General features: G+C 53.3%; 90 protein-coding genes, 1 tRNA gene and 1 pseudogene (1 of these 92 running past the window's edge). 37 read left to right on the top strand and 55 right to left on the bottom strand.

Features of this window, described 5'->3' with window-relative positions; translation table 11 throughout:
• Positions 1 to 798 carry the 5' end (the start) of a hypothetical protein gene (locus E1J53_RS09800; RefSeq protein WP_216650031.1) on the bottom strand. It extends 1,038 nt beyond the left edge of the window, so the window shows 798 of its 1,836 coding nt (coding positions 1–798); the start codon lies at positions 796 to 798; the stop codon falls past the left edge of the window.
• Positions 799 to 1,140: 342 nt separating this feature from the next.
• Here E1J53_RS09800 and E1J53_RS09795 point away from each other — a divergent pair, with 342 nt between their 5' ends.
• The gene (locus E1J53_RS09795; protein ID WP_134272746.1) at positions 1,141 to 1,746 is read left to right on the top strand and encodes a DUF4291 domain-containing protein; all 606 of its coding nucleotides are present in this window, start codon (positions 1,141 to 1,143) and stop codon (positions 1,744 to 1,746) included.
• Positions 1,747 to 2,290: 544 nt separating this feature from the next.
• Here the strand turns inward: E1J53_RS09795 and E1J53_RS09790 are convergent.
• The 6 genes from E1J53_RS09790 to E1J53_RS09765 form a co-directional block, all read right to left on the bottom strand.
• Positions 2,291 to 2,866 (bottom strand): hypothetical protein, encoded by a 576-nt coding sequence (locus E1J53_RS09790; protein ID WP_134272745.1) that lies wholly within the window; start codon positions 2,864 to 2,866, stop codon positions 2,291 to 2,293.
• Between the two features lie 13 nt (positions 2,867 to 2,879).
• A complete protein-coding gene (locus E1J53_RS09785; protein ID WP_134272744.1) occupies positions 2,880 to 6,281 on the bottom strand; it encodes a VCBS repeat-containing protein in 3,402 nt (1,133 codons plus the stop codon).
• A 9-nt stretch (positions 6,282 to 6,290) separates the two neighbouring features.
• Entirely contained in the window at positions 6,291 to 6,887 is a 597-nt protein-coding gene (locus E1J53_RS09780) for a hypothetical protein (RefSeq protein WP_134272743.1), read from the bottom strand.
• A complete protein-coding gene (locus E1J53_RS09775) occupies positions 6,884 to 10,207 on the bottom strand; it encodes a VCBS repeat-containing protein (protein ID WP_173021424.1) in 3,324 nt (1,107 codons plus the stop codon). Before E1J53_RS09775 ends, E1J53_RS09780 begins: the two co-directional genes overlap by 4 nt.
• Before the next feature lie 1,293 nt (positions 10,208 to 11,500).
• Positions 11,501 to 12,043 (bottom strand): 3'-5' exonuclease, encoded by a 543-nt coding sequence (locus E1J53_RS09770; protein WP_134272741.1) that lies wholly within the window; start codon positions 12,041 to 12,043, stop codon positions 11,501 to 11,503.
• 333 nt (positions 12,044 to 12,376) lie between these two features.
• Positions 12,377 to 12,715 (bottom strand): LytTR family DNA-binding domain-containing protein, encoded by a 339-nt coding sequence (locus E1J53_RS09765; RefSeq protein ID WP_134272740.1) that lies wholly within the window; start codon positions 12,713 to 12,715, stop codon positions 12,377 to 12,379.
• Between the two features lie 188 nt (positions 12,716 to 12,903).
• Here E1J53_RS09765 and E1J53_RS09760 point away from each other — a divergent pair, with 188 nt between their 5' ends.
• Positions 12,904 to 13,716 carry a PhzF family phenazine biosynthesis protein gene (locus tag E1J53_RS09760; protein WP_154640172.1) on the top strand — a complete coding sequence of 271 codons (813 nt, stop codon included), beginning with the start codon at positions 12,904 to 12,906 and terminating at the stop codon, positions 13,714 to 13,716.
• A 156-nt stretch (positions 13,717 to 13,872) separates the two neighbouring features.
• On the opposite strand, the gene E1J53_RS09755 is transcribed toward E1J53_RS09760, so the two are convergent.
• The 4 genes from E1J53_RS09755 to E1J53_RS09740 all read right to left on the bottom strand — a co-directional run bounded on the left by E1J53_RS09755 (position 13,873) and on the right by E1J53_RS09740 (position 19,205).
• The gene (locus tag E1J53_RS09755) at positions 13,873 to 14,691 is read right to left on the bottom strand and encodes a hypothetical protein (protein WP_134272739.1); all 819 of its coding nucleotides are present in this window, start codon (positions 14,689 to 14,691) and stop codon (positions 13,873 to 13,875) included.
• A 488-nt stretch (positions 14,692 to 15,179) separates the two neighbouring features.
• Positions 15,180 to 16,028: a cyanophycinase gene (locus E1J53_RS09750; protein WP_134272738.1), complete on the bottom strand. Its 849-nt coding sequence runs from the start codon at positions 16,026 to 16,028 to the stop codon at positions 15,180 to 15,182.
• A gap of 398 nt (positions 16,029 to 16,426) precedes the next feature.
• Entirely contained in the window at positions 16,427 to 16,783 is a 357-nt protein-coding gene (locus E1J53_RS23955) for a hypothetical protein (RefSeq protein WP_173021423.1), read from the bottom strand.
• Between the two features lie 1,090 nt (positions 16,784 to 17,873).
• A complete protein-coding gene (locus E1J53_RS09740) occupies positions 17,874 to 19,205 on the bottom strand; it encodes a mechanosensitive ion channel family protein (protein ID WP_134272737.1) in 1,332 nt (443 codons plus the stop codon).
• A 37-nt stretch (positions 19,206 to 19,242) separates the two neighbouring features.
• Between E1J53_RS09740 and E1J53_RS09735 the strand changes: the two genes are divergently transcribed.
• On the top strand, positions 19,243 to 20,094 hold the full coding sequence (locus E1J53_RS09735; protein WP_134272736.1) for a patatin-like phospholipase family protein: 852 nt from the start codon (positions 19,243 to 19,245) through the stop codon (positions 20,092 to 20,094).
• A 16-nt stretch (positions 20,095 to 20,110) separates the two neighbouring features.
• Here E1J53_RS09735 and E1J53_RS09730 read toward each other — a convergent pair whose 3' ends face one another.
• Positions 20,111 to 20,995, bottom strand: coding sequence for a mechanosensitive ion channel family protein (locus E1J53_RS09730; RefSeq protein WP_134272735.1), 885 nt, complete (start codon positions 20,993 to 20,995; stop codon positions 20,111 to 20,113).
• A 195-nt stretch (positions 20,996 to 21,190) separates the two neighbouring features.
• Between E1J53_RS09730 and E1J53_RS09725 the strand changes: the two genes are divergently transcribed.
• The 5 genes from E1J53_RS09725 to E1J53_RS09705 all read left to right on the top strand — a co-directional run bounded on the left by E1J53_RS09725 (position 21,191) and on the right by E1J53_RS09705 (position 24,836).
• Positions 21,191 to 21,406, top strand: coding sequence for a lipopolysaccharide assembly protein LapA domain-containing protein (locus tag E1J53_RS09725; protein WP_134272734.1), 216 nt, complete (start codon positions 21,191 to 21,193; stop codon positions 21,404 to 21,406).
• A 40-nt stretch (positions 21,407 to 21,446) separates the two neighbouring features.
• Positions 21,447 to 22,136, top strand: a complete 690-nt coding sequence (locus E1J53_RS09720; RefSeq protein ID WP_134272733.1) for a hypothetical protein — start codon at positions 21,447 to 21,449, stop codon at positions 22,134 to 22,136.
• Between the two features lie 72 nt (positions 22,137 to 22,208).
• Entirely contained in the window at positions 22,209 to 23,081 is an 873-nt protein-coding gene (locus E1J53_RS09715) for a universal stress protein (RefSeq protein ID WP_134272732.1), read from the top strand.
• A gap of 10 nt (positions 23,082 to 23,091) precedes the next feature.
• Complete coding sequence (locus E1J53_RS09710; protein ID WP_173021422.1) at positions 23,092 to 24,033, top strand: DUF4421 family protein; 942 nt, start codon at positions 23,092 to 23,094, stop codon at positions 24,031 to 24,033.
• Positions 24,030 to 24,836, top strand: a complete 807-nt coding sequence (locus E1J53_RS09705; protein WP_134272730.1) for a hypothetical protein — start codon at positions 24,030 to 24,032, stop codon at positions 24,834 to 24,836. Before E1J53_RS09710 ends, E1J53_RS09705 begins: the two co-directional genes overlap by 4 nt.
• Before the next feature lie 5 nt (positions 24,837 to 24,841).
• Here E1J53_RS09705 and E1J53_RS09700 read toward each other — a convergent pair whose 3' ends face one another.
• From E1J53_RS09700 to E1J53_RS09645, 12 genes are all read right to left on the bottom strand, one after another.
• A complete protein-coding gene (locus tag E1J53_RS09700; RefSeq protein WP_134272729.1) occupies positions 24,842 to 25,681 on the bottom strand; it encodes an ion transporter in 840 nt (279 codons plus the stop codon).
• Positions 25,682 to 25,705: 24 nt separating this feature from the next.
• Positions 25,706 to 26,737, bottom strand: coding sequence for an AI-2E family transporter (locus tag E1J53_RS09695; protein WP_134272728.1), 1,032 nt, complete (start codon positions 26,735 to 26,737; stop codon positions 25,706 to 25,708).
• A gap of 21 nt (positions 26,738 to 26,758) precedes the next feature.
• Positions 26,759 to 27,439 (bottom strand): potassium channel family protein, encoded by a 681-nt coding sequence (locus tag E1J53_RS09690; RefSeq protein WP_134272727.1) that lies wholly within the window; start codon positions 27,437 to 27,439, stop codon positions 26,759 to 26,761.
• 37 nt (positions 27,440 to 27,476) lie between these two features.
• Positions 27,477 to 28,763 (bottom strand): cation:proton antiporter, encoded by a 1,287-nt coding sequence (locus tag E1J53_RS09685; protein WP_134272726.1) that lies wholly within the window; start codon positions 28,761 to 28,763, stop codon positions 27,477 to 27,479.
• An 18-nt stretch (positions 28,764 to 28,781) separates the two neighbouring features.
• Positions 28,782 to 29,495, bottom strand: a complete 714-nt coding sequence (locus tag E1J53_RS09680; RefSeq protein ID WP_134272725.1) for a hypothetical protein — start codon at positions 29,493 to 29,495, stop codon at positions 28,782 to 28,784.
• A gap of 3 nt (positions 29,496 to 29,498) precedes the next feature.
• Positions 29,499 to 31,886, bottom strand: coding sequence for a hypothetical protein (locus E1J53_RS09675; RefSeq protein ID WP_134272724.1), 2,388 nt, complete (start codon positions 31,884 to 31,886; stop codon positions 29,499 to 29,501).
• A 72-nt stretch (positions 31,887 to 31,958) separates the two neighbouring features.
• The gene (locus tag E1J53_RS09670) at positions 31,959 to 32,831 is read right to left on the bottom strand and encodes an OmpA family protein (protein ID WP_134272723.1); all 873 of its coding nucleotides are present in this window, start codon (positions 32,829 to 32,831) and stop codon (positions 31,959 to 31,961) included.
• Between the two features lie 147 nt (positions 32,832 to 32,978).
• On the bottom strand, positions 32,979 to 34,139 hold the full coding sequence (locus tag E1J53_RS09665; RefSeq protein ID WP_134272722.1) for a hypothetical protein: 1,161 nt from the start codon (positions 34,137 to 34,139) through the stop codon (positions 32,979 to 32,981).
• A gap of 59 nt (positions 34,140 to 34,198) precedes the next feature.
• On the bottom strand, positions 34,199 to 35,032 hold the full coding sequence (locus E1J53_RS09660; protein ID WP_134272721.1) for a mechanosensitive ion channel domain-containing protein: 834 nt from the start codon (positions 35,030 to 35,032) through the stop codon (positions 34,199 to 34,201).
• Positions 35,033 to 35,191: 159 nt separating this feature from the next.
• Positions 35,192 to 35,899, bottom strand: a complete 708-nt coding sequence (locus E1J53_RS09655; protein ID WP_134272720.1) for a hypothetical protein — start codon at positions 35,897 to 35,899, stop codon at positions 35,192 to 35,194.
• A gap of 92 nt (positions 35,900 to 35,991) precedes the next feature.
• A complete protein-coding gene (locus tag E1J53_RS09650) occupies positions 35,992 to 36,234 on the bottom strand; it encodes a hypothetical protein (RefSeq protein ID WP_134272719.1) in 243 nt (80 codons plus the stop codon).
• Positions 36,227 to 36,856 carry an RNA polymerase sigma factor gene (locus tag E1J53_RS09645; RefSeq protein WP_134272718.1) on the bottom strand — a complete coding sequence of 210 codons (630 nt, stop codon included), beginning with the start codon at positions 36,854 to 36,856 and terminating at the stop codon, positions 36,227 to 36,229. The genes E1J53_RS09650 and E1J53_RS09645 overlap by 8 nt, the downstream gene beginning before the upstream one ends.
• 155 nt (positions 36,857 to 37,011) lie before the next feature.
• Between E1J53_RS09645 and E1J53_RS09640 the strand changes: the two genes are divergently transcribed.
• The 3 genes from E1J53_RS09640 (at position 37,012) to E1J53_RS09630 (ending at position 39,395) form a co-directional block, all read left to right on the top strand.
• Positions 37,012 to 37,554, top strand: a complete 543-nt coding sequence (locus E1J53_RS09640; RefSeq protein ID WP_134272717.1) for a hypothetical protein — start codon at positions 37,012 to 37,014, stop codon at positions 37,552 to 37,554.
• A gap of 138 nt (positions 37,555 to 37,692) precedes the next feature.
• A complete protein-coding gene (locus tag E1J53_RS09635) occupies positions 37,693 to 38,880 on the top strand; it encodes an ImmA/IrrE family metallo-endopeptidase (protein WP_134272716.1) in 1,188 nt (395 codons plus the stop codon).
• 11 nt (positions 38,881 to 38,891) lie between these two features.
• On the top strand, positions 38,892 to 39,395 hold the full coding sequence (locus tag E1J53_RS09630) for a hypothetical protein (RefSeq protein WP_134272715.1): 504 nt from the start codon (positions 38,892 to 38,894) through the stop codon (positions 39,393 to 39,395).
• Between the two features lie 52 nt (positions 39,396 to 39,447).
• On the opposite strand, the gene E1J53_RS09625 is transcribed toward E1J53_RS09630, so the two are convergent.
• The 3 genes from E1J53_RS09625 to E1J53_RS09615 form a co-directional block, all read right to left on the bottom strand.
• Positions 39,448 to 40,317 (bottom strand): hypothetical protein, encoded by an 870-nt coding sequence (locus E1J53_RS09625; RefSeq protein WP_134272714.1) that lies wholly within the window; start codon positions 40,315 to 40,317, stop codon positions 39,448 to 39,450.
• A 33-nt stretch (positions 40,318 to 40,350) separates the two neighbouring features.
• Positions 40,351 to 42,522 carry an amino acid permease gene (locus tag E1J53_RS09620; protein ID WP_134272713.1) on the bottom strand — a complete coding sequence of 724 codons (2,172 nt, stop codon included), beginning with the start codon at positions 42,520 to 42,522 and terminating at the stop codon, positions 40,351 to 40,353.
• 675 nt (positions 42,523 to 43,197) lie between these two features.
• Positions 43,198 to 43,563, bottom strand: coding sequence for a helix-turn-helix domain-containing protein (locus E1J53_RS09615; protein ID WP_368671744.1), 366 nt, complete (start codon positions 43,561 to 43,563; stop codon positions 43,198 to 43,200).
• A gap of 253 nt (positions 43,564 to 43,816) precedes the next feature.
• Between E1J53_RS09615 and E1J53_RS09610 the strand changes: the two genes are divergently transcribed.
• From E1J53_RS09610 to E1J53_RS09590, 5 genes are all read left to right on the top strand, one after another.
• Positions 43,817 to 44,146: a hypothetical protein gene (locus tag E1J53_RS09610; RefSeq protein ID WP_134272711.1), complete on the top strand. Its 330-nt coding sequence runs from the start codon at positions 43,817 to 43,819 to the stop codon at positions 44,144 to 44,146.
• 2 nt (positions 44,147 to 44,148) lie between these two features.
• Entirely contained in the window at positions 44,149 to 44,481 is a 333-nt protein-coding gene (locus E1J53_RS09605; RefSeq protein ID WP_134272710.1) for a hypothetical protein, read from the top strand.
• 129 nt (positions 44,482 to 44,610) lie between these two features.
• On the top strand, positions 44,611 to 45,864 hold the full coding sequence (locus E1J53_RS09600) for a hypothetical protein (RefSeq protein ID WP_134272709.1): 1,254 nt from the start codon (positions 44,611 to 44,613) through the stop codon (positions 45,862 to 45,864).
• A 10-nt stretch (positions 45,865 to 45,874) separates the two neighbouring features.
• Positions 45,875 to 46,198: a hypothetical protein gene (locus E1J53_RS09595; protein ID WP_134272708.1), complete on the top strand. Its 324-nt coding sequence runs from the start codon at positions 45,875 to 45,877 to the stop codon at positions 46,196 to 46,198.
• Positions 46,199 to 46,302: 104 nt separating this feature from the next.
• Positions 46,303 to 47,124 (top strand): hypothetical protein, encoded by an 822-nt coding sequence (locus E1J53_RS09590; protein ID WP_134272707.1) that lies wholly within the window; start codon positions 46,303 to 46,305, stop codon positions 47,122 to 47,124.
• A gap of 425 nt (positions 47,125 to 47,549) precedes the next feature.
• Here the strand turns inward: E1J53_RS09590 and E1J53_RS09585 are convergent, their stop codons facing one another.
• The 3 genes from E1J53_RS09585 to E1J53_RS09575 form a co-directional block, all read right to left on the bottom strand.
• Positions 47,550 to 48,692, bottom strand: a complete 1,143-nt coding sequence (locus E1J53_RS09585) for a phage integrase SAM-like domain-containing protein (RefSeq protein WP_134272706.1) — start codon at positions 48,690 to 48,692, stop codon at positions 47,550 to 47,552.
• A gap of 160 nt (positions 48,693 to 48,852) precedes the next feature.
• Positions 48,853 to 48,924 (bottom strand) — tRNA-Arg (locus E1J53_RS09580).
• Positions 48,925 to 49,021: 97 nt separating this feature from the next.
• A complete protein-coding gene (locus E1J53_RS09575) occupies positions 49,022 to 50,008 on the bottom strand; it encodes a c-type cytochrome (RefSeq protein ID WP_134272705.1) in 987 nt (328 codons plus the stop codon).
• 216 nt (positions 50,009 to 50,224) lie between these two features.
• Between E1J53_RS09575 and E1J53_RS09570 the strand changes: the two genes are divergently transcribed.
• Positions 50,225 to 51,565 carry a TlpA family protein disulfide reductase gene (locus E1J53_RS09570; RefSeq protein WP_134272704.1) on the top strand — a complete coding sequence of 447 codons (1,341 nt, stop codon included), beginning with the start codon at positions 50,225 to 50,227 and terminating at the stop codon, positions 51,563 to 51,565.
• A gap of 1 nt (position 51,566) precedes the next feature.
• Entirely contained in the window at positions 51,567 to 52,229 is a 663-nt protein-coding gene (locus E1J53_RS09565; protein WP_134272703.1) for an NAD(P)H-binding protein, read from the top strand.
• A gap of 322 nt (positions 52,230 to 52,551) precedes the next feature.
• On the opposite strand, the gene E1J53_RS09560 is transcribed toward E1J53_RS09565, so the two are convergent.
• Positions 52,552 to 54,465, bottom strand: coding sequence for a PQQ-binding-like beta-propeller repeat protein (locus E1J53_RS09560; protein ID WP_134272702.1), 1,914 nt, complete (start codon positions 54,463 to 54,465; stop codon positions 52,552 to 52,554).
• Between the two features lie 267 nt (positions 54,466 to 54,732).
• On the opposite strand from E1J53_RS09560, the gene kdsA reads away from it, so the two are divergent.
• Entirely contained in the window at positions 54,733 to 55,545 is an 813-nt protein-coding gene (gene kdsA, locus E1J53_RS09555; protein ID WP_134272701.1) for a 3-deoxy-8-phosphooctulonate synthase, read from the top strand.
• Between the two features lie 153 nt (positions 55,546 to 55,698).
• Here the strand turns inward: kdsA and E1J53_RS09550 are convergent, their stop codons facing one another.
• The 8 genes from E1J53_RS09550 to E1J53_RS09520 form a co-directional block, all read right to left on the bottom strand.
• Positions 55,699 to 56,229, bottom strand: coding sequence for a hypothetical protein (locus tag E1J53_RS09550; protein ID WP_134272700.1), 531 nt, complete (start codon positions 56,227 to 56,229; stop codon positions 55,699 to 55,701).
• Between the two features lie 107 nt (positions 56,230 to 56,336).
• Positions 56,337 to 57,125, bottom strand: coding sequence for a hypothetical protein (locus E1J53_RS09545; RefSeq protein ID WP_134272699.1), 789 nt, complete (start codon positions 57,123 to 57,125; stop codon positions 56,337 to 56,339).
• Between the two features lie 138 nt (positions 57,126 to 57,263).
• A complete protein-coding gene (gene xylA / locus E1J53_RS09540) occupies positions 57,264 to 58,577 on the bottom strand; it encodes a xylose isomerase (protein WP_154640170.1) in 1,314 nt (437 codons plus the stop codon).
• Between the two features lie 141 nt (positions 58,578 to 58,718).
• Positions 58,719 to 59,081 (bottom strand): gliding motility protein GldC, encoded by a 363-nt coding sequence (locus E1J53_RS09535; protein WP_134272698.1) that lies wholly within the window; start codon positions 59,079 to 59,081, stop codon positions 58,719 to 58,721.
• 216 nt (positions 59,082 to 59,297) lie between these two features.
• The gene (locus E1J53_RS23950) at positions 59,298 to 59,465 is read right to left on the bottom strand and encodes a hypothetical protein (protein ID WP_173021421.1); all 168 of its coding nucleotides are present in this window, start codon (positions 59,463 to 59,465) and stop codon (positions 59,298 to 59,300) included.
• A 21-nt stretch (positions 59,466 to 59,486) separates the two neighbouring features.
• Positions 59,487 to 61,043, bottom strand: a complete 1,557-nt coding sequence (locus E1J53_RS09530) for a carbon-nitrogen hydrolase family protein (RefSeq protein ID WP_134272697.1) — start codon at positions 61,041 to 61,043, stop codon at positions 59,487 to 59,489.
• A gap of 458 nt (positions 61,044 to 61,501) precedes the next feature.
• A complete protein-coding gene (locus E1J53_RS09525; RefSeq protein WP_134272696.1) occupies positions 61,502 to 62,806 on the bottom strand; it encodes a DUF4375 domain-containing protein in 1,305 nt (434 codons plus the stop codon).
• Positions 62,807 to 62,882: 76 nt separating this feature from the next.
• Entirely contained in the window at positions 62,883 to 65,087 is a 2,205-nt protein-coding gene (locus tag E1J53_RS09520; protein WP_134272695.1) for a S41 family peptidase, read from the bottom strand.
• 103 nt (positions 65,088 to 65,190) lie between these two features.
• Here E1J53_RS09520 and E1J53_RS09515 point away from each other — a divergent pair, with 103 nt between their 5' ends.
• Positions 65,191 to 66,186 carry a 2-hydroxyacid dehydrogenase gene (locus tag E1J53_RS09515; protein WP_134272860.1) on the top strand — a complete coding sequence of 332 codons (996 nt, stop codon included), beginning with the start codon at positions 65,191 to 65,193 and terminating at the stop codon, positions 66,184 to 66,186.
• 110 nt (positions 66,187 to 66,296) lie between these two features.
• On the opposite strand, the gene E1J53_RS09510 is transcribed toward E1J53_RS09515, so the two are convergent.
• Entirely contained in the window at positions 66,297 to 67,127 is an 831-nt protein-coding gene (locus E1J53_RS09510) for a GNAT family N-acetyltransferase (protein WP_134272694.1), read from the bottom strand.
• Positions 67,128 to 67,599: 472 nt separating this feature from the next.
• Here E1J53_RS09510 and E1J53_RS09505 point away from each other — a divergent pair, with 472 nt between their 5' ends.
• The 3 genes from E1J53_RS09505 to E1J53_RS09495 all read left to right on the top strand — a co-directional run bounded on the left by E1J53_RS09505 (position 67,600) and on the right by E1J53_RS09495 (position 76,674).
• Complete coding sequence (locus tag E1J53_RS09505; RefSeq protein ID WP_134272693.1) at positions 67,600 to 69,768, top strand: prolyl oligopeptidase family protein; 2,169 nt, start codon at positions 67,600 to 67,602, stop codon at positions 69,766 to 69,768.
• Positions 69,769 to 70,140: 372 nt separating this feature from the next.
• A complete protein-coding gene (locus E1J53_RS09500; protein WP_134272692.1) occupies positions 70,141 to 74,760 on the top strand; it encodes an ATP-binding protein in 4,620 nt (1,539 codons plus the stop codon).
• A gap of 399 nt (positions 74,761 to 75,159) precedes the next feature.
• Positions 75,160 to 76,674, top strand: a complete 1,515-nt coding sequence (locus E1J53_RS09495; protein WP_134272691.1) for an aminotransferase class V-fold PLP-dependent enzyme — start codon at positions 75,160 to 75,162, stop codon at positions 76,672 to 76,674.
• A gap of 8 nt (positions 76,675 to 76,682) precedes the next feature.
• On the opposite strand, the gene E1J53_RS09490 is transcribed toward E1J53_RS09495, so the two are convergent.
• The 11 genes and pseudogenes from E1J53_RS09490 to E1J53_RS09440 form a co-directional block, all read right to left on the bottom strand.
• Complete coding sequence (locus tag E1J53_RS09490; protein WP_134272690.1) at positions 76,683 to 78,449, bottom strand: PKD domain-containing protein; 1,767 nt, start codon at positions 78,447 to 78,449, stop codon at positions 76,683 to 76,685.
• A 49-nt stretch (positions 78,450 to 78,498) separates the two neighbouring features.
• Entirely contained in the window at positions 78,499 to 80,127 is a 1,629-nt protein-coding gene (locus E1J53_RS09485; RefSeq protein WP_216650030.1) for a hypothetical protein, read from the bottom strand.
• Positions 80,128 to 80,730: 603 nt separating this feature from the next.
• A complete protein-coding gene (locus E1J53_RS09480; protein WP_134272689.1) occupies positions 80,731 to 81,306 on the bottom strand; it encodes a TIGR00730 family Rossman fold protein in 576 nt (191 codons plus the stop codon).
• An 86-nt stretch (positions 81,307 to 81,392) separates the two neighbouring features.
• Complete coding sequence (locus E1J53_RS09475) at positions 81,393 to 82,097, bottom strand: hypothetical protein (RefSeq protein ID WP_134272688.1); 705 nt, start codon at positions 82,095 to 82,097, stop codon at positions 81,393 to 81,395.
• A gap of 231 nt (positions 82,098 to 82,328) precedes the next feature.
• The gene (gene arsS / locus E1J53_RS09470; RefSeq protein ID WP_134272687.1) at positions 82,329 to 83,399 is read right to left on the bottom strand and encodes an arsenosugar biosynthesis radical SAM (seleno)protein ArsS; all 1,071 of its coding nucleotides are present in this window, start codon (positions 83,397 to 83,399) and stop codon (positions 82,329 to 82,331) included.
• Between the two features lie 116 nt (positions 83,400 to 83,515).
• The gene (locus tag E1J53_RS24655; RefSeq protein WP_134272858.1) at positions 83,516 to 83,851 is read right to left on the bottom strand and encodes an arsenosugar biosynthesis-associated peroxidase-like protein; all 336 of its coding nucleotides are present in this window, start codon (positions 83,849 to 83,851) and stop codon (positions 83,516 to 83,518) included.
• Between the two features lie 321 nt (positions 83,852 to 84,172).
• Positions 84,173 to 84,796 (bottom strand): annotated as a pseudogene (locus E1J53_RS24650) (metallophosphoesterase); the annotation flags it as partial.
• A complete protein-coding gene (locus E1J53_RS09455) occupies positions 84,793 to 86,190 on the bottom strand; it encodes a sodium:solute symporter (protein ID WP_134272686.1) in 1,398 nt (465 codons plus the stop codon). The gene E1J53_RS09455 and the pseudogene E1J53_RS24650, both read right to left, overlap by 4 nt.
• 104 nt (positions 86,191 to 86,294) lie before the next feature.
• Entirely contained in the window at positions 86,295 to 87,719 is a 1,425-nt protein-coding gene (locus E1J53_RS09450; protein ID WP_134272685.1) for a SusD/RagB family nutrient-binding outer membrane lipoprotein, read from the bottom strand.
• A gap of 81 nt (positions 87,720 to 87,800) precedes the next feature.
• Entirely contained in the window at positions 87,801 to 91,040 is a 3,240-nt protein-coding gene (locus tag E1J53_RS09445) for a SusC/RagA family TonB-linked outer membrane protein (RefSeq protein ID WP_134272684.1), read from the bottom strand.
• A gap of 67 nt (positions 91,041 to 91,107) precedes the next feature.
• Positions 91,108 to 91,791, bottom strand: coding sequence for a DUF2064 domain-containing protein (locus E1J53_RS09440; RefSeq protein WP_134272683.1), 684 nt, complete (start codon positions 91,789 to 91,791; stop codon positions 91,108 to 91,110).
• 285 nt (positions 91,792 to 92,076) lie between these two features.
• Here E1J53_RS09440 and E1J53_RS09435 point away from each other — a divergent pair, with 285 nt between their 5' ends.
• The 5 genes from E1J53_RS09435 (at position 92,077) to E1J53_RS09415 (ending at position 100,694) form a co-directional block, all read left to right on the top strand.
• Positions 92,077 to 95,118 (top strand): ELWxxDGT repeat protein, encoded by a 3,042-nt coding sequence (locus E1J53_RS09435; protein ID WP_134272682.1) that lies wholly within the window; start codon positions 92,077 to 92,079, stop codon positions 95,116 to 95,118.
• 227 nt (positions 95,119 to 95,345) lie between these two features.
• Positions 95,346 to 96,359 (top strand): kelch-like protein, encoded by a 1,014-nt coding sequence (locus tag E1J53_RS09430; protein WP_134272681.1) that lies wholly within the window; start codon positions 95,346 to 95,348, stop codon positions 96,357 to 96,359.
• Between the two features lie 921 nt (positions 96,360 to 97,280).
• The gene (locus E1J53_RS09425; protein ID WP_134274807.1) at positions 97,281 to 97,679 is read left to right on the top strand and encodes a hypothetical protein; all 399 of its coding nucleotides are present in this window, start codon (positions 97,281 to 97,283) and stop codon (positions 97,677 to 97,679) included.
• A 359-nt stretch (positions 97,680 to 98,038) separates the two neighbouring features.
• Entirely contained in the window at positions 98,039 to 98,425 is a 387-nt protein-coding gene (locus tag E1J53_RS09420) for a BlaI/MecI/CopY family transcriptional regulator (RefSeq protein ID WP_134274808.1), read from the top strand.
• Positions 98,418 to 100,694, top strand: coding sequence for a M56 family metallopeptidase (locus E1J53_RS09415; RefSeq protein WP_134274809.1), 2,277 nt, complete (start codon positions 98,418 to 98,420; stop codon positions 100,692 to 100,694). The genes E1J53_RS09420 and E1J53_RS09415 overlap by 8 nt, the downstream gene beginning before the upstream one ends.
• A gap of 217 nt (positions 100,695 to 100,911) precedes the next feature.
• On the opposite strand, the gene E1J53_RS09410 is transcribed toward E1J53_RS09415, so the two are convergent.
• The 3 genes from E1J53_RS09410 to mqnE are packed head-to-tail and all read right to left on the bottom strand — an operon-like array spanning position 100,912 to position 103,547.
• Positions 100,912 to 101,673 carry a menaquinone biosynthetic enzyme MqnA/MqnD family protein gene (locus tag E1J53_RS09410; protein ID WP_134274810.1) on the bottom strand — a complete coding sequence of 254 codons (762 nt, stop codon included), beginning with the start codon at positions 101,671 to 101,673 and terminating at the stop codon, positions 100,912 to 100,914.
• Positions 101,673 to 102,311 (bottom strand): histidine phosphatase family protein, encoded by a 639-nt coding sequence (locus E1J53_RS09405; RefSeq protein WP_134274811.1) that lies wholly within the window; start codon positions 102,309 to 102,311, stop codon positions 101,673 to 101,675. Before E1J53_RS09405 ends, E1J53_RS09410 begins: the two co-directional genes overlap by 1 nt.
• A 45-nt stretch (positions 102,312 to 102,356) precedes the next feature.
• Positions 102,357 to 103,547, bottom strand: a complete 1,191-nt coding sequence (mqnE, locus tag E1J53_RS09400; RefSeq protein WP_134274812.1) for an aminofutalosine synthase MqnE — start codon at positions 103,545 to 103,547, stop codon at positions 102,357 to 102,359.
• Between the two features lie 331 nt (positions 103,548 to 103,878).
• Here mqnE and E1J53_RS09395 point away from each other — a divergent pair, with 331 nt between their 5' ends.
• Both E1J53_RS09395 and folP read left to right on the top strand, forming a co-directional pair.
• Positions 103,879 to 105,888 carry a hypothetical protein gene (locus E1J53_RS09395; protein ID WP_134274813.1) on the top strand — a complete coding sequence of 670 codons (2,010 nt, stop codon included), beginning with the start codon at positions 103,879 to 103,881 and terminating at the stop codon, positions 105,886 to 105,888.
• Between the two features lie 392 nt (positions 105,889 to 106,280).
• Positions 106,281 to 107,093, top strand: coding sequence for a dihydropteroate synthase (gene folP, locus E1J53_RS09390; RefSeq protein WP_044230153.1), 813 nt, complete (start codon positions 106,281 to 106,283; stop codon positions 107,091 to 107,093).
• Between the two features lie 242 nt (positions 107,094 to 107,335).
• Here folP and catB read toward each other — a convergent pair whose 3' ends face one another.
• Positions 107,336 to 107,965, bottom strand: coding sequence for a type B chloramphenicol O-acetyltransferase (gene catB, locus E1J53_RS09385; RefSeq protein ID WP_014043450.1), 630 nt, complete (start codon positions 107,963 to 107,965; stop codon positions 107,336 to 107,338).
• 372 nt (positions 107,966 to 108,337) lie between these two features.
• On the opposite strand from catB, the gene E1J53_RS09380 reads away from it, so the two are divergent.
• From E1J53_RS09380 to E1J53_RS09350, 7 genes are all read left to right on the top strand, one after another.
• Positions 108,338 to 108,691, top strand: a complete 354-nt coding sequence (locus tag E1J53_RS09380) for a VOC family protein (protein WP_173021419.1) — start codon at positions 108,338 to 108,340, stop codon at positions 108,689 to 108,691.
• A 13-nt stretch (positions 108,692 to 108,704) separates the two neighbouring features.
• The gene (locus E1J53_RS09375) at positions 108,705 to 109,193 is read left to right on the top strand and encodes a YdeI/OmpD-associated family protein (RefSeq protein ID WP_134274815.1); all 489 of its coding nucleotides are present in this window, start codon (positions 108,705 to 108,707) and stop codon (positions 109,191 to 109,193) included.
• Between the two features lie 152 nt (positions 109,194 to 109,345).
• The gene (locus tag E1J53_RS09370) at positions 109,346 to 110,512 is read left to right on the top strand and encodes a tetracycline-inactivating monooxygenase Tet(X2) (RefSeq protein WP_008651082.1); all 1,167 of its coding nucleotides are present in this window, start codon (positions 109,346 to 109,348) and stop codon (positions 110,510 to 110,512) included.
• A gap of 193 nt (positions 110,513 to 110,705) precedes the next feature.
• Positions 110,706 to 111,659, top strand: a complete 954-nt coding sequence (locus tag E1J53_RS24150) for a dihydrofolate reductase (protein WP_216650029.1) — start codon at positions 110,706 to 110,708, stop codon at positions 111,657 to 111,659.
• Positions 111,660 to 111,826: 167 nt separating this feature from the next.
• Positions 111,827 to 112,690, top strand: coding sequence for an aminoglycoside 6-adenylyltransferase AadS (locus E1J53_RS09360; protein ID WP_003013318.1), 864 nt, complete (start codon positions 111,827 to 111,829; stop codon positions 112,688 to 112,690).
• 150 nt (positions 112,691 to 112,840) lie between these two features.
• Entirely contained in the window at positions 112,841 to 114,007 is a 1,167-nt protein-coding gene (locus tag E1J53_RS09355; protein WP_008651082.1) for a tetracycline-inactivating monooxygenase Tet(X2), read from the top strand.
• Positions 114,008 to 114,235: 228 nt separating this feature from the next.
• Positions 114,236 to 114,640, top strand: coding sequence for a DUF4279 domain-containing protein (locus tag E1J53_RS09350; protein WP_134274816.1), 405 nt, complete (start codon positions 114,236 to 114,238; stop codon positions 114,638 to 114,640).
• The last annotated feature ends 703 nt before the right edge of the window (positions 114,641 to 115,343 follow it).

Here is a 115,343-nt window from a genome sequence, read left to right as displayed (position 1 = left end):
GTCCGTTACGGTTACGGAGTAGTTGCCGCTGCTGAGCCCGGTAGCCGTAGCTCCCGTAGCGCCGTTACTCCAGGCGTAGGTGTAGGGGGCTACCCCACCGGAAATGATGACGTCAATTTCTCCGTCCGCCGCGCCGGAGGTCGTGGTGGAGACGAGGTCAAGTTCCACCGGTACGGGACAGCGTTTTTCGTCGATGGTAAACAGGTCAAAGGCAAAATCCATGTCGAGTTCCGCGCTGGCCTGGACACCGATCCGGAAACGAAAATCGGTTTCTGCGGCGTAGGGTGACAGGTCAACGAAACCGTCAAACCAGCCCGGAGGACGGTTGGCGGGTGCCTGATAGCGCACGTACTCACCGGGGGCCGGTGGGTATTCCCAGGTCAGGCCACCGTCCCGACTGACCATGAGGAAAATCGAAGAGCGCGCGTTGTTCGCCTGGAAAAAGCGAACGTGCAGCTCCGGGTCGTTCAGTCCCGTCAGATCAAAGCAGGGACTGCGTAGTTCAGCAATTTGGTAGGGATCCGTCGGCGGACCGGAGTAGCGGAAGGGAACGTACAGGTAGTTGTTGCCGTCCGCTGCGGCGGAGGGACCGTCGAAGGCACTCGCTCCCGAACCGATGAGAAAATCGAGGTTGGTGTAATTACCGTAGTTTTCGGCCACGTTGAGGTATCCATCCATGCCATTTTCAAAGCTGGCTGCGGTGGGTGCCACCACCACCGTACCGGGGCACTGGGCGGACAGGGAAAGGGAACAGGAGAAGAAAGCAAGTATCGTCAAAAGCGCATAAAGACGTAACATGGGATGAGGAGTTTTGAAAACCCGGGTAAACTTTTCACTCACGGCCTGCCCTACCATCAATACCCCTGATCACCGTCCGAAATCCATCGGAAAGTGTTGGGAAACATCAGGTGTGGGGAGCAATCAGTTCGAAGTAGTTTACGCGGGTTTTGGGATTACAAGAAGTGAGTGGAGCAGTCCATCACCGTTGACCACACAAGACTACTGCACCCCATCCCTCCACGTTAGTCACCTTGATTAAGTGGTTAGTAAAAATGATTAGTTGGCGGATCCCTCACCAAAAATTTCCGATTGGAGAAACTTTTTAGGCCACACACTTAGTTTAATATCAAAACTAACATAATGAAACTCCTACCCTACACTACCCTCCAGACACAACTCCCCGAGCGGGGCAAGCACGTCATCGCCGACTACGACAATACGATCGTCTACGTTTACCAGGCGTTCCGACCCAGCATCGCCGACTACGCCGTTGCCCACCAGCAATTTGGTGGGCCGGATTACCGCCACGGGCGCATGACCTGGATCAAACCGGGATTCATGTGGATGATGTATCGGGCCGGATGGGCCACCAAACCCAACCAGGAGCGGATTCTCCGGCTGGCGGTCACCCGGGCCGGGTGGGAGCAAATCCTTCGGGAGGCGGTCCATTCTTCGTTTCAACCCACACTGTACCCCGATCAGGAAGGCTGGAAGGAAGCCCTCGCCAGTTCTGACGTGCGCCTGCAGTGGGACCCTGACCATGACCCCTACGGCAACAAGCTCGAGCGTAAGGCCATTCAGATTGGATTACGCGGCCAGACCCTACACCGTTTCCACCGGGAATGGCTGGTTGGCATCCACGACATCACTCCTTTCGTGGTGGAACAACGGAATCATCAAGGCAACCCCATGGTGCCCGAAGAGCGGGTGATGGCGCTTCCGGGGGAGATAATTAGGAAAATCTAACGGAGAAGATTTAAAAGTACTGACGCGATCTTGCGGTTGGGCCAATAGACTAAATGTTGCAATGCCAATGATTATCGAAAAGTTTTAACCCTCGCGGAGGCCTATAGTTAAGCCTTTTCCTCCTATCTCCTGGCTGACTAAATTGTGCGCTAGACGCTAGGGTTGTTTCATGCAATAGCCTTTTTATCATTGATCTATAGCCAAGGCAAACATTATTCTTGCTATCCAGGCTTGGTACTTTTGTCGGCCAAAAGTACCGCAAAAGCCTTCCGTCTAAATTGCCGGCTTAACGGGCTACGGCACCTTTCGACCTACGAAATTGAAACTCGCCGCACACTACTCTTTTCAAAGAACGCCTTTCGATTGTCGACTACTTGTATTCCAAGTCGTCACTAAGTATTGGCTCAAACACCAATTCCGCTTCACGGCCAAAAAGCACCCCTCCCCCTACCAGCAATTAAGGCCGGGAAAATGATTTTCCTCGTTAAATGGCAAACAACAGCATTTGCTTTTACCAAGTCTTGTGTGAGATCACACGAATTCTTTATTTAATCCTTCCAATGGTCTTGTGTCTCCACACTTCGAACATCTCACAATCAGCATGAAATTCTTCTGGATTTAATTTTCGCAGCTTGGCTTGAATGATTCTCGCATTTCCCCATTGGGAAATCAATCCGAATTGATTTAGGTCATCAGGCTGGAATGATTCATCAAACCCGCCACAATTCACTAAAGCACTGATTTGAAAATCCTTATCGATCAGATCATATCCAATGAACTCAAAATCGTGATCCAAATGGGCCCTTCGTTGGCTAGGATCTCGTATCACTGCCAATAAATTAAATGGAAGAAAATCTTTAGTGCTTTCAATAACGTACTCAAGAGAAGTAAAAAATGGCGTAACGACTTGCCCCTCTACTACCAAATATTTCCAGATCGTTTCATGGTCGGAGTCTATATTCATCAATATTTTATTGAGTAAACCATCTAGTGACACTACCTCTGACAAGTGAGTCAACTTAGACCACTTTATGTACTTCTTCCACTCCGCTTCTTGACCACTCTGGGAGCTAAAAACACCTCTCGGAGTATACCACACGTTGGATACGGGGTTGATCATTCAACAGTCTGATTTACTCCCGCATCAGCATCACCGGCAAGTCGTTGTTCCGGGCCAGGAGGTAACGCCCCCGGCCCAGTGACACCATCTCGCGGATTTCCCCCGCGACCTTTATCCCACTCCGACCGGCGTTCACGGCAGTGAACTGCCCCGTACCATCGTTCTCCAGCAGTAACCCTCTACTGGCGTCGTAACGGCCCACTTCGGGTTTTGCGTAAAAGAAATTGCCCCCGAGTAAAATATCCAGGTCACCATCCGCATCAAAGTCCAGGGATTCCAGCGCGAAAACGGGACTTTCCTGCGCCTTGGTCGGCAGCGGCTGAACGGTAAAACTTCCGTCTGCCTGCTGGAGCAGGATGACCGAGCGGAGTTCCGTCGCCTCAAAGCGTACGGAACGTTCGAGGACTTCGGCGGGGAAGATGTCCTCCATGGTCTGGTCCCCGAAGGAGCTGTACTTCAGATAGCGTTTCCGCAGGCCCGGCATTTGTTTGACCAGATCGTGCAGAAGGGGAACGGGATAGGCCTTATCCCCTTCATAGGTGGAAATGATCTGTTCGGCCGAGCCATTCTGATCGAAGTCGTTGACGTGGAGAATAACCGGTGCCGATTCCGAGGCCCGGAAACGGGAATTCAGGCCATGGTTTCCGAGGGCCAGATCCATTCTACCGTCTCCGTTGAAGTCGGCCGCCAGCACGTCGTTGTACCACCCCAACATGTCGGTGGCCGTGCCGTCTGGTCGGGCAAATTCAAGGTTCATCGGGGAAAGCTCCCCCTCCGACACGGAAAAGGCCCGGGGAGCCATCCATTCTCCGACCACGAGCAACTCGGCGGTTCCGTCACCGGTCAGGTCCGTCCAGACGGCGTCCGTGACCATTCCGATCTCCTTCAGGGCCGCGGCCTCCACGTCCGTAAAGTTTCCTTTACCGTCGTTGATCAGCAGGTAGCTATCCGTGGGTACTCCGTACAGGCCGGGGCGCATCCGGGAGCCGACGAACAGATCGAGGTCGCCGTCTCCGTCTACGTCATGGGGCGCTACGGTACTGCCCACTGCGGGCCGGCGGCTGTTCGGCAACAATTGCTTGCTCTTCGTCCACCGACGACCGTCGCCCTCATTGAGGTAAAGCCGGTCCATCAGGGCGGTGCTGGCCGCACCGAACTCACTACTACCACTAACGACGTAGATATCGTCGTCCCCGTCGCCATCGGCGTCAAAACAGGCGCAGGCGACGTCTTCACTGACCTGGTCTTCTGCGGTCACCTCCTCTCCCGTAATCAGGTAACTCCCCCGGGCGTAGGTATTGATCCGACCGGGTTGGTCCCGGGCGCCGCCGAGGTAGAAGCTGAGGTTGCCGGACCGATCAAAGCGGCCCGCGCACAGCGCGGGGCCATCCGCACTGAGCATATGGAAAATCAGGGGGTCGCGGTCGAAGTCAGAGAAGCGATTTTCTTTATGTTCGTTATTCGCGATGAAGGCCACGCGATCATCCAGGGTACGGAAGACCGTAGCTTCGGCCACTTCCTGTTCAATTTCCGGTCCTTCGGCGTAGCGAACGCTTACTTTCTCCGACTGGCTGGTCGTCACCTGACCACTACGGGCTACGGTCACCAGCTGATCCACCGCCAGATTCGTGACCACCATGAATTCTCCGTCCGGCCATTCCAGTAAAACGCTGTCGATGGTCGCTACGGGACCGAGCCCGAAGTGCATCCGGTAATCCATGCTGGACTGAAAACCCCGCATGGGCATGTGCTCCAGGAAAAAGCGGTCTTCTCCCGCAAAGACGGTGGCCTTGGTGCCGACGGCAAAGGTGTTACCGGTCTTCCCCTTCGGGATCAGTTGTAACCAGTGGTTGTCTTGTTGCTTTTCCTCGGCGTGGTTGCGGTAAAGGGTAGCCGTACGGTTAACGTTGTTGACGACCAGATCCAGGTCACCATCGTTATCCAGATCCGCGTAGGCGGAGCCATTGGAGAAGCCGAGCAGGTCAAGACCGTATTCGGCAGCTACGTCTTCAAAACGAAAGTCTTCCCCGGCCCCCAGATTGCGGAAAGCAGCATTGGGTACGGGATTGGAGGGAATGGCGTCCACCAGTTTTTCAAAATCCACTTTGCCGCTGGCGGTAATTTCACGCTTGAACTCATCGTCGGCGATGTAGTCCAGAAAGTCGCGGTTGGTGAGATCCTGATAGATGCCGTTGGCGACGAAGAGATCTTTGTAGCCATCATTTTCCATATCGAAGATCAGGGCTCCCCAGCTCCAGTCGGTGGCTTCCACACCGGCGAGTCGGCCGACCTCCGTGTAGGTTCCGTCGCCGTTGTTCCGCTGCAGCATGTTGCGGGTGAACTGGTGGAAATAGTCGTTCTTGAGGTTGTACTGGTACTTGTTCCAGTTTTCGAAGGTCGTGGCCGTCTTGATCCTTTCGTTGGTGGCCGGCAGCATTTCCGTCACGAAAATTTCTCCGTATCCGTCATTGTCGATGTCGGCCATGTCGGCGCCCATGGAAGCCGCACTGATGGAGTTCATGGATTCCGTGAGGGTTTCCCGGAAGGTGCCATCCTGATTATTCATGTAGAGGTAGTCCCGCTCGAAGAAGTCATTGGAGACGTAGATGTCCAGCCAGCCGTCCCGGTCCACGTCACCGACGGTGACCCCAAGACCGAAGCCGATGATGGAGCCGTAGATGCCGGCTTCTTCGGAAACGTCCTTGAATTCTCCGCCGTCGTTCCGGTAAAGAATGTCGCCCCCTTTTTCGTCGCGGATGGGACGTTCGTTGCGTTCGAGATTAAAGGACCCGATGGCCTGGTAGCTGTTGTTGAGCAGGTAACAATCCAGGTCTCCGTCCTTGTCGTAATCGAAGAAAACGGCGTGGGTGCTCAGGCCCTCGTTGGCCAGGCCGAATACTTCGGCCCCCTCCTGGAAGGTCCCGTCACGCTGGTTGATATACAGTTCGTTGCGGCGGTTATCGCCGGCGATATCGCCGGAATTACACAGGTAGATGTCCAGCCAGCCGTCGGCGTTCACGTCCACCATCGTCACCCCGGTGCTCCAGGCGGCCTGACCGGCAACGCCGGCCGCCTCCGTTACGTCCTCGAACTCAAAGTTCCCCCGGTTGAGGTAGAGACGGTTTTTGACGCGGTTGCCGCTGAAGTAGATGTCCGTCAGTCCGTCGTTGTTGACGTCCCCCAGGGCCACACCGCCCCCGTTGTAGTAGTTGCGGTATTTGTAGATGTTGAAATCCTCGTCGAAGGTCAGCTCGTTGGCAAAATCCACGCCGCTTTTACCCGGGGAAATCCGCTCGAAGAGGGTACTGCCATCGTAGGGAGGAATGCCCCCCTCGTCCGACGGACCGCCACAGCTCATCAGATAAAAACACGGCACCAGCGCTAGCGCCAAATACTTCTTCATTGAATACTTCATATCGGCTTGCTATAGTCCCAGGGGTTCTTCGGGCAGGGCCCGTAAATCGGTGATTCTCACCCGCACGATGCGTTCGTCCTTGATCCAGAAAGCGATGCGGCGGTTGTTCTTCACCTGCGTGAAGATCACTTTGTAACGGTCGTCGGGAACGGGAATAATATCATTCCCGTACTCCTCCTTCACGTAGGTGTACAAATCTTTGATCAGCGCGGCACTGCTGGCGTCCCGGTTCCAGGGCGACCAGTCGTCGTAGCTGATTTCCAAGTCCATGGCCAGGATCCGCCGCGGATCATCCTTACTGAAATCCGGGTAAAAGGTCATCGTCGCCGGACGATCCAGTTCCTCCGACATCGCGTAATTGACTCGGTTTCCACCGGATCCCATCACGATCTTTTTCTGCTGGTTCAGCCGGGTGCACTGGTCGTAGAATTCCTGGTCCGTCATGTCCAGTTCCAGGCCAAGGAACAGGTCATTGGTCACCGTCTTGCTGGCCAGGCCGGCCGCGAGGGCTTCCGCGTACCGTTCTTCCGGTGGACGATCATCGGTTTGACAGGAGGTGAAAAAGAGCAGCCCGAAAAAGGCCAGAAACCAGGGGTAGCGAATCATCGGGTTTGTAGTTTAAGTAATGCAGTTGATCCCCCGGAACGCCCCACCAACCACCGGCCGGTGCCGGCAGGAACCAGGGCCCGCACGTCTCCCCGCAGGACCAAATTCGTCTCGGCGGGACCGAGGGCCGTAAAGTTTCCCGTACCGTCACCCAGTAACACCGACCCGAATCCCGCGGCATTGATGCCGATTTCCGGTTTCGCGACGGTCTGGTTACCGGCCGCCAGCACGTCCAGGTGGCCGTCTCCGTTAAGGTCGGTGGTGGTTAAGGCATACAGGGGGGTCAGTTGCGCTTCGAGGGGTAAATCTTTCGGGGTCCATCCGTCGGGCAGGTTCAGCAGCACGATGGAAGCCAGCGTCTCCACCCGACCGATCTCCGATCGCTCCAGGATGTCGGCGGGAAACAGGTCCGCCAGCGTCTTGCCCACGTAGTCGGCGTAGCCGGGAATCTGCTTACGCAGTGCGGGCATTTGTTTGACCAAATCGTCGCGGAGGTTGAGGGGGTAGGATTTGCCGTCTGCGGCAAACTGGGTCAGCAACTGTTCCGCCCGCCCGTTACCGTCAAAATCGTTGACGTGCAGCTCCATTGGTTGATCGACGGTGGCCCGGAAGCGGTTGTTGAGTCCCTGGTTTCCGGCCAGGATGTCCAGCCGACCGTCGGCGTTTACGTCCGCCAGGTGCAGGCCGTGCCACAGGCCCGCGGTACCGGAAATGGACTCAACTCCGGTGATCCGGCCGGCGGCATCAAAGCTGATGATCTTTATTGCCCCCCACTCCGTGGCCACGATCAGCTCTTCGCGCTCGTTGCCGCTGACGTTAGCCCAGTGGGCGTCGGTCACCAGGCCGATGCGTTCCAGTTCCGGGACGATGGCGGGTGCAAACGCTCCCCGTCCGTCGTTGATCAGCAGGAAGCTTTCGGTCGGCACCCCGTACAGGCCGGGCCGCAGCCGGCCACCCACGAAGAGGTCCAGGTCGCCGTCGCCGTCGACGTCGTGGGGTCGCACGCAGGAAGACGCAACCGGTTTACGGGCGGAGGGCAGCACCTGTTTGCCCCGCCGGAATTTTCTACCCTCGTTGAAGTATAAGACATCGAAAAGTGCCGTGGAAGCCGGTCCGAACTGGTGGCTACCGTTGGCCACGTAGAGGTCTTCGTCGCCGTCGCCGTCGGCGTCAAAGAAGACGGCGTCGGTGTTTTCGGCATTTTGATCCTGAAGTAGCAGTGGGGTTGCCTTCAAGAAAAATCGATCATCTACCCAGAACATTGTTCCGTTCTGCCCTGCGGCTCCGCCCTGGTACAACCACTGACGGTCGGAGGACAGGGCCAGTGCCGGGCCTTCATTATTGAGGCCCAGAAACAATAGTGGGTCACGGTCAAATTCCTGGGGCCGGTCTTCTTCGTGCCGGGCTTTGGTGTCTTCGATGGTAAAGGTGAAGGCCGAACCTTTAGTAGCCGCCGGTCGGGGGCGCGCATCCGACGTTCTGCTCCTGCCCTCTCCCTGCTTCAGGCTCCAGATGGTCGCTTCCGTAACCGACACGAAGGATTCCCAATCGCCGTTGGGCCAGCGGATGAGCACGGAGTCCAGTGCTCCGGCAAAATGCAGGCGTTTGTCCACCGTACTCTGAAAGCCGCGCATGGGGTGCAGTTCCGCGTACCGCAGGCCCTTTTCCGAGTAGGCAAAAACCTGAGCACCGATGGCGTCGGGATTTGGGGCGGCGGCGGCGCGCAGGTGCAAGAGTTGTCCGGAGGTAGCCGCGTTGTTGCGGTAGATGCCCACCGGGGCATCGATGTTATTGACCACCAGGTCGAGGTCGCCATCGTTGTCCAGGTCGCCGTAGGCGGCCCCGTTGCTGAAGGTCTTCTGGTCCATGCCCCACTCCCCGGCCACTTCCCGGAACTGCAGCCCGTCTCCGCCCGCAAAGACGCCGTTGACGAGGGCTTCGCTGGGCATCTGATCGATTACGTCGGTAACGCTCTTTCCCTCCTCGAAGACCATCCGCCGGATGGCGGCGGGGTTGGCCTGGAAGTTGATGTAATCCTGATCGAGCAGGTCCTTCCCGGTGCCGTTGGCCACGAAGATGTCGCGAAAGCCGTCGTTATTCATGTCGAAGAGCAGGGCGCCCCAACTCCAGTCGGTGGCGTCCACTCCGGCCAGGCGGCTGATTTCGCTGAAGCGACCGTCGCCCCGGTTCAGTTGCAGCACGTTGCGGCTGAATTGCTGGTGATATCCCTTGTCGCGGTAGAGCTGGTAGCGGTTCCAGCCATTGAAGGCCGCCTTGGTTTTGCGCCGTTCCTCGGTGCGCGGCAGCATTTCGGTGACGAAGAGCTCCGGCAGGCCGTCGTTGTTCAGGTCGGCAAAATCGGCGCCCATGCTTCCCTGACTGATCTCCGGCAGGTAGTCCGTGAGCTGTTCCCGGAAGGTGCCGTCGCCCTGATTGAAATAGAGGTAATCCCGCTCGAAGAAGTCGTTGCTGACGAAAAGATCGGGCAGGCCGTCTTCGTTCACGTCCCCCACCGTTACGCCCAGTCCGAAGCCGATATTGGAGGAATAGATGCCGGCTTCCTGGCTCACGTCCACGAAGCGGCCACCCTCATTGCGCAGCAGTTTGTTGCCGCCCTCCGGATCGGGTATTTCCCGGAGTCCCTCCCGCAGGTCATAGCCGGTGGTGGAGCGGGTGGAGTTGTTGAGCAGGTAGGCGTCCAGGTCACCGTCCTGGTCGTAGTCGAAAAAGGCGGCGTGGACGGACAATCCCACGATATCCAGTCCATACTCGGCCGAGGCTTCCCGGAAGGTGGCGTCGCCGTTGTTCAGAAAGAGTTCGTTGTGGCGCACGCCGGTCATGCCGGGAATCTTTTCGCCGGCCGGAGGGCCGGCCTTGCAGACGTAGATGTCCTGGTCCCCGTCGGCGTCAATATCCACGATCGCCACGCCGGTGCTCCAGCTGTCCGGGCACCCCACCCCGGCTTCCCGGGTGACGTCGAGGAAGTTGAAGCCCCCCTGGTTGAGGTAGAGTCGGTTGCCGACGAGGTTTCCGGTGAGGAAGATGTCCTGAAGACCATCCCCGTTGAAGTCCGCGATCCCTACCCCACCGCCGTTGTAGAAATTGCGGTAGGTGTAGGGGTTGAGCTGTTCGGTGTAGGTCAGGGTATTCTCGAAGTCCACCCCGGTGGGGTTATTGCCGGGACTGGTCATGAGGGAGAACGCAGCGTCCGCGGGAACGCTGGATTGATCCCCGAACGTGGGTTGGGCTTCCTTTCCACACTGTTGGAGGAACAGGAGCACGCCAAGCGCCAGCAATGCCTTGATCTTGTGTCGCATCATAAAGGGAGCGCGAAGATACGGCCTTGTGATGTAAGGGTAGGCTGTTCCGTGAATTAACCCTGTGGCCATCAAGTCCTTGAATTTACTAGTAGCGGCAAGGCATGCCTTGCCGCTACTATTTGCCCCTCTGAACTGCCGCGATTCCGCAGGAATCGCTAATGAAACCTCACGGAACAGCCTAGGCCTAAGGCTTAATAAGAGCTTGTCTGGATAATTGGTCGGGAGAAGGATGACCGACCGATTCGCCTTAGCACTGGTATGGACTTCAATGATCGATCTCTATTTGACCTTTTTCGGCACTAGTGTCGTTGGGGTGTGGGACGGGGTAGAGTTATACCTCTTCTGATGGCACACAGATTGTTTTTTCAGCTGAGTCTATTCTCTTTCTAGTTCTTCCTTACCAAAAATTGAGATCGCAACTTATTTTTAATTTTGGTCAGATGAATGCAGTGGCTAAATAATGGGGGGCGTAAGAAGCCTCTAAATTTACTCCAAAGCGCCAAGAACAATTCGACCCCATAAGTTTTCCACCTTTTGCTGGCCAAAAGGTGGAGCCAAAAGCCCTCGGCTGCATCATCGGCTTAACGGGAATGGAGACCTTTGCTGACCTACAAAGCCGAAACTCGCAACCAATTTAGTGGACAAAAAACCACCGATCGGTTACACATCAATGGGTACTTTTTTAAAAGCTTTGGGGGTGCTCATACACCAGCTTTGCTTAACGGTCGCAAAGGCCTCCATTCCCTACCGATGACGAAGGCCGAAAAAAGGGGGTAGCAGGGAAAACCCGGAACAAACCACTAAGAAAGCTTGGTAGTAGCAAATACTTTAATCAAAGACAGCAACGAGAAAAATCTTATACCCGGCCTTAATTGCTGGTAGGGAGAGCGGTGCTTTTGGGCCGTGAAGCGGAATTGGTGTTTGAGCCAATACTTGGTGATTACTTGAAAAACAAGGATTCGACAATCGATAGGTGTTCTTTGAAAAAAGAAGTGTGCGGCGAGTTTCAATTTCGTAGGCGCCAAAAGTGCCGCGAGCCCGTTAAGCCGGCAATTTAGACGGAAGGCTTTTGCGGTACTTTTGGCCGACAAAAGTACCAAACTCGCATAGTAGAAAAAATGACTGTCTTTGTCAAAAATCAGTGATGAGTAGACTCCCACATCACAACTCCATTTAATACCAAAAAGCATTTTATTGAGGAAAAACATACAGGAGAAGAGGGTTATATCTCTATGCTCCCACAAGGGTTACAACTTTGCACTAATCGACGGGGAAGATCCTGCTTCATCGCGCCTAATATTGCCACATATCGATGAGCTGCTGAAAAATCTTCACCGTATTCTGAGCGTCCACCAGGGCCCGGTGTTGTTCACCTTCCCAACTGAAGCCTTCGTGTTTCACGGCGGATTTCAGTCCCCGCTTCTTGGGCAATTGGCGAATCTGCCGGTACTGCTCCTTGAGGTCGATGTGGTGGTCGAGCCAGTAATCATCCAGACGGTGGAGCTGGCAATCCGCCATCAGCTGCCGCTGATCGAACTTCCCCCAGCTGGCCAGGAGATATTCTTCGTAATCGACGCCGATCCAATCCTGAAAGTCTTCGATGACCCGCACAAAATCCCGCGCCCGGTTGATGTCGCTCTGGTCGATGCGGGTGAGGTTGCGGCAAAAGTAGGAAAGCTGGGGGTGCAGGACGGGCTTGATCAGGCGGCTGAAGGAACCGGTTACTCTCCCGTAGGGATCCAGCTCGCACGCACCGATTTCGATCGTCTCCTGGGTCATTCCGGGGGGACGTCCTTCCCAACAGGTGGCCTCAATATCGTATACGATGAATTTCACGCCTTATGGGTACGGATAATTCGGGCAAGGATGAGAAAACCACCGAAAGAGCAGACACCTCGAATCGATGGATGATTAATAGTAAACTGTGTTCATAGCATTCCAACATGCCAGACATCTGTCTTTCGGCGGAGCCCAAATGTAAACAAAAAAGAAGACACCAATCGGCTTTGGCCGATGGTGTCTTTGCAAGCCTTTGACGGCCTGATAACTGAGGGATAACTTCAGAGAGACGAAAATTGTAAACAGTTTCTGACGTACAGTGGGTCCCGGGAGGGGGCCAGGGCCCAGTGCCATCGGAAAAATTACGGTCGGATGGACATTTTCGTGAGATTACAGCCGGGGCATCCGGCTCTTGATTTCTGCGTGGTAGGCCTTGCCCATTTTGATGGTATGATCACCCAATTGGATGGTCCCGGCGGCAAAACTAATTCGATCAACCCGGTCGAAGTTCACCAGGGTGCCGCGGCTGGCGCGGACGAAGGTGGGCGCGTGCAGACCCTCCATGATGGCGGACAGGGAACGTTTGACGGCAAAACGTTTTTGTTCCGTTTGCAGGTAGGCGTAATTGCCGTCAGCTTCGATGAATTGGATATCGGCGAGGGGAATTTTGATGTAGTTGGTTCCCTCCCTTAAGAACAGATGATCGGTAGGCACGTTAAAGTAATTCATGGTTTAGTTTATGAGCGAGCTAAGTTCCCAAACTGAGAATGCGAGTAAGCAAGTAGCTGGTCGATTTGCAATTTGTGACGGCCAGTCGCCATTTTGGTCACCTCAATCCTCAGAATTAATGGATTAAAGTTTTGCGGGGTCCACCGTTGGCGCTATCATACTCGGAAAAATTTTACTAATTCAACATTATGATTAACCTCCCACTTTACCAGGTAGACGCCTTCACGGAAACGCTCTTTGGCGGCAATCCCGCCGCCGTCGTGCCCGTGCAGGATTTCCCCCCCGACGAGCTGATGCAGAAAATTGCCACGGAAAACAACCTGTCCGAAACGGCTTTTGTCGCCATCCGCGGTCGGGGAAAATTCAACATTCGTTGGTTTACTCCGGCCAGTGAAGTACGGTTGTGTGGCCACGCCACGCTGGCCTCCGCGCACATCCTCTACCAGGCGGGAGATAAAAAACTGAAAACCATGCGCTTCAAAACCCAGGAGGCGGGCACCATCGTGGTGCGGCCCGAGGGCAACGGGCGCTACAGCATGGACTTTGCCGCCGAAGTCCCGCAGCCCATCCGCAGCCCCAAGGGCCTGCGGGGAATCCTGGGGGGCCTAAAACCGGAGGCCGTTTTTGCCGGTACGGACGACATCCTCGTCGTCCTCAAAAACCAGAAGCAACTCAGCGGACTTTCCCCCAACTTTCCGATGCTCGAAGCCCTCAAGAAGTACCGGGGACTGATCGCTACGGCTCCGGGCAAGAAGCACGATTTTGTCAGCCGGTGCTTTTATCCCGCCTACGGGATTGACGAAGATCCGGTGACGGGATCGGCACACACCCTGCTGACACCCCTGTGGTCCAAGCGCCTGAAGAAGAAAAAGATGGAGGCCCGCCAGATTTCCGCCCGCGGCGGAGAGCTGATCTGCGAAATGAAGGGCAAAAAAGTGCGGCTGACCGGCTCGGCCGTTACTTACCTCACCGGACAAATGCTGCTGGACAGCGAGGGGTAGCGCTAGGCCTGGGCTATTATGTGCATCAATCATTTGGCGATCAAGCCCTTGAAATTTCTAGTAGCGGCAGGAAATTTCCTGCCGCTACCGTTTGCCCTACTGAACTGCAACGATTCCGCAGGAATCGCTGATGAAACCTCACGGAACAGCCCACAATTAGTCCACACTCAAATTGACGATACGCAGTCCCCGGCTGGCGTCCAGTGATTTTTCCTTTTCCCGGATGGCTTCCAGGCTCTGGCGGGAGACGAAATCGCTGTCGTAATCACCGTCCTGAAAAATGGCGACGTACTGCACCTTGTCCCCTTCCCGGAACTCGTCGTAATCGATCAGCTCCACCTTGCTGCCCTTGCGCTCCTTCATCTCCTGAGCGAATTCTTCCGCGGTATTGGCGAAGTAGAGAAAGTTGTACCGGTTGATCGGGGAAAAATGGTAGAGGACCACGAAGGAGGGTTCGCCGTTGGGCACGTCCAGGACGTGGACCCGCTTGATTTTGAAGCGGTCCTTGGCCATGGCGCGGGTCCGCTTGAGGATGGTTTCGCGGCTGTCCAGTAGCCACACCTTATGGATGGTGGGGTTGGCCTCCTTGACCCAGATGCCGTAGAAGTCGTAGTCGCTTTCGTTGTGCACCACGGCCGCCACGTCAATCATGGTGTATTCCGCCTTGGCCATCTTGCGCTTGAGCTTGATGAATTCCGCCCAGCTGCTGGCTCGCCCCAGGGAATCGGGCAGTGGACTTTCGGTATAAATGCCGATGTAGCGGCGCTCTTCGCCACCGTCCCGGTAAGTTTCCAGGTCGGTGAGGCGGTAACCGGCGGCATTTTGCTGCTGGTGTTCGGCGAGAAAGGCCTCCCAGCCGGCCCGCTCCACCTGCCGGACTTTCTTATCCGAGGGTTGGTAAATGGCCGAGAAGGTCTGCGCGGAAAGGGTGAGGCTGAGGGAACAGAAGAGAATTAGGCAAAGCGTGTGGCGCATAGCAAAGTGATCAGTTATTCCCCGCTAAAATGCGAAGGAATGGGGATTTATTGTTTTGTCGGAGGCAACCGACCACCGTGGCCGCGGGGTTTTCCCGGCACCTGCGGCAGCCAAAATGGCCTAATGGTGGTGAAGAAAAGTGAATGGGGGACTTGAGAAGGTTTACTTGAAACGCTTGTTGAGGTACTGGTCGGTGAGGACCAATCTTGCAAGATGAGGATGTCGGGTCTTGATCACCCCAGAATTGAGGAGAAGTCCTTTGAAGGGCAGCATCATTAGGGCGACGGTGCGCAGGTGCAGCGAAGCGGAACCCTCGTGCTCAGCCGGGGTGCCGGGGGGATTGGGCGGGGCAGCCGTGGGGCTGGGCGGGGCAACGTTTCGGTTTGGAGTCGTGGTGGGGAATTTGTCGTACTTCTACATATTTACGACGGCATCCGAATTCTCGGCTAGATTAACCTGCCTATAATTCTTGAGGAACCACTGCCGCCTCAATCCACCAAAATCTCCCGCTTCAGCATATCGTACCGATCCCCCGATCGGAGGAAGTAAAACTGGCGGTTCGCCGCCGGTAACTCCTTGAGGTTACTTCCTTCCCTCGACCAAAAGCTGCGGTCGTACACCAGCACGTAGCTGCGGCCAAGGACCTCGAAGGTATTCCCCTGCACGATGATGGCCGTCTTTTCGTCCAGGCCAATGCCGAGCAGTTCTGGCCGTTCGTCCAGGATGTTAAACAGGTCAAACTGCCGGTTACGGGCGAGGACGTGTTGATCGATGGCGACGTTTTTTACGAAGCCAAAACCTTCTTCGTGGTCGCCCATCATGATCTGATTGTTTTTCGTGTCTCCCCGCGCCAGATAAGAGCCCTGGATCGTAGCCCCCGCCGAGGAGCCGCCGATGGCGCCGCCCCGATTCAGTACCTCCCAGAATAGTTTTTCCGCCCGAGTATCGGCGTAGGCATCCACCAGCCGCCATTGCCGACCGCCGCCGAACCATACCCCACCCGCGTTTTCTAGGGGCGCGGTGAACGCCGCATCATTGGCTTTTTCGCGGTCGTACGTGTGCCACACCCGTACCTGGGTGGCACCCAGACGGCGCAGGGTCTTCGCCACGCCCGCCTCTTGATCGTAGGCGGGTCGTCCTGCGGCGGTGGGGATGACCACCATCGGGGCGTCCATCCCTCCGGAGAGCTCAATAAATTTCAGCAGAATCTCCTCACCGGCTCCACCACCACCGACGATGACCAAGGATCCTTTTTCCGGCCCGGTGGTGGCCGGGGATTGTGCGGCGAGTGCCATGCTTAGGGTTAAGAGGGTGAGGAGGAGGTGGATTTTTTTCATGGCTTTCTGGTTGATTTGCTTGGACTACTGTTTTGGGGAACAAAACAGCGCACAAGCTTGGGTACTGGCACCCTGGCGCTTAGGGGAGCAATCCGGAAGATATCCGCGATTGGCGGCAAAATACGGTAATGCTAGTTAGGTGGCTTCTGATGGTGGATTTGAACCCCATCGAATTCTGCAAATCAACTAGGCTAAGCTCCCTTTTACAAGAGCAAACAGCATTTGGATTTGTGGTCTCGGAGTTGACCGGTGTAGCCAGACGCAAAGCGCATTTAACCATCAGTCCTAAATTGAAAAACGCCCTCGTCAAGATTTCGAACAACGAGCAGAAGGCCATAGCGGACTTACTACTTGCGTTTCAGCTCAAGGCTAGTTTGGCTAAATAGTTGGCATAAAAGTCAAAAAGGTAGATTGTCGCCTTCTTCATTGGACTTCCTTTCCGGAAGCTCTCCGGTAAAATACTCCATCTCATCAAATGGAATTCCAAACCAGTGACCGGGATTTCCAGCGGCTTCTACCGCTTCCATTATCAAATCTCTCGGATCTTCACTTAAATAAGGTAAACAGTAGTCTCGTACCTTGCTAACATCGCCTTCGGAAAGAAAAAGTATGGCCCTAATACATTGGATTATTGTGCCAACATTATGGTGTTCCGTAAATGTTTCCGTCAATATAAGCCGTACTTCGTCCTTATCCTCATCGGTAAAGTCTTGACTAATTTTTGCCGCGATGTCTTCGGGTAATTGCTTATACATTGTTTAATCTTAAAGTCCCCAGGCACGTATGGGTCATAAATGTACCCTCTAGCCACTAAGTAATCAATCTCTTGAGCTACTACTGTTCTTATTCCATCGTGTCCTGGCAATCCAGGTGGAATATCATTCTCTTGATTGCCCATGGATATGCCGGATCAGATATTATCCTGCATTACGTCAACTATACTCGCATAGTCTTTCAAGTGATTTCGGGTGAACCGACGAAGCCAAACGCAAAGCGCATTTAAACACCAGCCAAAAAATGAAAAACGCCCCAGTCCCGAAGGAGTGGAGCGTTTCTCTTGTGGGCTCGGGTGGACCGCTAAGCAGCCCAACCAAACACAACCATTGGTTGTGGTCTCGGGTGGAATCGAAAACCTGACACAATTAACTGATCTACAGCGATATAAATTCAAATTAAGAATTTGATCAGGCTGACTTTAGCGATTAGGCCTTTAATTTTCCTTGCCTGAGGATAGGAAAAATTATTCTTCTTCACTGTCCGTTTTGTCCGGAGTATAGGGCCTCTTTTGATCAATCCCAGTAAATTGATCTCGACCACTATAGATTTGCAAGAGCAGCATCTGAAGAGCAAGTTTGTCCTTAGGATTAGCCAGATCGAGAGCCAGCAGTTCTCGTATGCGCCGGACGTGTGTATTGGTAGGAGTCAAGGGGATTTTTTTTGGTCCATCCTGCTGCACTACAAAACAAACATTTTGTTTTTAAATCGCCAAGAGAGGAAACATATTAATTTTTTCATCTATTCAAACCTGTACTCAATCTGCCAAATCTTTTTTAATCGTAGAGAACAGAGGCTAGAAGGGGTGTTGCGCCCTACTAGAAGACTACTAGGGTGAAAATTTATGAAACTAGAGGCATAATTATCCCAAAATTGAACATAATTCTAATCAAGGCATAATGTTGAGATTGTTCCTTAAGATTTCCTCTTCTTTGCTCTCACAAAGTGACAAAAAGCACTTTTGTCGATATAACTTAGTTAGCAGAAGCTCAAAGATACAAGGGCCCTTTACATCTCTGAACATGGTGGAAAAGGGTTCTACCAACATGTAGAATCCAATATTTAAATCGGTCATCCCGCAGGGGAGGCCGTTGGCTGTAAAGTCTCTGGGTTCTTAATCCAAAGGTCCCGTTGAGGGAAAGGAATTTGAATATCGTATTGGCGGAAAGCCTCATCGATTTCGTAACGAAGGTCGCTCTTAGTGTCTTCTACGACTTCGTAATAGTTGGTGAAGAAATACAGTCGGAAATCGAGAGAAGAAGCACCGAAATCATTGAAGCGAGTAAATGGAGCTGGGTGCTTGAGGATTCTACCGTGAGCGGCGGCGACACCCAGAAGAATTTCGCGGACTTGCTTAGTCGGTGAGCCATAAGCGACACCTACTTCCACGAAGAATCGAGCCTTATTATCATGGTGGCTCCAATTAATAGCGTTCTCTCCAACAATTTTACTATTAGGGACGATAATAGTGATGTTATCGCGCGTTTTAATTAAGCTGGTACGGGTGCTAATTTTCTGCACCCTGCCAACCAAGCCGTTTACCTCCACCATATCCCCTACCTCAACGGAGCGTTCGAACAGCAGGATGATCCCGCTGATGAGGTCATTAAAGGTTTGTTGCAATCCAATCCCGATACCAACAAGGAGGGCCGCGGCACCAGTCCAGAGGCCGACGAGATCGAACCCTGCATTCTCCAGGATGAGGAGAAACGAAAAGAGGTAGATGAAGTAGGAAAAAAGACGATTTATGGCAAAGCGAACACCCAAAGCAATCTCCTTCCGGCGGTAATACCGTGGTAGAATTTGCTTGGTGACCAGCCAAACACCAGCTCGTACTATGGATAATACGAGCAGACCAAAAAGCAGACCAGAAAATTGTAGGTTGAAAGCCGGAGCTTCGCTGGTCACCCCTTGGTTCCAAAGGCTAAAATCAACCCCTAATAATTTCGTCAGGATAAGGGCGGTTAGAAGATAGATAACTGGACGGACCACTCTTGATATCTCTTTAGGAGCGGGACCAGAGTCATCATCGGAATTCTTCATAGATAATTTCAGGTAGCTCTCGATGATCCAATCTAATAGGATTGCCGCACCGACGATACCACATATTTCGAGAAGAAGTAGGAGCGTTAGGGTTCGGGTGGTTCCTCCCCAGCTATAATTCACCAGCGTAGGATTCAGGTCGAGAGAGGCCAGGACAGCAATTGCGACTACAAGTATTATCCAGATTACTCCTACCCTACCGATTTTTCCTACATCTTCTCGAGTAGTTTCTGAGCGGCGGAGCTTACCTAAAAAACGCCGGTAAAGAAAAATGGCTACGAATAGGGCCGGGATTAACGTTAGCAGGCCTTTGAGATTTAAGGTAAAGTTGTTCAGGTTGAGCAAGTTCTCCTCTAGCATAACGATAAGGGTTGATTAGTTCTCTAAAGAGTTGAATATGGGAAACGGTCACATGCTAGTGACTCTTCAACCTTTTTGCGTCCTTTACGAATATTTAATTGATGACATGCTAGCGAAGAAAAAACTTCACCTTACTCTCTCTGGCGGTGGAGCCCGCGGCGCGGCCCACATTGGGGTTATCCGTGCTCTACAAGAAGAGGGAATCGAGATCGCTCAGGTAGCGGGTGTCAGTGCGGGCTCGATCGTAGGCATGCTGGTCGCAGCCGGATTAAGGGCAGATGAGATGATGCTCTTTATCCGGGAGTTCTCCCTGTACAATATGCTGCACTTAGGACTCCCCTCCTTAGGCGTTACGGATCTGCTAAAGCTGAAGGAACATTTGGCGACGGTGGCCCCTAATAATGACTTTTTGGGGCTAAAAATTCCCTTTTTTGTGGGGGTGACTAACTTAAATACGGGGCAAGGCGAAATCCATAGTAGTGGACCACTGCACGACCTGGTCGCGGCCAGTTGTGCGATTCCGTTTGTTTTTAAACCGGAGCCGATCGGAGAGTACCTCTACGCCGATGGGGGGATAACTAATAACATGGTGGTTGCACCACTACTTGATCCCCAGGCCGTAGTGCTAGGGGTTAATGTGATTCCCCAGATGACGATTCCTACGGACAAGATCGATTCTATGTACGCGGTACTAAAGCGAACGTTCAACCTATCTATCATGGCCAACACCAAGTACTCCATAGAACAGTGCAGGCACGTCATCTATCCCATCCAGACGGATGAATTTGGAATTTTTGATACCGATCATTTAGATACGTTGCATGATTTGGGGTACGCGGAGGCGAAGCGGCAGATGGGAGAGATCAAAGCCTCCTTGGGGCTTACTTAATCGATTATTCCCAAGTTCATTCTCCTTTAAACGTCGTTACCTCCAACGTACTCGCTGCAATGACGATTTTTCCATTAGAGGCACGAGCGGCTTTAAGCACTTGACTATAAATCTGATCCTTAGTGATTCGTCTTCTTTTGAAATCGACTACGAAACGCAGAGTGAAGGTAATCCAGTTTTCATCAAAGACTAAAGTGACCAACGGGGCGACTTGGGCGTTTTCAATCATGAACCGCTCAGTCATCACCGCCCAGTACTTCTTTGCCTCCTTGGCAAAATCTCCCTGTACTTCGTTAAGAATATCGAGAAAAGCTTGGCGGGTGAGTTCGTGATCGCACTCAAGACGAATTGGGATCGTGACTTCATCCCAGAGGAAGGGGAACTCTCCGGAATAGTTGTGGATAGGGTCTTTAAAAACGGAGCTATTAGCAACGTGGACGATACGACCGTTGTAGAGGTCGCCGTTGACCCAATCGCCCATCTGCATCATAGTGGTGCGCAGGACACCAATATCTACCACATCGCCACGGATGCCGGCGATCATAACCCGATCCCCCACCTTGAACATGCTGGAGAAGTTAATGATGACGAAGCCAGCAATACTGGCAATAACTTCCTGGAGAGCGAAAGCGATGCCGGCGCCAGCCACTCCGAGAAAAACGGTAAGGCCAGACAGTTGGCTGCTGTAAACGATTAGCGCCAGAAGTAAGATCAGAACAAAGCTGATGTAGTTGACAAACTTACGGGAACGGTAGCGGCTATTGGTGTCCGCTACGTAGCGGGGGACCATCCTCCGGATAAAGGCAGTGAGGGTCAGGATGACTAGAATACCAAAAAGGACAACCGCTAGGTTACGAAATGTGGTGGATTCAAAGAAGACGGTGATTTGATCGGTTTCCATTTGTGATGATGTGTTGCCGTAAGAATGGTAAATATAGATGATCAGGGCGCAGCCGCAGGTGCAAAGAGGAGGACGAGGAGCGAGGTACTTTGCGACTATAACCCTCCCTCGCACCTGCGCCCGCGCCAAAAATGCTGACTTTTTTTGTGACGTAATTATATTTCGCACTCTTTAGGCTAACCGACAACTTTCACCATGTCCCTCAAATCTGGCATCCGCCAAATTCGCTTACTGCTCATGCTGCTACTGCTGGGGTTGATCGTGACGATCATCTTTCAGAACACGGAGACCACCTCCGTCGACATTCTCTGGTGGCACGGGGAATTTCCACGGGCTGTACTGCTGCTCGGCGTAGCATTGGCCTCCGCCCTGCTGACCTTCCTAGTCACCCTATGGAATAGCCGCGCGTAAGCCATCACTCACCCCAATAATATCATAACACAAACCAACCATGTTTAAATCATCCCTCTTTACCACCCTTTTTCTTCTGCTCACCGCCGGCCTCTCGGCCCAGCAGTACGATGGTCTTTCCATTGCCAAGCGTTACATGAGCCAAGGCACTAATAATTCATACCTGATCGAACTGGCCGACGTCAGCCGTGACGTAGCCGTCGAACAGTGGGAGGAGTTCATCAAGCCCTACCGGGGTAAAACGAAGTACAACCGCAAGGCGGAAGAATTCGTCACTACTGGAGCCACTGTCCCCGGCATGGGTGCCACCAAGCTCTACGCCAAAATCGTAGAAGAGAAAACGGACCCCAACGTGAAGGCCACAGTCATCCTGTGGTTCGAGACCGCCGATCGGGGCTTCGCCGGTGAGGTGACCGAAAGCACCCTCATGGATACCGGGGCCGCCATTGCCCAACGCTACGCCAGCGTTACCTCTAAAGCCCACGCGAACAACGCTCTGGATACGGAGCAGCGCCACCTCGCCGACCTGGAGAAAGAACTCAAGGACCTGCGCCGCGACCGGGAGAAGTTCCAGAAGACCCAGCGGGACGCCGAGGCCACCATCGAGGAGATGCGCAAGCAATTGGGCGTGAACGCCGCTGACATCGAGACGCGGGAGGCCGAAATCGTGGAGCAGCGTAAAGCCGTCAAACGAGCCGAAGAAAACGTCCGTAAGGTGGGCGGTAAATAGTAATGTTCATGGGATTTACGGAGCGCCGGCGATTGACTTCAGTTGCCGGCGTTTCCCTTTAAATTAACCGCTATGAAAAACATCCTCTTCCTCAACGGCTACACCGAATACGCCCGGGACTACTACCGCTTTTCCCTGCGCTTCGCACGACGGTTGGGGAGTACCCTGCATCTAGCCCACATCTACGATTTCCGGAACAATCTGGACGAGCGCGGATACGATGCCTTCGTCCGACCTGGAGAATTTAACGCTTGGCTGCTGGACGTTCAGCGGGAGGAAAGCATGGAGCTCGACCAGTTCGTAGCGGAAAATACGGGGAAGCAAAACATGCCGCTGATAGGAGAGACCTACGCCTACGAGGGGGACGTAGTTAATGAAGTTCCCAAGCTGTTGGAACACGGTGATTTCGATCTAGTGGTGATCGGGTTGGTAGCGCATTCGCTGTTGCGGGACTTACTGACCAGGAACTTGACGCAATATCTTGTCGATACGGCACAATGTCCTTTGTTGCTGCTTCCGCCACGAGCCACCCAGAATCTAATCAGGAAAATTTGTTTCGCTACGGACCTGACGCCCGGCACCCTGTCGGCCATTAATTACGGTTTCGACCTTTCGCTGCGGCTCTCAGCGGAGTATCAGTTGCTGACGGTGGTCAAGGAGAAGGATGCGGTACCGGCTACCCAGGACCGAATCGACACTCTTCAACAGAAAATCCACGGTGGCTACACCTCCCGGCTCCCCTACCGGGTGGTAGTGGGCAACCCCGAAAAGGAAATCAGACACTTCACCAGGACGGAAGGGACGGACTTACTGATGCTGACGACTCGGCAGCGCAAGCGGTGGATCGATCAGTTTACCCAAACAATCACCAAGGCGATAGTTCGGGAAGCGGCGATACCTTTGCTGGTCCTCAAAGAAGATTATCTAGATGTATATAAGGTGTAGTTTTTGGGTTTTGTTATTTCTAGGTGGGGTCTTCCCTAGCCTACTGGCCGCTCAAGAGGCGGAAGACGCTGGTGACTACGTGGAAGCGGTGGCAGCACGTAATAACGTCCGGCTGGGAACGAACTGGCGGGATTATCAGATACGCTTTTTCACTAATTCTGAAAAAACGCTTGATTTTCGAAATGCTGGGGCCAACGCCACCCTGGGCGCACGCTACGGGATCGCCAACCTTACGCTTAGTCTGCCCCTGGCCAGAATCGGTAGCCTGACGGACACGGAGGCAAAGCAGCTCGCGTTGAACCTGGACTTTTACCAAAAATGGGGCTACTTTGGAATAGTTGCCCAGCGCATCAGCGGGTTTGAAGAAGCGGATGAGGTTACCGGGGAGACAACTTACCGGCCCGACGTGCGGATGACCGTAGTCGGGGCTTACGGCTTTCGGGTGCTCAACGATCGCTTTTCGCTGCGGGCGGCGTTCAAGAACTCAGAGCGACAAATCCGGAGCCAGGGTTCGACGGTGTTGGCGTTGACAGTGGAAAACCAAGCATTGCGAACGGACGGGCTCAACTTACAACTGCGGGACGGGACCGATATTAGCGTGAATAACTTCGATCAGCAAAAAGTAGGCATGGGTCTTGGTTACGGCCATACCTGGTCGAGCCCTGGCGGTTGGTATTTGACCCCCTTGGCGGTAGCCGGACTTGAATTCAGGTACAATCAGTATACCGGCGGAGATGCTGGAACGGATGAACGGCGTTTTAGGGTCAGTCCGCGCGTACGTGGGCGGCTGGCCATGGGTTATAATGGAATTCGGCTGTTCGCTTCCCTGCGCGGTTCTTTCCTACCGGGTTACGAAGTCGGGGACCGGTTGAACGCGCGGATCAGAAATACGCGGATGGCGCTGGTCGTAGGGTGGCGGATTGTGCATAATCGAAAAAAAGAAACGGAATGAAGTTTTATCGAAAAGGGTTCTTGACTCTTGCCCTACTATGTTGGGCGGGAATGGGGGGCATTCGGGCGCAACTGATCTTCCCGGAGAGTTTCATCGTGCTTATGGACTCAAGTCGGCAGTTTCGGGGAACTTTTTCGCCGGAAATCAAGATTCAGACGCAGAAAGACTTGCTGGTGGAGGTCAGCAGCTTAGCCGATGTGGCCTTGCGTATCAAAGAGAACAGTCTGGTACTGGCGCATAAGTTGGAGTTCACGTCGGTGGGTGGTAATGTGGCGCTGAGCGGCGGGTACTTTTTCTCCAAATTTAAAAGCCGAAAGGGACACCGGTGGATGCCGGAATCTTACGCACAGTTGCAGTGGGCCAACGCGCGGGGTTTGGAATTGGGATACGGAGTGGGGGCCAATTTACGGTACGCCCTACGGCTGCAACAACGCTCGGGGTTGTATGTAGGCGCTGGTGTGTTCTATGAATACGAGAAGTGGACCTACCGGGGCGTTCGTGATGAGTTACTGCCCGTAGACCGTACACCAATTTTGACCCGAGCGGTCAAATTCAATTTGTACGGGAGTTGGAAGCAGTGGTTTGGAGACCAATACTTCTTGGACCTTAGCGTCTACCACCAGGCTCGGTTCGACGAACTCCTGAGCGGTGCTCGGCTGGGCTCCAGTACGGCTTTTTCCTGGCAGATCAGTCAGTATCTGCGGCTGGGGGCTCGTTACCAGAATATTTATGATCCTGACCCAGTCGTGCCGATCCGGAATTGGTTTCATCGGTTTGTTACGGCTTTTACGGTGACGTTGTAGAACGCTTAAAGCTTCTCCCCACACCGCATACAATACCACGCCACCTGCTTATTATCCACCTCCCCACATCGGGAACACTCTTTTCCTTCTTCAGCGGCGATTTCAGCGTCTACCGCATCGGAGACCTTCGTCATTTCCGCCGTAACGATCCCGGTGGGAACGGCCAGGACGGCGTAGCCGGCGATCATGATGAGGCTAGCCATGAACTGCCCTAGCGGGGTAGCGGGAGAGAGGTCCCCGTAGCCTACGGTCGTCAGGGTAACAATGGCCCAGTAAATACCACGAGGGATACTATCAAAGCCCGAGTGTTCTCCGTTTTCAATAATGTACATGATGCTACCGAAAATGCAGACCATGAGGAGAATGAAGAACATGAAGACGGATATTTTTGTCCTGCTGGCTTTGAGGGCTTCGATAATTAGTTTTCCCTGGGAAAGGTATTTGGTCAGTTTAAAAATGCGGAAGACACGAAGTAGACGCAGGGCCCGGATAATGCTGAGCGAGTGGCTACCCACCAAAAAAAGCCCCAAGTAGGTAGGAATGATGGAGACTAAGTCGATGACACCATAAAAGCTTCGGACATAGCGCCAGGGGAAATTAGCCGTATAAATGCGAAGTATATACTCCAAAGTGAAAGCAATGGTCAGCATCCATTCTAATACGATGAGTACCTGTCGATACTCCTTCTCGATGGTAGGAATCGTCTCAATAATCACGATGAGCATGCTCAGAATGATGAACCCAAGCAAAATGAGATCGAAAAAGCGCCCGATAGGAGTGCTGGTTTCAAACAGTACTTCGTGGACCTTTTTGCGGAATTCCTTTCTGGTAATTGGTGCTTCCATAGAACGAGGCTGTTTATAATTGGACTACACCCTACCCCGCTGCGAAAGCAATACGGCAATGGGACGAGTAGTAGGAAACTGAGCAAAGAGGGTGATCATGATGACGGTGATGGGAACACAGAGCAGCATGCCGACAATCCCCCAAAGTAATCCCCAAAGAATGAGTGTAAGTACAACCACGAAGGGGCTGATATTGAGGGCATTTCCGTATAGCCTTGGCTCCAATAAGCCACCAATAACCAATTGAATGGCACCTACACCAACGAGTACGATAAAGAAGGGAGTCAGATATTCGAACTGAACCAAGGCGATCAAACTTGGAAACAAGGTCGCAGCAATCGAGCCAATGGTTGGAATAAAGTTGAAGACAAAAATGAGGAAAGCCCAGAAGAGCGCGAAATCTACCCCTGCGAGTTGGATGACCACATAACTTAACAAGCCCGTCGCCAGGGAAGCGGCAAACTTCACCCCAATGTAAGTACGGATGGCTCGGTTGATCTTATCTAAAACCTCGGCCAATTTCATCTTTCGTTCCTTATTCAGGCGGAGTGCTGCTATTTTTCGAGAAAAGGTATGCTGCTCAACGAGCAAGAATAAGGTGTACAGTAACACCAGGAGGAACTGCCGAGCAATCGCACTGAAAGATGACAACAAGGAGCCGAGATAGCTACTGATGTCCAACTCGGAAGTAATACTCTGTAGGTTAACTGGCTGGCGGTAGCCAATTCCGCCAAGAATACGGGTAAGCTGTTGTTCCAGATTTACGCGGTAATCTGGAGCGGTGGCCACCATTGCGTTGATTTGTTGCCCAATCAGACTTCCGGCGGATACGGTAATCATTAATACCGTAATAGCCGCAATAGCTAGTGTTAACCCCGAAGGAGCTTTTGTGCCTACGCTCGGGATCATTCTAATTAATTGGTTTACAGCATTGATCAAGTACCAGAGCACAAAAGCCAAAATGACCGGCACCAGGAAGCCCTTGCCGTAAATTATCAGGCAAAGTATCATACAGAAAAGCAAGCAGGCATAAGTTGCCTTTTGGAGTGGTAGCATAAATAGGTTGGTTGATAAATACTACAGCTCGGCGTGATCGAAGCGAGAAACCAGAAGGGCAACCAGGATCGTCAGGTAAAGTGGCCCGGCGGTGCTAAGAATCATGCAGATTGACCTTGCTGGTGGGGAGGCAGGGGTAATATCTCCGTATCCTAACGTACTCAGAGTAATGAATGAGAAGTAGAAGAATTTGCTGGGGTTGGTGATATTCTCAATGTGTAAATTATTAATAGACCCGGGGGAGGCGTTTTCAATCAGCATGAGTAAGTATCCCCCAATAATGCCAATGAGTAAGTAGACCAGCACGGCGGCATAGAGTACACCGATATTTACCTCTTCGGTCGCTATGATCATCTTCAGTAGTGTATAGGCCACGAAAGCATAGAACACCAAATAGATGATAAAACTGAGATAGAAATCAAGGGTCGCCTCAGATTTAAAGACACCAAATTGATTGACAATGATCACGACGAGGGCCAGTAAGATTCCGCCATGCAATTGCCGCTTCGTCTCATGCACCGCGTAGATGCAGAGAAGAATAGTCAGCGAATTAAAGAAGAAGGAGAGTAAGCCCTGATAGCGAGAACCTTCGAAGAAGCTCGGCAAAATAATCATGGCCACGAGTGCAATGAGTAACGAGCGATACCGCCGCTCCAGCAGCCGATTGATAATGGTGAATGGCTTAGAAATAATGTGCTGCATGACGGGACTTCTCTTCTGCTTTTGGCGTAAGGATTAGTTAGGGAACTAATACCTCGGGTTCAGTTTCTCTCACTCGGGGAGCCTGATAGGCAGTATAGCCAACGGGATTAGATTTGGATTCCTTGACAGCCCTTCCAGTTCGCTGCTTATCCCAGATCATTGCCAAGGTCATCAGGAGGCTGGTGCCGAGAATGACAAAAAGAAGAATACCAGCATCAAAGCCTGCTACTAACGCCGTTTCGGGAATGTCATTGAACAGGAGGACGGTGATCAGGCCCCGGGGAGCGACGAAGAGTTGCGGTAAAATGTCCTTACCCACGAAGAGTCGGAGCAAAACGAAACGAATCACGTAAATGGAGAGTAGTATCAGACCACTCACCAGGGCTACATCGAGGCTAAAGATGGAAGCTACGGCGATGGTCAGGCCAAAGACTACGAAGAAGAAGGTGCGGATTACAAAGGCCGTCTCCATGGTGATGACGTGTAACCCCTCGTAGATGTGCTTCGCTTTACGCAAGTTGAGCCAGCGCTTGAAGGGGCCGCGGAAGAAGAGTTTCACATTGGCGATCACCAAACCGAAGACCAGGATGATGATCAGCGAGGAGAGGTGAAACTTCTTGCCGACTGCGTAGAGGAGTAGCAGAACGGCGATTAGTAAAAAAAGCTTGGTATGGCTTTTGATTCCCTGGAAGACGACCATGATTAGGTAAGCGGCCAGGAGAGAGAGAACGACGGTCAGGCCCGTCAACCCGAAAAAGCTACCAATGCCCGTACCGCCGGCGTGATCACTTTGTCCACCGTGGTCAAGCTGACCGGCAAGGAAGAAAAAGAGCATGATGCCCAGGATATCAGAGAAGGTACTTTCGTAGATGTGGAACTCCTTCTTATCTGGTCGCAATTCCGTCACGCTGGGGATGATGATGGCGCTGGAAAGAATGGACAAGGGAGTTGCGTACAACCAAGCCGAGAGGGTAGTCATCCCATCAATCAGATATTTAAGGATCTCAGCGGCTACCCAGGTAGACAACAATAAGCCGACCAGGGCAATAAAAAAGGATTTGGCGATGGGCAGGTACTTTTCCGGTTTCAACTCCAGTTCGAGCGCCGCTTCGAGGACGATCATGATCAAGCCGACAGTACCCAGCGTTTTGAGCGTATCGCCAAGGTCGAACTCGGTCATGAAGGGAAAGGCATACTGAAGACCGATCCCCAAAAAAATAAGCATGAGTACAGAGGGGATGTTGGTTTTCTTAGAAACTTCCCCAAAAAAGAAAGAGCAGATAATGATAACACTACAGCCGATGATGAGCGTATACGGTTCCATGATGATGGTGGATATATTTTAGTGATTAACTTTTTTCGCGAACCCCCACTCCGCGAGCAGGGAAATAAAACCCGGGGCGTAGTCCTCGTCCAGGAGGAGTACTTTAAGACGTACCTCAGCAGAACCACCCTGTGCGTATTGGACTTCGGGCAAGTGTGCCCAGTCCAGATAAGGACAAGCCAGTAGATGACCAGCAAGAGATTGCGGAATGACTTCTTCCTCCGGCGTTAGGGTCAGTTCCAAAAAGTTGCTGGTGTGGGTTCCGCTCAAGCGGGTAAAGCCCTTTTGATACAATTGGCGATAAGGAATATGCCGCGTCCCCTTGGTAAATTGAAGGATTACACCCAAAGGCCCCTCCCGCTGAATGATAGCCTCTTGCCCTCCGAAGACAATCTGCTGACCAGCCTGAATTTCGGTTCGTAGTCCAAGAAACCGGCCACTAAAAAAGTCATGAAGTTGATTCCATAGGAGCAGCAAAAGGAGGCCGACCAGCAGCCCATGCGGCAGTAGGTTCACCCCTAGGAAAAGGACCACAACAATGGCTGATGCTACGGCTTCGTAGATTACCCGGACACGGTGAAGAACCCGAATTGCACGGGGATTACGAACCTGGCCTTTACCCGCCAAGCCCACAATTAAAGGCAGGCTACGAAGCCCCAGGTAAATAAGGAATAAAATGAGGGTGGCTTCCAGCAAGAAGGTCCAGCTAATGGTAGGGAATAATTGTTCCACGGCTTAAATAATTTCGTTGGTGGTCGTGACTTTGGGAGGAAGGAAAGACTGATGACGGAGCTCTCGCTCCAACTCTCCGGTGAGGGCGGGGTTAACGCTCAACGCACCGTTGGGAAGACGAGTGAGTAGACCAAGCTGCAGGTAGCGTTGGGTCAGGGGTTGAAAGACCTCACGAAAAAGGGGGCCAAACTGTTTCCTAAGCTGGTACTCCGAAGTAATGCGCTCCACGAGAATTGCACGTAGCAGGATGCCAGCGTTCTTGCTCAAGGGAGTGGTCAGCGACAAGCGGGCACCTTTAGTCAGACGGATACTTTCCCCATCGTAGACGCATACGGCGTAGGCCCATCGCCGAAGGGCATCACCGATATGACCTTGGCTTCCCCGGATCGTTTGGCGGATTTTTTGACGCAGATGTTCGGTTGCAAGTTCCTTACCCGTTTCGTCAACCAGTTGCGTTTGGGTCGCCCCGTGACGGATGAGAATGGCATCAACTACTTCCTCGCTGGAAAGTCGGCTTAGCGGGAAAATGGCCTGGAAATACCGATTTATCTCTAGGTGCAATTGTAATTGTTGGTGCAGGCTACTGTCGGTGGTGACTACCCAAAAAAGCTGGTTCCCGTATGCATCGAGGTGCCGCAAGAGGCTGTCCACGTCCATGGACAGCGGAGAATCCTGATCTTGCCAGCCAGCCAGATCATCAATGAGCACCATTTTCCGCTCGCGGCGGCCGTTTTCCACTACAAACTGTAAGGCAGCTTCCAGGTCTTCGGTCGGCTCGAGGGTCCGGCCGGCCAGGCTTAGGCGGGCGTTGGGGCGCAAGTGAACAAAATCATTCTCAAAGTACCGATGGCCGATCATTTCGGCGAAAAATGATTTGCCCGAATGGCGTCTCCCCGAAATGAGGACTGCTCCCCGGAAGCCTTTTCGCCAGTGATGAATGATATTCCCCACGCGTTGTAGCTCGGCCGACCGGCCGACCCAGAAAGATTCGCCCAGGAATCCTGTATTAATGAACATGCCAGTATAATGAGCGGCGGCAGTCTGAGGCTTCCGTTCGTCGAGCAAGCGGACAATACGCTCGGACTCGCTGAGGGCCTCGGTGCGGAGGCTATCCCGGCCTCTACTGACTAATTGTTTTGCTTTTGTTCGCACATACTGGCTCAGTTCCGCTATCCCAGATTGTTGGTACTTTCGGTACTGGTGCAGGGTTTGCTGAAGATTGAGTTGTAGGAAGTCCGGATTAAGAACGTTGCCAATTGATAGTGCCCGCTTAAGGACAGTACCCGTTTCTTGTTCCAGCGACTTGATTTTTTCCGCAGACCGTTCTAGGTTGTTGCGCAACTGTTCCAGACTGTGGTTAATGTCCCTGGCCAGCAGATCTTGACCTTCCTGGCGCGCAGACTCCCGCCTGTTTTCTCCCGTGCGCAGCGCAATGAGCAATCGGTTAGTGATTTGCTCCCGACGGTTGTAGAATTCTTGTACATCAGACATCAGCTCCGACTGAATCCAGGCTGCAGTATCTCGGGTAAGATTAAACGAACGACGCTGCAATAGTCCCGCTTCCGTACCAATGATCAAAGCCTCCCCCTTTGGCAAAGCATCCGTAAATTCTTGCAATTGATCAATGAACAAAGCTGAAGTCTCAGGTTGTGGAGCCCAATCCGTAAACTTGCGCAATGCTTTAAGCCTCTCAGCAGAGCTTCCTTCCTTAGCTGGTGCACCATTTGTGGAAAATCCACCACCGAGTGCTGTAGCTAATTCGACCAAGTAGGACAGGTAACTGCTAAAAGCCTTGGAAAAGTGGGCGTGAATGCGCTGAAAAACTACTTCAGTCGCCTCTAGCCGCAAAACTTGATTATTAAGCACCTCCTCCTGTTCGAGTAACAGTGTAAACTGCTCTCGCAACACGGGCCAGGGGCTATGCTCTAAGCGCCACTTCTGAATACGACGCTCCAACAGCTCAGGAGCATACGTCAGATTATCAGGCAGCGCTACTAAATCTGTAACGGCCCCGCGCACAACCTCCTCAGTGTCAGCAAAGAAAGCGGTGAGGTCACCCTGAACAATACGGTTATCTCGCTTGAGCAAGTCCGCACGGTGTTGCTCAAAACAAGTGTTCCGCAATAAAATAACTACGTCCTTTGCTCGTTCGAGCCAGACATAAATTACAAAAAAGGCCACCGGCCTTGTGGGCATTTCTTCCGCTATTACTTCCTGAGCAGCGTCACCAAGGGTGAGAAGCTGTCCGGTCAACCAAAAGGTAAACTCGGAAAGATCGTGGTAACGTAAAGCGGGGTCTGCTTGCTGCCAGAGAGTCTCGTTGCGGGAAGTCAGCTCCTGCTGTAGGTCAGCAAACTGATCAGTAAAGGAAATAGTTGGTGGTGCTTCCATGGAAGAGTGGGCAAAAGAAAAAAGGGCGGTCCGGAGCAAGCCCCGGACCGCAGCGTGAGATTACGAGCTTGTCTAGTTGAGCAGTCGGTAGAGCGCATCCAGCTTGGGCGTCAGGATAATTTCCGTACGGCGGTTGCGGGCTTTGCCCTCGCGAGTTTCATTGTTATCTACGGGGAAGTACTCCCCGCGGCCGGAGGCGATGATACGCGTAGGGTCTACCCCATTCTTGGTGAGTTCCTTGAGCACGGAAACGGCCCGATCTACGGATAGGTCCCAGTTGGTATTTTCGTTGCCATCGGAGTCGGTGTGGCCCTCAACGGTGATCGCGATGTCGGAATTAGCAACCAGGGCACCGGCGAGTTGGGCGAGGGCGTCTTTACCCTTGGCGTTGATGGTTTTACTACCGGAAGGAAAGAGCAGGTCCTGGCTCATGCTGACGTAGATCTTCCCGTCCTGTTCGCGGACGGTGAGGTCGGAGGCGGAGAAGCCGCGGAGGGTCCGGTCGATGGTGGTGCGGATGGCCTCGATACGGGCTTCTTTCTCCTGGATAGCGCGTTCCAGCTCAGCGATGCGCTGGCTGCGGGCGGTCAGGTCCTGTTCCAGGCCGCCGAGTTGGTTGGTTTGGCGGGCCAGTTCGGTTTTGGCCAGGCTGAGTTCGTTGCGGACGGTTTCGATATCCGTTTTGACGCGAGCGACTTCGTTGCGGGCGTTGGCCAGCTCGGTTTGCAGACGTTGTTCCCGCTGCTGGCTTTCGGTCAGCTGGCTGCTTTGGGAAGCGTTGAGATCCCGGACCGTGTTTTCGGCGGCGGTGAGTTGCTTACGCAGATCGGCCAGCTCGCGTTGCTGGCGGTTTTCGACGCTACGGAGGTCTTCGTACTTGCGCTTGCTGACGCAGGAGGTCAGCAGCAGGGCAAAAAATAGTACGGGGATAATGCGAAAAGACATGATTAGATTGGTTTGAATTATAAGGGGGTGATTATGCTTTGCGGGGCAGCCAAGGGGGCGCGGCCGCGGGTGCAAAGGGGAGGATCAAGGAGCGGGGTTCCTCGCTCTTCGTCCCCTGCCTTGCACCTGCGGCCGCGCCAAATAATGCTACTTCCCGAGGCCGAGCGCCAGGTTGATCCGGGCGCTCAAACCGACGAAGGGGCGGATGGCCAACTGGTTAGCTTCCACACCGTCCATCACGTTCAGGGTTCGGCCGTCCAGGGTGGTGGCGCCGGCGTTGAGGTGGACGAACTGGAAGAGCTTGTAGTCCAGGCCAACGTAGAGGGGCTTATCGATGAGGAATCCTTTGACTTCCTGGCCGTCTCCCCCCTCGAACTCGTCCAGGAATACCCCGGCGACCAGGCTGGCGTTACGGAAGAACTTGGTACCCAGCACCCGGTTCCCGAGGGGCAAACCGATGCCGGCGTAGGGCGCGGAGCCGTAGGTACCATCGCCCAAGCTGCCGCTGAGGAAGGCACCGCCGTAGCCGAGGTTAAGGGCCAGGCTGCCGGGCTTGCGCTCGGTGGTGTAATCGTCAATCAGGCGGGCATCCTGGAGGCCGAGCAGATCGACGGAAAGGATACGATCGACTTCGGCGGCGAGGATCTCCTGCATTTCGGCCAGTTGGGTGATGCGGTTGATCTTGCGGACATCGTCCTTGGTGGCGGTGGTATCCCGCTTATCGTAGCCGACGGTCATCTTCGCCTTTTCCATCCGCTCGAACTTAAGCAGCACGAGGTCGGACAGTTCGCGGTTCCAGCCACCGGTGCGGGCCTGGTAGGGCGTAAGCAACTCGGCGAGGAGCTCGTTCATCTCGCGGGTAAGTTTTTTGGCACCGCCGGCGAAGTCGATGGAGGCACCGTCTTTCTGCTTGGCCTCGAGGTAAGCGTTGAGGGTGTTTACCATCCGCTGCCGTAGTTCGTTCTGCTTACCCTTGCCGACGGTTCCGAAGAAATCGATCTGGAAATCGTAGGTGTAGTCGGAGCGCAGCTTGTAGTTGACGGGCAAAGAGAGTTCGTCGCCGGCGTTGACGCGGTGCCAGGTGGCGGTGTGGAGGACGTCGCCCCGCTTGGCGGAGTGGATGGTGACGGTGACGACCTCGGCAGCGGCGGGCATCTTGCCGGTGAAGACCAGGTCGGTCTCGGCGGGAAGTGGCTGACCCTGGTTGAACCAGTTATGGCTAAGGTCGTAGTTAACGGTAGCGTACTGGGCGGAAAGCGGGTAGAGTACGCCCAGAAGGGCCACGAGGGCCAGTGCGAAATTTTTCATTTTATGGTTGGTTGATTCCCGTCGGAAACGGGCTACATTTTTATGATTTTCCGATCACCTTATTCCTCGATGACGCGGACGGATTCGTTGATGATGGTTTGGCTCGGGATGATGAGCTTTTCGGACTCGCTGACCTGGAGAGTAACGGCCAGGCTGGTCATGGCCACTACCTTACCCCGCTGACCGTTGACCTCGATGGTCTGGCCGATTTGGAGGTTACGCCGGTTGAAGAAGCCGGCCAGGATGTTAGCCAGCACGTCGCGAGAGGCGAAGCCGTAAGAGATGGCGGCGGCCAGCATGACGGAACCGACGATAACGAGCATGTTAGCGGTGATGATCGTGGTGTCTACGCCGGCCTGATCCAGGGCGGTAAGCGTGACGATGAACAACAGCAGATAGTACACTACCGCGCTGATGACGCGCCCGGCGCTGATGCCCAGGCTGCGGGCCGCGCCGCTGACCAGGTCTCGGATGAAGGTGACGATGTAGTAGCCAATGACGAAGAAAATGATGGCAGCCAGGAGTTGCGGCAGGTAAGAGAGCAACTTGGAGATCTCGGTGGAGACGGCCGTCCAACCAACGGTATCGGCGGCGGTGATGATGACCACCAGCAGGATGATCCAGTAGATGAACTTGCCGATGAGTTCGGCCGGGGAGAGGGACACGTTGGCCCGCTGCAGCAGCTTGCTGGCCCCTACCTTATCGGACAGGGTGTTGAAGCGAATGGCTCGAAGCACCCGCTCGATTCCCCGGGAGAGCAGGCGGGCGATGAGCCAGCCGAGCAGGAAGACGACCAGACCCGCCACGACGCGCGGCAGCGCGGTCATGAAGGTGCGGGCCAGCGACTGGAGGGAGTCGAAGAAGAGCTCGGAGTAGGAAGTAATTTCATTCATATTATAAGTGCGTGGGTGTTCGAGAATGCTCGATAAAGAGTCGGTTTGGGAAAAGCGTCACATTCTTTTTTGAGAAAGTGCGACACCCGTAGGTGCCGCACCAGAAATAAACACCTAAAACCCTTATAATAAAACATATGGAGCACTGAGATAAACGTGCTACTCTTCGTCTCCTACGGCTACGGTATCCGGGTAAGCCACGCACTCGTAAGCGTCCGCGGGGCGGTAATCTTCGAGCCAGTAGTCGGAGCCCAGGATATCTAATTGGAAAGAGCCGTCGCCGTTGGAGGTAGACTTAACGGACCACACCACGGTAGCGGCGGCGGGAAACTGTTCGCTTTTGAGTTCGTCTTCGTAGAGACGGTGGATGAGGGTACGATCTTCCATACCGGCGGCCAGCAGGCGGGCCGTGAAGGCGGGCGTAGGTGTAGCCAGTAGGCTAGGATCGACATCACTTTTCGGATTGACGTGAATGGTCAGCTTGCGGGCATCCGGCTTAGGGAAGCCCCCGTTAAAAGCGCGATAAAGCAGGCTGCCAACCCGGAAAAAGTTTCGGTGATGGGTGGGGTCGGGATATTCTTCCCACAACTTTTCGTCCTCCATTTGGTGGGCGGCGTTTTGGGCCTGGCCTTCAGAGAGCGCATCTTCAGGGAAGACATACTCAATGAGCAGCTGGGCGGCTTCGTCCTTTTCAAGCTCGGAAAGAGAGAGCAGGGCCATACCCTGGAATTCGTTGCCATCAAGGTCATCCGCATCACCATAGTCAGTCATCCGGAGGATCTCGTTATAATCGCTGGTGGTCCAATCGCCGGCGATTTCGGCTAAGGGCTTGGACTGTTGGAGAGTTACTTTGAATTTAGGTTGCATGGTTCTAAGCTTGTGCCGAGTATTTTACGGCGGCTAGCATAAGGAGTCCAGCAGGGAAAAGGGTCACAAAAAATTTAGAGAAAGTTTTCCCGCTACACGGCTTCGTCGTCACCTTCTAAATCCGGGCTTTCGATGAGGTCGATGAACCCGACGGTGGTTTCGCCAAACTTACCGGTAAAGAGGTCGGTGACTTCACCGACAACGTCTATGAGGTCGAGCGTTCGAAAGACCTCTTCACGAAGTTCGGCGGGCATTTCGTGGCGCTCCTCATGGTCCTCGGCTAGTTGCTGGAAGCGAGCCTCCAGGAGCAGTTGCATGGTAGTTTTTTTACTCATGGTTCAAGTCGTTGAACAGTTCAGCGAGGTGGTTACGAACGCGCTTGAGGCGCATTTTGACGGCACTTTCCCCTAGTTGCAGAATACCCGCGATTTGCTTGATGCTCATGCCATCCTGATAACGCATCAGCAGGATGACTTCCTCTTCGGGCTTCAGCATTTTGATCAGGCGCTTGAGCTGGTTTAGCTTGAGATCGCGGACGATCTTTTCAGTAAGCTCATGTTCACCTTCGTCGGCGGGATCCAGTTTTTCATCGATGGGGACGAAGCGCAGCCTCTCCGTTTTCCTAAGGTGGCTGATACAATGGTTATAGGTAATGGCGTAAATCCAGAAAGAAAGTTCCGCTTTCCCCTGATACTTATGCAAATTAGTGGCCACCTTGATGAAAACATCGTGGGCCATATCCTGAGCTAAGTCGGTGTTCTTAATCATGCTCAAGCATTTGTAGTAAATCTTGCTGGCGTAGCGGTTGTACAATTCTTTAAGCAGCCGCCGATTGCCGTCCCGGATGCCGGCGACGAGATCGGCGTCAGAGAGCGTCGTAGGCGGTGGTTTATTTTGTTTAAACGGGTTTGAAATCATACGTCGTGAAATAAAGAGCTGGTTTTTGTTTTTGGTCACTCAGCAGGTAAAGTTAAAAAGTTAGCGGAAGGCTTAACCCAAGAATGACGGACCGGTCCTGGTCTCTGAAAATGTGACGCAACCGAAAATCGGGGTCTATATGGTCCACCGTGGCACAAAACATGCGGCGGTTCAACCATTAAACTTAACAAGCAATGACTGATAACCAACCAAAGAATGCCGGCTTCCTCCGCCGCAACTGGTTTACTCTTACCCTCTTCTTCCTGATGCTGGCAGCCATCAACTACTTTGCTTTTAGCAAACAGTGGGCACTCAATGCTCAAGCCGAAGACCATCAGGAAGCGATGGAACTTATGCGGACGCAAGTGCAAGCGCAGTTCGACTCCGTAGCCCTAGTTGATCTGCAGGTAGTGACGCGCAGCCTGGTTTGGGCCGTCCGCAGTGAGTTGGTACGAGAAAACTACGAGCAGGTAGGCCAGTACTTCAACCAGTTCATGAAGTCTCCCCGAGTGGAGGCCGTTACGCTGATTCGACTTGACGGTACGATCTGGCTGGCCAGCGACAAGAAATTGGAGGGGCAGAACTTCATGGGACCGGTGCCAATTCCGATTGGTGGTGGGGAGCGGATGACAGTGGACGCCAGTGATCCGGGAGTGGTGCAGATTAGCGCTCCGGTGATGTCGTTGGATAGTAAGTTGGGCACTTTGGTGGTGCGGTATCTCAAGGTGCAAGTGTAATAGACAGATAACTGCCAGCGCTATACTCGCTTCAATTCAGATAACGAGTAAAGTAACAATAAGCCCTTTTGTGAAGAATTTCACAAAAGGGCTTATTTTACTGCCAAATACCTTATTTTTGCGTGAAACCTTTCACAATTGCCAGAATCAGGAGCCATTTCGACCCTCTTAAGTAACGCTTTACTTCAGCCAGTCAAGCTGGCAGAGCTGTATGAAGCAAAGTTGGCCGCTACCGGACTTAAAAATTATCAAGTAGCCAAACTACTGGGTATAGATCGAAACTCGTTGGACCCCATCATTGCGGGTACCGCGATACAGCCAAGCCTGATAAACTTAATTAAAATTGGTGAGTTCTTGCAGATCAACCTTGAACAAGTGACTTCCGCGTTTTTGAGCACTAAATCAAGTAAAGAAATGGGCGATCTGGAAAAGGCTCGTAAGGCAACTTTCGTAGCGGAATACTTTGACTTACCCCGATTAAAGGAAGTAGGTTTCATCGAAAGGGTGGACGACATTGATCACATTGAGCAACGGCTTTGCACTTTCTTCTCACTACCAAATCTATTTGCCTACGAGAATATTCAGTCGAGTATTCTTTTCAGCCGTACGAAGAATCCCTACGATAACGTAATGATCGACTTTTGGATGAAGTCTTCGTATGGCTACTTTGAGTTGCTGCAAAACGATCATCCCTACGACCGCGAATTACTAAAAACAATAGTCGCAAAGATTCGGCCCTACACACGGCACGTGAAGACGGGGTTATTCACGGTAATCAAGGCCCTTTACAACGCGGGTGTCACGGTTATCTTTCAGAAGCACCTTAGCAAAACACAAATCCGCGGGGCAACAATCGTCGTAAATGACAAGCCTTGTATTGTCATCACTGATCTACGGAAGAACTACGCCACCATTTGGTTTGCGCTAGTCCATGAACTACACCATGTGCTCTACGATCTTGAGGTGATTCGGGACACAACTTTTCACCTGACCGGTGAGCCTGATCTCTTCCTTATTGAAGAACGGGCTAATGAATTTGCCCAAGAGATATTGTTCCCGAAGGAAAAACTCAAGTTCATCGCTCCGATGATTCATAACGAGGTAGTTGTCCAACAATTTGCGCATGAGAACGGTGTCCATCCCTGTATCATATACTCTTTCTACCAACATGAGATGGAGTTGCAAGGAAAGAATTTCTACGGTGCTTTCAAGGATAAGTTTCCGGATATAAGCAGCCTTTCCAATCAGTTAAACATTAACCTATGGAGTGAAGAATCCATAGAGGAATCTGTAGAAAAAGTAAGAACAACCCTTCAACTGAATTAAATATCATAAGAATGAAGAAGTCAAATACGAAAAAAGAAGTAGAACTTAGTCCGGAAGATTCGGAGCGGCGGGAGTTGTTTCAAAAGGCGGATGAAGAAGCCAGCAAAGAGCGGCAGTTGATGATTGACTTGGAAGGCAACGTTAGCTCCCAGCGAGAGATAATCATCACTGGTATGCAAACCACCGAGAACCCCGAGGAAAAGTACCGTATATACTATCTCGGCATCCAAAAGCTCCTGAAGGAGCACCTGCCTAAAGGCAAGAAGTACGAACAGTATCGAGAATACATCTACGACGAAAAGAACATTTTTCTTAATCGAGGAAAAGCCAAAGGACCCGATGGCGTACGCGGTGGAGACGGCCGGATGACCTACCAGCCGGACATGCAGCGAATTCTCGACGAAACAGTTAAGTGGATTATGTCCAAGGGCACGATGATCGACCTTTACGAGCGGTACTGGGATTTGAATGAAAGTTTCGACTATCCGCACCAAAGTAATCTCCTCGGGAAGTAGGCGTAATTCTATCGCTTCTACAAAACTTCCTCTGCACCTGCGGCCGCGCCCTCTATTCCGTCGTCACAAATACCGTCCCTACCCTACCTCCAACGGAGAAAACGGGAATCCCCGTGGTAGTCAGTCCGTCCTGGCGCAACCAGTTGATGGCTTCGTTGGTCACCGGCAGGTCGGGGTAAACGGCACTGACCATGCGGTTACGCTCGCGGGGGTTTGAGGTGTAGACGATACGGCCCACTCGGTCACTTACCACGAGGCTGGCGATGGCTTCCTCCGCCGCCAGGACATTGAGCATTTCCAGGACTTCTGGGGTAGCGTCGATCAGGAGCGAGCGACCGGCAATGGCGGCTAATTTGTAAATACCTCTTGTAGAAACGGTGCGGGCCGTATAGGTAGCACGGAAGACTTGCTCCGCATCGGGCGACTGAAAGGTGGCCGGTAGTAAGCCGTCAAAAATATCCTCCGTACCAGCCGATTCGGGCGTGGCCGCAGGTGCCGGGGCAGTTCGAGGATCAGGGGGAGTAGGAACGAGCGTAGACGAGGAATCCTGGACCAGAACCGTTTCCGCACGGGAGGAATCCACTACCGCCAAAGAATCTTGCCCGATCGGAGGTAGCGAATCGTACACGGGTAGGGCAAAGCCGAAAAGGCTGTCGGGTTCCTCCTTCTGGCTTACAGTATCCAATATCGTTGAATCCGGGGCTACCAGGGGAGGAATATCGAGCAAAGAGTCTTTAACCGCGGCGTAGTAGCCCGAGGAATCCAGCGGTTCGTCATATGTGGTGAAATAATTAGAAAAAGCGAATCCTGACTGTTTTTGATAGGTATAGAATGCACCGATCAAACCGATGATCAGCGTAATCAGCAGCGGCCAACGGTAGCGCCGCAGAAACGAGGGAGAAGTTTCTTTATCAGTTTCCATAAGTGATCACTAGATGGTTAGTAATGAGGCCCATTAGGCGAAAATATTTTCGTGGCCGGAATCAAGAACGAAGAGGCAGGAGGTATCCACAGCGGTGGCCACCTCCTGGTACTGCTGCATTGTTCTGCCGGGCGTTACCCCAAATAGGTTGATGTCGGCGGGCGGTGTATTATTCAGTTGCTCGGTAAAATCTCCTACGATTACAAGAGTTTCATCAATCGGGAGCCGAGCCAGTTCAATTACCTCTTTGAGAAACTTAGCGGCACTTTTCTTTGCGTCCGCATCTTCGATTACCGTAATAATGCGGACGTGGGCGTTATTCCAGTTAAGCTTTAGTTTATAGGCCAGCAATAAAGCGAGGTCTTGGGTTTGGTGTGCCTCAGCAACTTTCCATTTTGGCCCCTGCGGGCGAATCCAGACGTTGATGGTCTGTTGCTGCCCTAGCATAGCGCGGGGATGAGGAGCGTAAATGACGGCCCCGAGTTCTAGTCGTTCGGCTTCGGTAATTACCGGAAGGTAATCAGCTATGGTAGTTGGCGTTTCCAGTAAATTGAGGAATACGATGTTCGGCCGGAAGTAGGAAGCCATCAGGGCCTGGTTACCGAGGTTCACCCCATTAGCAAATGCTTCGGTTTGCATCATGGCTACGGAGGAATGCACATCGTCCTTGCGAAAAGCTCTGGACAGCAAGTGCAGCTTTTCCGCTAAATCTTTTCTTTTGCCAATGCCCTGCCCAATTCCCATCAGGACCGCACCACCTTTGGGGTACGCCAGATCTTTGATGATGGAAAAAGCTCCCTGAACGGTTGCCCCATCGGTAACGGGAACCAGGAGGTTAGGCTTCCAGGAACGCTCCTGGGGGTGGGCGTTTTCGGATGTTCGTTTGGCGGCCCACTCCGCGAAAGAGGTAAACAGACCACTACGTACATCTTCAAACTTGGTTTCGAGCTTGCGCCGGCTCAGCACCCCGTAGACGAAGATCATCAGCGCCCAGGAAACCAGACTGATGGTCGGGTTAATGATGAACATAGTGAACAGGGAGCCGATGAGACCAACGTAGGGTATGAGGGGATGAACGGTGAACTGAGGGCGGAAGCTGATGAGGCCCAACCGCTGCTCGATGATCACCACGATATTGAGCATGGCATAGGTGATCAGGAAGAACATGGTTACCAGAGGGGCCACAGCATTGAGGTCGCGCAGAAGCATCGTGGCGAAGATGAGGATGCCAGTAACGATCATGGCGTTGCGCGGCTGTCCTGCTTCGTCCTGGAATTCCAACCACTCCCCCTGCGGTAGTACCCGGTGCTGCCCCATGGCATACAGGATACGGGAAGAACCAATGATGGAGGCCAGGGCGGAGGAAAAAGTGGCACCTAATACCCCGGCGATGACAAGCGGCGGAAAGAAGGACCGCTCGATCATGATGTTGTAATTGTTAATCAATTCAGATTCTGAAGCGGAGCGGGCTATCCAGTAAGCCAAGACCATGTAGACAACAAAGCTTACGGCAATAGCCCAAAGCGTTCCGGAGGGAATGGACTTACGGGGATCTTCCAATTCGCCAGACATATTGGCTCCGGCCATAATACCCGTAGCGGCGGGAAAGAATACGGCAAAGACCAACCAGAACTTTTCGGATCCTTCGGCATCAACCCCCGCATAGGTGCCGAAACGAGCGGCTTCCGCCGAGGTGTATTGCATAGAGCCAAAACCGGCGGCAAAGGCGATGGAAACCAGCGAAAGGCCAATGATGCCCATGATGATGTACTGGGTTTTGATGGCCAAGTCAGCGCTTTTATAGGCGATGGCGTAGAGAAGGACAAATACGATTAAGTCGACCAAAAAGGCGGGATGTTGAGGAAAAATAGTCAGCCAACCTTCCCGAAAACCGAAGATGTACATGGTCACAGCAAGCCCCTGGGATATGTAGCGTGGAATCCCCAAGCTCCCTCCTACCTCCAGGCCTAATGCCTGAGAAATGATCGCGTAAGCACCACCTGCCCCTATGCGAGTATTAGTAGTAATTGAGGACATAGAGAGGGCCGTCGTGAGGGTAATGACGAAAGCCAGGATGATGATGAGCCAAGCCCCAAGTAATCCTGCGTTACCAACGACCCAGCCCAAGCGCAAGTACATGATAACTCCAAGAATAGTGAGCAGCGTGGGCGTAAAAACACCGCCGAAAGTGCCAAATTTTTTCATTGTCGCAGGGCCTCAATGGGTAGTAAAAAATGTAGAGTCTCTACAAAGAGTAAGGAAGTGAGATTGGTCACAAAAAAATGTGACCAAGTCGAAGGTTAATCCTATTTGTTGAGGTTAAACCAAGAAAACATGGAAGAGAATATCCTCTCAATCGGTACTACCGATAACGCTATCGTAGATCAAGCATGACCTTAATGGACAAAAGTCAAGCACATCAAACACTGGACCAATGCTTCTGTGGGGAATTACTGCCTGGAAGCTAAAAACGAGGTTTACTTCAGTCGCCGGCTTATTTTTACTATAGCTGCCGAGGATGGTAATGAAAGATTTGACCTAACGGAACAATACCTGGACGTTATGAAAGGACGCTTTTAGGGTCACCAGCTTTCCGGTGGCCGGGAGGTATCCGTTTCTTTCGGGAGATAGATGTTGAAGAAACAGAGGTAGTACAAGAATTCAAAGCGGAGCTCCCTATTGAGCCACAAATCCCTAATAGTTAGGCTATTTTGGATAAATACAAGGCTTATGTAGAGCCTAGATGCGGAGACCGGATAAGACTCTAAAAAGATACCCCGCAGAATTACCATGGAGTACTAGCCAACAATACAAAGTAAAGCTGCCTGATTTACTTTCTGTACAGTATTCGTCAAGTATTGTAGCCTTCTAACTCCTCCCCTACTCTATCCCCAGCTCCGACGCTAAATCCGGGTCCGTGGCCTTTAGGTTCCGCTCCAGCTCCGCAATTCTCAGCCGGAGCAGCTTATTAAGTTCCCTAGTTTGTTCGTCTGCGTCCTGTACCTGGTCGGCCATCCCTTCCCCGAAGGGACGCCCAGCGCCCTTGGCCAGATCAACCAACACCAGGTCATCCAGGGCCACGTTGAAGTGCTCGGCCATTTTCACCAGGGCTTCGATGCGGGGTTGGTTCTGACCGTCAACGTACTTCGAAGCTTGCTGGTTCGAGACGCCTAACAGCCTCGCCAGATCAGCCTTCCTCATTTTTTTTTGATGAAGGAGATATTCCAAATTACGGCTTAAGTACACTAAAAATCAGGATTTAACGCATGAAATAAAAACCAATAATGAACTACAGGTTGAAATAAAAATCAACTATTAGTTGATAAAATCAATCCAAATGGCATAAATTTGGTTTGTCATTGGAACTAAACTTCCGTAAAAGTAAATCTTTCAGCGGTTTTTAAAAACCTGAGGTGCAATTATGCAACCTACGGGAACACTGCCGAATTGCCCGCACGGAGCCAGTGACTACATCATAAACCTACAAAAAGTTCAGCTCATGGCTCCCTCCTACCCCACCTTATCTCCGGTTAAGATTACCCTGGAACGATGGCTGCAGGACAAGGCCGAAGCCGCAGGCTTTCCCTTCGAGGAACTTGCCCGTCGCGCCGGAATGACGCCCAATAAGCTGACCATTTGCCTGCGGAAGCCGGAAAATGCCTATCCCCAGGAAGTCCGGGGACTGGCAGAATCCCTTGGCCTTCACTGGTACCACGACCTGGTCACGAAGTGGGGCTTCGGTAAGCGCCGGCTCCGACTGGAGGACCTAACCCGCTTCGCGGCGGAAGAAGGAATGGAGTTTTGCCTGATCATGAAGAATGCCGCGTAACCATGAGTGCCACCATGAACACTGCGCCCATCGCGCCCACCATCAATAACGAATATCTGGCTAACCTTTTGGTCCGGCAGATCGAGCTCCTGGAAGAGCAAAACCGCCTCCTGCGCAAGGAGAATAGCGAATGGCTTTCCGGAGACGAAGCCGCCGAAATGCTGGGGAAAGTCCCCAACGCCAGTGGCCGTCACCTCGACGTGCTGCGGTACCTGCGTAATCATCCCAAGAAGTACCTGAGCACCTTTGGCCAGCTGCGGCCCTACACTTACCTCCGGGAGGAAGTGCAGGAAGTACTCCGCCTAGTGAAGGCCGGTCGGCTTGTCCTACCGTAGGCTCTAACCGGCATAGACAACCTCTTATGGCGATGCCTTTGGCAGCATCGCCAGCACCCAATATTGACCTCAGCAGCGCGGAACCATTCCAAAGCTGTAACCATATTTTTTTTCATCAAATCAACTTCCGTGATTATCGTCAAACCCGCAAAATCATATCGCTTGCTGGAAGAAGCCTTCCGCCACCAGAACGCCGGTAAGCCACCGGGTAATCGCTTGAAGAGCGGGCACCTGGAAATGATGAAGGTGATCATTCGCCTCTGGCAAAAAGAAACGGGAAAATACCAGCAACAGGGTTACCGGGCCACTCCCCGGAGCACAAATACGCTGCGGACCCTGCGCACGAACTCCAAACAGCTCCATAAGATGACCCACCGCTGCGTCCGGACGGTTCGCAACCTGCTGAATCGCCTGGAGGACTTTGGGTGGCTAAAAAAGACGTTCCACGGCAGCAACGCCAGCTTTGAGCTGGCCATCAACCCGGACCTGCTGTATTTGCAGGACACCAACGCCGAGAACGCCGGCAACGTAGCCGGAAAATTTGACAATCCACTACCCAGCCTACGGCAATTTTTGCCGCATACCCTATCACGGGTAACCAGACAAGTAACCAATAAATTAAATGAATTAGGCTCCTTAGCCTCGGATGATGAACCCGCAACTGCTTCGGCCGCTCCTTCGCCTTCCGCAGACGGGAACCAACCGGAAATCAAAGCGGGTTACCACCCCAGCAGCGAAGACCCGCCACGCAAAAAGCAGGCTACCCTCCCCCTCCAAAAAAGTTCCGCGAAAAAAGTTCCCCCACCCCAGCGGCCCGATACCATGGAGGAAGTAACCGCACACCTTCGTGAGCGCGACCGGCAGCGGCTCCCCCGCCACCTGGAGACCGTCTGGCGGTACGCCTTTAGTGAGCTGGCCGAATGGATGCCCGGCTACCTGGTGCCCTCCGAAGTTACCCGGGGACGAGTCGCCCTGGCTGAGTTCTTCGTCTACGGAAACCCGGCCAGCTGGAATGCGGCCACCGAAGAGTTCCTGCATCGAATTGACCTTTTCGTCGGTGAATGTGAGCGACGGACGGCGGCGGGCAAGAAAGCCTTTATCGTCATCCCTTCTCTCTGGTTCGACATCCGGAACCCCAACGGCTTCGCCCGCAGCAAAGGGTGGTTCAAGACGGAGCAATCAAAGCGAAAAGAATGGAACATCCGCTCGGTGATCGGTAAACAGTTGACCAGGTACCGTCGGGCGCAGGATAGCGTAAGCGGGAATCCGGAAGAAACCCTTCGCAGTATCCGGCAATACCTGGAGAAGCGCGGTGGCCCGGCCCTCTTTGCGCGCTTTACGGCAAAACTTAATGCAGCGGACAGCAGCCTCGCTGGCGCGTAAATACTTCTCCATGTCAAACCTTACTTCCAATAATCCCCGCAAGCGCACCCGGCCCCGGGGTCAGGACCGTCCGAGTTCGGCGGGCAACCTGAAAATGGCGTACCGGTACCATATCCATAAAGCCAGTGGCCCCTACTACATCTGGGCGGACAAACGCTGGAAAGGCGACTTCCTGCGGGAACTCAACCAACTCAAAGCCGCCCGCAATCGCTGTGATCGCAAACCGGGCGGAAGCGGTGTCGCCTGGGCCGAAATCTACGACTGTACCCACGGCAAACAAGGGCCCGTGGTCGCTACCTGGAAAAACGGAGAGTGGCACTCACCAACAAACTAAATCCAAAAACGCCCCACCCCACTACGGGGACGGAGCGTCCTAATTCACGGTCGGGCGGCTACGTTTCGAAGCAGCGCCGCCCGCCACAAACTCAAAACAAAGTTATGGGAAACCTTTCAAAAAAGATTACATCCACCAGCCAGTCGGTGGCCGCTGATGCCATCACGGCCACTTTTCACCTCACCATGCGAATCATTAACGCGGCGCTCACCTTTGCTTTTGGCTTCACCTACGGCGGCGATTTCTTTCCCACGGGCCACCCTACCCTTTCCGCTTCCCTGGGCGCACTGACCTTCGTAGCCATTTACGACTACGGAGCGTACGGATGGGATGCAGCCGGCAAACGAACGTCGCTCAGCATCCGACAGCTGAACATCACCGGTAAGATGTCCCGCGCCTCGATGTACTGCTCCACCCTGCTCAGCGTGGCATTTTTATTGCTGACCACTTCCCTGGTTGATTTGTCCAGTATTCACGACACCATTGGACTGATTGCGGTCCTGGGCACCGGGGTTTTGCTGGCCTGTCACTTCGTTTTCATTTTCGCCTACCTCCGGGCCTCCCCGGCGGCCGTGGAGGCCCAACAGAACGCGGAACTCCGGGGCTGTATCGAAATGGCCTACTCCCTACGGCGCAAAGAAATTGCCGATCAAATGCAGGCGAAAATTCAGGACCGGATGACGCAACACCTAGACGAATTTGCGGAACAGGAAGCCTCCCGCGAATGGAACCGCTTTGTGACGGACATGGGCTATGGCGGCGTGGCCGCAGGTGCCAAGGAAGAAACTAAGGAGCCATCTAACCCGCAACCCACCCCTTCCCCACCCGCTGCCGATGCAGCGGAGCAAGAGTTCATCGACTACGAAGAGCTAAAGGGAAACGCCCGCGCCGCCCAGGAGCAGAATCTGAACATGGCGGCAGGCTAACCCAAAAGCACCACGGGTGCCTGTACTGTGGTTATCACTTCCCGAGAAGCAATTCTCGCCAGCGGTACTGTCTCAACCACCGGGAAGCCCGCTACAAGCATCAAGCAAAACTTGCGTCGGTCACGGTCAAATAACTGACCATCAAGCACCTTAGGGTGAAACCTGAATACTACGTGGCCCAAACACATATCAGCTCTTTTTGCCACTCTATCCCCCTTCTCCGGCTTTTCCGGAGAAGGGGTTTTTCTTCCGAAAAGTGGCCGCTGATCTGCTTGGTCAGGCATCAAAACGCTGTGCACTGGCAAAATAAGCTGGAACCCCAGCAAACATTAGGGGTTTTGGGCTAAAGTGAACCAAAAGTAGACCTAAAGTGAAGCTAAAGTTGAGCTAAATTGAAGCTCCGTTAAGGCTTAAGGTGCAAAGCATTACTTAAAAAATGCCCGGTCGGCACTGAGCGTGGCCAACTGAATTCCTCCCGCCAGCAGGTAATGACGTAACGTAGCCTCGTTCTTCCAGCCCCCCAGTTGCATGATCTCAGAAATGGGCACGCCATCGAGGAGTAGGTTAGTGGCCGCACTCCTCCGTGCGGTGTGGGTGGTCACCAGGGCGGACTTCGGCGTAAAGCCATCACCGCCGCTGGCCATGTTGGTATTGATGCCCGCCAAGGCGGCAATGGTTTTGAGCTTCCGGTTGGAGTCCTGGTTGGCACCACCGGAAAGGTCGTACTGACGTTTCTCCAGGATCTCCAGCACTTCCGGTTTCACGGGCACAAAGCTCTCACTGGCCGTTTTCTCGGCGACATTCCGGTAGAAGATCCGGCCATCGTGCCGCACGATGTTGCCCCGGGAGATATTTACACTATCGCCGTACCGCAGCAACAGATAATAGGAGACAATGAAGCGGTCGCGCTCCTTGGCGAGTGCTTGCTGCCCCCTGAGGTTGAGCCCCGCCATGAGGCTGATTTCCTCCTTAGTTAGGTAGATCTTCTTTTTCGCGGGTACTCGGGTACCCGAAAACGCCCGGAGCTGAAAGGCGGTATTGTCGTGCAAGCCCAGCTCCAGCGCAAGGCGCATGAACTTCTTCAATATCCGAATGTGCTTGCTGGTGCCGGCGGGTCCGCAGCCGCTCCCCATCAGGTACTGCTTCAACTCAGTGTATAGCGTAAGATCCACGTCGTCAAACGCAATGTCCGTCCGGTGGGTGACTGCGGCAAAGCCGCTCAATCGCTTTAAATGAGACTTATACTGCTTGATGGTATTGAGGGCGATGTTATGTAGCCCCCGTTCGCACTCGTCGATGTGGCCAGCGATAAATCGCAGCAGGGAAGTTTCTAGTCCGGCCGCCTGGGTTAGGATGCTTTGCTTGAGCCGTTCCAGTTGGACGTTGGTCTTAATGGAGATGGAATCTTTTTCCAACAAACGGCCCTTGTCCTTATCCCAATTTTCCGGCGTGGCGTAAAAATCGGTTTTGCGATAGTGCTTTTTGCCCCCGTCCTGCACGTAGATTTTGATGTTACAGCTACCGTCGCGACGTGGTTTATAGGTCCAGAGAATTGCCTTCACCCGCATGGTCAGAAATTTAGCTTGAGGTTAGAATAAGGTTAGAAAGGCATGACGTTTAGCGTGAAGAACAAACAATTATAGTGAAGTTTGGGGCAAATAAAAAAACCCGCAACCCTTATGAACTAAGGATTGCGGGTTAGACCACCAACAAATTGTTGGCTAGAAGTGGTCTCGGGTGGAATCGAACCACCATCCCAGGCTTCGGAGACCTGTATACTATCCGTTGTACTACGAGACCGGACCTTTGCTTAACGGCTGAACCCAAAGATAGGTTGCACCGAAAGCGGGGCAAAAGTAGTACAACGTTCGGACATGCGCAAGGCGCAGGGCAAGGTTTAATCCTCCAAGCTACTGGCGAAGATTTCTACCTCGTTGTCGACGGGTTCGAGGCTCTTCAGGTAGGCGAACATGGCCTTGAGGTCCGTTTCGGTCATTCCGGCGTACATGGTCCAGGGCATGAAGGTCTGGAAATCACCGGCGGCGATGGTGGGCGACACGTAGGAGGAGTCGGCGTACTGCTTGAAGCGGGTCACGAACTGGCTTTCGGTCCAATTACCGATTCCGGTGGTGGGATCGGGAGTGATGTTGGCCGAGGTGACGACGGAACCATCGGGTAGTGGAAAATTCATGCCGCCGGCGAAGGGCTCGCCGACGAAGGTTCCCTTTTCCTGGTTGGTGTGGCAGTCGTAGCAAGCGCCGGCGGTGACGAGGTACTTACCGTAGGCCAGCTGGTCGGAGGGATCCGGCCGGGGAGCAAAACTGGCGGGCTGGGGAATGGTATTGATGATGAAGTTGACGGGGAAGTCGAATTCACTCGGAGCCGTTTTGTTTTCTACCGGGGAGACTGTCCGGAGGTAGGCGATGACCGCCTCGATGTCTTCCCGGTCAAGCTTAGCGTAGCTTTGGTAAGGCATGACGTTAAAAAGGGCCCGCCCATCTTTACTAACCCCAGTGGTGATGGCCCGGAATATCTCTCCGTCGGTCCAATCGGCCAGTGCGGCGGGGGTGATGTTGGGGGCCACGAAGTGACCGGGGAAGCCGGCCTCCCGGGGGAAAACTTCTCCGCCCATACCCAGCGTGCCCTCCTCGGGCGGCCCGCCAAATTCCGCCCATTGGCGTTTACCGTGGCAGTCCATGCAAAGCATGACGTTATTGGCCAGGTATTTTCCTCTTTCTACCTGCTCCGGGGTGCCTTCTACGGTCAGGTCGGGGGGAGGTCCGACGTTGGGCAGGGCCGTAGAAACGTAGATCAAAACAGCCGCCAGGGCGACGACCAGAAAGCCGGCCAGCCCCAGCGCAACGCGCAAGATGGTTCTTTTCATAATGGGTTAGATTGGTGGTGAGGTAAGCGAGGTGAGTGATTTAATTTCGGCGTTAAAGACGAAAAAGTCCACTCAAATCCACAAAACAGGTATTTCTACGGGGTGATCTTCGTACGATTCGGGTCAAGAACCCCCTTGCGGTACATCATTAGGGTCCCCGGCCCCAAACCTCCGGTTTGGTTTTGCGTTCTTTGCGTGGATAAAAGAAAACCTTCCATGCCCCGACTTGCCCGATTTACCCTGCTGGGTCTGTTCCTCACTACTTTGCTTACTGCCTGCACCTTCGTGCAGGATCGCTACCCCACCCTTCCTCCCGGTCCCTACCGGGGCACGTTGGAACTGGAGTTCAACCCCATCGTACCCAACCCTAAGGGCGCTCCCCTCCCGGAGAAGGTCAACCTGGAGTTTGAGGAGGTGACCGAAGGGGTGCTGCCCTTCAACTTCACCGTCGTGTACGAAACCGACACCACCTTCCGCATCGACATCCAGAACGGTGAGGAGGTTATTACCGTGCCCGCCGAACACATCGTTTTCGGGCGGGATCAGCAGGCGGGCCGTGATACCATCCGGATCGACTTTCCGGTGTACGACACCCACATTAGCGCCTACCACGAAGAGAACGTGATTGAAGGTGTCTGGGTGGTACACTACCGGGATGATTACCGCATTCCCTTTAAGGCCTACTTCGGCAAGGACTACCGCTTTACGCCCCTCCGCAAAACGCCCACGGAGGACGTCAGCGGTACCTGGGCGGTGACCTTCGTAGACGAAGAGGAGACCTTCCCGGGCATCGCTGAATTCCAGCAAAACGGCAACGAGCTCCGCGGAACCTTCCGCACAGAGACGGGAGATTACCGCTACCTGGAGGGTACGGTACAGGCGGACAAAGTATACTTGAGCGTGTTTGACGGGAGCCATGCCTTTCTCTTTGAAGCCAAGCTGGACGAAGCGGGCGCCCTCAAAGGATCCTTCCGCTCCGGCCGCCACTACATTGCTTCCTGGACGGCCGTCCGGGATGAGAACGCCACGCTGACCAGTCCCGACGCGCTCACCGAAATGCGGGAGGACATCCCCCTGACGTTCAGTTTCGCCACTCCGGAGGGTGAAACCATTTCCCTGGAGGACGAACGCTACGTCGGCAAACCCAAGCTGGTGCAACTCATGGGGACCTGGTGCCCCAACTGCCGCGATGAAGCCGAGTTCCTGAAATCCTACCTGGCCGAGAACGAGGTCGGTGACCTGGAGGTGATCGCTCTGGCCTTCGAGCGCTACGGTGCAGAGGACGAACGTAGTCGGGAGGCCATCCGCCGGTACCGGGATAAAATGGACATCCCCTGGCCAATTGCCCTGGCGGGATCCGAAGACAAGGCGGCCGCCGGTGAGGCCCTGCCCATGCTGAACAAAATCATCAGCTACCCTACCCTCCTATTCGTGGATCGCGACAACCGGGTTACCCGCATCCATACGGGTTTCAACGGTCCGGCCACCAGCAAGTACGAAGACTTCAAACGCAGCTTTGACGCAAGCATCGCCGAATTAACCGCCAGTCCTCAGTAGCATGGAAATCACCAAATCGAACAAGACTGCCCTTTTGGTCGGGGCAACCGGACTGGTGGGCGAGCAATTGCTGAGTCAGCTGCTGCACCACGAAGCCTACGGTAAAGTCGTTGCCCTGACGCGAAGGAAAATCCACCTGGACTCCGACAAGCTGGACAACCGGATCGTAGACTTTGACGCACTGGAAAAGGAAGCGGGTAAGATCAAGTGCAACGACATCTTCATCGCTCTGGGAACGACGATCAAAAAGGCCGGGAGTCAGGAAGCTTTTCGGAAAGTGGACCACGACTACATACTGAAGGCGGCCCTAGTGGCCAAGGCCGGCGGGGCAAACCAGTGCCTGTTGGTGTCCGCCGCCGGAGCTTCAGCGGATAGCCTCATTTTCTACAACCGCGTAAAGGGGCAAACGGAGGAGGCAATCGAGGAGATCGGATTTTGGGCCACCCACATCTTCCGGCCCGGCGTACTGGTTGGCGACCGGGAAGAGTTTCGCCTGGGGGAGCGCATCGGCATTGGGGTAAGTAATTTCCTGCGGGGCATCAGCCCCGGCATCCTGGGGGATTACAACCCCACCCAGGTGGACGTGCTGGCCGCGAAAATGATTGCCGCCGCCCAGGGCGTCCAGCCCGGAGTGCACGTGCACGGGGCGCGGGAATTGCTGTAAAGTGAACACAAAGCATCCTCAATTTTTCCTGCAGAAAGCGAAGGATGATCGCGCGAGTCGTCAGGCGAACTTTATATTGACTGCGTCAGAAATAAAGAATTCGTCGGACGCCCACTATGATAAATAGTAGCTAAATGCTTTCACCTTCTATTTGAACCCCTCACGGAACCTCCATGAAAATGAATAGAGCGGTACCAAGTTGCCTTGATACCGCTCAACAGATTTAGCATCGCCATCTCCAATTACATTTCCTTAATGTGGTAAGGTGGGCTCACAATTTGGGATGACTCACATAAAGTTTAAAGAACGGGATGCCCGCGCTTTACTGTAGTTTATAAATCTTGAACTTACCGTTAGCGGCGTAATACAGGCGGTTGCTACGGTAGTCCACTTCGTACAGGGGAGTCTTGTCGTCGAAGCGGAACTTGTTGACTTCTTCTCCCGTGTTTTTATCCACTTTGAAAAGGGTGAGTCCTTCCTTGCCGTCGCGGGCGAAGAAGAAGGCGAAGTCATCGTCGACGCGGCCGTTGACCTGGCGGTCGGTAGCGTAGCCCATGCCCACGTCTCCGGCGGAACTCATGGCATCCATACGGTCACCCCATCGCTGGGCGGCCCCCTGAATATCGCCAGTTGTCGCAACGCTTTCGAGCATGTTGTAGGATTGGGCGCCAGCGTAGGCAGCTCCTCCGGCGGCGGTGGCGATTCCGGTCAGGGTCCGGAGGGCCGCCGTGGGATCAGGGTACCATTCGTCCTTACGTTCGGAAAATCCTTTATCGGCATCGTAGTCCATGAGGACGTAGCCCCGGTCGTTGTAGAGGAAGTATCCGTTCTCGACTTTATCAAAGGCGGCCATGCCCTTTTTAAGGCCAAACATTTTCCGTTTCAGGACCGGCTTTTCGCCACCGAGCTCCAGTACGGAAATGATGAACTGGGGTTTACCGATGCGGGTTCCCTCGGTGGGGACGGTCGTGGCAAAGGCGATGCGGTCTTCTTCGGGAATAATCCACTCGAAGTTGTGGCGATCGCTGCGGAAGCCCTTACCCACTTCAAAGTATCCGTTGTAGAAGGTTACGTCATGCATCCCGATGCGCTCGGGCTCCGGAGCTTCCGCCACCATTCCCCAGAGAAATCCTTTGGGCTCCTTCTCCAGTTTCTCGGCCTTTTTCCACTTATCCTCGCCAGAAACGGGGTCGACGAGCATCCGCTTGTTTTTGAAGTAAACCATCAGCCCCTCGTCTTCGAATTCGACGTTAACCACGCCCTTTTCTTTGTAGCCCTTCTTCCAACGGCCATCGCCCTTGGTATCGGTGTAGGAGAAGATGTTCATTCCCTCGTCGTGGACGACCAGGAATCCGTCGTCGTAGGGAGTAACGTAAAGCACGTTACCGTCCAGTTTCTTTTCCTTTTTCCAGACGCTCTGTCCGGTTTCCGTATCAATCAGGTGCAGTTTCTTACCAAACTTGCGGGGTCCTCCACCGGTGCCGGAAACGTCCATCAGTCCGCCGAGGCCACCGCGCTTTTCGGCAACCACCATCCGTGAGCCACCCTTATTGGTGAAAAGGTAGCCGGCGTTGATTTTTTCGTTCCACTTGAGGCTGCCGCTTTTGAGGTCCACCAGGGCCAGATACTTACCGTTGGGATACACCAGGTCTCCGGCGGAATTGAGCTGGGGCTGCAGGTCACGATCGCTAAAATCCGCCCCGCCCTCGGAACCGGCCTGAGACAGGCCCGAGGCTTCCCGCAACTGTACGTCCCATTCCTTCCGACTCTCGAAGGGATTGATGCCATATAGGTAGATGGCCCCCTTACCGCCGATTTCCAGCAGCATGAGATCCCGTTCGGGAATAACGTAGTAGGTGCGCAGGATGCGCAGATCGCGGTCGCCACCATCGAAGATGACCTTACCGTTGACGACGTTGAGCAACGTTCCGCTGGCGAAGACCAGGGGGGTATTGGGGATTTCGTCGAAGTCGCGGGTGGCACCGTCCTCACTGGTGGCTTCGGTCAGGGCGGCACCCGAATTCCGTTCCACGGACCACAGAATCGTTCCGTCCTTGGGGCTCAGACCGATGTACTCCTTCATCGTCTGCAGTACGGGGATTCCGGTGGTGGTATGAACGAAGATGGACTTACCGTTGGCATCTACGTCCGTTTCGGCGAGGGGCTCAACGACCTGGGCCGTGGCTACGGAGAATCCGCAGACCATGAATAATAGGGTTAATAGAGTTACTCTCATTTATAACTTTTTTGATTACAATTGCTTATTTTTTAAGCATAACAATGCGAATGTAGAACAAATCTCTCCTTTGACCAAGAATATCCTCTTTTAATTTTCCCCACGCACTGGCTGCGGCGGATAAGCTACGGGCCACCACATATCTTTGTGGTCCGCAGAAATCTTGCCTCAGGCAATGCGCCTCATTTCTTTACCCTGCACCTGCGGTATCGCCACAATCAAAATTGTTGCTCCTGCTGCCGGATCATTACTTCATAAATTCCTTCCATGATTTCCCTTCCCAAACTCAAGCATACGGACACCGATAACTTTTTCCTCATCGCCGGGCCCTGCGCTATTGAGGGAGAGGACATTGCGATGGAGATTGCCGAACGGGTGGGAGAAATCACCGACAAGCTGGGTATTCCCTACATTTTCAAGGGAAGCTACCGGAAGGCCAATCGCAGCCGGATTGACAGCTTTACGGGAATTGGGGACGAGCGGGCGCTTAATATCCTGGGAAAGGTCGGCCAGCAATTCGACCTGCCCACTACCACCGACATCCACGCCGACGCAGAAGCGGCCATGGCCGCCCAGTACGTCGACGTACTGCAGATTCCGGCTTTCTTGTGCCGACAGACCAACCTACTGGTGGCTGCGGCCGCCACGGGAAAGGTGGTCAACATCAAGAAGGGACAGTTTTTGAGTCCGAGTGCCATGTCCTTTGCCCGCCAGAAAGTCCTTGACTCCGGCAACGATCAGGTATGGCTTACCGAACGGGGCGCCACCTTTGGTTACACCGACCTGGTGGTTGATTTTCGGGGAATTCCGACCATGCAACAGCTAGGAAGCCCGGTCGTCATGGACTGTACCCACAGCCTCCAGCAACCCAACCAGAGCAGCGGGGTAACCGGCGGAAAGCCCGCCATGATTGAGACCATCGCCCGTGCGGCAATTGCCGTTGGGGCCGACGGTATCTTTATGGAAACGCACCCCAATCCTTCGGTTGCCAAGAGTGATGCGGCCAATATGCTGCCCCTGGACCAGTTGGAGGGCATCCTGGTCAAGCTCCTCCGAATCCGGGAAGCGATTCGCGGGTAGCGCTTGTTTGGACTTTAGTAATCGACCTCCATTTGGCCTTTTTTGGCGCTGATTGCGTTGGAAATATCCTCATGTAGCGCTGCTAGACTCCGGTATTCCCGCCTTACCAGCACCAAAAAATGCTCAAATCCGGCCAGAAAACCAAAATTCAAATTAGCGCTTCAGTTCGTCCTTATTTTCTGCTAGCTCCTTCAGCCGAAGCCTGACGATCTCATCATCGTCCACTTCCCCCATGAACTCCTTCATGAAGGCGGACAGCTCTTCGGGCTTTTGCGTCCCGATCAGGATCTTGCTACCGTTTTTGAGCTTCAGTTGCAGGCCACGATTGCCCTGCATGTTGAAGGCGATTCCGCCGGGGCCGATCCGGTACCCCCAGCCACCGAACTCTCCGATGGGAGAATAGCTCCTTACTTCCGCGGACTCAATTTCCGAACGGAAAATCCGTTTGCGGCCGAAGGGCCAGAACCGGGCTTCGATGCCATCCTCGGTGATGGTGGTGCGGAGTTCAATCAGGGCCAAAAGGATCGAAATAATTGCGGTCACCCCTACCCCGACAATGCCGGGCATAAGGTCTCCCTGTTCCAGGAAGGCCTTCCATCCCGCCCAGGCCGTAAAGCCCAGCACCCCAATCATGATAAGCCAAAGCCACCACTGGTTAAATTTTTGGGATTCGCGAAATTCCATCCGTATAACTTTTGCATGCAAGAACGTCCAGGAGATTAAAATCTTGTGTATTTTGTCCACCCGGTCGGGCGGAAATTACACTCCTATTCAATAGAAAACAAGTGTAGCTAGGTAGAAGGGGGCCGTCCTCCGGGGCTCCAGGTTCCATCTTCAAAGGGATCCAGGGGAGGAAAGCCCCCGAAGAATTCGAAGATGCGTTGGCGCTCCCCGGGGTCATCAAAGCCCGGCCGGCGGGATCGGTACACCTCGGGAAAGAGCTCCCGAATTCCCGCCAGCAGCACCAGACAGTCGCAGAGCGTTAGAAAAAGGTCATTGAATGCTTGTTCCTCATAACACTCCAATAGAATGGTGATGGCCGCGATGGTTCGGGCCAAGGCCAGGTGGGTTAGGCGGGCATTGAGTACGTAGGGCCGATGTTTTTTCCCGTAGCGAGACATATGCTTGCGCGGGATACTTCGGCGGTAATTCGGTGCAATCATGGGCAGGTACCAGGCCAACGTCCGTACTGCCTGAACTTCCGGGCGCTCAAACTGCCCCTGCTTGAGTAGGGGACGCAGCCATTCAACGTCCTCAAAGCGCCGAACGAGCCGGGAGACCTTTTTGGCCAATACTTTAAGCTGCGCGACGGAGAGTCCGGGAGAAAAGGGAAGCTCCCGGTTAACGCCGTACCCTAGCTTGCCGAGCTGATGTCCGTACTGGTCAAGGATGCCCTCCAGCCGCACCAAATAATCACTAAACGGCCCGCTGAGTGCAGGGAAGCTGACCGGAACCTGATCGTCCACCGCAAACCCGTGATCACCATCGGAGGTGGTCATCAGGTCACAACCATCCGTGAAGGGGCAGCGCTGACACCACCGATTACAATAATTTGATACGGTTTCGATCGGGGAGATCATTTATTGGAAAAGCTCAAGATAGGTGCCTTTCCAATAGAAACTACTCCGAGTTCTTCCGTCCGTCAGGATACCAAGCTGTGCACGTAAAATCCAGGAAATTTCTGGTATGCATGCGCAAATTCAGACTCCGCCGTCCTACTAAACGTACTGGTTGAGGATATTCTCGTAGAGCTCCTGCTTACCGCTGGTCTGGGGGGGCTCCCCTCCATTCCGTCCGATTTGGGCGAGGGTTTCCAGATCCATGCTTCCGCTTTCGTAGGCTTGACCATCTCCGTCATCGAAGGTGCTGTACCGTTCTTTGCGCAGACGGGGGTAGGCCGAAGAGCTGAGAATTTTGTCGGCGGCCAGTAGGGCCCGGGCGAAGCAGTCCATCCCGCCGATATGGGCGTGGAAGATGTCTTCCAAATCAGTGGAGTTCCGTCTGCGTTTGGCGTCAAAATTCACGCCGCCTCCCTGCAGGCCACCGGCTTCCAGGATCACCAGCATGGCTTCGGTGAGCTCGGGCACGTTGTTGGGGAACTGATCGGTATCCCATCCGTTCTGGTAGTCTCCGCGGTTAGCGTCAATGGAGCCCAGTAGTCCCTCCGCCCCGGCCACGGCCAGTTCATGCTGGAAGGTGTGCTGCGCGAGGGTGGCGTGGTTCACCTCGATGTTGAGCTTAAAGTCGTCCATCAGGTCGTACTTCCGCAGGAAGCCCGCCACGGTGGCGGAATCAAAATCGTACTGGTGCTTGCTGGGCTCAAAGGGCTTCGGCTCGATGAAGAAGGTCCCCTCGAATCCTTGCTTTCGGGCGTAGTCACGCGCCATGGTCAGGAAACGGGCCAGGTGGTCCACTTCCCGGCCGTAGTCCGTGTTGAGCAGGCTCATGTAGCCCTCACGGCCACCCCAGAAGACGTAATTTTCTCCTCCGAGTTTGATGGTCGCATCGATGGCGTTCTTCAACTGGGCGCCCGCATGCGCCACCACCCGAAAATCCGGGTTGGTACTCGCTCCGTTCATATACCGGCGGTGGCTAAACAGGTTAGCCGTCCCCCAAAGTACTTTGATGTCAGTACCCTTCATTTTTTCGGCCAGGTAGTCGGTCACGGCGTCCAGGCGACGGCCGAATTCTCCGATTCCTTCGTCGCCCTCATCTACGAGATCGACGTCGTGGAAACAGAAGTAGTCCAGTCCGAGCTTGTCCAGAATTTCGAAACCGGCATCCACCTTGTCCTTCGCCCGCTGTACGGGGTCGGGATTGGCATCCCAGGGAAAGTCAACCGTTCCCGGACCAAAGGGGTCTCCTCCGGCATTGCAGAGGGTATGCCACCAGGCCATGGCGAATTTGAAGTGCTCGGCCATGGTCTTGCCGGCCACCACCCGTTCTTTGTCGTAGTGTTTGAAGGCAAACGGGTTGTCGCTCTCCGGGCCTTCGTAACGGATGGTGGGAATATCATTAAAAAAGGTGGGCATAATCGTAGATTCTTTGTCTTTGGCTGCCAAATTAGGACAACCTTGGCAAAGAAGCTCCCTTACCCGAAAATGCAATCGTTTGGGATTTTTGAAAGGGCAAAAAAAAGTGAAAAATGGTGCTTTTCACGCCCGCAGGCAGCCCTATTTGACGTCTTCCTGCTTAGGAATTGCCCCGGTAGCCTGTCCGAAAAAGAAAACGAACTGCTGCATTTGATTGGCCAGCTCCGTATTCTGGGTGGCCCGGTGGTAGGTATCCGCCAGTCCGCGCAGGGTCTGGTACATGAAGCGGTCCATTTCCACCACCTGCATGTCTTTGGTCCACAGATCAATCTTCATGGTGTCCTTGGACTGCTCGTCAAAAAGGGATAACAGCATCCCCTTACACGCCTGGGCGGGTACCGGATTATCGCTGGCCCGCCACTTAAGCTCCACGGGAAGCTTTTCCTCGTTTAACCCTACCTCAACGGAAATCGTGGAACGTTGCTTTACCTTTTCTTTGGCCATGGTTGGAAAATTTTCGCAAAGGTACGGATTGGGGGAGAGTATGATTTGAGGGGCCAAAGATTAGTGAGGATTGAAAAGGTTGCACCCCGAGCAGTCAAGCGAAGCAAGCAGTCCCCGGATATGCCGCGAAAAATCGGCAGCACATCAATCCTTCATCCTGAATCCTTCATCCTGAATCCTGATACCTGAATCCTTGAGCCTAACGCCTCGCTCCTCTCAATGCCGACTCCCCTTCCAGGTGCCGCCGTAGCGATAGTAGTCGCCCCGTTGGTGTTTGCGGCAGCAGGCTTCGCAGACGAAAATCCAGATTTTACCCTTCCGGATTTGCACGCGGTACATCACGTCGTGGTCCGTTTTACAGGTGGCGCAGGTTTTGGTCTTCATTGCATAAGTTTTGTCCGGGGGCTATCGGATCAGTTTCAGTTGGTAGATATCCGTCCTGCGGTCCCGAAGATTATGGACGGAGCCATGCTCGTGCAATTCCTTGAGGAGGTCCAGGTCAACGTCGGCGACCAGGATCATTTCCGTGTTCGGAGTGGCTTCGGCCTTGACGCCGTTACTGGGAAAGGCAAAATCACAAGGGGTAAAGACCATCGACTGGGCGTACTGAATGTCCATATTATGCACCTTGGGTAGGTTCCCCACGGATCCGGCGATGGCTACGTAGCATTCGTTTTCGATCGCGCGGGCCTGCGCGCAGTGCCGCACCCGACTGTAACCGTTTTGGGTATCCGTCAGGAAGGGCACGAAGAGAATGTCCATGCCCGCGCCGGCCAGCAGCCGGCTGAGTTCCGGGAACTCGACGTCATAACAGATCAGGATGCCGATCTTACCGCAGTCGGTATCGAAGGTCTTCAGGCCACTTCCGCCGGTCATCCCCCAGACCTGGGCCTCGTCGGGCGTGACGTGCAGCTTATAGAATTTCTCCAGCGTTCCGTTGCGGCGACAGAGATATCCCACGTTATAGAGCTTACCGTCTTCCACCGAGGGCATGGATCCGGTGATGATATTGATGTTGTAGGCCACGCTGAACTCGGAGAACTTCTTTACGATCGGCTCGGTGAATTCGGCCAACTTCCGGATGGCCTCCGGTTCCGGCAGATCGTTGAACTCGGCCATCAGCGGCGCATTGAAGAATTCGGGGAAGAGGGCAAAATCGGAGCGGTAGCTGCTCACCGCATCGATGAAGTATTCCGCCTGTTCGAGGACGTCGTCCAGTCCGCGGTAGGGCCGCATTTGCCACTGGACCAGTCCGAGGCGGACGACACTTTTGGGTTGCCGGGGCCGCTTACTCGGGGCGGTGTAGAGCACATTATTCCACATCAGGAGCGCGGCGAATTCCCGACTGTGTTCGTCTCCCTCTAGGTAGCCCCGGACGATCCGGCGCACGTAGAAATCGTTGGCGAACTGGAAGTTGAGCACCGGATCGTGAATTTCCCGGTCCTTCACCTTCTGGATGTACTGGCGGGGCGACATTTTGGCGGCGTGCTCGTGGTAATTCGGCAGCCGGCCACCGAAGAGGATACCCTCGAGATTCATCTCCTCACACAGCTCCTTGCGGTAGTCGTACATCCGGCGGCCAAGCCGCAGCCCCCGGAACTCGGGTTTTACGAAGACGTCGATGCCGTAAAGGATGTTTCCTTCCGGGTCGTGGGTACTGAAGGAGTAATCGCCCGTAATTTCCCGGTAGGTATGCTGGTCATCAAAATTCTCGTAGTTCACCACGATGCTCAGGGCACATCCCGCCAGGTTACCGTTGACCCAGATGGCCACCTGTCCGGGAGGAAAAATCTCGATCAGCCGTTGAATCTCGTGTCGTTCCCAGGCAGAATCCGGCAAGACCGCGTAGGCTTCTTCCATCAGGGCCTTCAGTTCGCGATATTCCTGGATGCCCAAAAATTTCAGTTCGACTTTTTCAATGTTGGCGTTCGGAACGACGGGGTCGCTGGAGGGGTGAGGCATGGTGGGATAGAATTGAATTTATTTCGGAGAACAAATCAGGGGGAGTAAAGGTGCGGAAGTTGGGGTGTTAGTCTGTTGGTGCGTTAGTCTGTTGGTTCGTTAGTCTGTTAGTTCGTTAGTAGGGAGGCCAACTTTAAAAGAAGAGAGTAACCGTGTAACCGGGCGCAGCGTTCGTTGGGACGATCAGTTGCCGGCAATCCCAGGTTCGAAGACTGATCGGGATGAAGGATTCAGGATGAGGGCGCCGGAGCGCAGGTGCAGTGGCATTTGGACTTAGGGCAAAGCATTTTGGAAAAGGTGCATTTTACAAATCCCCGGATCCCGTTTCTTTTTTGCGCAAATCTTTGCACCTGCGTCCGCGCCCAAGTGCTATATCCGGACTTCGTCGCCGTGTATTAAAATCGGCGATCCCTAAAAATTACGCTACTGGGGGACATGAGAAGAGAATTTGGACCTGCTTAAGCACCTTCGGAGTCTTCGGGGAAATCCTGTTTCGACACCAGTTGCCCCTGCTCGTAGTGGGCGATCTGCTTCGGGCTACCGTTGGGATAAAATTGCTTCCGCGGGCCGTGCAATTTCCCCGCATGATAGTTTTCCACCAGGGTGGGCACTCCCTCCCGGGACCGTTTTACTTCTCCGTGCTTCACGCCGTCCTGATACTCCTCCCGGAGGACTTCGACACCTTCCCTCAGTTTAAGTTCGACCAATCGATATCCGTTGCCATCCTTCAGGGTTTGTTCGCCACCCGGCAACCAAAATTGCTGGACGCCCAGTGTAAACCGCCCAATGTATTCACCGATTAATTTAGGCTTGCCGTCGGGGTAATATTCTTTGACTTCACCGACGCTGTACCCTCGTTCATCCTGATATCCCTCCCTGCTCACCTGCCCGTTGGGGTACTGACCGCCCGTCGGACCGGCAACCTTATTTCCGTCCTGGTCGCAAAGTCCGTAATAACAACTTCCGTCTTCCCGGTAACTGACTTCCCGCCATACCCCAGGCTCACCGGTTTGCGAGCGGGTTTTGGTCAGTTTCCCTTGCTCGTTCTGGATTTTGGTTTCCACCAGGCCCCCCCGTTCGTATTGGGCGGACGCCTTCAGGGCTCCACCGGAAAAGTACTCTTCGTACGTTCCGTGGAGCTGCCCCTGATGAAAGGTCCCGCGCGACTGAAGTTCCCCCGCACGATAAAATCCTTCCAGCGTGCCGGAGGTATCTTCCCGATAGGTCTGCCCGTTTTGGGCGGTAAAGTAGCGGGAGCCGGTGCTTCGGACGAGAGCAACCAGGCGCGCAATTGTTCCGGATTTGGTTCGGTAAAACTCCTCATCCAGCGCATCCAGGCCACCCTGCCCCGCGTAAAACGCGGGATTAAACCATCCCCTCCACCCCCGAAGTTTTGCCTTCAGGAATTGCCACCAGTTTTTGCGGTATTCTTTTTCGGCCCGCAGGAATAAATCGGCCATATCGGGCTCTCCCAACGCCCGTAAACCTTCGATCGCCGGACTTAAGTACTTCCCGTAGCCGTTGCCGAATAACTGAACGAATCCTCCATTATCGACCTGTCCCCAGATGATATCAAAATAAAAGATCGTGCGCTGTTCGGGGGTCAGTTGCCGTAAATTTTCCTCCTCGGCCCCATCGGTCAGTACGAACTCAATTAAAAGTCCTCCATATCGACCCAGGGCAAGGGAAGGAGCTTCGGCGAAGAATTTAGGGACGTTAATTTCTGGCAAAAAGTGGGTCGGGGAACTCGGGTTCGGCGGCATTAGGTGATTGCTTAATTACTGGCGATGCAAAGATTCAAATCGGCAGCAAATAAAGGATAAATTCCCTTATCCTGCCCTACTCCCCCCGAATCACCTGAAGGGCTCGCTCCAGTAGTTCGTCCCGGCCGGCGCGGGTCCCCTCGATGGTGGGGCGGACCAGGATGTCGGGCTCGATGCCGATACGCTGAGTTTCCCGTCCGTTGGGATAATGAACTCCGATGCCGGAAATCATGGTCCGCAGTCCTCCGGGAAGGAGGATACGTGACACGTTGCCGTCGGCCGCGGCCGTGGTGCTGCCCACGATGGTCACGTCGCGCCCCGCCCGGAAGGACATGGCCGTGTATTCCGCCTGGCTCTGGGAAAGCTCGTTGACCAATACGACCACCTTTCCCCGGTAGGTACTCTCCGGTTTGGGCATCGTAACGTTGGGGCCCAGGACGAATAAGCCCGGATGATCCACCGACCCGGCGGTGAAGCGGGCGAAGGGGGTGTCTTCCTCGATGAACCAGGGCGACAGCGCGAAGGGCATGAAGGCGCTGGGATAATTACGAATGTCGATGATGATGCCGTCGGTTTCCGCAAAGGCCTCCTTGATTTTGGGCACCTCTTCGGTCTGGATTCTGGCCAGAGTCACGTAACCGATACCGTCTTCGAGCATCCGGTAACTGGGGCCCTCCCCCCGGCGGTACCACCGGAACATGTTCAGGCTGTCGCGGGGATAGAGGTCGAGCGTCTTCGTGAGGTATTCCCCGTTACGGTCTACCCGGACGTCCAGGCTACTGGCCGACGACCGGAGCATATCCGCCGCGATGTCCCGCAGTCTGGTGGGCTGGTTGGAGGCGGGATAAAAGGGACGGAGGTTGGCCACGATGTCGGGCACGGTCTGACCGTTGATGTGGGTGATGACGTCTCCGAGTTTCAGGCCGGAGGCTGCCCCCCGTTCCGGGTGGTAAAAATCGGTTACCACCAGCTGGTCTTCGAAGAAACGGACGTGGGCCGCAGAGAAGTTGCTTCCCCGGTGTTCACGGATTTTGTCTCCCCCACCCCACAAATTCGCGTGGGTATCCTTTACTTCGGCGATGACGCCAACGGCGGCCATTTCGTAGGCCAGTTCGTCTTCCGCGTTCAGGAAGCGGGGAAGGTATTCCTCCAGAACCCTTTCCCAGTCGCGGTCCATAAGGTGGCGGTAGGGAAAGAAATACTGGATCATGTTCCAGTAGCGCGCCAGCGCCAGGAAGCGGTAGCCCGCATCGGGGTAGGTCATTTCGGCGTAGGGGCGCTCGTTCTTGAAGTCGGGGTTACCGATACCGGGCGCCATGCCGACGTAGTAGTGCGCGCCCTGATGGCGGTTTTGGTAGAGGTACTGAAGTTTCTCGACCAGTGCTTCGTCCAGGCCGGAATTCGTCATCCAGTCGTGATCGGGGCGCAGGTAGGCGTTGTCCGGCACGGGTTGACAGTTGCGGCAGGGAGCTACCTCACCGAGCCCCGTTATCCAGCCCAGCAGGGCGGCGTCGCGGGTTTGCTTTCCCTTAGCGATAGCCTCCAGGTAGACGGGCATAAACCGAAACAGGTCGGCATCCCAGTTGTGCTCGCCCCGGCCGATGGCCGGGTGGTGGTACTTGAGGAAACCCCAGACCTTCGTCAGCAGCGCCAGGTCCTTGACGTTTGAGATGCTCAGGTCCGGGAAGTTTACCTCCGAACCCTCGCTGAAGGCGTTATCCAATTCGGCCGGATACCGGTCTTTTTCGGGTGCTTCGGCCAGGGGCTTGCCGTCAATGGTCAATTCCAGGTCATCCACCCAGACTTTCCCCTTACCAACCAGCAGCGCCCCAAAAACGATGCTCTTGACTTCCCGCACCAGGTCCAGTTCGATGGTGAATTGCTGCCAGTCGGTGGTGCCGGTAACGCCCCGGTCGTTCATGTTATCGAAGGCGATGCCGGGGTCCAGGCGGAGCCAGATGCCGGCAAAGCCATCCGTGACGTTCTCGGTTTTGAGGTAGCCGGTCAGTTTGATTTTCTCTCCGCCAAATTCGGCGGGAACGGTGTAGGCCCAGGCTTTAAAATCCGGGCTATCCCCGTCGTAGGCCAGGAAAGCGGAACACTTTCCGCTGCGGGCGGCTTCCGCAGCCAGGCCGTGGGAGTAGGCCTCACTGCCAAAGACCTCCCATCCGGTCGGACCCTCCTCCGTAAAGGTTTCGAAACCGTAGTTGGGTTCCGTTTGGGCGACCAGTACGGCGGTCAACAGGCAGAGCAATAAGGAGCAAAGGGGGCGAAACAACATAGTAGTAGGCTTGGTGTTACAGAGGTGAGTAAAACGCGGCCGGGCGAAGCGTTCAGTTCCCGGACCGATAAATAGACACCCTCACCTCCCCAAAAGCTGCATGATGCGCGTAGCGATATTTAGTACCCATCAATTTGAGCGTCCGTTTCTGGAAGCCGCCAATGACGGTCAACACGAGTTGATTTTTCACCGCAGTCAGCTGCACGAGCGCACGGCGGCCCTGGCCGCCGACTGTGAGGCGGTGAGCGTCTTCACCAACGACGACGTGGGCCGGACGACGCTGGAGCAACTGGCCAAACAATCGGTCAAATTGATCGCGCTGCGGTCGGCGGGCTACAACAATGTCGACCTGGAGGCCGCCAACGAACTGGGCATCCGGGTGGTACGCGTTCCGGCCTATTCGCCCTACGCCGTAGCGGAATTTGCCGTCACCATGATGCTGACCCTGAACCGCCGCGTAATCCGCGCTCATCACCGGATTACGGACCTGAACTTCAGTCTGGACGGCCTCACCGGCTTCGACGTTCACGGGAAAACCGCCGGGATCGTTGGTACGGGGAAAATCGGGGGAATTCTGGCCAGGATTCTCCATGGCTTCGGCTGCGAACTGCTCGGCACCGACCCCTACCCCAACGAAGCGCTCACGAAGGATTACGGCCTGGAATACGTGGAGATTGACGTCCTCTGTCAGCGCGCAGACGTCATCTTTCTGCTGTTGCCCCTCAACGAAGACACGCACTACCTCATCAACGCCGAACGCATCCGGCAGATGAAGCCGGGCGTCATGCTGATCAATACGGGCCGGGGCGGACTGGTGCAAACCACCGCCGTGGTGGACGGACTGAAAACCGGGCACATCGGCTACTTCGGGATGGACGTTTACGAGGAAGAGGATGGTCTGTTCTTTGAAGACCACAGTGACGAAGACCTCCTGCAGGACGACACCATCGCCCGCCTGATGAGCTTCCGTAACGTACTGATCACCAGCCACCAGGCATTTCTGACCGACACGGCTTTGCGCAACATCGCCGAGACGACCATCGAGAACCTCAGTGCCTTTTCCGGGGGAAAAGACTTAACCAACGAAGTGCAGGTATAAATCCGCAATGATGTGACCCAAGCGGTGTTTGGGGTGGATGGATTTTCCCCAACCAATCATTTCAGGATTTTGGGTAGGAGTATTTTGACTGGTAATTCTTGCGGGGAAACTTATACACCGGCAATTATCAATTCCATCTCATATTGGTTAACCGTATTTTTCAATCCCAGTAAGTGGATATGGTCAAGTTTTTCCGTCAGGCGTTTATCCACATTAATTATCCTCACTTCGCCAGACACCCGTTTAATTGCCTCAAATAACCTATTCCAATTATTCTCGTTGTTATTCAGCACGTCAAACTGTGCTAAATATTTATTTTCCGGATTAATGATAAAATAGGACTCAGGCTGATTATTACTTAGCACCTGATAAAAAACGTAGTTTCCGTCTACGATTGTCTCTTTCTGGAAATCCCAGGAATAGAATTTCTGATTAGGCAGTTGCTCCCAACCCCAATCCTCCATTGACACTTCCCTGAACTCAACTTGAGCGTTGTTGCTTGTGCTAATTGTGCCCGCAAAGCACCGGTACTCTTTACAAATATCGAATCCGACGCTCTTGTATGCCCGAATAGCGTGCTCATTCTTCGTAATGACTTCGAGGGAGCTTTTCTCAATTCCATGCTTACGCAAATCGTTGATGGCATATTCATAAATTGATTTAACCACTCTTCTTCCTCTATATTCCGGTATTACTCCGGTCCCGGTGTTAAATGCCGTTTTCACCCCAAACCTTACATCAACAGCGTGGATGATGAATCCGACTATCTCCCCCTCGTCGAACATCCCATACGAAAGACTAAAATTGACTTTTGCGGCCTTCCATCGCTGCTTATAATAATTTTTATCCGTTGGCATGGTTACGTAATACCCCGCAAATGCCCGTAGAAAGCAAGCTAACAGTTCATCAAATGATGTATCCTTTAAATTTCTTACGGTCATTTTAATCCCAGTTAACGTTAAGCGACACCATATCCAAGATACGCAGTTCCGAGACTACTGCCCACTCCACGCCTACCTTAGTTCTACTGCGGCCATCCGGGAATAAGCTGGCACTCGGGCCATGCCCCTACACCTGTACCGGCTGAGCCGAGTATTCCGTTTCACTTCACACACCGTTGCCCAAAACTTATCCGACTGGCTAGGCGGACACGTAGTTGCATTTCCTCTGAAAGTAACAACCCCAATGAGCGAAGCAAAACTCGGGACCGTGGCCTAAAGGCTGATCGCACAGGCCCTCCAGGTCCCTTTAAAACTTAACTCTCCCGTCCGCCCCACCCGAATAAGTAAAACGGTCTCCGCGACTTGGCCGATCATCTGACGTTGGTGGTCATTAGTAGAAGGACCCATTCATCGCCTGCTTCCAAACGGCGGAACTCAGTATCTTGTCACGACAAAACAAAAGCCTTACCGAATGATGAAACATTTGCCCCTGCTGGCGCTGTTGTTAGCCTTCACCGCCTGCGCAGAAAATCCCCAAGAAGAAATGGCCACCGTGGATTATCCCCAAATCCCCGTCACCTACCCCGAAACAAAAAAGGTTGACCACGTCGACACCTACCACGGCGAAGAAGTCTCCGACGCCTACCACTGGCTGGAGGACGACAACGCCGAAGATACCAAAGCCTGGGTTCAGGAACAGAATAAGGCCACCTTTGGCTACCTGGAGCAGATTCCCTTCCGTCAGGCCTTCGAAGAACGGATGACGGAACTGATCAACTACCCCCGCCTGAGTGCCCCTAACCGGGTTGGAGACTACTACATCTTCAGCAAGAATGACGGGCTGCAGAACCAATCCGTCTACTACTACAAAAAGGGAGAAGACGGTGAAGAAAAGGTCTTCATTGACCCCAACGAAATCAACCCGGAGGGTACGACCAGCATCGGACTGCTGGGTGCCGACAAAGACAACCGCTACATGGCCTACAGTCGTTCCGACGGTGGTTCGGACTGGCGTAAGATCTACGTCCGTGACCTGGCCACCAATACCGACCTGGAAGACGAGCTCGAGTGGGTAAAATTCGGCGGTGCGGGATGGTACGGCGACGGCTTCTTCTACAGCCGCTACCCCGCCCCCGCCGAGGGCGAGGAGTTGTCCGGAAACAACCTCATGCACTCCGTCTACTACCACAAGCTGGGTACCCCGCAAAGTGAGGACGTTCTGATTTACGAAGACCGGGAAAACCCGACCTACTACCATTACGGAGGCACCACCGAAGAGGAGGATTACTTTGTGATGTACGCCGCCCCCGGCACGGACGGATACGCCATGTATTACCTGCCGCTGGACGGCAAGAACCTGCCCAAGCAAAAGCCCATCGCGCTCTTCCCGGAAACCACCCAGAAGAGTAGCGTGGTCCACAGTCAGGGGAACGACTTCTGGGTCATGACCGACGTGGGAGCCCCGAACTACCGGCTGGTAAAAATCAACCTGGACAATCCGGAGGAAGACAACTGGGTAGAGATCATTCCCGAAGGAGACAATCTCCTCAATAGCGTCAACACCGGCGGAGGATACCTCTTTGCCAATTACCTGGAGAAGGCCACTGACCGCTACTACCAGATGAATTACGACGGTTCGGGAAAGAAGGAAATCAAACTGCCGGGACTGGGCAGCGCCGGTGGATTCGGCGGTAAAGAGGACGAGAAGAAGCTCTTTTACGTCTTCACCAGCTTCACCTACCCGAGCACCATCTTCGAATACGACGTGGAGACGGGCGAAAGCCGCCCCTTCTTTGAGCCGGCGCTGAAGTTCAATCCGGAAGACTTCGTGGAGAAGCAGGTGACCTACAACAGCAAGGACGGCACACCCGTGACGATGTTCATCGTCCACAAAAAGGGACTGGAGCTGGACGGCAACAACCCGACCTACCTTTACGGTTACGGTGGCTTCAACATCAGTCTCACCCCCAGTTTCAGCACCTTCCGGATTCCGATGCTGGAAAACGGCGCGGTGTACGCCATGCCCAACCTGCGGGGTGGTGGCGAATACGGCGAAGAATGGCACCAGGCCGGGATGCTTAAGAATAAGCAGAACGTCTTTGACGACTTCATCGCCGCCGGAGAATACCTCATTGCCGAAGGCTATACGAGCCAGGAGAAGCTGGCCATTGCCGGGGGCTCCAACGGTGGGCTCCTGGTCGGGGCCGCCATGACGCAGCGTCCGGACCTCTTCGCCGTAGCCTTCCCCGCCGTGGGCGTGATGGACATGCTCCGCTACCATAAATTCACCGTGGGTAAGGGCTGGATTCCCGAGTACGGTAGCAGTGAGGATCCGGAGATGTTCCCCTACCTGAAGGCGTATTCTCCGCTGCACAACCTCAAGGACGGCACGGCCTACCCCGCCACGATGGTCACTACGGCGGACCACGATGACCGGGTGGTTCCGGCTCACTCCTTCAAGTTTGCCGCCCGTTTGCAGGAGGCTCACGAAGGAGAGAATCCCGTGCTGATTCGCATTGCCACGGATGCCGGGCACGGTGCGGGCAAGCCCATTTCCAAAACCATCGAAGAACAGGCTGACTATTGGAGCTTCTTTTTCTACAATACCAAGTCGCCGGTGAAGTACGGTGTTGAGGGGTGATTTGGTCTGTTGGTCCGTTAGTCTGTTAGAATTTTAGTCTGTTAGAATTTTAGTCCGTTAGAATTTTAGTCCGTTAGAATTTTAGTCTGGTGGTCCGTTAGTCTGATGGTATTTTAGATGGACCAGCGTAGGACGGCACGACCGGCCCGGAGGAAGATCCCTTCGGGCCGGTGTGCGTTATGTGGGTATTCAAAAGCACGATCGGGGCGAGGGTCCAGGAATACTCGGCTCAGCCGGTGCGGGTGCCGTGGGATGGGAAGACGCATTATTGTCGTAAAGCCCACGGGGGATTGGCTGGGGAGCCAATTATCAACCAAATAAAACCCCTATATTAGGGGAACAGCTATATCCTGAAACCCATCTGACAATACCATGAGTGCTCCCTCCCGGCCGAGTAGTGCAAAGATTGATACTTTGTACGTAAAGCTCCATAATTATGCCCCCAAGAAACTGGATGGTGAATCCGGTGAACGCTACAACAACTGGGTCGGTAGAGTCCGACTGGAGCGTTACCTGAAGCGGTTGATCAAGGAAGAATGTTCCGGCAATTCCGCCTACCTCATCACCGGATACCGGGGAATCGGAAAAACTTCGCTGCTTCGAAAGAGTATTCATGAGGCTAATAATCCATCCCCCAAGAAAAGGAACAATAAAAGAGCTCAATCCTCCCTGAGATGGATTCTTCCAATCCTGGCAATACTTATTGTTGGTGGACTGTACTCTTTGGCATTCTTTATGGAATGGATTCCGCGTGATTGGATTCCAGCCGTCCCCAACGGCGACTCCCTGGATAGTTGGACCCTTCTCGAGGTTATTAAAACGGTGCTCATCATCATCTTGGTAATCTACTTGTTGATCCTCCCAATTTTTCTTGCCTGGGATGCCGGTATTTTCCTTTCTGAAAAAGCTAATTCATCGGAACAATATCGGTCCTTCGAAATACCCTTGTCGCAGGAAGACGTCACCGAAAAGGATGTTTACAGTCAGATTGCCCAGCAACTACTCCGGTGGTTTAACGAAGTGACGCCTACTAGCATACTGTATCGCAGGCCACTCTACCTCCCCATAAGGGGGATTGCCAATATTTTCACCCCACGGGATCAAGCCCTTCGGCAAAAGCAATACCATCAAATCGGGGCCCGCCTTCTCCACTTAAATGATCGGCTTTACGGTGAAGTATCCAGAAAAAATGAGCTGTCCCTAGAGCCCAGTGTGCGCAAGCAATTCGGCCTATCGGCCGTAGCGGTTTCCTCAAGCTTATTCCGCTATTCCAGCAACGACCAGATTTCCTACCCTCTGGCCTCCGCCAAGGAAATTGAAGCGGAATTAATGTTTTTGCTTAATGATCTCGATCGACTTAGAAGGAACAGAGTAAAATACCTCAGCAGCTACCCCTTCATCCCCAAATTCGTCTTCATCCTCGACGAATTGGACAAAATGGAACCCTCCGGCAACCTCGCCGAATTTGAAGAAGATCAACGGATCGGTGCCATTTCCATCAATAACTCCCGGCTGCGCGAACGGCAGGATACGGTGGGCAGATTGCTGGGCAACCTGAAATCCTTCCTCAACTCTGCCCCGGCCACCTTCTTCTTCATCGGCGGCAGGGAACTGTTCGACGCTTCGCTGGCCGACATCGCCGACCGGGACTCCTTCTACAGCAGTATTTTCAGTGACGTCATCTACGTCAACTCCTTCTTCAAGGAGAAGGTCTATCCCTACAGCAGCAACGTATCCGACGCCACAGAAAACTTTCTCTGTAAGCTATTGGTCGATGGCTACGACCTGGAGGAAGAGTACAAACTTGATAACATCTTTCCCCGACGGGATGACCCGGTTTTTCAGCTCCTCAAAACCTACGTGGTTTACCTGACCTACCGCAGCAACGGTACTCCGAAAAAGCTGATCAGCCTCATCGAAGATTTGATCGTAAAGGGCGACAACCTTGGTCCCCGCGTGCAGCACTATTACGACGCCAAAACCAACAAAAGAATTTATACCAAAAATGATGCCCCGACCCCTAACCATTGGTTTCTGAAGTTCTCCGCCCAGAAGCAGTTTGAAGTGTTCCTCACCGCCGAGCTCTATCACCCCTACCTGGTCACCAACAGCAGCCACGTAAAGTCTTACGGAGACAAGCTCCTCTTCTCCTCGGCCTTCATCATGGATCACTTGCTGAAGTTCCATTCCTTCGGCTTTTCCTGGCGCAACCTCGAAACCATCCCGGAAGTCATTCTCGGCAACGCGGACCCTCACCTGCGCTCCTTTTTGGAGCAACTGATCTCACACCTTTCCTACAACTACATTCGCCCCACCATTTCGGGCCTTTTCCAGTATAAGTTTTACAGCGAAATCTCTCAGGAGATTAGCCTGTTGGCCAAAATTTCCGAGCAAAGTGCAGCCGCCTTCACCTTCACCCTCGACGAATCCCGCCAGGTCAAACGACACTACAAGCTAAAACTCCGGGAGCTGGAAAATAAATACAGTGATTTTACCCCCGTCAAGGGGATGAATCAGTTTGTGCACTCCATTGCCTTCATCCAGACCATCCTGGGTGACCTCCATTTTTACGACCAGGAGTTTGAGGACGCCGTAATCTACTATACTGACAGCATCCAGACGCTTCGGTTTCCGACCAACCGTCGCTATGCAATCACCAGCCATCAGGTATTCATCTGGACCAGGAACATGCTCAAACTTTCCCTGAGCCTCGAGAAAATGAAGGCCTTTGACAGCGCCTATTCTACCTACCAGACCATCATCAATGATGTCCCGCTTTACGCCAAATGGCTGATCGGTGATGATCTCGGGAACTCCGAAGGGGCGACCAACACTGATCCCTTCGAGAGTTATCGCAACCTGCAATTACTGAACATCCCGTTCCTGGCAAAACTTGCCCTGATCGAGAAGTACCGCTACGGAGGCATCAGCCAACACGACCTGAAGGAAGCTCGGGTGGGATTGTTCAACCTCCTGTTGTCCGGGAACGAAAAGAGCCAACGGGAGGAGGAGGAAAACCGAATTGCCGCCTATCGGAAAAGAGTGCATAAGTCAAGGGGGCAGCTTAACCGCAGCCTGCTCCACGAAGAATTTGTGGAGCATAAAATCCACCACCTGAAGCTGTCCCGCCACCAGTTTCTGTTTGCGGACTATTACCACAACTTAGGCACCCTCCTTTTTTTCAAAAACAACAGCGCCGAGGGGGAAGACCTTTCCAAGTGGGGCTACATTATGCGGCTTTACTATCCGGAAGTAGCTGAATATTTAGATGATCTTACACCCATAGTTAAGCGGGAAGAAATCGAGAAGGGAACAAAAGAAGAGGAATATAAGGACCCGGCGAAAAGAACCTTTAGCATTGACTACCGCCCCTCCATCATTGCCTACTACAATTACAAAAAGGCCTTGTGGCTGCTGCTCAAAAACAAGCTGGAGGATAAACTGATCAGGGATCGCATTAAATTTCTCCTGGTCGATCGAATTGAGGTTCGCCACCGCGACTATCTTTTGAAAAAGGTAGCCGACATCAAAAAGGAATTCGAGGACCCTGCCAACGAACGTTCGCTGATCGGGGCGTATACCGCCAGTGGTTTCTTTCCCGGGGCATCTCCCGCTAAGGCCTTTCAGCAGGAATATGCGGGCTACGATGCTCATCCCGAAAAGTCCCAGGCACAAATTGACCACGCAAAAAAAATCGTGACGTGGTTCCTGGAGCAGTTCCCTACCTACGATCTCTTCTCGCAAACGTTCATGCTCCTGCACGATGATTTCCGGGGCAACTGGAACGCATCCATGCTTTTCTACAGTGCCAACCTATGGTCCAAACTCGGTGATGCCACGATTGCGACGATGAATATGGCCGTCAAATGGGAAGACCCCGAAACGGCAAAGGTCTACAAGAATGCGCTGGAACTATTATTTAAGTCACTGCAAGATTCCGTAAAACCCGATTCGGGGAGATCAAGTGGCCAGCAGGGTTCGCTTTCCTTCCGCCAGCAATGGGCCCAGAGATTATTCGTTCAACCGGTAGAGGACAGCCTGAATTTCCCCGAAAGTGCCATTTCGCTGTACTACGTTTCTCACCTCTATTACCAATACGCCATCAAGCCCTACAGTTCAGCATTTCAGCTATATAAAATCCTTTGGGTAATCTACTTCTCTTTGGGCCCCTCCGGCACAAAATTTTCCAAGGCCACCGAAGAAGAACAAGCAGCCTACCGGAAAACGGTAAAAATGGTTTGCGAGGCCATGATCAACACCATTGGCCGGATGCTCGATCGGGTGGAAGGAGACGAGACGCTTTCCGAAAATTTCGACGCTCCTCCCGCCAACCGCGCCAAGTCAAGCAATATTTATCTGGCCGCTAAAATCATGGGCCGGAGAATATTACGAATTCTCGACTACCCCTACGAATTAAACCAGGATGACCTGGGCAAGCTGGAAAACAGTCCCTTTGTGCGACTTCATTTGATTCGGGAATTGAGCATTGATTTGCTTAAGGGCTGCCGAAATAAAAAGTCTACCATCGAGGACGTCAAGCACGGCCTTTACTATTGCCACGAAGTAATTGCCACCCTCAATAAATACGGATCGTCCTACAATATCCTACAGTCGCAGCTCGGTGAAGCGCACTATCAAATGGCCCAGTGGTGCGAGAAATACCATAACCTGGGGCAGGATGCGTGTCAGCAGGAAGTGCAAAATCATTTTGGCCGGGAATTTCCTGCGGATCCGGGACTTTCCCCCATTCACCATTACCGCAAGGCCATCGAGCACTTTTACTTTGCCATTCACACCCACACGGAAAATCATCATTACCAATCCCTAATCGGGGAGATGTACTTTTTGGAAGATGATTTTAACGACAACCTGTTTCACTTCAGTGCGGCCCTCGAACGCGTCTACCTGAACAACGGGATGCTACGGAACTACATCAAAGTCTGCAAGCTGAAAATTGAATCCTTGAATAGGAGCGCAAAAGTATCGGGTTAAAGCCTGTTGCCTCAGGGATTGATCATTGAAGTAATATGGCGTGGCCGCAGGTGCCGCAATTTCCGGTGAAGCCAGGAGCTCCAGCTCAAGGCGAGGAAAATGATTGATGTCACCATTCGGCGGATGCGTGACCCGGATCACCGTGCTATCGCCTACCTGGAGACGTATTTAGGACCATCGTCGCACTAGTCCCCGCGCCAGGAATAAGCTGACAAATCCGAAATTTCGGATTTCTGGTCTCGGGGTTCGGGTCCGCCGGTGTTTGCTTCGCATCCGTCAGGATGACAAGCTACTAGGTTTGTGCTGAAAGCAGAAAGCACAAAAGTACTGCCCCCCGTAACGGAAAGGTATTTACTGGTATTAAGCAACTGTCAACCCGATCAATAATTACACACACCCATGTCCGACAAATTTTCTCACATTCGCCAGCACATCATCGGAAATGATCTTCGCATCAAGACGCCCTACGCCGCGGCACAAAGCGTTACCTACGCCGACTGGACGGCCAGCGGCCGGGCCTACGGCCCGATCGAAGACGCCATCCGGGATCATATCCTTCCGCTGATGGCCAACTCCCACACGGACACCAACGCCACCGGACAGGCCATGACCCACGCCTACGAAGCCGCCCGGCACATCATCCGGGAGCACGTGGGCGCCCGGGAGGAAGACGTCCTGGTTTGTGAAGGATCGGGCATGACGGGAGTAGTGAACAAACTTCAGCGGATGATGGGCCTGCGGGTGCCCACCCAGCACGCGGAACGGGTGGTCATTCCCGAGCGGGAACGCCCGGTCATCTTCGTTACCCACATGGAGCACCACTCCAACCAGACGAGCTGGCTGGAAACCATCGCCGAAGTGGTCGTGGTGCCTCCCGGTGCCGACGGCCTCGTGTGCCCCCGGCAGTTTGCCGCCGCCGCCGACCGGTACGCCGATCGACCGCTGAAAATTGCCTCCATCACGGCCTGTTCCAACGTTACGGGCATCGAAACGCCCTTCTATGACATTGCCGAGATCATGCACGAACGGGCCGGGTATTGCTTCGTGGACTTTGCGTGCTCGGCTCCTTATACGGAAATTGATATGCACCCGCGCTCGCGCCCAAATGCTGATCTGGACGCAATCTTTTTCTCTCCCCACAAATTCCTGGGTGGCCCCGGAAGCTCCGGCATTCTCGTCGTAAACCAGCGCCACCTGACCTCCCCCGTGCCCGACCACCCCGGCGGCGGAACCGTGACCTGGACTAACCCCTGGGGAGGACACCGCTACCTCGAAGACCTGAACCTGCGCGAAGACGGCGGCACCCCCGCCATGCTGCAAACCATCCGGGCCGCCATGGCCATGCGTCTGAAGGACCAGATGGGCGTAGCCAATATCCGCCAACGCGAAGAGGAATTGATGGACCTGCTCTGGCGCAAACTCGACGCCATTCCCGGCCTCGACATTCTGGCCAACGAACACCGTGAACGCCTGGGCATCATTTCCTTCAATATCCGCGGCCTGCACCATAACCTTACCGTGAAACTCCTCAATGATCATTTCGGCATTCAGGTCCGGGGAGGTTGCTCCTGCGCCGGAACGTACGGCCACCTGCTACTGGACCTTTGCCGGGAAACTTCCCGCCGGTTCTCCGAAAAAGTAGACGCCGGAGACGTATCCGAACGGCCGGGATGGGTGCGCCTATCCATTCACCCCACGATGACGGAGGAAGATATTCTCTACCTGGCGCAGGCCATCCATCAGGTCGAGCGCTTTCATCAGGGATGGATGACCGATTACCATTTTGATGAGAAGTCCGGACAGATCAATCACTGGACGGATACCTCAGACGCACACCGTCTGGCGGGTATCGACCGCCTGTTTGACCTTCCCCTTGCTAACGAAGTGGAGGCCGGGGTGGCCGCAGTGCTCTAGTTGCGTGCTCACTCAAGCACCACTTTAGTAGCTACCGCACTTCCCTTCATCCGCAGAAAATAGAGCCCGGCGGAAAGTCCACTGAGATCAATTTGGCCCGTACCCCCGCTAATTTTACCGGTCAGGATGTGCGCTCCCCATGCATTCGAAACCACGAACTCCCCTCCCCCGTCCTCGGGAAGGGAAAGGTTAATCCAGCCGCTACTGGGATTAGGGGTGACCTGGACGTTGGCGGATCGAATCCGGATGACGGCCGTATTGCTGTAGGAAGTACTTCCGTCATGGTCTTGTTGTCGGATGCGATAATAGTGCGTTCCCGATCCCACTTTAGGGTGAACTACGGCAAAATCCCGGGCTTCCCGTAGGTAGCCGTCGCCCGCGATGGTTTCCAGGTCGATAAAGTCTTCCTCACTTCGGGCGTGCTCAACCGTAAAAGAGGCGCAGTTTTCCTGATGGGAGACCGTCCAAAAGAGCTGATTTCCCCCTTCGGCCCGTCGTTCCACACGGAGGGGGCGAGCCCAGGTTACGGGCAGGGACGAGCTGACCGACACCGACTGCCGGATGGTATCCCAGCTCAGGTTGTCGTTCTCGACGTACAGGAATACGGAGTAATTGCCCGACTGGGAATAGCGGTGGGCCGGGTTTGCGGCGGCAGCAGTCGATCCATCCCCGAAATCCCAGTTCCAGGAGATTGCTCCCGAGCCGGTGAAGGTGAATTGAGCGTCCAGACCGTTGGTGCCCACCGTAAAGTCGGCCGTAGGCTTATGGCGCTTCCAGAAAAACTGCTCCGCCCGATTGATGATCGTGTCCCAGTAGGTATTGCCACTGCCGTTATCCCAGGTCCCGTTGGAGGTGCCATGAAACTCATGCCCCACGCCTTCCACAAAGTAGGTTTCGTGTTCCGCAAATCCCAAGCTACTGAGTTTACCACTGATCAGCAGGCTTCCTTCCACGGCCGGGAGGGAGGACAGGCCGAAGGGGTTTCCGAGTCCGAAGGGGACCGTTTCGTCGTCGCTTCCGTGCACCAGCAGGGCGGGTTGTCCGTTGGCCGGCGTAATCAGGTCGGTGGACTCCACGGCGCCCCAGAGCGCCATAATGGCGTCGGGGGTACCACTCTCCGACAGGTGATCACCCACGTCGTATCCACCCAGGTCGGGACCGGTATAGGTGAAGGGCGGCACCAGATTGGAGTAAACGACGGGGTCCGCAAAGGGAGGTTTCTCCGTTGGGTCCTCCATGTAGATACTGTGCAGTGCGATAAAGGAGCCCGCACTACTTCCACCGAAGTACACCTTATTCGGATCGATACCGTAGGCGGCGGCGTTGGCCCGCAGGAAGCGGACGGCAGCTCGGCCGTCCTGTAAACCGCGGTAGACCGCCCGGGTGCCGTGCAGGTCGGCGTCGGAGAGCAGATTAAATCCGAGTCGGTAATCAATGGTTGCCGTCACGTATCCCTTGCGGGCAAAACTGTCGCAGAGCGCAACGATATCGTCATGGTTGCGGTTGCCGTTCAGGAAACCACCGCTGTGGGCGAAGATGATGGCCGGGCGGTTGGTGTTCAGGTCGCCGACGGGAGTATAAACATCCATGAACAGGTCGCCCCGGGTGGTACTACTTTCGTTGAAGTAGGGAAAGTCGATAAAGTCGGCCGAAGCGTAGCGCACGTTTGTGGTGACGCTGGCTCCGGGAAAAACCGTCCTTACGTACCGATAGCTTTGCCCCGGCAGGGCTTGTCCCGCCAAAGCACAAAAGGTCAGTAACAAGAGGTACTTCATAGAATGGACATTTGTAAACCTTGCCCAAAATAACTCCGCTAATCAGGCATTACAACTGCACCGTGACGGGCCAGCCGGGAAATTGTTCGGCGGATCCCGTCGTCAGATCCACGTCTCGGGGGTAACATTCGAAGGTCACCTGATTGTCGACCAGGTTAAAGCGGATCAATCCGAAGCCCGCGCCGTTGGCGCGGGTGTCCGGGTTGGCGTAGGCGTGCAGGGTGATGCGGTTGTCGAAGCCGTCCCGAAAATCTCCCGTCCAGGGTAGCGGAGAATCCGCGATGGGATTGCCTCCCGCTTTTTCGTCTTCGGGCCACCACCAGCGGCTGTAGTAATTATTGACGATCGCCGGCACGATGAAGGCCCAGGGGCCGTCGCGGTAGGCTTCGATCCCGTGCTGTATCACCGTGGCCAGGTGCTGATCGCCTCCAATATGTACCGCATTGGCCGCCCGGATAAGGCCCAGTGCCTTGTTTCTTCCGGTTTGCGGCCAGCCGTTGGAATCCATATCGGCGTGAAGGCGATTATCCAGGGAGCCGTGGATGTGGGCACCGCCACAGAAGCCCGTCTGAGAGAGTACGGCCTTCATCCTGCCCGCTTCCTGGTCCCGTCCCCATTCCTCTAGAAACCTGAGTTGCCGATCCCCGAGAAGTTTCAGGCCCTCCACGTCAACGGAGGTGGGGTCATAATCGGGGTTGCGAATGTGATCTGGCCGTGGGCCCTGCTGGGGAATTTTGCCGTTCGGTCCGGACTTAAACTTTCGATCTTCAATTATGGCAAAGTCCACCGGCCCCAGGCGAAGGTTAGTGTAGTAAACACCGATGCCCTGTTCGATGGGCGTAGCGTCGTAGGGGTCTGGCAAGTGGGCCGTCTGGCAACGCTCCACCATCTTGACGTACTCGTGGTGGTAAAAATAGCCCCCATCATCACCCTGAATGCGCTCGGCGACCTTACCGTTTTCCCCCCAGAGGTTACCCTGACCGATGTCGTGGTCGTCCGGGATGGAGACCATGGGGCGGTGGCGAAACACCTCCCGAAATTGTAGGCCAAATTTCAACCAGGCGGCCGTGTGCTCCTTGTGGTCGTAGGATTGGTCTCCGGCGAAGAAGACCAGGTCGGGGTCCAGGGCATTGAGGTTGCGAACGTAGGCCTCCCGCATTCCCCGATCCTTATTGGAGTTGCAGCTCAGGGCCGCCAGGGTGATTTCCGGGGCGTCGCGGGGTTCGGGCCGGATACTCCCTTCGTAGGCGGCCTCTTCTCCGTGCAGTAATCGATACTTTACGGGTGTGGTGGCCGTCCAGTCCGTTACCCGGAAGGTGGTGGACCAACCCAGTTCATTCACTGGCTGGCGGACCACTTCCTTCCAGGTTCCCTCCTTTTCCAATTCAAGTCTCACTACCCTGGTCTCGGAAGGGTACAGGGGAAAGAGTTGAGCCGATAGCTTGAGGGTGCCTTCCGAAAGCGTGTAGGCTCCAAAGGCAATCACTGAATCCCGGCTCACCTTCACGTCGATGATTGGGTTATCCGCACGGTTCCACCAGTCGTTGGTGGCAATGGTGTCTAATTCCAGAAACGGAGAGGTTAGGTATTCTCCGGCGGTGATGTCCGGGGTTTCCGTTTGGCACCCCGCCAGGAAAGAAAGAGAAACAAGGGCAAACAACAATGGGTAATAGCGCATCAGGACGACAATGGATGAAGAGATGCCCTGAAGGTAGTTTGATTTTTGATGTTTGATGTTTGACGTTTGATCTAGGGGGAAGATTAAGGCTGAGGAGAAGGTGAAGGCTAAGGCGGAGGCCCAGGAAAGTGCCCGGAACGGGCTTGCTCCCCGCCCAAACGAAGCTTGGTCGGCCAAGCACTAGCCGGGCATTCGGTGAATGAGAAAATGAATCCGGTGGGGATGCGCACCCCAAACTGGTCGAGGCGTTTCACGCCGAGTCATTCTCAGAGCCGAATATCTTTCCGGAAAAGGTGAAGGCTCAAAAAAAGTGTCGGAATAGGATTGCTCTGCAAGCCGGTCAGGAGGTTAAGGGGAAGTACATCCGCTGGGGACACACAAAGGAGCAACGCGCTGCGCTTGTTGCACGCTTCGTGGTCCCGGGAAAGCGCACCCCAAACTGGTCGAGGCGTTTCACGCCGAGTCATTCCCAGAACCGAATATCTTTCCGGAACAGGTTTGCTCCCCGCCCAAACGAAGCATGGTCGGGCAAGCGCCAACCGGTCGTAGAGATGAGGTAGAAGCTGGAAAGTAAAGGGTTAAGCACGGGGCTAAAGCCTTCCCCTACCCCAACCACTTGCCCTCGAAGGCGGGACCGTGGCTCATGACCGCATCCAGCAAGGCACCTGCGTCCTCGCCCAACTGCATCATGCCGGCGTGCTTTTCCTTGAGGAAACGTTCCTCCACCATGTGCTGCAGGAGGTCCCGGAGGTGATCCCAGTACCCGTTGACGTTGTAGAGGCCGCACTGTTTTTGGTGAATGCCGAGTTGGGTCCAGGTGAAAACTTCCACAATTTCCTCCAGGGTACCGATGCCGCCCGGCATGGCGATGAAGGCGTCCGAAGCCTGCGCCATGGCGAGTTTGCGTTCGTGCATGCTTTCGGTGATGATCAGCTCGGTCAATCCGGTATGCCCTACTTCCATGTCCATCAGGAATTGGGGGATTACCCCGAGAACCTCGCCCCCCAGGCGGAGTACTTCGTCGGCCACGATGCCCATCAACCCCACGGACCCGGCTCCGTACACGAGGCGCAGATCCCGCTCGACCATCGCCGCCGCCATCCTACGGGCAGCCTCAGCGTACACGGGATCATCACCGGAGGAGGAGCCACAAAAAATTGCTACGGAAGACTTTGCCATGGGAAGAAAATTAGGATTGAGGAGTTAGGATGAAGGATTTAGGATTGTATTGTTGAAGCCTAAATCCTCCATCCTGAATCCTACGTTCACGCTCGGGCCAACTGCAGCGTCGGCGCGGAGGAAATTTGTTCGCGCAAACATACGGGATGCAGCAATTCCCCCAGGCATCGTTGGGCTTCGGTTACGTCATCGGTGAATCCGTAGGCGAAATATCGCCGGATTTCCACCTGCATCATTTCTAAAATCGCACGGAGATCCGGGGATACCGGCTGTCCGCCGTGGCTGGCCAGTACTGCCCGCAGGTAATCCGCAATCGGCCAATAAATGACCCCGTCGAAACCAAAGGGAGAAGTGAAGAAGAGCGCTTCCCCCACCCGGAGCATCCCCGGCCGGGCGGCCCAGGGCCGCCGCTGCAGCAGACCCGCCAGCAGGCTGTAGGCCACCGCGTAGTACTGGTAATCGAAGCGTTCACGTTCCGCCTGCATCTGAGCCACCACGTAGACGGTAAAGTCTTCAAGTTGCCGACGCTCAAGCTGCTGGGTCGCCGCGTCTACCTCCGGGCACCGTGCAAGGCTGGGCGCCGTATAGCGATTGGGGAACCGACGCAAGTACGTCTGGTAAAGCGTCCGGTAAAGCAGTAATTCATCTTCGGTCACCTCCATGGTGAAGGCATACTCGCCTTCCTCTACCCCCAGCCGTTGGACGAAGTGAAGGAGGCCGTAAAACCAACGCTGCAGGATGGAAAATCCCCGGTAAAAAATGGCACGAAAAAGCACGGATAATGGCGTCATACGAGGGTGTTTGTTTCTGTAGTAAAGATACGAAACAAAACACAATTTGTAAACAAAAAGAGGAGTAAATTTTACTTTATAAATTTATTGATTACAAAATAGATTTTATTGGCTTCGCATTGCCGGTGCGCCGTTGCTGGTTGCGCCGTTACGGGATCTAATTTCTAAATCCCCGAGCCTAGAGCCTCAGCCTTAGCCTTAATCCTAAATCCTTCAGCCTAAATCCTCACGTTACGCCACCGTTCCACTACAACTACTACCCGCGCCGGCCGTACAGCCGTAGCAGTGCTGGTTGAGCACGATGTTGCGGGTGCGGAGTTCCTGGAGGTCAAAATCCTGGATGTGCTGCCCGCGGGCAGCGACCTTGAGGTCGAGCATCTGGTTGAAGTCGCAGTCGTAGAGGTAGCCGTCCCAGCTTACGGAGATGGTGTTGCGGCACATGAGGCCGTCTACGGTTGCGGGATTGTAAGCGTCCACCAGCTTCTGCATATATTCTTCGTAGTTGCCGGTCTCGAGGAGGTAATCCAGAAAGCGGGCTACGGGCAGGTTGGTGATGGCGTAGAGTTGGTTGAAGACGATGCCGAACTTGCGGTCCAGCTGCCGCTTGAATTCGGCTTCCAGCGTTTCCTGTTTACCGGGCAGGTAGGCCCCGGAGGGATTGAAAACCAGGTCCAGGACGAGTCCGGTGCCGGGTTTACCGTAGCCGACTTCGTTCAGGAGCTGAAGCGCCTTGATGGAATCTTCGAAAACGCCGTCTCCCCGCTGGCCGTCCGTTCGCTTTTTGGAGAAATATGGGAGGCTGGAAATCACGTGAACCTTATGCTTGGCCAAAAACTCGGGCAGGTCCCGGTATTTCGGGTTGGCCATGATGATGGTCAGATTACACCGGTCAATGACGCGCTTACCCAGGGCAGTACACTGCTCGACGAACCAGCGGAAGTTAGGATTCATCTCCGGCGCTCCGCCGGTGATGTCCACGGTGGTAATACTCGGCGTGGCGGCAATAATTTCCACGCAGCGTTCCAGGTCCGCACGGTTCATATTTTCCTCCCGCTTATCCGGTCCGGCATCCACGTGACAGTGGGCGCAGGTCTGGTTACAGAGCTTGCCGATGTTCAATTGAAAAATCTCGATCTCCGTGGGTTTAAACGGACGATGCCCCTGCGCCGCCAGCTTATCTCCGAAGCGGGGGAATTTCGCATCCGAAATGTCCTTTCCGTTGAGGACGTTCAATTGCACGTAGGTATCACTTAAATGAGAACCCTTGGCGGTGAGGGATTTTGTTTTTTGCTTAATGGCCATTTTGTAGATCTTTTTTTAGTCTGTTAGTTCGTTGGTCTTTTAGTTCGTTAGACCGTTAGTTCATTAGACCGTTAGTTCATTAGTCTGTTAGTCTGTTAGTCTGTTAGTATTGGGGGCTACATGGTGATTTTGTCGACCTGCCGCTGCATTTGGCGGGCGTAGATCAGGGTGGTCCCAGCTTTGACGGCGGCGGCGACGTGCACGGCTTCCATCATCTGTTCCTCATCCGCTCCAGCCTGCAGGCTGTTCGTGGTGTAGGCGTCAATGCAGTAAGAGCACTGGATGGCGTGGCTCACGGCCAGGGCAATCAGCGCTTTCTCCCGCTCCGTCAGGGCAGAATCGCCTTCCGTGACGCCGGAATACCAGTCGAAGAATTTCTCGCCCATTTCTTCCTGCCATTCGGCAATTTTTCCGAAGGACTTGAGGTCTTTGGGGTCCGTATACTTATTCATGGCAGCTAAATTTTTGAGGGGGAGATTTTCTTTAGTTTTGGTTGAATTAGGGCGACCAAGCGCGGGTGCAATCCCATTCGGTGCGGCAGGGTCATTCGCCGCCGCCTTCAGCTGTTGCGGATCGAGGGGTATTCCTTCCCGGGCGGTTTCCGCCGGGGGCATAATCTCGGTGTTGTCCCAGATGCCCGTCGTCAGGGTGGCGGCGTAGCTGACCGGCAAACGGCGATCGTAGATCATTTTGGCCTTGGCGGACCGGTGGTCGTATTCCAGTGGATGAAAGGAATAGTCAAAGCCATCGGTATCGTCAAGGATCAGGTACCAGGTCCGTGGCGTTCCGTCGTTCGCCGGCATCCCGATAACGCCGGCGTTGAGCCAGAGATGCTCCGCGTCAAGCCGGTGCGCAAAAGGAAGGCCACAATGCCCCCCGATAATGACCTCGGCACCCGCGGTGACGCAAAAATCCAGCTTCTCGTTCACCGGCGTGGACCGCCAGACGAACTCCGACTGATTCTGCGGGGAGCCATGCAGTACCGTGACGGATTTACCACCGTAAGTAAACCGCAGCTGATCCGGAAGCTCCGCCATGAAGGTCAGGTTTTCCGGCGTGACGTTGCGCTGGGCGTAGTCGTACCACAGTTTGGCGAACATATCACAGCGGCTGCCGTCACCGAAGCCACAGCCACAGTCGTCCGTACCGTTCACCAGGTTGGTTTCGACGTTACCGGCGATGGCGTGGCAGCCCCATTGCGCCAACAGGTCGAGGCATTCGGCGGGCTCGGCGCAGTAGCCCGGCGTATCGCCGGTGCAGAGCACGTTCCCGGGCGGGATGCCCCGCGCTTCGGCCACCGCCCGCACGGCCCGCAGTGCCTCCAGATTGGAGTACGCCCCCCCGAAAACGAGGACGGGACCGGTGCCTACCGTGATATTCCTGATTCTTTGATTCATATCCTCACCCTTTTTGCAGTTGCGGGTGTCAATAACATCCCAATTCCGTAGAGGCCAAAACAGCCCACCATTTCCACTACCGTTACCGCCAGTAGCTGATCGTATTTGCCCTCGGTGAAGGTCCAGCCGGCCGGCCACAGGCCGGCGGCGTACGTCACCCCGCACCCCAAACCGAACCCGACGGATAGCCAGAAGCTCAGCGGCGGAGCGGGCAAACGCCACAAACAGAACACGGGCGCCAGGCCCACCACCATCGCCCCGGAAACGGTGGTCGCCGATAGAATGGCGGGGTTCATAAATACCGGCAGGGTTCCCAGAATGACCAGGAGCACCATCGCCCAGCGCCCTACGGAAACCGCCCGCTGCCCCTCCTGGTTCTGATCCACGGCGGAGAAATTGGTGGTTCCCCGCGACTGCCCCACCCCCAGATCCAGCACCGTCAGCTTCGCAAAGCTGGTGAAGGTGGAGTCGAGCGTACTGGCCGCCGAAGTGATCATGATGAAGTTCATGACCAGCAGTATGGGTCCACCCAGCAGTTTGGCCACCTCCACGGGGGCCTGCCCCTCCACCCCCACCATGCCTCCGTAAATACCCACTACGCTAAACAGCAGGATACATCCGAATCCGAGGGGGGTAGCCCAGAGGAAGGCCCGCAGGGTCGTTTTGGGGTCCGCCAGGAAGCCCCGGTCCGTCAGGACCGGATCGTGAAAGGGATAACTGAAGCTCTGCAGGATGGCCACCAGGAGCAGGTTACCCCCCGCCGCCATGGTCCATTCCCCACTATTCAGGAGGGGCGCCGGTGCGTAGTCTACCCGCGGGAAGATGGCCCCGAGTACCACCACCAGCAGTACCCCGAAGAGCACCATCTGAATGATGTCGGTCAGAATAGATGACGCCATCCCACCCTTGAGGCTGTAGGCCAGCGTCAGCAAGGTGAAGACCAGAATGGCCGCGTAGTAGGGCAGCTCCCCCACGCCACCGAAGTAGGTCCCGATCACCATAGTGTTGGACCACACCTCATTGAAAAGGCGAAAACAAATCAGTAGGGAGAACACCACTAACGCCCCCTTTCCGAATCGGGTACTCAGGAAATCATGGATGCTTTTAAAGCCGCCTACCGTCCGCATCCGGTAAATCACCCAGCCCGCTACGGCGAAGCTCAGGTAGTAAGCCGCGTAGGCCACCCCACCGATCAGCCCGAAGGCCAGACCGAGATTCGCTGCGTTGGTGATGGACTTGGCGAATAACCAGGAAATAACCAAACTACTCATCAGCGCCACCACCCCCGGTGCCTGCTCCCGACGGGCACCCCCAAAGAACGCCCCCGCCGTCCGCGCCATGGGCGCGAGCCAGAACAGCACTAAGCTGCTAACGATGACGAGGATCCATTGCATTGGGGAGTTGGTCTGTTGGTTTGTTAGTTCGTTGGTCTGTTGGTTCGTTAGGGGGGCCTAAATCCTGAAGCCTAAATCCTACATCCTCTACAAGCCCTCGGCTTTTACTCCACGTCCCACCATACCCGGGCGTTGATGGAGTTGCCGTCCGTAGCTGCGGCCGCTGATTGGTAGTTTTCGAAATTCAGGGCCTGTTCGTCGGAAGGGTATGGCATCCGGACGGGGTACAGTCCGTCGTTAAGACTGGATTCCACGGGCCTAAGGGCGGGGAAACCAGTGCGGCGCCATTCAGCCCATCCCTCGTAGGCATTACCGATGGAGGCGATCCATTTTTGGGTGATGATTTGTTCCAATCCATTGGCTTCGTCCCAGGCGGCGGGGCCCGTGGTGAGGTAGTCGGCGGGGAGTTCCGTTTGCCAGTAGGCAAATGCTTTTTCTACCCCGGATTCGTAGAGCGCCTGGGCGTCCGCACTGATGTACCCCTTCAGGGCTGCTTCGGCCGCCAGGAAGTCGAGTTCCCAGGCCGTCATGTAGTTGAAATCCAGGTCCCCTGTATTCTCCCGCCAGATGGTCCCTGGACGGGCGAACTGATCCGGCACGATGGCACTGGAGGCATCAATTCCGTTGATGATGCCATTGAAGTCATCATTGGCCGCACTGGTGCGGTACAGCACACCGGTACGGGGATCGTTGAGTTCGTTCAGGATTTCTTCCGCCGTTTCCGACATGAGGAATACGTTGAAGATACCGACGCGGGCCGTAGCGAAGGCAAAGCTGTTCGGCGGTCCGGCGGCAAAAGAAAAAGTGGCATTGTCTTCGTTGGTGGTCATGCGCCGGGTGTCCGTGGCCAGCTGGGCCAGGTCCGCGCTCACGTCCTGAACGTCGCTGATGCGCATCAGAGCCTTGAAGCGCAGGGCGTTGGCAAACCGAATCCAGCCATTCAGGTCGCCATCGAAAAGAATGTCTCCGTTCAGGGGAGTGGTCCCCTGGTAGTCTTCCATAACCTGGACCGCACGGAGTAAGTTATCCAGGATTCCATCCTCGCCCAGGTAGATGTCTTCCTGATCGTCGTAGGCGGGTGTTACGATGCCGCTTCTGCCCTGGGCGGCACCGAAGTAAGGCACGTCCCCGAAGAGATCCGTTAGGGTCATGGCGAGGTAGGCTTTCATGACTCGTGCCGGCCCTTCGTAGACTGCCCGAGCCGGATTGGTCTGGCTGAGGTCAAGGATCGTTTCCGTATCCCGGAGGTGAACGTAGAGGATGTCCCAGGGGTTTCCGCCTTCCTGCGGAGAGTTCAGCGCATGACGATCAAAGAGGTTAAAATCAATCATCGCGAAATGCTGGCTCAACAGGTTACCGGCCACAAAGCCTTCGTAGCTCATGTCGTCCCCATAGCCGTAGAGGACCTGGCGCAGCAGCAGTTCCGGCTGCACGACGGCCGGGGCATTTTCGTTGGTATTGATGTCCGTAAAATCCTCAGTACACCCGAAGAGGAGCAAGACCAATAAGAGGGAAAAGAAGTGTTTCATGTTAAGTTCTTTTGGCGTGATGAACGCCTATTTTTTTTGCGATACCGCCGGTGCCGGGTGGACGCCGGGGTGCCGTCATTTTTAGAATTCAAGTCCGAGGTTCAGCCCGAAGGAACGGGCGCTGGGGTAGGTCATATCCTCCACGCCGAAGATGATGTTCTGCCCCTGAATGGCAAACTGCTCCGGATCGAAGTGCGGGATGGCGCTCCAGGCGTAGAGGTTGCGCCCGATGAGGCTCACGCTCAGGCTGCCCAGCCCCCGCAGGAAGGTGTCTTCTAGCTGTCCCTGCCCGAGGCGGTAAGTCAGTGACACCTCCCGAAGTTTCAGGTAGCTGGCGTCATAGACGTTATTTTCCTCGTGGTTGCGGTTGTAGAAGGAGCGGTAGTAGCTCTCGGCGGAGATGGCCGTCGTATTTTCCTCGAAAACGGGGTTTTCGGTCGTGCCCACGTTTACTACCCCGTCGATGATGATGCCTTCTTCCGGCCGGAATTCCGTCTCTTCCAGCTGCCCGGCAACGCCGGCCAGACTCAGCGTCCGGCTTACGATTTGGCCGCCCTGCCGCCAGTCAAACAGCAGCCCCAGGTCAAAATTCCCGAAGCGGAAGTTGTTCTGGAAGCCGAGGATAAAATCCGGGTTGGCGTTGCCCAGCTTCTGCAGGGTGTTGTCGGCGATGAAGTTGCCGTCCTCGGTGACGATGAACCGTCCGTCCTCGTTCCGCAGGTAGCCCGTACCCCAGATATCACCGATCTCGCCGCCCGGCTCGACGATGAAGAAGACCGTCTGGTTTACACTGTTGTACACCCGGCTGTAGGAGAGGGTGAAACGCTCCGTCCCCGCGGGCAGTTCCTCCACCGTAGCCCGGTTGGTGCTGAAGTTGAAGCGGCTCGTCCACCGGAAATTGTCGGTGTTGACGGGGATGGCCGTAAGGACGGCCTCCAGGCCGTTGGCCCGCACCCGGCCACCGTTAACGATCTGTTGGCGGAAGCCGGAAGACACGGGGGTCGGCAGACTGAGAATCTGGTTTTCCGTTTCCTGGGTGAAGTAGGTCACGTCCAGCCCCAGGCGATCGTCAAACAACCGCAGGTCCACCCCGAATTCCGTGCTCGTGGTCTGTTCGGGTAGCAGATTAGGGGCCGCCAAAACGGCCTGTTCTGAGAAGGTGGGCTGCCCGTTGAAGGGCGTTTGGGCCACGAAGATGGAGCTCGTCCGGTAGGGATCGGTATCGTTCCCCACCTGGGCCACGCTGGCCCGCAGCTGCAGGAAGCTGATGGCCTGCGGCAGCTTGATCACCCGGTCGGCCAGGAAACTTAAACTCACCGAGGGATAAAAGAAGCTGGTGTTGTCCGCGTTATCCGGCGTGGCCAGGGCGCTGGACCAGTCGTTGCGGCCCGTCACGTCCAGGAAGAGAAAATCCCGGTAGCCCAGCTTCAGCAATCCGTAGACGCTGTTGATGCGTTTTTCGGCCACCTGGTCGAAGATTTCGACCGGACTGGCGGCGTTGCTCAACCGGAAAATCCCCGGCTGGGCCAGCGTGATCGCCTGGCTCTGGGTGTTCTGCGCCCGCTGATCGAGGCGGTTGGCTCCGGCCAAGATATTGACGCTGAAGTCACCGCTCAGTTGCGGCCGGTAATCCAGCAGCACGTCGGTATTCACCTCGCGGTAGAAGACGTCGTTTTCGGCGTAGCCGCCCTGGTTGAAGCGGTTCGTGCTGAAGGCCCGGCGCATCTGCCGTTGTTCGTTGCTGTAGTCCATCCCCGAGCGGACCGTTACCCGCAGCTGCTCACTAAACTCGTAGCTGGCCGACAAGAAGCCAAAGAGGCGATCCCGGTTGAAGCTGTTGCGGTTCTCGAGGAGCGTGAAGTAGGGGTTATCGAAGAAGGTGTAGTTGTAGCTGAACTGCTGGGTCCCCTCCAAGCCGGGTTGCCAGTAATCCCGCAGGACGTTCAGGTCGGTTTGGCGGCCCAGCCAGGCAGTCAGGTCGTAGTTGATGTTCTCGGAGCCGTAGCCGCCGGCCGGGCGGTTGTCCGACTGACTGTTGACGTAGGTCAGTCCGGCCCGGACGGTCAGCCGCTCCGTGGGACGGAAGCCCAGGCGGGCGTTGGCCGTCTTGCGGTCCAGATTGACGCCCGGGATGTAGCTGTTGCTGCGCAAATCGGTGAGGGAGAGGCGGAAGTCTCCCTGCTCCCCACCGCCGCTGATGGCGACGTTGTTGATCGCCGTGGTGCCGGTTTCGTAGAAGTCCCGGACGTTGTCCGGCCGACTGACGAAGGGCGTGGCGGGAATGGGCAATCCGCCGTGTACGGCCACGTCACCGCCGCGCACCACGCGGCCGTCGGGCAGGGTCACCGGACTGTCGAACTGCGGGATGTTGATGCCCGCGTCCAGGCGGGGACCGTAGCTGTAGGTGATGTTGTCGGAGATACCGGCGCCCAGTCCGTCGACGAACTCAAACTCACCGCCCTGCCCCTGGCCGAAGGTATTTTGGTAGCGGGGCAGCTGAAAGGGATTATCGACGGTGAAGCTGGAGTTGACGCTGATGCCCAGGCCGGGTTTCCGTCCACCGCTCTTGGTAGTGATCTGGATGACGCCGTTGGCGGCCCGCGTGCCGTAGAGGGCGGCGGCCGAGGCGCCCTTGAGGACGCTGACGGATTCGATGTCGGCGGGGTTGACCTCCATGGCGCCGTTACCGAAGTCAATCTCCTGGAAGCCGGCGGCGGCTTCGTTGGTCAGGTTGATGATCGTATTGTTGTTGATCGGCACCCCGTCGACGACGAAGAGCGGATTGTTATTGGTGAAACTCGTCTGCCCGCGAATCACTATCTGACTGGTGGAGCCCACGCCCGTCGCACCGGCCGTCACCCGCAGGCCGGCCACCTGGCCGGCGAGGTTGTCGAGGAAGTTGACGGCCTGTACGTCGGTGAGTTCCGCGTTGTCAATCTGCTGGACGGCGTAGCCCAACTCCCGGTTGTCGCGCTCCAGACCCAGGGCAGTGACGACGACTTCGGAAAGGTTGGTACCCGACTGCAGGGCAATTCGCAAAGGCATGGCACCTGCGTCCTCGCCCAAAGCATACTTCAAAGTTTCGTAGCCTACGTAACTAACGTAGAGTATATCGGCACTCTCGGGAACCTGATAGGTGAACTTACCGTCAAGGTCCGTGACGGTGCCGGTAATGACTCCCTGAATGGTAACCGAGGCCCCCACCAGCGGCTCCTCCGTTTCCGCGTCCACGACGGTACCGGTAAGGGTGATGGATTGCGCCGACAAAGCGGCGGTAAACAGTAGGCCAATGAGCATGACCCACACGCGATTGCGTAGCATAAAAAGTTCTTGAAAAATGGAATAATGAGCGTAGTGGCCGCGGTCGGTTGCGGCTAGGAAAAGCGGTCTAGGCCAGCTCGGGCGGACCGCGCAGGGGGGACGAGAATTGTCCTAAAATGCTCACCGGTTGAAGTCCGGCGCTGCGGGCTTGTCGGGGCGGTAACAGCAGTACCGCCAGGTGGGCGAAGTAGGCCCGGAGGCGCCACCAGTGACGGCGTAAATCTTTGATCTGGTTCAGGTCGGCCAGGCGGTGCAGGCTTTCGGCGGCGGGATAGAGTGCCCGCAGTTCTTCCAGCAGGTGGTCACTTTCCCAGCTCAGGCGAACGAAGCGGTCGCGGTCAAAATTATGGCGTTGCAGGCCCAGGAGCCAGGCGCCACCGCGGTGGTCGGGGCCGAGGATGTTTCGCCCGTTTTCCAGCATGCGGGCGGCGGCGCGCAGGTGCCGGGCGGTCAGATCGGGGCAATCATTACCCACCACGATGAGGTGGTCAATCCCCGTGGCGAAGGCATCCGTGATGGCGTTACCGAGGCGTTCGCCGAAAGTAAGTCCCCGCTGGCTGTGCTCGTCGCTGCGCAAGACGGGCAGGCCGCTGCGCTGCAGCGTAGATTCCGTCCGCCGGATCAGGGCTTCCGCTACCCGTCGATCGCCGGCGGGGCCGGCACCGAAGCTCTTCGCGAGCGCTTCTTCGTGGGCGGAGCGGCTGAACAGGAGTATGGCGGTCGTAGCCTGGGGCATAATACAAAGGTGCATTTTTTTTACTTACGAGAAATATTCACCGGTTGGATTTGTCGGAGTACGACGGTCGGAGGGGTTCCGTTACGGTTACCGGAAGGGAAGGAGGCAACGTTGGCCGTGACGCGGTGCTGGCCCAATTGTCCGTCTGCCGACCTTCAGTTTCCCTCACCCAATGGAAGCAAACCAATGTCGGGGAAACGACGAGCGGATGCCCCCCATTCATCGTTAAGGCCCTGACGCACACTTTACAACGGATGCTGTTTTTCACCAGTCATCCGCCATCATTAAACACCCTATTCTATGAGACTAGCATTACTCACTCTTATTCTATTCGTTGCGCTTCCCTCTACTTTTTTCGCCCAAGAAACCGCCGACCGGGTTTCTGACTTCCGGTACGGTACGGAGGCGGACGATATCCTGCTGGATTTGGATGTTTTGGGCGATTCCCTTTACGGCATCTTCGGGTCCCTCAACGGAGACAATAATACGGGCTTAATCAGCAAAATAAACCCTAGGACCGGAGCTGTTCACCCCCTGTTAGACCCCAATATGACCGGGCTTTACGGGAATAGAGAAAATGTACTGGACCCCAATGTTTTTCGCGTTGGGGAAATGGATTTCGTCTACGCTTCCGACCGCGCCCGGGGCAGCGCTATCTATCGCTTAGAAAATGACGAGCTCACGCTCCTGATGGAACTGCACTCTAATGACTTCTCTAAGTTCGTTGCATTTGAGGGGCAAATCTATTTTCTGGTTGGAGGCGCTCCTACGATAAATCAATCACAAACCACGATCATACCAAATTGTCAACTCTGGAGAACCGACGGAACACCGGAGAACACCCTAAAAATCGCTGATATCCCAGCGGAATATTCGGCGCTAGCAGCAAAGATTATTCCGGGGGAAGAATCCCTATTGTTATCTCTAAACTATAATGAAAACAGGTACTGGCTCTACTCCCCCACAACGGATGAGCTTCAAGTCCTCCGGCAGGATAGCAGCCCCCTACGGCTTGGCCTGGGGAACGGGCAAAATCCGTTTCATACATCCGAGATCTTTTACAATGGGTACTACTATTTACACGGGACGAAGAATCCCGGACTCACCGGATCAACCTTCGTGCGGGTAAATGAATCCACGTTAGATATTGTGGAATTCGCGGTACCCTCGTCACTCATCAATGGAGAACCTGGTGATCAACCTTTTACCAGTATAGATTTCCTGGTCCTCAACGATGAGCTCCTCTTTTTGGCCAGTAGCTATGACAAATTTTTTTTGGGTTTCCGTGGCCCCCAGTTGTTCCGTCTCGAAGAAACAACAACAACAACAACACTGATCCAACCGGTAAGTGGGATTCCCAATGGGGTTCAAAGAAGCATCATTAATCTGGACTACGTCATCAATGGAAACGATTTGTTTTACCTCACCTCAGGGGGAGATGCTACCGTCTTTCTCCTGCGGTACAACAAGAATGCCGGTTTTGGTTTCGAAATTACCAACTTCGGTCCCCTCGAACAGGAGGGGCCAAACCAGGCCGTATTCCTGCAATTAACCGATGACTTCTACTACGTCAGTAGTCCCAGTGACGGCCGGATTATTCGCCTTTCCAGGGAGGAGTTTACCCGTACGACCGTATCTGGAGTGGGCTTTAACCTTAGGGGTAACGTATACAATGATCGTCCCCTCAGCTTCATCGCTGACGACGTCTTTTTCTACAACGACTCCCCGACCGCCCTCCAGGGGGTCGGGGCATACCGCTGGTCACCATCGGAAGAAACTCCTCAGCTTCTGTTACAAACGGGCGAGGACCGAATTTCTACCCGTCCGTATCTGAGTAGGGCAACCCCGGACGATCAGAGACTGATCATGTTTACGGATTCTACCTTCCTTTATGACCCGACCACCCGGGAAACATCTCCTTATTACACCGGTGGGCCAAACTTCCAGGGATTCTTCTCCATCCTCGGCGAATACGACGATCGATTCCTCTTTTTAAGTTCCCCCAGTGGCAACCAGGAGCAGCGCATCTTGCTACTGCAGTCCGGCGGGCAGTTATTTACACCCGAGTTAGACACCGACATCCCATTACCTAACGATACGGACTACTACCTGACCAACCTCTTTCCCAGCACCCCCTCCAATGCCTTCCTGGCTAGTTTACGGACCGTCATAGACAGAGACTCTATGACTTACGGCGTCAAAGGCTATGTGGAAGGTGACCGTGTCCGTTTGTCCAGGTTCCCCTTTATTGGAGAGCACAAACAGCTTGTCATCAATTATTCCGATGACGAATACGCCGTTTTCCGAGCAGAGGCACTTGATCGACAGAGCGCCACCTACTACGTTACCGATCGGGCGGGAAATTTCCTCACTCAATTTACTTCGGATGACGGGGTATTATCTACTATCGGTGTTACGAGCACGGGCCTATTTTTCAAGGACCGGTATGAAGGCCGTTCTAGTAACGAGATCGTTCATATTCCATTCGACAATACGGACTCCAAAGAAATCCTTCCCGCTGATGAGGGGGTAACCTTCCCTTTTTTGACCTCTACCCATTACGTAGTAAATGACCGATTGGTTTTTCAAGCCGAAAGCGAGGAGCATGGTTTTGAATGGCACGTCGCGGCTACGGAAAACAACACTACTCCACTCCTGAAGGACATCAATCCCGGAGTGGGAAATGGCCCCCGAAATTTAAATGCCTTTTTAGCAAAAGACAAGCTTTTCTTCCCCGCCAACGACGGTACCAATGGCAACGAATTATGGGTAACGGACGGCACCCCCGAAGGCACCCAAATGGTGGCAGACATTAATCCGGGACCTGTTTCCAGTAACCCCTCCGAATTTTACCGGGTCAATGATGTGCTCTATTTCCAGGCCAATGGTCCGAGTGGCTACGAACTCTACCGCATGTGGCTGAACGACATGACCCCAGAGCTGATCATCGACGTCAACTCCGACGGTAACGGATTTCCCTACGATTTCAGGGCTACGGAAGATGCCTTTTACTTCGTGGCCCGCGAGGAAAACGGTGGTTTTTACGAGCTCTACCAAATTGCCCTGGACTTGGTACCCACGGACGCTTCACCCACAAAAATACCAGCCAGGGTCTACCCTAACCCCGTTGGTGATCTTACCGTAACGCTGGAAGCTCCCACGGGGGAAAGCCTGCGCAGTCTGGAGGTTTTCAATACCACCGGCCAGTTGCTGCTCCAACAGTCGATCACCGGCGAACACACGCAGTTCGACCTCCGTCACCTGCCCGCTGGCCAGTACTGGGTGCGGGCCCGCTACCAGTCCGGCCGCTTCAGCCTGAATCCGCTCAGCAAAACGCGGTAAGCAAAGGTTGCGGTCCAAGATTTGTCTTCTTTCTAGTAATTGGGTCGGACCGATTGGGTCCGGCCCGATTTTTTTCGGTCCCACTCAAAGCGCTTTCCCGACTACTTGCCCGTAGGGTCTAATGCTGGCACTGCCTTAACCGATGGTCAGGGGTTGACCGATGGACATTGGTAATGTTTGTGCCAGGTACCTAACCTTGCATTACCTTAGTTTCAAATTACCACCTCATGTACCGCTTTTTGCTGCTCCTTGGCTTGCTCGCCCTCGTCGCCTGTAATGATTCCACCCCTAACGATCCGGTGGAGAACGACGATTCCTCACCTGCTACCCCCACCTGGGCAGAGCGGGCCAGTGCCGACGGCTCCGCGCCCACGGCGCGGCACGAGGCGGCCTTCGTCGCCGTCAACGACCGGGCCTACCTTCTGGGCGGAAGGGGCATTAAACCCGTAAACATCTACGACCTGAAGGAAAACACCTGGACGTCCGGGGATACCAGTCCGGTAGAAATTCATCACTTTCAGCCGGTGGTTTACAACGAAGAAATTTACCTCCTCGGCGCCATGACCGGCGGATATCCCGGCGAAACACCCCTGCCGGAGATTTACATTTACAGTCCGGCCAGCAACAGCTGGCGGACCGGGGCAACCATCCCCGAGGGGCGCCGCCGCGGCGGCGCGGGGGCCGTACTCGTCGACGGAAAAATTTACCTCGTGTGCGGCATTCAGGATGGCCACCGCAGCGGCCACGTTCCCTGGCTGGACGTCTACGACCCCACGACCGACACCTGGGAAGTCCTTGCCGACGCTCCCCGCCCCCGGGATCACTTTCAGGCGGTCGCCCATGACGGAAAAATTTACGCGCTGGCCGGCCGGACCACCAAAGCCGCCACCAATCCCTTCGCCAACACCATCGGCGAAGTGGACGTCTACGACCTAGCCACCAACACCTGGACCACCCTGACCGACACCCTCCCCACCCACCGGGCGGGTAATGCGGCCATCGCGGTCAACGACGAAATCCTGGTCATCGGCGGTGAATCTACCGCCCACGAAGTCGCCCACAGTAACGTGGAGGCCCTCGACCCGGCCAGCGGCACCTGGACCATGCTCGATTCCCTCAGTCGGGGCCGTCACGGCACCGGCGTGATCTATTACGGGGATCAGCTCATTATGTCCAGCGGCTGTGGCAACCGGGGCGGCTCCCCCGAGCTGGCGGACGTGATCGTGCGGGATTGGGAGTAGCTCGTCCGCCGAGGCGTCCCGGCGAAGCCGTGGACTGACTCGTCGGCCGAGCGGGGGTAGATTTTGTAAGTTTTTTACCCCATTTAAGCTCCGGTCGGCGGACGAACCCCCTCGTTCCTCGCGTTTCGGCCGACGACCTAAACCACCAGCAAACTCGTCCAACGAGGCGTAACGCAGGAACCGACTCGTCGGCCGAGGGGGGTAGATTTTGTAAGTTTACTTGCCCTATTTACATACGCCGGTCGGCGGACGATCCAACTCCTGCCTCGAGTTTCGGCCGACGACCTAAACCACCAGCAAACTCGTCCAACGGGGCGTGACGCAGGAACCGACTCGTCGGCCGAGCGGGGGTAGATTTTGTAAGTTTTTTACCCCATTTAAGCTCCGGTCGGCGGACGAACCCCCTCGTTCCTCGCGTTTCGGCCGACGACCTAAACCACCAGCAAACTCGTCCAACGGGGCGTGACGCAGGAACCGACTCGTCGGCCGAGTGGGGGTAGATTTTGTAAGTTTACTAACCCTATTTATACGACTCCGGTCGGCGGACTCCCCCCCTCGTCCCTCGCGTTTCGGCCGAAGACCTAAACCACCAGCAAACTCGTCCAACGTGGCGTGACGCAGGAACTGACTCGTCGGCCGAGGGGGGGGGTAGATTTTGTAAGTTTACTAACCCTATTTACATACGCCGGTCGGCGGACGAACCAGCTCGTTCCTCGCGTTTCGGCCGACGACCTAAACACCTGAACAATGTATTTGCCCAACACCATTTACCACGTTTATAATCATACCAATAACCGGGAGTTGTTATTTCGTGACGATAAAGACTTTGACCGGTTTAAGCTTAAAATTAAGCAGCACCTCCTACCGGTTTCGGACATATTTTGCTATTGCTTGATGCCCACCCATTTCCACTTTCTGCTAATGCCAAATCAAGATGGGCTAGCATTCATTCCTAATCAGCGGCAGCAGCAAAAAATCCATGCTGCTTTTCGAATTCTGCTGAGCAGTTACAGTAGATACTACAATACAAAATATGATAAACGTGGAAGTCTGATCCGAGCAAAAACAAAATACAAGCCTGGATATTCTGATTTCATCCCAAAGAATGAGGACTTAACGGAGGATACTCCCTTTACCCGATTTGTCCCCTACCTAAAGGTTTGTTTTCGATACATTCATCAAAATCCGGTTACTGCAGGATATGCACTAACCCCTAAAGCTTGGCGCTTCGGATCAGCACCCGATTATGCGAGCATAAGAGATGAGCAGATTTGTAACTACGCACTATCGGAAAAGCTTCTTGGCATCAAACGGCTTTAGTCGCCCCTGCAAACTCGGCCAACGGGACGTGACGCTGGAACTGACGCATCGGCCGAGTGGGGTTAGATTTTAACGTCGGTCGGCGGACGAACCAGCTCGTGCCTCGCGTTTCGGCCGACGACCTCAAACTGCCAACGAACTCGTCCGCCGAGGCGTGACGCAGGAACTGACTCGTCGGCCGAGTGGGGGTAGATTCTGTAAGTTTACTAACCCTATTTATACGACTCCGGTCGGCGGACGAACCAGCTCCTGCCTCGCGTTTCGGCCGACGACCTCTCGTTGATTAACAAAAAATTTCTTCCCAAACTTGCATTCTACGAATCAATTCGTATATCTTTGTCTACGAAACGATTCGTAAAATGCAACAACCCACCGAAGGCGAACTGGCGATCCTGCAGGTACTCTGGGCCACTGGCCCGAGTACGGTCCGGACCGTCAACGAAGCCCTGAACGCCCGCAGCAAGCGGGAAATCGGCTACACCACTACCCTCAAACTGATGCAACTCATGGCCGACAAGGGCCTCGTGAGCCGGGATACGAGTAAGCGGACCCACGTTTACGCCGCCCAACTGCCCGAAGAGAAGGCTCAGCGCAATCTGCTGCGCAAGTTTGTGGACACCACCTTCGGGGGCTCCGCCTCCCAGCTTGTGTTACGCGCCCTGGGCGAGGGCGACGCCAGCGCCGAGGAGCTGGCCGAGATCAAGCGAATGATTCAGTCACTGGAAAACAAACGGCAACATGATTGATTCCTGGTTTTCCGCATCCCTCGTCGATGCGCTGGGGTGGACCATCCTCCACTCGCTCTGGCAGGCCAGCCTGCTGGCGGGCATTTTGTGGGCCGTTTCCCGGATTCCGCGGGGCGTGTCCGCCAGGACCCGTTACCGGCTGGCCTTCGGCACGCTACTCGGGCAGTTCGTCTGGTCGCTGATCACCTTCTTCGGCCTGTACGAGCCCGTGGTGGCCGTGGCGTACGAATCCGCGCCGCCCGCCTTTTACTTGTTTGCCGAGGCCCCCATGGAGGCCGCCACGCCGGCCGCAGCGGACACCTCCCTCCTGTTCTGGGTGGTGATCGTATGGATCGTCGGAGCGATGATCGGGGCACTGCGGCTCTGCTGGTCTTTTGGGCGTGTCCGCAGGATGCAAAGAAGAGCCCGGATGGCCGTGCCCCCGGAATTTGCCGAGCTCGTTCAGGTACTCGCCAACCGGCTCGACCTCCGCGCCAGCTTCCGGCTGGGCATCAGCGACCGCATCAGCGGTCCGGCCCTGGTGGGCCACCTCCGCCCCATGCTGCTCTTTCCCGTGGCGGTGATCAACCAGCTGAGCCTGGAAGAAGCCGAGGTGGTGATCCTGCACGAGCTGGCGCACCTGAAGCGGAAAGACCACTGGTGGAACCTGCTGCAGTGCCTACTGGAGGTCATCTTTTACTATCACCCGGTCATCTGGTGGATCGGCGCCCGCATCCGCGAGGAGCGCGAACACTGCTGCGATGACCTCGTCATCGGCGCGGGCTCAGACCAGATCACCTACGCCAAGACCCTCCTGTTTTTTGCCCAGTTGCGGCAGCAGCCCGCCAGCGCCCTGGCGCTGGCCGGTAAATCCGGCGGCCTACTGGGCCGCATCCAGCGCTTTATTAACCAACAAAATATCCCTTATCAAATGAAAAGTCGTTTATTCCTACTACCCCTGATAACCCTGGTGGCCCTGCTGACCACGGCGGCCTACGTGCCCACCCTCCCCGAAGCAGAGGAAGCCGCCGAATCTACTTTGCCCCTCACCGAAGTCGCGGCACCTGCGCGCTTGCGCCCTCGTGCTCTGCCGGGGGTCACGCCCCCTAATGACCTCCATCTTACCGAGGCCATGCACGTGGCCACCGACTCCCTGCCCATGGGACGTCACCAGGTGTCCACCTTCCGCAACGGAAAGTCCACCGAAGTTATCGTCGAAGACGGAGAGATTAAGGAGCTGAAAATCGACGGCGAAACGATTCCACCGGCCGAATACGGGCAGCACGAAGCCATGGTGGAAAGGATGCTCGGGCAGCCGGGCCCCGCCGAGCAGTACCGCGAGTACCGTCAGCCCCGCGGACGGATCGAATGGTACGAAATTGACGGTCAGGGCGACACCCTCACCCACAAACTGATGGAGCGTCATTTCCAGGGTATGGACAATCAAATGCGCGGTATGGAGTTCCACTTTGAAGACATGCAGGACCAGATGGAAGGCCTCCGGTTCCACTTCGAGCAACTCAGCGACAGCAATTCCTTCTTCTTCGAAGACATGAGCGAACAACTGCGGGAGCAGTTCGAAAACATGGACATTGAGATGGAGAACATCTTCCAGTTCGACGACGAGACCGACGGCATTTTCCGCTGGAACGGCGAAGACGGCGGCGTCTTCCGCTTTGACTTCGACGGAGACACGACCTTCTTCAACCTCGACTCCACCTTCAGCAAGTCCTTCAACTTCTACTTCGATAACGACGGGCAACCCCTGATGCCCGGGCAGGGCCTGGAAGACCGCTCCACCCGCGAAGAACTCCAATTACGGGGGTACAAACGCCGGGTGGAGGAGCAAGACCTGGACCTGCGCGAACTGGACGCCATGATCGAACGACTGGAAGCCCGCAAAGCCGAGCAGATGCGGCGAATGGAATCGCGGGATGAGGTCATGCGAGAGCGTAACGAGCAGATCCGGGAGCGGCGGCAGGACCAGGAAAGATCCCTCCGCCGCGCCTATTCCGTAGAACGGGAACGGGCCAGGGAGGCCCGGGAACGCGCCCGCGGCCGTTCCGCCAACCCTGACTACCAGAGCCTCATCGACCAGCTGCAGTCAGAGGGGTTGGTGGACCTCAAAAAGGACCTGCGTAAAATTGACATGACCGAATCTTCCCTCAAGATCAACGGGAAGAAAACCAGCGCTGCGGCCCACCAGCGCTACCTGGAAATCTTCAAGCAACGCTACGGTAATACCTTGGGAGATAAGTTCTCCGTCACGGTGAAAATCGACGAAGATTAAGTCTAACGGTAGGCTGTTCCGTGAGGTTTCTTCAGCGATTCCTGCGGAATCGCAGCAGTTCAGAGGGGCAAATGGTAGCGGCAAGGCATGCCTTGCCGCTACTGAAAAATTCAAGGACTTGATGGCCGAAGGATTAATTCACGGAACAGCCTAAGTCTAACGGTCTCAAATAGTGATGTGATCCGGCCCTTCGCCCACGGTGGCGGAGGGCCCTTTTTTATCCCGGAATAACCTCCTTCTTCTCCACGTAGGTCAGAAAACGCTCCAGCGCTTCCCGCTTCCCCGCGTCCAGGTGATAATCGATGTTGTGGGTGAAGTAGTGGACGAGATCGAAGGAGGGATCGGGCGAGGAAAGCAGCAGCTGCAGTTCGGGCACCTTGGCCACCCCGGAGGCCAGGGCTTCGTTGAACAGCTCCAGGAAGTCGGCGGGCAGTTCACGGCGGCTGACCCAGGCAGCAAAGACAAAGGGCAGTCCGGTGTGCTGCTTCCACACTTCGCCGAGGTCGTAGAAGTAGGGGAAGCGTTGGTCCAGACCGATCGTCCGGTCGCCGATCACCACGCCCCCGACGGTGCCGCCGATCTTATCGAGGTAACCCTCCTTGGCGGGCAGCAGGTGGGGCGCCAGCTGCCAGTATTCTTCGAGCAGCAATTGGGCCAGCATGATGCTGGTCCGGCTGTGGTGGTCGAGGTAGATGCTCGTCATCTCCTCAATGGGCACTTCGCCGTAGATGCCCACCGTGGCCACGGCACCGTTGGTGCCGATGCAGTAGTCGCTCACGATCCGGTAATCGGGCAGTTCGGCCAGCACGGCCACGGGCACCAGCGCCAGATCGGTGGTGCCGGCCACCAGGCGGCGGGCACATTCACTGGGGATGGCCAGCTCCATGTCCAGTTGCTCGGATACGTCAGACCGCAACAGGCCGTACAGCAGCGGCTTGGTGTTGAGGTAGGAAACGGCACTGAGTTTGAAGCGGTCCATTAGTGCAGGAGTTGTAAGGAGGTGGGCAGGTGACTGCGGTCATTCTGCTTCGGGAAATCGTAGGTGCCGTCGGGGCGCAGCTCCGCCACCCACAGGCCCAGGTTGCTGTGCCGGAAGGCGTTCATCTGGTCGATGGGTTCCCCCATCATGAGGGTCACCAGTCCGCACATCGCGCGGCCGTGGCTGCACACGAGGATATTTTTCTCCTCGCGGGTCGCCAGGTGGTCAATGAAGCGCTGCAGACGGGCGCCCATCTCCCGGGCGCTCTCCCCTCCCCCGATGCGGCCGTCAATCTTGCCTTCCGCCCAGCCGTCCTTGATCTGCTGGTACTCGGCGATGCTCTCGGGGGTCCCCTTCTTTCCTTCGTGTGCGCCCCAGCTCATCTCGTTGATCTCGGGGTGTTTTTCCCACGGCAGTCCGTCGTCGATGAAGCCGGCCACCGACTCCCAGGTCCGCTTGAGGGCGCTGGTCAGGACTACCTCGAAGGGAAAATCCCGGTACTGCCGGTAAAAGGCCGCCGCCTGGGAGCGCCCCGTCTCGTTCAGGCTGGCGTCCACCCCGGATCCCTGCACAATACCGCGCAGGTTGAAGTCCGTTTGACCGTGCCGGACGATGTATACTGTTTGGGATTTTTCCATGGGAACTACGGGATGACTGATGCTAAAAAGGGGTTACGGGGGCCGTTACTTCACCACCGGGAGGGCAGTGTAGCCGCGGTACTGCTTATCGTCCGCGAATTCCACGTCGCTGTAGTCCCTGACGATGCCGTAGAGCGTATCCCGCTCCAGGGGCGTCCGCCCGACGGTCCGGATCATCTTCACGAGGTCTTCGGTGCTCATCGCGGGGTTTTGCTCGGCGCCGGCCATGGAATAAATCCGGGTGGTGTCGTCGATCGTACCGTCGATGTCGTTGACGCCGAAGGCCAGACTGAGCTGGGCGGTGGTCCGCCCGATCATGGGCCAGTAGGCCTTGACGTGGTCGAAGTTGTCGAGGTAAATTCTGCCGATGGCGTAATTCCGCAGGTCCTCGATGACCGAACTTTCGGGCAGGTGACTCATTTCGTTGTTCTGGTTGCGGAACTTCAGCGGGATGTAGGTCTGGAAGCCCCCGGTTTTATCCTGTAGGGCCCGCAATTTCTCCAGATGATCGATCCGGTGGTGGTAGGATTCGATGTGGCCGTAGAGCATAGTGGCGTTGGAGCGTCCGCCGAGTTCGTGCCAGATTTCGTGAATGCGCAGCCACTGCTCGCCGCTGCACTTGCCCCCCGCAATCTGGTCACGGATTTCTTCGTGGAAGATTTCCGCGCCGCCGCCGGGCATGGAGTCCAGTCCGGCCTCCTTCATCAGCTTCATCCCCTCCTCGTAGGAGATTTTGGCCTTCTTGAAGATGTAGTGGTATTCCACCGGCGTGAGGGCCTTCACGTGGAGGTCCGGGCGGTGGGCCTTGATCTGGCGGAACAGCTCCGAGTAGAATTCCACGTCGTACTGCGGCAGTACGCCCCCGACGATGTGGACCTCCGTCACCGGCTCGTCGTCGTATTTTTTGACGATGTCCATGATGTCGTCCAGGGTGTATTCCCAGCCGTCTTCCCGCTTCTTAATCCGCCGGCTGTAGCTGCAGAAGGTACAGGTGTAGAGGCAGACGTTGGTGGGCTCAACGTGGAAGTTCCGGTTGAAGTAGGTCTTATCGCCGTGCTTCGTTTCCCGCACGTGGTTGGCCAGCGCCCCGAGGTAGCCGAGCGGGCCTTCCTCGTAGAGTTTCAGCCCCTCCTCCGGACTGATGCGCTTGCCCGCATAGACCTTTTCGGCAATGGCGCGGAGCGCAGGTGCCAGGGTGCCATCGCGCAAGACAGTTTGGATTGAGGGGTTTTGCATACGTACTGATTTGGGGGTCGAAGATAGAACGCGTAAGCGAACTTTCAGTTTTGACTGAAAATAATAAATTTACGGAGGGGTGATGGAGGAAGGGAAATGGAAGCAATCCGTTTCAGCCTGAGGTTTGAGGACTCAATTGCTCCAATCATAAATTTTAAAAAAATATATACCACAAACTCATTATACTTGTGAAGTCCCGCCGGCAGCAGTGTCTACCGGACGGGGTCCCTGATATCGCCTAAATCCTCAAACCTAAATCCTCAAACCTAAGTCCTGCCACCGGCCCCGATGGGGCAAAACCTCATGTAGAAAAAACCTAATCCATAGCGTTATGTCAGATCAAATTACGATTGGGGGATCCGTATCCCTCAGCACTTCCGAGTCCCCCGTTGGTACCGTCCAGCTGTGGGAAGCAAACAACGCCACGGCGCTGGGCAGCGCCAGCCTTAGCGAGGCCTCGCCGGGGGCGTTTACCATCACGGCAACCCCCGGCTCCGCAAAACCCGTGCTTTACCTCACCGCAACCTTGTCGGGTTCCGGGGTGGTGATCCTCTCGGTGCTCTCCCCCGCCCTATTGACGGACCTCCTGGCATCCGGCGTAGTGGTGAACGAGCTCACCACCGTAGCTTCCGCCTTCACCTGCGCGCAATTCTTCGACGGACTGCAACTATCGGGCCCGGAAACGGGCGTCACGATTGCCGCCAAGAACACGCCCAACCTGGTCAATCCCGCTACGGGCAGCTGGGGGGAGGTACTCACCGACCCGTTCAACGTCACCCAAAACGAGACCCTGGCCCGACTGAATACCCTGGCCGGAATGATCACCGCCTTTAGTACGGCCAGCGATGACTGGAAGAATAAATTCCTGCAGTACACCACCCCTCAGGGAGGTTCGCAGCCCGCCAATACGGCCGAGGCCATGGTCGGGGTGGCCAATTCCCCCTGGGCGTTTCCCGCCGAATTGTTTGACCTCTTCGACGAGGCCTACCCCCAACCGACCGACGGCTTTCCGTCCAAGCCGAACAGCAAGGTGCCCAACGGTCGGCGGAGTGCTCCCTTCGTGCCCTACCTGAGTTTTGCTCCGAAGGACTTTGCCATGATTCTGGCCTTCGGCCAGGGCGGTATCTGCGCCCCCGGAAAACTCGCCCTCGACGCCGAGGGGAACCTCTGGACGGGACTGAACTGGATGCCCGGCGCCCAAAACGGCGTTTATCAAGGGATCGGCGGCGGACTGGTCCAGCTGGATTCCACCGGAAAGCTACGGTCGCCACCCGTAACCGGTTACACGGGCATGGGCGTCGACGGGGCCGGCTGGGGAACGGCCGTTACTAAGGCGGGTACCTGCTGGGTAACCAGCTTCAACGGCTCCATCGGCGTGTACCGCCTGGAGGATGGCTCCCCGGTGGTGGACGAGATACCCAATAATGTGGCCGAAGCCCTCAACGAAATCGGCGGCCTGCAGGGCATCGGCGTGGCCCCCAACGACGACGTCTGGATCGTAGGGACCTCCTCCAACAAGATGCTGCACTTCCCCGGCGGAGACATCCACCGTGGCCGGGTCGTGGTGGACGAAAAGCTCAGTGACGCGCTCTCGGCGCCCTTCGCGGCTTCCATCGATCAGCAAAACCGCGTCTGGATCAGCAACACCAACGGTAAATCGCTGGTGCGCTACTCCCCCTCCGAGAAAGGCACCCCCGTGGAACGCTTCATCCTCGCCGGCGGCGGCCGCGGCGTAGCCCTCGACTCGCGGGGAAACTGCTGGGTGGCCTGCAATACCAGTCCCGACTTCCCCGCCACCACCCCCACCGACAACGTGTCCATCATCGAGGGTTTTGCCCTGGGCTATCCCCACCTTTCCCAGACCCTGGGCCGTAAACATAAGACGGGCTCCGTCTTCCTGATTCCCGCCGACGCCACCCCGGCGGACACCATAGACCCGGCCACCCATAAGTCCGCCCTCGTCCCCTACGGTGACGGCGAGCTGAACGCTCCCTGGGGAATTTCCGTGGACGGCAACGACGACGTCTGGGTCGCCAACTTCATGGGCCGCGGGGTATCCTTCATGGCCGGCGCGGCGCCGGCCGGCCGCACGGAGGGTCGCCCCACCGGCGAGCTGATCCACACCATCCACTCGGGCAGCATCCAGATGCTCACCGACGTCGTGGTCGACCAGGCCGGCAACCTCTGGTGCGCCAACAACTGGAACCTCCCCCAAACCGTCATGGCCGCCAAACCCGATCCGGCCTACTCCACCTGGGGCGGCGGTTCCGGGGTGCTGGCCATCTACGGTATCGCCAAGCCAGCACAGACACCTTTGGTGGGGGAAGTGGAAAAAGCTTAACGAGCGAACTAGAGTTGCGTTGTTACCGGTGTATTGCCGGTAACAACGTCAATTTCGCGGAGGTGGCCCCGGCGGTAACACCGTCAATTTATCATCACTACAGCAGTGGCAAATCGTGGTATTTATCCTATTTTTAACGGACAAAGTTGCGTTGTTACAATTACAGCCTTTTCAAGGAAGAGAGACAGTTGGTGCATGCGCAATGCAGATGCAACTACGTTGGCTACCATAATCAGATTGAATTGACATTTGCTATCAAAGATACAAATAAAGAGAGTATAATAAATGATGGAGGTAATAGGATAGCCACTAAGATGGCAGTTGGAAAATAAAACGATTATCAGATTATATATAATTAAACTACAATTATTTAGACAAAATTTTAAAAACCTATGAAATTTCATAAGCCAAAAATATTAGGGATTGTAAATATTACTGAAGATAGTTTTTCTGACGGAGGGCTTTATCTGGATTACGGTAAAGCTTTGGAAAAATCTCTCAAACTGGTTGAAGATGGTGCCAGTATAATTGATTTAGGAGCTGCTTCCAGTAATCCTTCCTCCAAAGAAGTAAAGCCTCAAGAAGAGATTGATCGTTTAAAACCAGTAGCCGATTACTTGCTTACTAAAAATATTCCTGTTTCCATTGATTCCTTTAAATCTACTGTCCAACAATATTTTTTAAATAGAAACGTCCAGTATTTAAACGACATTCAAGGATTTTCCCATCCTGAAATTTATCCCGAAATTGCAAAATCAGATTGTAAACTCATCGTAATGCATTCGGTTCAGCGTTTTGGACCAGCGACGGTTATCGAAACTAAACCCGAAAAAGTATTTAATGAAATAATCGATTTCTTTTCACAACGTATCAAATCGATTCAAAATTCAGGCATTTCATCCGATAGAATTATTTTAGACCCAGGAATGGGATTCTTTTTAGGTTCTAATCCAGAATCTTCAATACATGTTTTAAAAAATATTTCTCAATTGAAAGGATACTTCAATTTACCAATTCTTATTTCAGTTTCCCGAAAATCCTTTTTAGGAGCCATTGTCGGGAGAGAAGTCAATGAACGAACACCTGCTACTTTGGCAACAGAGATTTATTTAAGTTATATGGGTGTAGATTATATCCGGACACATGATGTTAGGGCTTTAAATGATGCATTAAAAGTACTTGAAGTATTGAATACCGGTGTGTAAATATTACTTGACAATTATTATAAAGTTTGATTTATATGAAATTACGGTAGCCAACATTTTGTATAAGTAATGGCAGGGGAAGTGGTAAATATCAAGGTTTGTAGCCCGCTCAAACTGCGTAGCGGTTTGATAGGAAAGTACCACGCAATCTGCCACTACTCATACAATTTACCGTTATGTGTAATTTTAGCCGCAAACGCAGTTAAAACAAAAAGGCTCCGAATTTCGGAACCTTCTTTTTATCATTTCATTTTTCTAAAAAACTTGTACAACAAATCGATTTTATTTGAACAAAGAATTGGCATTGCTTCAAAAAGGGTTTCTTCATCCCATTCCCACCATTTCATTTCCTGCAATTTTTGGATGTCATCATCACTAAATCTCTTTTTTATCAATTTGGCTGGATTTCCCCCTACAATTGAATAAGGTTCAACATCTTTTGTAACCAAAGCACGACTGCCAATAACAGCTCCATCTCCTATCTGAACTCCTGGCATTATCATAGCTTCACTACCAATCCAAACATCATTCCCAACAACTGTATCTCCTGCTTTTTGAAATCCATCTTGGCTTTTACTGAAAACATCAAATTCAGACATATAAAAAAATGGAAAACTGGAAATCCAATCATATTTATGACCTTGATTACCTGCCATTATGAAACTTGCACCACTCCCTATTGAGCAGTAAGAACCGATAATTAGTTTATCGACATCATTCCTGTCCGGAAACAGATAACGAGCACAATCATCAAATGAATGACCGTGATAATAACCGGAATAATAAGAATATTTACCCGAAATTATATTGGGATTAGTTATGTGGTCTTTGATTATTTTTCCTTTAAAAGGACTTTCGAAGAAATTTTTCATTATTTAACATATTTAATTTACAATAAGACAATAAGGAGACAAAGAATAGTACTAAACTATTCTCTTCCTATACGTTGCGTAAAGTAAATATGCTAATCTGATAATTTCATCTGACAAATATACAAAAAAACTACACATAACATCGCATTGGCAAAATGGCGGGTTAAGTGCAAAACTGAACTTTCGTGCTTTTTTATCCGCCGAATGTGTTCCACATTCAGCTTTTTTTTAATAAATTAGCTTCTTTGGAAACACATCGGCTACGTTATTGCTAAATTGAACTTTCGGCTCAATTTATCCGCCACTTCGCCAATGCGTTTCCCGTTATGTGCAAGCTGAAAAAACAGAACGAGAACAAAAAACAAAATGACAATGCGAAGAGTTGTACCTAATATTTATTCAAATGATTTAGAAAAAAGCAAAGTGTTTTATTCATCATTTTTAGGTATGAAATTAGCAATGGATATGGGTTGGATTTTAACCTTTGCCTCTAAAGATAATCCAACAGCCCAAATATCAATCTTTGAAAATAAAGAGAACAAAATTTTGGACAACTCGGCTATATTCATTTCAATTGAAGTAGCAGATGTGGATGAAAAATTTGAATCGGCAAAAAAGCAAAATTTGGAAATTGTCTATCCTCTAACAGACGAACCTTGGAAAGTGAGAAGGTTTTTTGTGAAAGACCCTAACGGAGCAACCTTAAACATTTTGACACACTTATAAAGATTGACGTATTTTGGTAAAAAAAGCAGAGAAATATAACTTTAAAGCTAAAATCTACAAAGTGGGAATTAATGCTTGTGTGGACGTTCCAAACAAAATAACCGATAAAATGGAACCAAAGAACGGTTACATTAAAATCAATGGAAAAATAAACGGGTTTGACTTCAATAAAAATCTTGTCCCTGTAAAAGACAATCCATACCGACTTTTTGTCAATATTCCGATGTTAAAAGGCGGAAATACAGAGTTGGGCAAAATTGCGGATTTCGTAATCGCTCAAGACTTCAACACACAAAGGAAAAAATACGACAAACCAAAAAAATTGATAGACGAGTTGAAAAGCAAAAAATTGACTTCTGACTTTAATGATTTGACCGAAGCAAGACAATATGAGATTCTTAAATATCTGAACAATATCAAAACAGAAAAAACGCTGGAAAGGAACATTGACAAACTCGTTGGTCAGCTTGAAAGGAAAGAGAAAAACGTAAGAATACCTTAAAATAGCCAGCACATAACAATGTGTATAAGTAATAGCGGTTTAAGTGATAAAACGAAGACAAAACATAAAATAAAAGTAATTGCAAAACCGAAAGGTTCGTGCGTAAAAATCCGCTACTACTCATACACGTTACCGTTATGTGCCATTTTTGAATGACAATGCGAATAGATACAGACAAACAAATGAATTTACTTAGTGATAAGAACGTTGCAATAATTGGTGGTGGACCCGTTGGACTGACTATGGCAAAATTATTACAGCAAAACGGCATAGACGTTTCAGTTTACGAAAGAGACAACGACCGAGAGGCAAGAATTTTTGGTGGAACCCTTGACCTACACAAAGGTTCAGGTCAGGAAGCAATGAAAAAAGCGGGATTGTTACAAACTTATTATGACTTAGCCTTACCAATGGGTGTAAATATTGCTGATGAAAAAGGCAATATTTTATCCACAAAAAATGTAAAGCCCGAAAATCGATTTGACAATCCTGAAATAAACAGAAATGACTTAAGGGCTATCTTGTTGAATAGTTTAGAAAACGACACGGTTATTTGGGATAGAAAACTTGTTATGCTTGAACCTGGTAAGAAGAAGTGGACACTAACTTTTGAGAATAAACCGAGTGAAACAGCAGATTTGGTTATTCTTGCCAATGGCGGGATGTCCAAGGTAAGAAAATTTGTTACCGACACGGAAGTTGAAGAAACAGGTACTTTCAATATACAAGCCGATATTCATCAACCAGAGATAAACTGTCCTGGATTTTTTCAGCTATGCAATGGAAACCGGCTAATGGCATCTCACCAAGGTAATTTATTATTTGCTAACCCCAATAATAATGGTGCATTGCATTTTGGAATAAGTTTTAAAACACCTGATGAATGGAAAAACCAAACGCAGGTAGATTTTCAAAACAGAAATAGTGTCGTTGATTTTCTTCTGAAAGAATTTTCCGATTGGGACGAACGCTACAAAGAATTGATTCATACGACGTTGTCATTTGTAGGATTGGCTACACGGATATTTCCTTTAGAAAAGCCTTGGAAAAGCAAGCGCCCATTACCCATAACAATGATTGGGGATGCCGCACATTTGATGCCGCCTTTTGCAGGGCAGGGAGTAAATAGTGGGTTGGTGGATGCCTTGATATTGTCTGATAATCTAGCCGATGGAAAATTTAATAGCATTGAAGAGGCTGTTAAAAATTATGAACAGCAAATGTTTATCTATGGCAAAGAAGCACAAGAAGAATCAACTCAAAACGAAATTGAAATGTTTAAACCCGACTTTACGTTTCAGCAATTGTTAAATGTATAAAATGGAATAAAACGGCACATAACAAACAAATTGGCAATAGAGCCGGTGAAGTACTTCTATTGAACTTTTGTGCAATGTTGAAGATTAGTAATTCTATTCAACATTTGTGCTAAAAGTCGGCTCCATCGCCAATTTGCCAAACGTTATGCGACATTTTATCCAATCACATTAAATTGACAAAATATTAAATAAAATGCTAAAACTTTACAAAGAAATTAATGGAGTTCTTCATTATTGGGAAACTTGGGATGAAGATGACAAAACAGGTCTTGTTCATTGGGGAACTGTTGGAGAAAATGGAGAGCAAAAAAAAGTAAAATCCACACTTTTAAAAAATTTTCATAAAATAATTCAACAGGAAATTAATGAGAAGATTAATGAAGGTTATGAGCAAATAGACGAAGATGATTTAAAATTTCTAATAATTGAATATAAACTAAATTCTGACTTTGGAAATGAAGAAGACTTGGAAAAACGGCACAGACTTGAAGCCAAAATGAATGAAGATTTGGGATGGAACCTATCATTGGGTAATTGGTTATTTTCTCACGGAAGAAGAGGCCAGGGGAACACAGGTTCACGATGCAGTAATTCCAAATCCCCGCATGGTGTTCATTTCACCTACAATTTACAAAGTACTTCCATGAAAGTAGCATTGATTGTTGCTGTTGATCAGCAATTCGGTATTGGAAAGAACAATGATTTGATGTGGCATTTGCCTGCAGATATGAAATTTTTCAAAGAAACAACCACGGGACATATTGTGGTTACAGGTAGAAAAAACTACGATTCCATTCCGGAACGTTTTCGGCCGTTGCCCAACCGCGAGAATGCGGTCTTAACACGCAATACCGAATATCATGCTCCTGGAGCAGTTGTTTTTTCTTCCTTGGAATCCTGTTTGGATCATTATAAAAATGAAGTGGAACGAACCGTTTTCATAATTGGAGGCGGACAAATTTACCGAGAAGCTTTAGCGCTTGATTGTGTTCAAGAGATGTTTATTACCCATGTGCAGGGCGAATTTGGTGCAGATACCTTCTTCCCGAAATTCGAAGCTGTCGCTTGGAATGTTGAAACGGTAGCAACCCAAGTAGTGGATGAGAAAAATGCCTATGCGTTTGAAGTGAAAAGGTATTGGAGGTAACGTGATTACTTGATGAGAAATAAGAAATCATTGTCTACCTACTTTCGTTATATTTGATCAAATAAAGAAACAAACCTGCACAAAAACATCAAGTATTATGCTGTTTTGTACAGAAAAGCCGTATCAATAAATAAGTTGTACGACATAGTAAAACCGAACCAAACAAAATGAAAGTCAGAGAAGAAAAGTTAAGAACAATTATAGAATGGTCGGAGAAAAACGAAGATGTAAGAGTTCTTCTTCTGACAAGTTCACTTGTAAATCCTTTAGCACTTGTTGACGAATTTAGTGATTTAGACATTGAATTTGTTTTTGAGGATAATACAAATTACATTTCAGACAAAAGCTGGACGCTTAAATTCGGAAATCCAATTGCTATGATTGAAGAAGACGAAAGTTGTTTTAACCATAAACACGCAATGAAAATGCTACTTTATGAAGACGGTGTGAAAGTAGATTTTAAACTTTACAGCAAATCAAAATTTATAAAGGAAACGCAAGAGAAAGAATTACCAGAAGATTGGGATATTGGTTATAAAATTTTAATTGATAAAGATGGTATTACAAAGCAAATGCTGAAACCAACTTATCAAATTTCCATTATCAAAAAACCGTCTGAAAAAGAGTTTCAAAATCTAATAAACGATTTTTGGTGGGACACAACTTACGTGGCAAAGTGTCTTGTGAGAGATGAAATATTCTATGCGAAATTTATGTCGGAAACCGTTATTCGCACAGAATATTTAATTCCTTTAATTGAATGGCACATTGCAAGTGAACACAATTGGAACATAACGACCAATAAATATGGACGGCTTTTCAAAAAGTATCTTAACCAGGAAATGTGGGCTAAAACAGAACAAACATTTTCAGGGAGCGATATAAAGGAAAATTGGACTGCTCTATTTTCAATGACTGATTTAGTTTCAGAAATAGGAACTGAATTGTCAAAAAAATTAGAGTACAAATACCCGGATAAATTAGAAAATGACATACGAAAATATTTAGCTGGACTAAAACCCAAAACATAACTACGTCGTACAACATCGTATTGGCAATAGGCGGGCTGAACGGCTTCGTATCAACGGAAGTGCAAAATTCAACTTCTGTTCTTCGATTAAAGTTCAGTGCTAAAAATCCCGCCCATCGCCAATACGCGGCACGTTATGTGCCATTTTTGAATGACAATGCGAATAGATACAGACAAACAAATGAATTTACTTAGTGATAAGAACGTTGCAATAATTGGTGGTGGACCCGTTGGACTGACTATGGCAAAATTATTACAGCAAAACGGCATAGACGTTTCAGTTTACGAAAGAGACAACGACCGAGAGGCAAGAATTTTTGGTGGAACCCTTGACCTACACAAAGGTTCAGGTCAGGAAGCAATGAAAAAAGCGGGATTGTTACAAACTTATTATGACTTAGCCTTACCAATGGGTGTAAATATTGCTGATGAAAAAGGCAATATTTTATCCACAAAAAATGTAAAGCCCGAAAATCGATTTGACAATCCTGAAATAAACAGAAATGACTTAAGGGCTATCTTGTTGAATAGTTTAGAAAACGACACGGTTATTTGGGATAGAAAACTTGTTATGCTTGAACCTGGTAAGAAGAAGTGGACACTAACTTTTGAGAATAAACCGAGTGAAACAGCAGATTTGGTTATTCTTGCCAATGGCGGGATGTCCAAGGTAAGAAAATTTGTTACCGACACGGAAGTTGAAGAAACAGGTACTTTCAATATACAAGCCGATATTCATCAACCAGAGATAAACTGTCCTGGATTTTTTCAGCTATGCAATGGAAACCGGCTAATGGCATCTCACCAAGGTAATTTATTATTTGCTAACCCCAATAATAATGGTGCATTGCATTTTGGAATAAGTTTTAAAACACCTGATGAATGGAAAAACCAAACGCAGGTAGATTTTCAAAACAGAAATAGTGTCGTTGATTTTCTTCTGAAAGAATTTTCCGATTGGGACGAACGCTACAAAGAATTGATTCATACGACGTTGTCATTTGTAGGATTGGCTACACGGATATTTCCTTTAGAAAAGCCTTGGAAAAGCAAGCGCCCATTACCCATAACAATGATTGGGGATGCCGCACATTTGATGCCGCCTTTTGCAGGGCAGGGAGTAAATAGTGGGTTGGTGGATGCCTTGATATTGTCTGATAATCTAGCCGATGGAAAATTTAATAGCATTGAAGAGGCTGTTAAAAATTATGAACAGCAAATGTTTATCTATGGCAAAGAAGCACAAGAAGAATCAACTCAAAACGAAATTGAAATGTTTAAACCCGACTTTACGTTTCAGCAATTGTTAAATGTATAAAATGGAATAAAACGGCACATAACAAACAAATTGGCAATAGAGCCGGTGAAGTACTTCTATTGAACTTTTGTGCAATGTTGAAGATTAGTAATTCTATTCAACATTTGTGCTAAAAGTCGGCTCCATCGCCAATTTGCCAAACGTTGTGTGCAACCAGATACATTCAGTTCTTATCGAGAGTCACATTGAACTTTAACAAAGAGATATTCACTAAAGTCATAAATCAAGATGCCAACCGTACTGAAATTGATTGGAGATTATAATGCAGATATAGTATTAAGGGTGTTGAATGTCAAACCCTATGAGATCAATAGAAAAGGGGAAATAAATAAGCGAAAAGATAAAAAGCCTTATGAATCAACAACTTGTAAATTTGATGTAAGTGAATTAGGATTTGACAAAATTGAAGAGCAAATCGAGGATGCTATTGACTTTCTTTCAAAGAATTATGTTGAGTTGAAAGAGTTGACAAAAATGAAAAGCATTAAAAGATGCATTGATCTTGGGATTGACTCTGAGTTCAGAAACGAAAACAACCTATCTATTCAACTATCCATTCCACCAAAGCTTATGAAGCTAATGGGGGATCTTGAAATGGAGTTGATTGTTACTCAGTATTGGCTTGATAGATAATCTTCTAATTATTTGATCTATTCAGAATATTAATGAATGTAATAGAGATATTTCAAGGATATTATATTATCTCAGCATGGTTGATATATGCTGGAATTATATTTACGTCATCAAAGGATAATTACCAAAAAGAAAACTCTTGGTTCCTTTTAGGTATTGTGAGTCTGATATTTTTGATACCACTACTAATTGAATATGGAATAGCTTGGAGCAGTGGTTATATCTATGAGCAATTTGCTTTTATGCGTATACGGAATGGGTATTCGCCATTTTTTATGTTATTTGAATTTTCGGTCAGTATTATGGCTTCGATGAACATAATATCGAATGTTAGAAAAAATAATGCATTCCGTAAATTCCAGTTTGTAATTATTTGTATTTATATTTTGGGATGCATAATTATATATGGCTATAAACCATATGAATTTGCGACTTCAATTATACCAGGTTGGCATTCGACAATATATCAAATAGGAAACATTTATGGAACATTGATCTGGTTTGTAGTGATAGTAGTATTAGCTTTGGTTGTCAGTTTATTAAGAAGAGTGAAAAAATAGAATTAGAGCTGCACACAATCGAGTAGGGTAAGGAGCCACCCAATAGTGACTCCTTATCCCTCTCACACCACCGTACGTACGGTTCTCGTATACGGCGGTTCATGAACCATGGAAAAGTTGTTCGTAATATTTGGTGAAAGACC

The sequence above is a fragment of the Lewinella sp. W8 genome, from assembly GCF_004375085.3.
Classification (GTDB): domain Bacteria; phylum Bacteroidota; class Bacteroidia; order Chitinophagales; family Saprospiraceae; genus Neolewinella.
The sequence above is the reverse complement of the archived record's forward strand: the minus strand, read 5'-3'. Positions and strand labels throughout refer to the sequence as shown.

Coding starts and splice junctions, on each gene's coding strand:
- E1J53_RS09650 (WP_134272719.1), bottom strand. CDS start 36,234: ATGAGTAAAAAAACTACCATGCAACTGCTCCTGGAGGCTCGCTTCCAG.
- E1J53_RS09730 (WP_134272735.1), bottom strand. CDS start 20,995: ATGGAAACCGATCAAATCACCGTCTTCTTTGAATCCACCACATTTCGT.
- E1J53_RS09535 (WP_134272698.1), bottom strand. CDS start 59,081: ATGGCCAAAGAAAAGGTAAAGCAACGTTCCACGATTTCCGTTGAGGTA.
- folP (WP_044230153.1), top strand. CDS start 106,281: ATGAAATTTCATAAGCCAAAAATATTAGGGATTGTAAATATTACTGAA.
- E1J53_RS09550 (WP_134272700.1), bottom strand. CDS start 56,229: ATGGAATTTCGCGAATCCCAAAAATTTAACCAGTGGTGGCTTTGGCTT.
- E1J53_RS09705 (WP_134272730.1), top strand. CDS start 24,030: ATGAAGTTTTATCGAAAAGGGTTCTTGACTCTTGCCCTACTATGTTGG.
- E1J53_RS09695 (WP_134272728.1), bottom strand. CDS start 26,737: ATGCTACCACTCCAAAAGGCAACTTATGCCTGCTTGCTTTTCTGTATG.
- E1J53_RS09670 (WP_134272723.1), bottom strand. CDS start 32,831: ATGTCTTTTCGCATTATCCCCGTACTATTTTTTGCCCTGCTGCTGACC.
- E1J53_RS09665 (WP_134272722.1), bottom strand. CDS start 34,139: ATGAAAAATTTCGCACTGGCCCTCGTGGCCCTTCTGGGCGTACTCTAC.
- E1J53_RS09755 (WP_134272739.1), bottom strand. CDS start 14,691: ATGCGCCACACGCTTTGCCTAATTCTCTTCTGTTCCCTCAGCCTCACC.
- xylA (WP_154640170.1), bottom strand. CDS start 58,577: ATGCCCACCTTTTTTAATGATATTCCCACCATCCGTTACGAAGGCCCG.
- E1J53_RS09560 (WP_134272702.1), bottom strand. CDS start 54,465: ATGAGAGTAACTCTATTAACCCTATTATTCATGGTCTGCGGATTCTCC.
- E1J53_RS09355 (WP_008651082.1), top strand. CDS start 112,841: ATGACAATGCGAATAGATACAGACAAACAAATGAATTTACTTAGTGAT.
- E1J53_RS09785 (WP_134272744.1), bottom strand. CDS start 6,281: ATGAAGTATTCAATGAAGAAGTATTTGGCGCTAGCGCTGGTGCCGTGT.
- kdsA (WP_134272701.1), top strand. CDS start 54,733: ATGATTTCCCTTCCCAAACTCAAGCATACGGACACCGATAACTTTTTC.
- E1J53_RS09775 (WP_173021424.1), bottom strand. CDS start 10,207: ATGATGCGACACAAGATCAAGGCATTGCTGGCGCTTGGCGTGCTCCTG.
- E1J53_RS09515 (WP_134272860.1), top strand. CDS start 65,191: ATGCGCGTAGCGATATTTAGTACCCATCAATTTGAGCGTCCGTTTCTG.
- E1J53_RS09415 (WP_134274809.1), top strand. CDS start 98,418: ATGATTGATTCCTGGTTTTCCGCATCCCTCGTCGATGCGCTGGGGTGG.
- E1J53_RS09780 (WP_134272743.1), bottom strand. CDS start 6,887: ATGATTCGCTACCCCTGGTTTCTGGCCTTTTTCGGGCTGCTCTTTTTC.
- E1J53_RS09690 (WP_134272727.1), bottom strand. CDS start 27,439: ATGCAGCACATTATTTCTAAGCCATTCACCATTATCAATCGGCTGCTG.
- E1J53_RS09585 (WP_134272706.1), bottom strand. CDS start 48,692: ATGCGGGTGAAGGCAATTCTCTGGACCTATAAACCACGTCGCGACGGT.
- E1J53_RS23950 (WP_173021421.1), bottom strand. CDS start 59,465: ATGAAGACCAAAACCTGCGCCACCTGTAAAACGGACCACGACGTGATG.
- E1J53_RS09510 (WP_134272694.1), bottom strand. CDS start 67,127: ATGACCGTAAGAAATTTAAAGGATACATCATTTGATGAACTGTTAGCT.
- catB (WP_014043450.1), bottom strand. CDS start 107,965: ATGAAAAATTTCTTCGAAAGTCCTTTTAAAGGAAAAATAATCAAAGAC.
- E1J53_RS09380 (WP_173021419.1), top strand. CDS start 108,338: ATGCGAAGAGTTGTACCTAATATTTATTCAAATGATTTAGAAAAAAGC.
- E1J53_RS09570 (WP_134272704.1), top strand. CDS start 50,225: ATGCCCCGACTTGCCCGATTTACCCTGCTGGGTCTGTTCCTCACTACT.
- E1J53_RS09480 (WP_134272689.1), bottom strand. CDS start 81,306: ATGGCAAAGTCTTCCGTAGCAATTTTTTGTGGCTCCTCCTCCGGTGAT.
- E1J53_RS23955 (WP_173021423.1), bottom strand. CDS start 16,783: ATGTATAAGCAATTACCCGAAGACATCGCGGCAAAAATTAGTCAAGAC.
- E1J53_RS09700 (WP_134272729.1), bottom strand. CDS start 25,681: ATGGAAGCACCAATTACCAGAAAGGAATTCCGCAAAAAGGTCCACGAA.
- E1J53_RS09370 (WP_008651082.1), top strand. CDS start 109,346: ATGACAATGCGAATAGATACAGACAAACAAATGAATTTACTTAGTGAT.
- E1J53_RS09500 (WP_134272692.1), top strand. CDS start 70,141: ATGAGTGCTCCCTCCCGGCCGAGTAGTGCAAAGATTGATACTTTGTAC.
- E1J53_RS09410 (WP_134274810.1), bottom strand. CDS start 101,673: ATGGACCGCTTCAAACTCAGTGCCGTTTCCTACCTCAACACCAAGCCG.
- E1J53_RS09520 (WP_134272695.1), bottom strand. CDS start 65,087: ATGTTGTTTCGCCCCCTTTGCTCCTTATTGCTCTGCCTGTTGACCGCC.
- E1J53_RS09445 (WP_134272684.1), bottom strand. CDS start 91,040: ATGCTACGCAATCGCGTGTGGGTCATGCTCATTGGCCTACTGTTTACC.
- E1J53_RS09575 (WP_134272705.1), bottom strand. CDS start 50,008: ATGAAAAGAACCATCTTGCGCGTTGCGCTGGGGCTGGCCGGCTTTCTG.
- E1J53_RS09490 (WP_134272690.1), bottom strand. CDS start 78,449: ATGAAGTACCTCTTGTTACTGACCTTTTGTGCTTTGGCGGGACAAGCC.
- E1J53_RS09610 (WP_134272711.1), top strand. CDS start 43,817: ATGGCTCCCTCCTACCCCACCTTATCTCCGGTTAAGATTACCCTGGAA.
- E1J53_RS09420 (WP_134274808.1), top strand. CDS start 98,039: ATGCAACAACCCACCGAAGGCGAACTGGCGATCCTGCAGGTACTCTGG.
- E1J53_RS09625 (WP_134272714.1), bottom strand. CDS start 40,317: ATGGAAACTGATAAAGAAACTTCTCCCTCGTTTCTGCGGCGCTACCGT.
- E1J53_RS09675 (WP_134272724.1), bottom strand. CDS start 31,886: ATGGAAGCACCACCAACTATTTCCTTTACTGATCAGTTTGCTGACCTA.
- E1J53_RS09605 (WP_134272710.1), top strand. CDS start 44,149: ATGAGTGCCACCATGAACACTGCGCCCATCGCGCCCACCATCAATAAC.
- E1J53_RS24150 (WP_216650029.1), top strand. CDS start 110,706: ATGCTAAAACTTTACAAAGAAATTAATGGAGTTCTTCATTATTGGGAA.
- E1J53_RS09350 (WP_134274816.1), top strand. CDS start 114,236: ATGCCAACCGTACTGAAATTGATTGGAGATTATAATGCAGATATAGTA.
- E1J53_RS09760 (WP_154640172.1), top strand. CDS start 12,904: ATGATTAACCTCCCACTTTACCAGGTAGACGCCTTCACGGAAACGCTC.
- E1J53_RS09450 (WP_134272685.1), bottom strand. CDS start 87,719: ATGAAACACTTCTTTTCCCTCTTATTGGTCTTGCTCCTCTTCGGGTGT.
- E1J53_RS09530 (WP_134272697.1), bottom strand. CDS start 61,043: ATGCCTCACCCCTCCAGCGACCCCGTCGTTCCGAACGCCAACATTGAA.
- E1J53_RS09405 (WP_134274811.1), bottom strand. CDS start 102,311: ATGGAAAAATCCCAAACAGTATACATCGTCCGGCACGGTCAAACGGAC.
- E1J53_RS09545 (WP_134272699.1), bottom strand. CDS start 57,125: ATGATCTCCCCGATCGAAACCGTATCAAATTATTGTAATCGGTGGTGT.
- E1J53_RS24655 (WP_134272858.1), bottom strand. CDS start 83,851: ATGAATAAGTATACGGACCCCAAAGACCTCAAGTCCTTCGGAAAAATT.
- arsS (WP_134272687.1), bottom strand. CDS start 83,399: ATGGCCATTAAGCAAAAAACAAAATCCCTCACCGCCAAGGGTTCTCAT.
- E1J53_RS09525 (WP_134272696.1), bottom strand. CDS start 62,806: ATGCCGCCGAACCCGAGTTCCCCGACCCACTTTTTGCCAGAAATTAAC.
- E1J53_RS09765 (WP_134272740.1), bottom strand. CDS start 12,715: ATGAATTACTTTAACGTGCCTACCGATCATCTGTTCTTAAGGGAGGGA.
- E1J53_RS09725 (WP_134272734.1), top strand. CDS start 21,191: ATGTCCCTCAAATCTGGCATCCGCCAAATTCGCTTACTGCTCATGCTG.
- E1J53_RS09440 (WP_134272683.1), bottom strand. CDS start 91,791: ATGCACCTTTGTATTATGCCCCAGGCTACGACCGCCATACTCCTGTTC.
- E1J53_RS09430 (WP_134272681.1), top strand. CDS start 95,346: ATGTACCGCTTTTTGCTGCTCCTTGGCTTGCTCGCCCTCGTCGCCTGT.
- E1J53_RS09595 (WP_134272708.1), top strand. CDS start 45,875: ATGTCAAACCTTACTTCCAATAATCCCCGCAAGCGCACCCGGCCCCGG.
- E1J53_RS09630 (WP_134272715.1), top strand. CDS start 38,892: ATGAAGAAGTCAAATACGAAAAAAGAAGTAGAACTTAGTCCGGAAGAT.
- E1J53_RS09620 (WP_134272713.1), bottom strand. CDS start 42,522: ATGAAAAAATTTGGCACTTTCGGCGGTGTTTTTACGCCCACGCTGCTC.
- E1J53_RS09455 (WP_134272686.1), bottom strand. CDS start 86,190: ATGCAATGGATCCTCGTCATCGTTAGCAGCTTAGTGCTGTTCTGGCTC.
- E1J53_RS09790 (WP_134272745.1), bottom strand. CDS start 2,866: ATGATCAACCCCGTATCCAACGTGTGGTATACTCCGAGAGGTGTTTTT.
- E1J53_RS09505 (WP_134272693.1), top strand. CDS start 67,600: ATGATGAAACATTTGCCCCTGCTGGCGCTGTTGTTAGCCTTCACCGCC.
- E1J53_RS09425 (WP_134274807.1), top strand. CDS start 97,281: ATGCCAAATCAAGATGGGCTAGCATTCATTCCTAATCAGCGGCAGCAG.
- E1J53_RS09435 (WP_134272682.1), top strand. CDS start 92,077: ATGAGACTAGCATTACTCACTCTTATTCTATTCGTTGCGCTTCCCTCT.
- E1J53_RS09685 (WP_134272726.1), bottom strand. CDS start 28,763: ATGGAACCGTATACGCTCATCATCGGCTGTAGTGTTATCATTATCTGC.
- E1J53_RS09720 (WP_134272733.1), top strand. CDS start 21,447: ATGTTTAAATCATCCCTCTTTACCACCCTTTTTCTTCTGCTCACCGCC.
- E1J53_RS09590 (WP_134272707.1), top strand. CDS start 46,303: ATGGGAAACCTTTCAAAAAAGATTACATCCACCAGCCAGTCGGTGGCC.
- E1J53_RS09395 (WP_134274813.1), top strand. CDS start 103,879: ATGTCAGATCAAATTACGATTGGGGGATCCGTATCCCTCAGCACTTCC.
- E1J53_RS09565 (WP_134272703.1), top strand. CDS start 51,567: ATGGAAATCACCAAATCGAACAAGACTGCCCTTTTGGTCGGGGCAACC.
- E1J53_RS09475 (WP_134272688.1), bottom strand. CDS start 82,097: ATGACGCCATTATCCGTGCTTTTTCGTGCCATTTTTTACCGGGGATTT.
- E1J53_RS09715 (WP_134272732.1), top strand. CDS start 22,209: ATGAAAAACATCCTCTTCCTCAACGGCTACACCGAATACGCCCGGGAC.
- E1J53_RS09735 (WP_134272736.1), top strand. CDS start 19,243: ATGGGAAACGGTCACATGCTAGTGACTCTTCAACCTTTTTGCGTCCTT.
- E1J53_RS09660 (WP_134272721.1), bottom strand. CDS start 35,032: ATGAATGAAATTACTTCCTACTCCGAGCTCTTCTTCGACTCCCTCCAG.
- E1J53_RS09795 (WP_134272746.1), top strand. CDS start 1,141: ATGAAACTCCTACCCTACACTACCCTCCAGACACAACTCCCCGAGCGG.
- E1J53_RS09360 (WP_003013318.1), top strand. CDS start 111,827: ATGAAAGTCAGAGAAGAAAAGTTAAGAACAATTATAGAATGGTCGGAG.
- mqnE (WP_134274812.1), bottom strand. CDS start 103,547: ATGCAAAACCCCTCAATCCAAACTGTCTTGCGCGATGGCACCCTGGCA.
- E1J53_RS09485 (WP_216650030.1), bottom strand. CDS start 80,127: ATGCGCTATTACCCATTGTTGTTTGCCCTTGTTTCTCTTTCTTTCCTG.
- E1J53_RS09655 (WP_134272720.1), bottom strand. CDS start 35,899: ATGCAACCTAAATTCAAAGTAACTCTCCAACAGTCCAAGCCCTTAGCC.
- E1J53_RS09740 (WP_134272737.1), bottom strand. CDS start 19,205: ATGCTAGAGGAGAACTTGCTCAACCTGAACAACTTTACCTTAAATCTC.
- E1J53_RS09750 (WP_134272738.1), bottom strand. CDS start 16,028: ATGAAAAAAATCCACCTCCTCCTCACCCTCTTAACCCTAAGCATGGCA.
- E1J53_RS09640 (WP_134272717.1), top strand. CDS start 37,012: ATGACTGATAACCAACCAAAGAATGCCGGCTTCCTCCGCCGCAACTGG.
- E1J53_RS09495 (WP_134272691.1), top strand. CDS start 75,160: ATGTCCGACAAATTTTCTCACATTCGCCAGCACATCATCGGAAATGAT.